Here is a 112,555-nt window from a genome sequence, read left to right on the forward strand (position 1 = left end):
TGATCAGCCGGTAGCGGGGGAGGTCATTGGGAGGGGATGCTTGCATGTCGAGTTCCTTTCAGGGGGGGCACCGATCATGCCGTTTCGCTGTGCGTCATTCCACAGCAACCGGCGAGCCTGTTGATCTTAGCCAGGCTTGAACTGGTCCCGTCGAGGGCGCTCGGGCTATTACCGTACCGCTATGGGGGCTGCTGCGCAGCCCATCGCCGGCAAGCCGGCTCCCACCACAACCGCGCAGTTCATCAGGCCTGCGCTTTACCTGTGCAAGCAACCGTCTTGCCCAATTTCTAAACGCCGGCGCGATCCCAGTGGGCCGGCTTGCCGGCGATGGGGCCGGTACTTGCAGCACTATTCGCAAGCCACCGCTCTGGCCAGCACGCCAGAACATCCTCAGCAAGCCTACCCCCTACAGATACTGCGCAGACCTCCTGTGGGAGGAGATTCACAGGCGTCCTGACGGTCCCGTGAACACAAACCCCTTGGATCTGCACCGCAACGTAAAATAGAATCACTTCTATTTACGCCACTGCAGGGCCTTCCCCATGACTGACGCCGCGACGCCCCCGGAGCACAGCTTGCCTGCCCTGTACCGTGAGCACCGTGGCTGGCTTGAAGCCTGGCTGCGCCGGCGCCTGAGCAACGCCTGGGATGCGGCCGATCTGAGCCAGGACACTTTTCTGAAAGTGCTGGCCAGTGCCCAGCCACTGGCCGAAATCCGCGAACCGCGCGCCTACCTGTTGACCGTCGGCAGGCGCCTGTTGAGCGATTTCCACAAGCGCCGCAGCCTGGAGCAAGCTTACCTGGACGCGCTGGCACGATTGCCGGAGCAATGCCTGCCATCGCCGGAACAACGCTGGATCTTGCTCGAAACTCTGCAAGCGCTGGATGAACTGCTCGACGGCCTCAACGCGCCGGTGCGCAAGGCCTTTCTCTGGAGCCAGCTGGAAGGCCTGGGCTACAGCGAAATTGCGCAACGCCTTGGGGTATCCGAGCGCACGGTCAAACGCTACATGGCGCAGGCCTATGAGCACTGCCTGCTGGTGGACCTGTAATGGCCGAACCTTCCGCTCAAGCCCGCGAAGTCGTACGCACGGCGGCGCGCTGGCTGGCACTGCTGGAGTCAGGCAAGGCCAGTGAAGGTGAGCTGCAGCGCCTGGCGCAGTGGCGCGCCAGCAACACCCTGCATGAGCAGGCCTGGCAGAAGGCGCAGCTGCTGCGCCAACGCTTCGCCCAACTGCACGGAGAGCTGGCGCTGGCCACGCTCGACCGCCCGGACGCCGAGCGTCGTGCCCTGCTCAAGCAAGCGTTGGGGGTGGCCGCGCTGGTTCCCGCCGCCTGGCTGCTTGGTCGGCAGGTACCACTGGATGCGTGGACCGCCGATGTGCATACCGCTGTGGGGGCGCGCAGTCGACGGGAGCTGGGCGATGGCACGGTCTTGCAGCTGAACACCGACAGTGCCGTCAACATTGACCTGGCAGCGCGACGGCTGACGCTGGTCCGCGGTGAGGTGGCCATCAACGCCCCCCAAGGCGTGCGCATGACCGTGCAGGTACCGTTTGGCCAGGTAGCGGTCAACGCAGGCGAGGCCTGTGTTCGTCTGTTCGATCAGTCTTGTCGGGTTTCTGTACTCAACGGCACCGCCACGCTGCAACCACTGCGCGGCACGGCCGTGGCGTTGCAGGCGGGGCAGCAGGCCAGCCTGCAGGCCGCCAGCGTGGGCGCGGTAAGCGGGCTGGATGATTGGCTGCTGGGCTGGCGCGACGGGGTGCTGAGGCTGGACGATCGGCCATTGGGCGACTTGTTGCGTGAATTGCGCAGGTACCGCCCCGGTGTTTTGCGCTGGGCACCGGCGCTGGACACGCTGCGTGTCACCGGCACCTTCCGCCTCGACGACACGGACCGCGCGCTGTCACTGCTGGCGGCCAGCCTGCCGCTGGAGGTACATACGCGCACCCGTTATTGGGTCACGCTGACGGCGCGAGAAAAACGCGCGTAAGGCTGTCCCCTTTTTTCCACTCGCCGGTCATTAGCAGTAGAAAAAATAACGGGAGCTTCATTCAATGCCTGCAGTACAGCCTTGCCGCCCACGTCCCTGGATGCACCTGGGTTTCACCCTGAGCCTGTTGTTGAGTTCACCCACCTTTGCCGATGATGTTGCCAGGCGTGCCTATCAGGTGCCTGCCGGCAGCCTGGGCGGGGCGCTGACGCGCTTCGCCGAGCAGGCTGGGGTCAGCCTTTCGCTCGACCCGGCACTGCTCCAGGGCCGGCAAAGTGCCGGGTTGTCCGGCCGCTACAGCGTAGCCGAAGGTTTCATGCAACTGCTCCAGGGCAGCGGCCTGCAATGGCAGCAAGTGGGCGAGGGGGCCTTCACCCTGGTGCCTGCAGCGCAAAGCGCCAAGGCAATGGAGATCGCCCCGACCAACATCATTGGCGGCCCTGCAGCGGGTAGCCAAGCGCAGCCTTACGCCGGCGGCCAGGTCGCCCGACAGGGCGCGCAAGGCATGCTTGGCGCGCGCGACTTCATGGACACGCCGTTCAGCATGACCACCTACACCAGCGACCTGGTCAAGAATCAGCAGGCCCGGACGTTGGGCGACCTGGTCGCCAGCGACCCGTCGGTGCGGGCAACCAACCCGGCGGGTGGGCGTTTCGAGCAATTCACCATCCGCGGTTTCAGCCTGTTCAACAGCGATGTCACCTATAACGGCCTGTACGGCATTCTGCCGACCTACTCGATCGACATGGAGATGGCCGACCGGGTCGACATCATCAAAGGCCCCAGCCAGCTGATCAATGGCATATCGCCCCGGGGCAGCGTGGGCGGCGGTATCAATGTGGTGCCCAAGCGCGCGGGGGATACACCGCTCACCGAGTTCACCGGCAGCTACGCCTCCGATAGCCAGGTGGGTGGTGCGGTGGATATCGGGCGGCGCTTTGGCGAGGGCGACCCGTTCGGCCTGCGCTTCAACGGGGTGAAGCAGTCCGGCGACACTGAATGGGACCACCAGCGTGTGGAACGCGAGATGGCCGTGCTGGGCCTGGACTTTCGGGGTGAGCGCTTGCGCCTCTCGGCTGACCTCGGCCATACCGAGCGTGACACCGACGCCCCCCAGGAACGGGTACTGATCGGTGCCAATGCCAAGGTGCCGAACGCCGACCAGGTGCATCACAACTACGCCCAGGCCTGGAGTCAGGCGCGCACCAACGATACCTTTGGTGCGCTCAATGCCGAGTACGATATCAGCGATGCGTTGTTGGCCTACGGCGCAGTCGGTGCCCGCAAGAGCAACCATGACTTTCTGCGGCACAACGTTTCGATCATCAACGATGCGGGTGATTTCAACGTCCAGCCACGGGATTTCTCCCGTGATGAAACCGTGCGCACCGCCATGGCCGGCCTGCGCAACTGGTTCCATACCGGGCCGGTCAGCCATGAGCTGAACCTGGCTGCCACCTACTTCTATATGGACTTCGAAAACGGTGGTGCGCGCTATGCCTCGGCGCCCAGCAACCTCTACGACCCGGTCGCGACACCCAGCCCAACCACGCCGACGCGGATCGATGCCAAGGTCTACACCGAAAACCGCTTCACCGGCTTGGCGCTGGCCGATACGCTCGGCTTTTTCGACGACCGCCTGCTGCTGACGCTGGGTGCCCGCTGGCAGCGTGTTCAGGTCGATGACTGGAGCGATGGCGTCAAGGGCGACACCGCCTACGACGAGGAAAAGGTCTCGCCCTCGGGCGGTGTGCTGCTCAAGGTCACCGACCAGCTCTCGCTCTACGCCAACTACATGGAGGGATTGAGCCAAGGCAAGATCGCACCGTCGACTGCGGTCAACGAGGACCAGATCTTCCCGCCGTTCACCAGCCGCCAGGTGGAGGTCGGCGCCAAGTACGACCTGGGCCATGTCGCCTTTACCGCCAGCGCCTTCCGCATTCGCCAGCCCGCCTACGAGACCAATGCCGGTTCACGCGTGTTCGGCCCCAATGGCAAGCGCGACAACCGTGGCATCGAGCTCAGCGTATTCGGCGAGCCGCTGCCGGGCGTTCGCCTGCTGGGCGGAGTGATGTACATCGACAGCGAGCTGACTGACACTATTGGCGGCGCCTACGACGGCAACCGCGCACCGGCAACCCCGGCGTACAACGTCAACCTCGGCGCCGAATGGGATGTGCCCGGGCTGGCCGGGCTGACCTTCACCGCACGGGGCATCCACTCCAGCTCCCAGTACCTGGACCAGAACAACAGCAAGCAGATCGATGGCTGGGAGCGCTTGGACCTTGGCGCGCGGTATGCCTTCAGGGTCGACGCAACCCAGGTCACCTTGCGCGCCAATGTGGAGAACGTGCTGAACGAGCGCTACTGGGCCTCAGCCGGGGCGTCGGATGACAGCGAGCCAGGGCTGACGCTGTCTACGCCGCGTACCTGGCTGCTGTCGGCAACGGTTGGGTTCTAGGGCAGGCGCTGCAGCCAGCCCCGCCCGCAGGCGTCGGCCCCGCTAGGCCATTCCGTTGCGGCCATGGGCCAGGAAGCCTGGATGCTCGCTCAGCCGTTGATAGTAATCACGCACCGCCGGCAGGTGCGGGTGCTCCAAGGGCGTTTCGAACCAGCGATTGACCGAAAGCCCGATGGGGATATCGGCCAACGTAAAGCGGTCACCGGCCACATAAGCCCCGGTCGTGGCCAACTGCTGCTCGAGGATTCGCATATGGCGCGACCAGTCTGCGCAGCCGGCGGCCAGCGCCTGGGCGTCCTGGTGCGCCGGTGAGTGGCGCACCAGCGACATGAAGGCATAGCTCCACGAGCGGTTCAGGTCCGAAGCCTGCCAGTCTATCCATTGGTCGACCCTGGCCCTGGCCGTGGCTTCGGTGGGGTACACCGGCGCATCGCCATAGCGCGTGGCCAGGTAGCGGATGATGGTGTTGGATTCCCACAGCGTGAAGTCGCCGTCCTGAATCACCGGGACCATGGCGTTGGGGTTCAGGGCCAGGAACGCGGGCGTGTCCGTGGGCTGAAAGCCTGCGCCCCAGTCTTCGCGCTCGAAGGGAACATCGAACTCGATGCAGGCCCAGAGGACCTTGCGCACGTTGATGCAAGAATCCCTGCCCAATATCCGTAGCATGCTGTGCGTCCTTTTCCGGTAAGAGCCGACAATGTACCGCGCTGGTCACAACTGCGCCTGGACTTTGGCCGCCACATCGGCGGGCAACCAGGCCTTCCATACGTCTGGGTTGTTGTGCATGAACGCCTTCGCCGCCGCTTCCGGCGCCAGGCGTTTTTCGCTCATTTCAGCAAGTGCCTTGTTCAGGCGATCGATCGGCAGCTCGACCTTTTCGAACACGACAACCAGTTCCGGGTAGCTGTCCCTGAACGCTTTGGACACACCGATCGACAGTTTCGCCGGCAGCGACTCGCTGCCCCGTGGGTTCGGGTTGTTCGGGTCGGTGAGGGTTGCCCAGGCTTGGGCATCGAAGGGCGGCTCCTGCAGGCGCACCAGGTCGTGACGGCCGATCAGCGGTGTTGGGCTCCAGTAGTAGAACAGTACCGGTTTGCCGCGGCGGATGGCCGAGTCGACTTCCGCATCCAGTGCGGCTCCCGTGCCACTGCGAAAGTTGTTGTACAGGCTGTCGAGGCCATAGGCCTTGAGCTTCTGGCTATTGACGATCTCGGACGTCCAGCCGCTGGGGCTGTTGAGGAAGCGGCCCTTGCCTGGCGCTTCGGGGTCGCTGAACACCTGCGGGTAGCGCTTGAGGTCGTCGACCGTGCGCAGGTCTGGCGCCAGCGCCTCCAGGCCACGATCCGGGTCGCCTTTGATCACGTAGGCCGGTACCCACCAGCCTTCTACAGCGTTTTTCACCGTGTCGCCCAAGGCGAACACCTGGCCGGCCTGCTCGGCCTTGACCCACGCCGGGCTGCGGCCGGCCCATTCCTCGGCGATGACCTGCAGGTCATTGCGCGCCAATGAGATTTCCATGCCGACGGTGCTGCCGGGGAGGGTCTCGGTGGGGTAGCCATACCCGTCCTCGACGATCCGGCGCAGGATCGCGGTGGTCAGGGCGCCGCTTTCCCAGTTGATGGCGCCAAAGCGGATAGGGGTGCGTTGTTCAGCTGATGCCGCGCTGTCGGTGCTGGCCAGCCCCGCGGTGAGCAGCAGGGCGGCCAGCAGCGTTGGGATTTTCCTCATCAGTACCTCGACGGTTGTCACTGCGTGTGCCGGGCAAGTGTAGTCCACCGTTTCGCACGCTTTGGCAGCACCACCGGAACTGCTTCTGTCTGTGCTCCAACGGTACCACTTGCAAGGCTTCGCCCCCGCCCGCGATCGCCGGGCCAGTCGAGACGAAAGGAAGACGAGATGCGTTTGAATCTGGATTTCGTGTATTACCGCAACTTCACCTTCGATGGGCATTTCCATGTGCGTTGCAGCGGCGACGACCTGCACAAGGTCAAGTCGATTCATTACCTGCTGGAGCGCATCGCAGGCGAAGGTGTGGTCCACCTGGATGGCGCTACGGTGGCTTCACAGGTCAGTAGCGGGCAGGTCGCCCACCATGGTTGCCCGGCCATGCTGAGCTGCGAGGCGCTGGCGGGCAGCTACAGGATCAGGCCGCAGGTGACGCTGATGGACAGCGAAATCCTCGCGCTGAACCTGCCCGCCGAAGCGGACGCCACATGGCGCCCAGCACCGCTGGCCATCGACATCAGCGAGGGTGAACTGACCCGGGGCATTCTGGACAGCGTGGCGTTATCGTCCACCTCCACGCGGCGCAAGCGATCGGTGCGGGCCGCGAGTGCATTCCCGTATCGCCCCGAAGGCCAGCGTTACCCCGCGCTGGTGCTGGTGTTCGCCGAAGGAGGCTACGCGCGGCTCATGGCTGACCTGCAGCCCGAGGCCAGGTCGGTACTGGCAAGGTACTGGCCGGGGCTGCAGCACGTGATCCAGGTGCATCCGTTTCTTGACCATCTAGAACGGGAGGACGCGCGGTTCAAAGTGCTCGCCAATCACTACTGGATCGAGCAGCCCCAGAGCATGCTCAACGACACGTTCGTCGCGTTGATCCAGACCCTGGAGGCCCTTGATTACGTCGACGCCACGGCATTCGTGCCGCCTCAGCTCGAGCACGGCAACTTGCTGTTGCTCGGTGGGGCCGCTGTGATTGCCACACTGCTCACTGGCGGGGCGTATGTCGCCGGCACCAATGCCCACGATGAAGCCCAGCCCACCCCGGACTTCGAAGCCCTGCAGCGTTACCTGGATGCACCCGATGCCAGGTACCGCGGCCTGAACATTCGCAAAGTCTGGGCGGCTGGCGTGAAGGGCAGAGGTGCACGGGTGCACTTTTCCGATGGTGGCCTGCATGCCAACCATGAAGACTTGCGGGGCAACCCGAAGTTGAACGTGATTCCGCCATCGATCAACAGGGATGCAGACCATGGCACCGCATCGGTCGGTGTGCTGTCGGCGCGTGACAACGGCCTCGGCATGACCGGTATTTGCCATGCGGCAGAGCTGTACCTGTATGACAACCTGGCCATCGATGCGCGCAGTTACTCACAAACGCTGAAAAACCTGCTGGCTTACACCAGCGCTGGAGACATCGTCGCTATCAACCGGCAGACGGCCAACCCCAATGCGCTGGGTACGTTCTTGCCTTCGTTGCATGAAAAGACCTGGTGGGATGTCACCCAGGCGCTGACCGAGCGCGGTGCGGTAGTGCTCAATGCTGCGTGCAACGGCACCTACAAGAGTGATGACAAGGCCGGCACCACACAGGGTTATGGTGTCGACCTTGGTGAGTGGCGCTATTTCAACGACCATGGTGACGCCGACGCGATTCTGGTGGGGGCTTGCCATTCCTGGGATGGCAAAGCGCACCAGTACTCCAACTACAACTACCGCTACAGCATGCTCAATGCCTGGGGCGACAGTGTCGCGACGCTGGGTTACGGCGCACTGCAGGACAAGAACGAACACGACCGCGACTACACCAGCAACTATGGCGGCACCTCGAGCGCCACACCCCTGGTCACCGGCGCCCTGGCCTTGATCCAGTCCTACGCCATCGAACAGCATCACCTTTACCTGAACGCCCGGCAGATGCACCTGCTGGTGATGCAGTCGGGCTACAAGGATGCCACGTCAGCCGATACCGGCAGGTTGCCCATGGGCGCCCGACCCAATGTACTGGGCGCCTTGATGCTGCTCGACCGGATCTTGCAGGCCGGCAGGTTTTACCTGCCGGACGATGGTGTGTGCGGCGACGAATGTGCGTCTTAGGGCTCAGACGCGGAACTGATCCATCAACGCCTGCTGTTGATTGGCCAGGCTGTTGAGCGACTGGCTGACCCGCGCCGATTCGTTGGCCTGGCCCGACAGCGATTCGGTGACATCACGTATGGTCGCGACATTGCTGTTGATCTCTTCGGCCACCGCGCTTTGTTCTTCGGCGGCCGAGGCGATCTGCAGGTTCATGTCGGTGATCACGGTCACGGCCTGGCCGATACGTTGCAGCGCGGTAACCGCCTGGCCGACCTGCTCGACACCGCCCTGGGCCTGGCGGTGGCTGTTGTCCATGGCGCCGACCACCTCGCGGGTGCCGGTTTGCAGTGCCTCGATGACCTGGCGGGTTTCTTCCACCGATTCCTGGGTGCGCTGCGCCAGGTTACGCACTTCATCGGCCACCACCGCGAAACCACGCCCGGCCTCGCCGGCACGGGCGGCTTCGATGGCGGCGTTGAGCGCTAGCAGGTTGGTCTGTTCGGCGATCGAACGGATCACCTCCAGCACCGAGCCGATTTTCTCACTGTTCTGCGCCAGCCCTTCGACTTCGCTCATGGCCTGGCTCATGTTGGCGGCAAGTGTGTCGATGCTGTGGGTGGTGCGGTCGATCACCGCCAGGCCTTCGCGGGTGGCCTGGTCGGCATCGCGCGCCGCCTGGGCAGCCTGGGCGGCGCTGCGGGCGACGTCCTGGGCCGTGGCGCTCATTTCGTGCGAGGCGGTGGCCACCTGGTCGACCTGGCGGTATTGCTGCTCCATGCCGGCGCTGGTTTGCGTGGCAATTGCCGAGGACTGATCGGCGGTGCCGCGGGCTGCCTGCACCGAGCGTTTGACCTCGGCGATGGTCGGCTGCAGTTTGTCCAGGAAGCGGTTGAACCAACCGGCCAGTTCGCCGAGCTCGTCGTGCTTGTCGTAGGTCAGGCGGCGGGTGAGGTCGCCTTCACCGCTGGCGATGTCCTTGAGCATGGCCGCCACCCCGAGGATCGGCCGGGTCACGCCACGGGCCATCAGCCACACCAGCAGCAGGCCGGCAATCGCAGCGCCCAGGCCGAGGCCCAGTTCCAGCAGGGTGCCGCTGGTGTTCAGGGCGTCGAGCTCTTGTTTCAGCGCTTCGGCCGGGCCGGTCAGGGCGTTTTCCGGCACATCCAGCAGCACACCCCATGGCTGGGCGCCAGGGATCGGCTGGAACGCCGCGAGTACCTTGAGGCGTTGCTGGTCGTGGTGGACGCTCAATTTACCCTCGGCCAGCTTACGTACCAGTTCGGCGCCTTTGCCGGTGTCGACCTGGTCGAAACGCTGCGCCAGCTTGCTGGCGTCGGCGCTGTAGCCGGCCAGCAGGCCCACGGGGCTGAGGATGCCGACCGTGGTGCGGCCTTCGTACAGGCTGCGGCTGGCTTCCTGGCTCAGGGCCTGCAGGCTGTTGAGGTTGATGTCGATGGACAGGGTGGCGATCACCTTGCCGTTGACCGCCAGCGGGAAGACGATGCTGGTCATCAGCACGCGCTGGCCGTCGATGTCGTAGAAATAGGGTTCCACCACGCACACCTTGCCGCTGCTGCGCGGGCACACCCACCAGGTGTTGGCGGGCTGGCCGCTGGGGCCGATCTCGGTGTTGCTCATGTCGTGTTCGGGCAGGGCCATGGCAGTCAGCTGGCCGGCCCGCGGTTGCGACCAGTACAGGGCGAAACGCCCGGTCTCGTTGCTGCCAAGCTCGGGCTGGCCGGTGAACAGGCTGTCCTTGCCGTCCAGCGCATTGGGTTCGAATACCAGTGACAGGCCCAGCAGCTCGGGGTTGGCCTGCAGGGCTGCACGAACCTGGCGGGTCATGTCTTCACGCAGGTCATAGGCATCGAGGAAGCGCTTTTCCGCCTGCTCACGCAGGAACAGCACCTGGCGGGCGAACCCGGCACCGTACTGGTAGGCGTCCATGAACTGGCGACGAATGTTCAGGGCCTGAACTTCGCCTTGCGACTCGATGCGCGCCTGCGCCGCTTCACTGAGCATCTTCTCGCTGCTGGCTTTGACCAGGTCCGAGCTGTGGTCCATGCGGTAGAGCGAAAGGCCAACGAGCAGTGTGACGATGCTGGCCAGGCACAGGCCGGCAAGCAGGGTGATCTTCCACTGGATGGAAAGTTGTCGCAAAGGCATGGGGCGCCCCTTTTTTGAGGGTAAGGGTTTGGCTTTGGAACTCGGTCGGGGCTCAGCCCCTGCGTTATATCGGCGCTCTGTGGTTTTTCTTTATTCAAACATTCAATTTAAATTTGCCGGCCCGCGTAATACGCCGCCCTCTGGCGCTTTTGACATCTGTGCCCCAGTGCTGCAGAGTGCGCGCTTTTTGTCTGCAGCTACGAGGAAAGCCAAACCATGAATGCAGTGATTGCCGCGGTAGGCATCATGCTGATACTCAGCCTGTCACGGGTGCACGTGGTCATCGCCTTGATCATCGGCGCCTTGGCCGGCGGCCTGGTCGGCGGCCTGGGCATGGAGGGAACGCTCAAGGCCTTCAACGGCGGCCTGGGCGGCGGCGCCACGGTGGCGTTGTCCTATGCCTTGCTCGGCGCCTTTGCCGTGGCCATCGCCAAGTCCGGCCTGGCCCACGCCCTGGCCGACCGTGCGCTGGCGATGATCGACCGCCAGGGGCAGGCCACCGGCGGCAAGGTCAAGTGGCTGCTGATCGGCCTGATGCTGGTGGTGGCGGTGTCGTCGCAGAATATCCTGCCGATTCACATTGCCTTCATCCCGCTGCTGGTGCCGCCGCTGCTGTATGTACTGACCCGCCTGCGCATCGACCGCCGGCTGATCGCCTGCGTGATCACCTTTGGCTTGATCACGCCCTACATGTTCCTGCCGGTGGGGTTCGGCAATATCTTCCTCAATGAGATCCTGTTGGCCAACGTTGCCCGCGCCGGCGTCGATGTGAGCGGTGTCAACGTCACCCATGCCATGGCCATTCCGGCAGCGGGCATGCTGGCCGGCTTGCTGCTGGCGGTGTGCTTCAGCTACCGCAAAAAGCGTGATTATGACCTGGCGCGCATCGAGCAGGTCGAGCAGGTCAGCGTGCAGTACAACCCGCTGACCCTGCTGGTGGCGGGGCTGGCGATCGCTGCGGCGTTCATCGTTCAGCTGTGGCTGGACTCGATGATCATCGGTGCCATGGTCGGCTTCCTGATCTTCTCACTGTCGGGCATCGTGCGCTGGAAAGACACCGACAGCCTGTTCACCGAAGGCATGAAGATGATGGCCATGATCGGGTTCATCATGATCGCCGCTTCGGGGTTCGCCGAGGTACTCAAAGCCACTGGCGAGGTCAAAGGCCTGGTGGAAACCTCGGCGCAATGGATCGACCACAGCAAGGGCGTTGGTGCCTTGCTGATGCTGCTGGTGGGGTTGCTGGTGACCATGGGCATTGGCTCGTCGTTCTCGACGGTGCCGATTCTGGCGGCGATCTTCGTGCCGCTGTGCGTGCAGCTGGGCTTCGACCCCTTGGCCACCGTGTGCATCGTCGGCACCGCCGGTGCCCTGGGCGATGCAGGCTCGCCGGCATCGGACTCGACCCTGGGGCCAACCTCGGGGCTCAACGTCGATGGCCAGCATCACCACATCTGGGACACCGTGGTACCGACCTTCCTGCACTACAACCTGCCACTGCTGGCGTTTGGCTGGTTGGCGGCGATGACGCTCTAGGGCATCAGCCCTTGTCGGGCGGTGGGGAAATGCTGTTGAGGACAGTGCTGCCGTCCTTGCTGCGGGTCAGGTAGACCGGCAGCACCTTGGGCAGGTTGTCCACCAGGCGCCCGACTTCACGGGTGTTGTAGATGCCGCTGATGCGGATGCGGCCGGTGCTGGCATCGGCCAGCAGCAGGGGCGCATCGAGGTAGCGGTTGATCACCGGCAGTGCCTGTTCGAGGCTGAGGTTGTCGAGCACCAGCTGGCCGCGGCGCCAGGCCAGGCTGTTGCCGTGGTCTTCGCTCTGGGCCAGCTGCGGTTCGAAGTCGCCAGTACGGTAGCTGGCCTGCATGCCGGGGCCCAGGCGGTAGCCGCCGGTGCTGCCGTCGCTGCTGACCAGCACCGACCCCTGCACCAGGGTGACCTTGACCTGGTCCTGATACTTCCACACGTTGAATTGGGTGCCGGTGACCCGGGTCTGGCCTTGGCCGGCACGGACGATGAACGGGTGGCTGCTGTCATGCTGCACCTTGAAGAACGCTTCGCCTCGCGTGAGCGTGACCTGGCGCTGGTCCCTGAAGTTGAAGTAGGTCAGTTCGGTATTGAGGTTGAGCTCCACCGTGCTGCCGTCGCTCAGCTGGACCGTCCGTGCCTGGTTGCCTGCTTCAATGTGCTGGTAGTGGTTGGGTAGCCAGCCTTGCATCCAGCCGATCCAGCCCGCCAGGGGCAAAACCAGCAGGGCGACGGCTGCCGCCGAGGCCATTGGCCGCCAATGATGGCGCCGCCTCGCCACCTGACGCGGCGGCGGGTTGAAGTCGACGACCGTGGCGTTGCGCGGCAAAAGGTCGGCGGTGAACCAGATCTCCAGCATCGCCTGGTATTCGTCGTGGTGGCGCGGGTCCGCTGCCAACCAGCGGGCGAAGGCCTCGCGCTCGGCCGGGGTGCAATCGTCGGCGTGCAGGCGCATGCACCACTGCGCGGCGGCGTCGGTGATGGCATCGTCAGGGCTGGGATTGAGGCGGTCTTGGTTCATTGCGGCTCCGGGTTTTGCGCATTCTACTCCTGCCAGGGGGCTCCCGAGAACCGAGGTAATGGCGAATGACTATCAGTTGTGTGTGTTTTTCATCGGGTTCACCCGTGTTTTTCAGCGTTTGAGAACCTTTCCCGGTCACCTGCGGGTTACCCAGGCTATTTCCATAGCCCCCTAATGAAAGCTTTGACATTTGCTGCCTAGGCAGTAATATTTTTACACAATTGTCCGAGCTGCTGTCGATGTCCCATTTCACCCCGCAAAACTTCCAGTCCTGCGCCATCGGCATGCTCCTGGGCCGTGCGGCCATCCTGAAGGACCGCATTCTCGACTGGCACCTCGAATCAGAAGGCGTCACCGCCGCGCAGTTCAAGGTGTTGATCATCGTCACCCAGTACCAGGTGGATACGCCGGCCGAGGTCTGCCGCTATCTGGGCCTGGACAGCGGCTCGATGACCCGCATGCTCGACCGGCTCGAGCACAAGGGCCTGCTCTTGCGCAACCGCTGCGCCGACGACCGTCGCCAGGTACGCCTGGCCCTGACCGCCGACGGCCAGCGCCTGGCCGACCGCTTGCCAGAGATCGGCGCGGCGGCGATGAACGAACTGGTCGGCGTGCTGCAGCCTGACGAACTCAAGACCCTTGAAGGCCTGCTGGCCAAGGTCCTGCTCGGTGCCGGCGACCCTCTGACGATCCGCCGCTACGGCGATCGTTGATCCCTGTTACATATTCCAAGGTATTGTCATGGCCAATAACGCAGACAACTCAACTCCCTCCGCCGCACCCGAACCGTCGCGCAAGCGCAAGGTCTGGCTGCTTGGCCTGTTGCTGGTGGTGCTGCTCGCCGGCGCTGGCGCCTGGGCTTGGTACAGCCTGATCGGGCGCTGGCACGAAAGCACCGACGACGCCTACGTCAACGGCAACGTCGTGGAGATCACCCCGCTGGTCACCGGCACCGTTACCAGCATTGGCGCCGATGACGGCGACCTGGTGCACGCCGGCCAGGTGCTGCTGCAGTTCGATCCCGCCGACAGCGAGGTGGCCCTGCAGTCTGCCGAAGCCAAGCTGGCCCGCACGGTGCGAGAGGTCCGTGGCCTGTACAGCAACGTCGATTCCCTCAAGGCCCAGCTGCAGACCCGCCAGGCCGAGCTGCAGAAGGCCCAGCAGAACTACAACCGACGCAAGGTGCTGGCCGACAGCGGCGCGATTGCCGCAGAAGAAATCTCCCACGCCCGGGACGACCTGACCGTGGCCCAGGCCGCCGTCAACAGCGCCCGTCAGCAGCTCAATACCAGTACGGCGCTGGTGGACGACACGGTGGTGTCTTCGCACCCCGAGGTCATGGCCGCCGCCGCCGATCTGCGCCAGGCATACCTGGACCACGCACGCACCACGCTGGTGGCGCCAGTCACCGGTTACGTTGCCAAACGTACCGTGCAGCTCGGCCAGCGTTTGCAGCCGGGCACCGCGACCATGGCAGTCATCCCCCTGGACGAGGTGTGGATCGACGCCAACTTCAAGGAAACCCAGCTGCGCGACATGCGTATCGGCCAACCCGTGGAAATCAGCGCTGACCTGTACGGCAGCGACGTCAAGTACAGCGGCACGGTCGACAGCCTGGGCGCCGGTACCGGCAGCGCCTTCGCCTTGCTGCCGGCACAGAACGCCACCGGCAACTGGATCAAGATCGTCCAGCGCGTGCCGGTGCGCATCCACCTCAGCCCGGATCAGCTCAAGGACCACCCGCTGCGCATCGGCCTGTCCACCGTGGTCGAGGTCGACCTGCACGACCAGAGTGGCCCGGCCCTGGCCCAGCAGCCACCGCAGCAGGCCAGCTACACCACCCAGGTGTACGACCGTCAGTTGGTCGAAGCTGACCGTCTGATCGCTCGGCTGATCCACGACAACAGTGCCCCTGGCAAGACGGCGCAACGATGAGCAACAACGCTGCGGCGCAGTTCACCCCGCCGAGCCTGCTGCTGACCACCATAGGCCTGTCGCTGGCGACGTTCATGCAGGTGCTCGACACCACCATCGCCAACGTCGCCTTGCCGACCATTTCCGGCAACCTGGGGGTGAGTTCCGAGCAGGGCACCTGGGTGATCACCTCGTTCGCGGTGAGCAATGCCATCGCGTTGCCGTTGACCGGCTGGCTCAGCCGGCGTTTCGGTGAGGTCAAACTGTTCATCTGGGCCACGCTGCTGTTCGTACTGGCGTCCTTTCTGTGCGGCATCTCGCAGTCGATGCCAGAGCTGGTGGGCTTTCGAGTGCTGCAAGGTGTGGTGGCTGGGCCGCTTTACCCGATGACCCAAACCTTGCTGATCGCTGTCTACCCGCCGGCCAAGCGGGGGATGGCGCTGGCGTTGCTGGCGATGGTCACGGTGGTGGCGCCGATTGCCGGGCCGATCCTGGGCGGCTGGATCACCGACAGTTACAGCTGGCCGTGGATCTTCTTCATCAACGTGCCCATCGGCCTGTTCGCGGCCGCAGTGGTGCGTCAGCAAATGCGCGCACGGCCGGTGGTCACCAGCCGCCAGCCGATGGACTACATCGGCCTGCTGACCTTGATCGTGGGGGTGGGCGCATTGCAGGTGGTGCTCGACAAGGGCAATGACCTGGACTGGTTCGAGTCGTCGTTCATCATCATCGGCAGCCTGATCTCGGTCGTGTTCCTGGCGATCTTCATCATCTGGGAGCTGACCGACCGCCATCCTGTGGTCAACTTGCGGCTGTTCGCGCACCGTAATTTCCGAATCGGTACCATTGTGCTGGTGGGAGGCTACGCAGGCTTTTTCGGCATCAACCTGATCCTGCCGCAATGGTTGCAGACGCAGATGGGCTACACCGCCACCTGGGCAGGCCTTGCGGTGGCACCGATCGGCCTGCTGCCGGTGATCATGTCGCCGTTCGTGGGCAAGTACGCGCAGCGGTTCGACTTGCGGGTGCTGGCGGGGTTGGCGTTCTTGGCCATCGGCGCCAGCTGTTTCATGCGTGCAGGCTTCACCAATGAGGTGGATTTCCAGCACATTGCCCTGGTGCAACTGTTCATGGGGATCGGTGTAGCGCTGTTCTTCATGCCGACCCTGAGCATCCTGCTGTCGGACCTGCCGCCGCACCAGATCGCCGACGGGTCTGGCCTGGCGACGTTCCTGCGTACATTGGGCGGCAGCTTTGCGGCGTCGTTGACCACCTGGATCTGGATCCGCCGGGCGGACCAGCATCATGCCTACCTGAGCGAGAACATCAGCCAGTTCGACCCGGCGACGCGGCACACGCTGGAGCAGCTGGGCGGGGCCAGCCCGCAAAGCTATGCGCAGCTGGAGCAGATACTCAACGGGCAGGCCTACATGATGTCGACGGTGGATTACTTCACCTTGATGGGCTGGATATTCGCCGGCCTGATCCTGTTGGTGTGGTTGGCCAAGCCGCCGTTTGCTGCCAAGGCCGGGCCGGCGTCGGCAGGGCATTGAGGCCCGGGCAGGGCCCGGCGTATGGCGAACAATCAAGCGCTGTACGCCACGTGCGCCTGAGATCGAGCGCTGCCTGGGCAGTGCTCGATCTGGAGGGTGCTGGAGCGATCAAGGTATGCCTTTGGTTTACTGCAAGTGCACCTTCAATTCCCCAGCCGCCTGGCGCATCGCTGCCTTCACCGCAGGCACCTCGCTCAGCGGGTTCAGCAACCCGTAGTCGTGAATCATGCCGTTGTAGCGCACCGAAGTAACCGTCACCCCGGCCGCATCCAGTTTGCGTGCATACGCCTCACCTTCATCACGCAGCACATCGAACTGCGCCGTCTGCACCAGCGCTGGGGGCAACCCTTTGAGCTGCTCGCTGCTGGCCCGTAGCGGCGAGGCGTAGATCTGCTCGCGGGCCTTGGCGTCGGTGGTGTAGTTGTCCCAGAACCACTTCATCATCCCTGTGGTGAGGAAGTGGCCCTCGGCAAACTGTTTATAGGAAGCCGTCTCGAAGCTGGCATCGGTCACCGGCCACAGCAGCAACTGGAAGCGCAACTGGGGCGTACCGGCCTCTTTGGCCTTGAGCGCGACCACCGCCGCCATGTTGCCACCGACACTGTTGCCGGCCACGGCCAGGCGCTTGCCGTCCACACCCAGCGCTTTGCCATGCTCGGCCACCCAGCGGGTCGCGGCGTAGGCCTGGTTGATCGCAGTGGGGTAGTGCGCCTCTGGGGAGGGGGTGTAATCCACATAGACGGCCACTGCGCCAGAACCCACCACCAGATCGCGAATCAGCCGCTGGTGGGTCGGGAAGTCGCCCAGCACCCAGCCGCCGCCATGGAAGAACATGAACACCGGCAACTCACCTTTGACGTTGGCCGGGCGCACGATCTGCAGCTTGATCGCCTCACCGTTGACCTTGATGGTACGCGCTGTCACTTCGATGCCAGACAGGTCCACCTTCACCGACGCCTGGGCACCGGTCAGCACGGCGCGGGCATCTTTAGGGCTGAGTTGTTCGAGCGGCTTGCCACCGCCTTTTTCCAAGGCTTCGAGGAAAGCCTGGGTGTGCTGCTCGACACCTGGGCTACCTGCTGCCAGTGCACTGGTTGCAGACAAGGCCAGCAGGCCGGCACTGAGGGTTTTGCGGACAATGTTCATGGCGAATCCTTTTCTGGGCACGGGTTGTGGGTGGGCGTATCGCCTGGCCTTGGCGGCCATCGCTGCGACCTGTGCGTAGAGTAGGCAGATGCAATGATGGGAAAAAGCCGCTATAAAGCGTTTGACTGTCACCAAGAGCGAGACAATGAACCCGTACGAAGACATGCGCATTTTTGCCCAGGTCATGGAGGCCGGCAGTTTTACCGCCGCCGCCGACCGCCTGGGCATGTCCAAGCAGTCGGTCAGCCGGCGCCTGATGCAGCTCGAAGAGCGCCTGGGCGTACGCCTGCTCAACCGCTCCACCCGGCGCCTGGATGCCACCCCGCTGGGCCAGCACTACTACCAGTCGGCCTTGCGCTTGCTGGGTGAGGTGCAGCAGGTGGAGCACGACATCAGCGGCCAGGCCCAGGCCTTGCGCGGCACCCTTCGCTTGAGCGCGCCGTTGTCGTTCGCCATGGCGCACCTGGGGTGCCTGTTGACCGAGTTCCTGCGCTTGCACCCACAGGTGAATGTGGAGGTGGACCTGAGCGATCGGCCGGTGGACCTGATCGGCGAGGGTTATGATTTGGCCTTGCGTATCGGTGCGCTGGAGGATTCCAGCCTGATCGCGCGGCGCATTGCCGATGTCGAGCGGGTGTATTGCGCCAGCCCTGCGTATCTTCAGGCGCGGGGCGCGCCGCAGCGGCCCGAGCTGCTGGCCGAGCATGACTGCCTGCCCTATGGCCATTCACGGCAAGTGCAATGGCAGTTCACCCAAGGGGGCAGGGCTCAGGCAATCGCAGTGGCCGGCCGCATGCGCGCCAATAACGGTGAGTTGCTCAGGGACGCGGCGATTGCCGCGATGGGGGTGACTTACCTGCCGACCTTCATCGTCGGGCAGGCGTTGGCGGACGGGCGCCTGGTGAGGGTGCTGGAAGACTGGACGCCGCCGGCGTTGCAATTGTCGGCGGTGTATCCGCAGCATCGGCAGGTGGCCAGGCCGGTGCAGGGGTTTGTCGAGTTCTTGCGCACGCGGTTGGCGCAGCTTTAGCCGTTGCGGGATCAGCCGCCAATTTTGCTGCTCATACTCTCGCCGCGACGCGCTATGCTTGGCCCATGAGCACAGCACCTGCCTTACGCCAACCTTGCCCACCTGGCGCCTGTGACTGCGGCCGCGAGCACTTGGCCGCGCAGCCGCCTGCGGCCCAGCGCATCCTCTTGCTCACCCGCCAGGAGGAGAAGCGCCTGATCGAGCGGCTGGAAAACCTCAAGGACCTCGATGACCTGCAGCGCTTGCAGGCCAGGATGTACGAGAACCTGGGCATCCGGGTTCACATCGCTCCCGGTTACAACGAGGTGCGGACCATGCGCGGAATCGTCATCGAACTCGACGACCAGCCTGGCTTGTGCCGCAAGACCCGCCAGTCGATTCCGGCGGCTATCCGGCGAGGGTTGGAGCGCAACCCGCAGGTGGCTTACCGCTTGCTGGACACCCATGACTTGCTCAGGGATGCCTGAGGCCCAGACGTTGTCATGCCCAATCGCTAATTTTCGGGAAGCTTCCTACGTCTACCAGAGAGCCGCCCTACGCCAGGTGCGTAGCGGCATCCATCACTCAAGGAGACAGGCAATGACTTCCGTTTTCGACCGCGACGATATCCAGTTCCAGGTAGTGGTCAACCACGAAGAGCAGTATTCCATCTGGCCCGATTACAAGGCGATCCCCAACGGCTGGCGCGCTGTGGGCAAGAGCGGGCTGAAAAAGGACTGCCTGGCCTACATTGATGAAGTCTGGACCGATATGCGCCCGCTGAGCCTGCGTCAGAAGATGGCTGACGCTGCCGCACAGTGACCGCGCTCAACCTGCTGTGCCTGCCTTATTCCGGGGCCAGTGCCATGGTCTTTACCCGTTGGCGGCGCAAGTTGCCCGTCTGGCTGCAGGTACGCCCGGTCGAATTGCCTGGGCGCGGCGCACGCATGGGCGAGCCGTTGCACACCGACATGCAGGCCTTGGCCCAGCAGTTGGCGGCCGAACAGCGCCTGGCCGCTGCCGCACCTTATGCGTTGCTCGGCCACAGCCTGGGGGCGCTGCTGGCCTTCGAGCTGGCCCACGAGCTGCAGGCGCTGGGCTGCCCGCCACCGGTGGCGCTGTTCGCCTGCGGTACAGCGGCGCCGACCCGGCGTGAAGACTACGACGGCAAGAACTGGCGCGACCCCAAGAGCGATGACGAGCTGCGCAACGAACTGCGGGCGCTCAATGGCACGCCGGAGGAGGTGCTGGCCAACGCTGAGCTGATGAGCCTGACGTTACCGATCCTGCGTGCCGATTTTCTGCTCTGCGGCCGCTACCGTTATCGCCCGAGGCCTCTGCTGGCGTGCCCGCTGCATGTGCTGGGTGGGCAAGACGACCGCGCCAGTGAAGCGCAGCTGCGCGCCTGGGGCCAGGAAACCCAGGGTGCGTTCACCTTGCAGATGTTTGCGGGCAGCCACTTCTTCATCCATGAGCAGGAGGACCGCGTGCTCACGGCGCTGACTGCAGCGCTGGCGCCGCATCGGCTCTGCGCCTGATTGACGTTGCCGCTTGCCTGGGGGAGGCTAGGTGTTTTCCCAGGCAAGAGGCAGACAATGCTGATCGATCCCCACAAGGCCACGCTGCTGGTCGTCGACATCCAGGAAAAGCTCATCGGCGCCATGAGCGATGCCGAGGGCACCCGCGCCCGGGCCCGCTGGCTGCTGGCAGCCTGCACCGATCTTGCGCTGCCGATCGTCATCAGCGAACAGTACCCCAAAGGCCTGGGGCATACCCTGCCCGAACTTCTTGCAGCCGCCCCTGCGGCGGAAGTCGTGGAAAAGACCCATTTTTCCTGCGTTGCCGCCCAATGCCTGCCAGCCAGCCTGTTGGCGCGAGAGCAAGTGATCGTGTGCGGCATGGAAACCCACGTCTGCGTGCTGCAGAGCGTGCTTGGCCTGTTGGCCTTGGGCAAGCAGGTGTTCCTGGTCGAAGATGCCTGCGACAGCCGTACCCTGGCCAACAAGGCTGCAGGGCTGGCGCGGATGCGCCAGGCCGGTGCGCAGGTAGTGACCCGCGAAATGGTGCTGTTCGAACTCATGGGCAACGCCAGCCACCCGCAGTTTCGCCACATCAGCAAGACCTACCTGGTCGGGGAGCAACCCTGAACGGCCGGCTGCTGGCGGCCGGGTTGATGGCCCTGGCGCTGCTGCAGGGCTGCGCCGGGCGTCGCGAGGAGGCGCCCGAGGCCGACCCCGCCAAGGTGCGTGCACAGCTGCTGCGCTTGTTGCCGGCCCAGGCCAAGGACCGCGAGGGTTGGGCCAAGGATATCCAGGTCGCGTTCGAAGCCCAGCGCATCGCGCCGAGCAAGAGCAACCTGTGTGCGGTGCTGGCGGTGACCGAACAGGAATCGACGTTCAACGCCGACCCGCAGGTCCCCAACCTTGGGCGCATTGCGCGTGCCGAGGTCGACCGACGCGCCGCCAGCCTGCATATCCCGCGGTTGCTGGTGGACGGTGCACTGAATACGGCTTCGGGCAATGGCCAGACTTATCAGCAGCGGCTGCTCGCCGTGCGCAGTGAGAAACAACTGAGTGCGCTGTACGACGAGTTCATCACCGGTTTACCGCTGGGCCGGACCTTGCTGGGTGGGCTGAACCCGGTGCACACCGGCGGGCCGATGCAGGTCAGCGTCGAGTTTGCCGAGCAGCACGCCAAGGACTACCCCTACACCTACGACGGCACCATTCGCCAAGAAGTCTTCAGCCGTCGTGGCGGCATGTATTTCGGTATCGGGCATCTGCTGGGTTACCCCGCGCACTACGAGCGCCAGCTCTATCGCTTCGCCGACTTCAACGCCGGCTGGTACGCCAGCCGCAATGCCGCGTTTCAGGCAGCCCTGAGCAAGGTGACCGGTGTGCCCCTGGCCCTGGATGGCGACCTGATCGCCCCCGGCGCGATCATGCCAGGCAATACCGAGCAGGCAGCGCGCAAGCTGAGTGTGAAACTGGGGCTGCGTCACCCGCAGATCCGCAGCCAGCTGGAGCTGGGCGACAGCCTGGCCTTCGAAGACAGCAAACTGTACAGCGGAGTGTTCGCCCTGGCTGACGCGGCCGCCGGCAAGCCGGTGCCGCGCGCCAGGTTGCCGGGGATCCAGCTGAAAAGCCCGAAGATCACCCGCAAGCTGACCACCGCGTGGTTTGCGGGGAGGGTGGACGAGCGTTACCAGCGGTGCATGAAACGTTAGGGCGGCCTGCCGTGGCCCAATCGCCGGCAAGCCGGGGATTGGGCCATGGCGCAGGCTGTATCACCCTTTGCTCAGCGCTCCGACCACCTGATCGATGCTGGTCTTGAGCCCGCTCACGGCGTTTTGCGGGTCACTTTCGACCACCAGCAGGGTGGCCCCCGAGGCCTTGATCACCTCGGCCACTGCCGCATCCGGCTGCCGATGATCGAGCACCAGTGCCACGTCCTGGTCCTTGAGGTTCTCGCCCAGTGCCTTGAGCGTGGCTTCATCCCACTTGCCGTCGGCCGGCAGTGGCTGTTCCACCACATCCAGGTTCAAGCCGCTGGCCAGATACCCCAAACGCTCGGACAGGCTGACCACGCTGAGGTTGTCGAGCTCGGCAAGCTTGGTCTGGCTGCTGGCGGTCAATTCCAGCAACTGGCGCTTGAGCGCTGCCAGGTTGCCCTGGATCTTCGCTTTGTCGGCGGGCGCCAGGCGCTCCAGGTCGTTGGCCAGTACATCGGCCATGCGCCCCAAGTTGGTCGGGTTGAGCCAGGGGTAGGCGTCGTAGGCGTCGTCGCCAGTGACCGCGATGCCCGGCAGGGCGCCATCCACCGGGCGCGCAGCATCGATTTCGACGATGCGGATATTGCTCCGCCGGGCCATTGGATACAGCGGGTCGTCGCGCCAGATCGAGCGCACGCCGATCACCGCATCGGCCTGTTGCGCGGCTTTGGCAAGGCTGGCGCCGCCACGGCTGCTGAAGTACGAGGGCTGCCGGCTGGCTGGCAGGTTGGCCGGCGCGGCGCGCTTGAGCTGCACGGCAGTGCCGTCGAGCAAGGCAGCAGCCAGGCTATGGGTCACCGGCAGGGTGGTCAGCACCTCGGTGGCGAGGGCGAGCGAGGGCAGGCCGCTGAGGGCCAGCGCCAGGGTGAGGTGTTTCAGGTTCATGCCGGGTTTCCTTGCAGGCGTGGGACGAGGGCGCGGGCCAGGGCCGCGAGAGCGAAGCAGATGCCGGCAACCAGAATGATCGCGGCACCCGATGGTACCGGCAGGTCGAAGACGATCGGCAACAGGATGCCCAGCAGGGTGCTCAGGGTGGCGATCAGTACCGAGATGAAGAAAAAGCCTTTGAGCGACTGGCTGACCAGGCGCGCGGCAGCGGCGGGGATCACCAGCAGGGCACCGACCAGGATCGCCCCGATCACCTTCACCGACGCCACCGTTACCAGCGTCACCAGCACCACGAACAGGTAGTCCAGGGTCTTCACGGCCACCCCGCGTACGGCGGCCAGCTGCGGGTTGAAGCTGGCCAGCATGATGCGGTTGTACAGTGGCAGGGCCAGCGCCAGCACCAGGGCAGCGACGACGCCCAGCACCACCAGGTCCTGCGCGCTGACCGTCAGCACCGAGCCGAACAGCACGTTTTCGAGGATGTGCACGTTGATTTTGCCGGCCAGCATCAGCAGCAGGCTTGCCCCCAATGCCAGCGACACCGAAAGGAACACACCGATCAGCGTGTCCGGCGACAGCCCGGTGCGGTTACGCAGGAAGTTGAGCAGGATGCCGAACAGCAGGCAGTAGCCGAACAGGCTGCCGTAAGGCCCGGTGTAGGGTTCGCCGAGCAGGATGCCGATGGCCACCCCGGTCAGGGCCGCATGCCCGACGGCTTCGGAGAAGAAGGCAAAGCGCTTGACCACCACCAAGGTGCCCAGGCCGCCCAGTACCGGGCCGATCATCAGGCCGGCGAGCAGTGCGTTGATCACGAAACCGTAGGCCAGTGCCTCGGGCAGGTAGCCAGCGCCGGCCCATTCCTGGACCAGTTGGCGGAATGCTTCATAGCTCATCAGGTGCGGCTCTCGCTGCGCGGGTGGACGGAGAACAGGCTCAGCAGGCGTTCCGGGGTGAGGGCTTGAGCAGGTGGCGCGTCGAACAGCACCTGGCGGCTCAGCCCGGTGACCCGGTCGGCCAGGCGCAGCACCGCTTGCAGGTCGTGTTCGATCCACAGCACGGTGGTGCCGGCCTGGCGCCAGCTCTGCAGCAACTGCTCGAACACCTGGATGCCGGCTTCATCGAGCGCTGACATGGGTTCGTCGAGCACCAGCAACTGGGGCTCGGGGATCAGGCCCTGGGCCAGCAGCACGCGCTGGCGTTCGCCACCCGACAAGGCGCCCATGCGCCGCTTGCGTTTGTCGAGCATGCCGACCTGCGCCAGCGCTGTGTCGATGGCCGGTTGCACGCGGCGCGAAAGGCCGAGAAAGGCCGGGCGGCGCTGGCACATCGCGGCCATGAAGTCGTCCACGGTCATCGGCAGACCGCGGTCGAACTCCAGCGCCTGGGGTACGTACCCGATCACCTGCCGCTCGCCCGGCCAGCGCAGGGTCAGTTGGCCCTGGTGGGGCATCTGTCCGAGCAGTGTCTTGATCAGCGAGCTTTTACCACCGCCGTTGGGCCCGACGATGGCATGCACGCTGCCAGCGGCGACGCTGAACTCGACCTGCTCAAGGATGCGCGTGCGCCCGAGCGTCAGGTCGATACCTGCAAACTCGATGCCCGGCCCGCCGCGCACCATCAGGTTGGCGGCCGCAGTCATGCGCGGTTCTCCTCGATGGCGCGGACCACGGTGTCGAGGTTGCGCTTCATTTCCACTTCGTACTTGTCCTTGGTGTATTCGCCATAGGAAATGTGCGTCAGCGGATACAGGCGCACCCCGGACTCACGCTGGATGGTCTCGACATAAGCCGACGGGAAGTCCATCTCCGAGAAGATCACCTTGACGTCCAGCGCCTTGAGCTGGTCGATGGTTTTCTTCAGCTGTGCCGGGCTCGGCTCGATGCCGTGGGCTGGCTCGACCACTGCCGTGACCTCCAGGCCGAAGTCGCGCACCAGGTAGTCGTAGGCGGCATGGATGGTGGCCACACGGAAGTTGGCGCCAGGCGCCTCGGTGATCTTGGCCAGCGCTTCGGCGCGCAAACCGCGCAGGCGTTTGGCGTAGGCGCGGGCGTTCTGGGTGTAGAACCTGGCGTTGTCCGGGTCGAGCTTGCCCAGTTCACGGGCGATGTTGTTGACCTGGGCAATGGTGGTGCTGATGGAGAGGAAGGTGTGTGGGTTGACCACTTTGCCGGCACCACGGGCGGCGATGCCGGTGGCCGCCAGCAGCGGCACGTTCTGGTTGGCTTCGATGGTCTTGATGTCGGGCTTTTCACTGGCGGCGATCATGCGGTCGGCGAAATCGTCATGGCCGACGCCGTTGAGCACCACCACGTCCAGCGTGCCGATCCGCTTGATGTCCTCGGCACGCGGCTCGTAGGCATGTGGGTTGAAGCCTGCGGGAATCAGCGGTACCACTTCGGCCTTGTCGCCGACGATATTGCTCACATAGCTGTAGTAAGGGTGCAGGGTAATGCCAATGCGCAGCGGCTTGCCGGCGTCGGCCAGGGCCAGGGCCGGTAACGCGAGGGCCAGGAGCAGGGTGAGGGCGGAGCGCAACATGGGGGAATTCCTTGGGTTCAGTGACGGTGTTCGCGGGTGACCCCGGCGTCGTAATGGCTGACCACTTGCTGCCAGCCCGCGGCGGTCAGGGTTGCCTGGCCAAGGTCTTGCGGCACCACGGTGGCGCTGTCGCGGTGCAGCCAGACGTCAGGTTGGCCGCTGTGCTCGTGCGCCACGATCAGCAAAAAACTGCCGGCGACCTCTGGGGCCTGGCTGCGACCGAGGTAGGCACCAGCCTCCAGCCACTGCCATTGGTGGCTGCCACGGCTCTGGCTGCCGGCATCTACCACGAAGGGTGGCAAGCCTTCCTCGGCCAACGACGCCACACTCGGTTGGGCGGCGGTTTCTTCGCGCAGCAACTGGATCTCGTCGTAGGCCACGCGAAGGTCGGTGTAGATGCCTTGCTCGGCGGGCGTCAGGTCGCGGCGGGCGTCGATCTGGTGGCTGGCGATGGCCTGCTCGTCTTCGCGTTCACCGCGCAGCAGCACCACGCCGGCCGCGACAATGACGATCAGCAGGCTGACCAGCAGCACGTAGAGGGTTTCGTGCCCGGCGCCGGCGGGGCGCACCACGTGGGTGCGGCTCAGGGTTGGGCCACTCATGGTTGCGCGATGTCGGCGTGGTCGACTTCCACCACGTGGCCGGGGCCAGCATCGAACAGCACGTAGAACTCGCCGTCGGGGCGCTTGAAGGTCAGCGTCGAGTCATCGCCGAGCTTGCCGCCGACCAGTACTTGCTCGTCGTAGCCGATCACGTCCAGGGTCACGCCCGGCGCGCCGCTGCCGTCCGAGAAGCCACCGGTGCACTTGACCTGGCCGCCATCGACCTCTTCGCATTCGCACATCGGGTTGTGTGCCAGGGCCGGGCCGGCGGCCAGCACCAGCAGGGGCAGGGCGAGCCTGCGGATCATGCGCTTCATTTCTTGCCTCCTTGTTTTTCGAGCCAGGCCACGGTGGCTGGCGAAGCCTTGCTCAGCGGTACCGATGCCTGGTGCATGCTGCCGTCCCAGCCTTCGACGGTGATCCAGATCTGCGCGTCTGGCTTGGTACGCTCTGGGATCGGCAGGTTGGTCACCATGCGGTAGGGCGCGCCGAAGAAGATGCTGCCGGCGGCGCGCAGGCTGCGAGGTTTGCCGACGCGCAGGTACACGGCTTTGACGTCGTCGATGCAGGCTTTGCAAAGGGCGGCGTTGAAGCTCTTGAAGTAGCCCGCCGGGCCGTCGGCGCGGGGGGCTTCGCTGCGCAGCTCGGCCAGGTCCAGCGTGTAGGGGCCGACCTGGATGTCGCTGACCTGGTTCACGCCCAGCCCGGCATCACCGCGAAACAGCTTGGCGTCGGCGAAATACTTGGGCATGAAGCCCAGCGGGATGAGGATCAGCAGAATGTTCAAGTGAAAGCGCCACTTCAGCCACCATTGCTTGAATGGCCGGGTGGGCAGGGCCTGGGCCTGGCTCATGGGCGGATCTCCACGGGGGTGTCGCTGGCGGTGGCGCGGGGCCGGGGCGCACGCTCGCTGCGCTTGAGGGCGGCGGCGGTCGCCTGGGCGGTACGCTTGGTCCAGATCAGCAGGCCGCTGAATACCATCAGGGTCAGCAGCAGGCCGAAGAAGAACCAGATCAGCTTGACCGGCAGGCCGCCGAAGTCGCCGGTGTGCAGTGGGCGCATGGATTCGGTGACGAACTCCAGGGCGGAGCGGTCGCTGATCAGGAACTGGCTGTCGACCTTGCGTGTGTAGGGGTTGACGTTGGCAGTCTGGAACATCAGCGGGTACCAGCCCGGGCCATTGAGGGTTATATGGCTGTAGGCCGTGGCGGGCAGCGAGATGGCGTTGATTTCCAGGCCAGGGATGGCCAGGCCGGCGATGCGTGCCGCTTCGTCCAGGTCGATCCGCGGGGCAGGGCTGCCATCGGCGGTTTGCGGTACATCTTCCCGGGCGATCACCGGGGTGATCGGTTGGCTGGAGATTGTGATGTGGTTGTCGAACAGGATCGCCTGGATCAGGAACCAGGTGCCGGTGATGGCAATGACCGCGATGAACCAGATCGACCAGACCCCGGCCAGGCGATGCAGGTCGCCCCAGAAGATGCGCGAGCCATGGCCGGTGCGCACGGGCTTGAAGAAGCCTCTCCAGAATTTCTTGTACACCACCAGGCCAGTCACCAGCGAAGCGAGCATCGGCAGGCCCAGCAGCGAAACCAGGTACCAGCCCCAGCTGAAACCATTGGTGAAGGGCACCAGCCACCAGCCGTGCAGGGCACGGGTGAACGCTTCGAAGTTGAAGTCAGGGACCTTGCCCTGGATGGCCCCGGTGTAGGGGTTGACGTACAGCGTCGGGCTGCTGCCGTCGGGCAGGGTCACCCCGGCGTTCAGGGCGAAGTGCGAACCGTCTGGTTGCCTCAGTGTGCGCACCACCATATCCGGTTCGGCCTTGTGCAGGGCGTCCAGCACCTGCTGGAAGCTCAGGCGTTCGGCGCTGTCGTCAGGCTTGCTGGCGCGCACATCGGGGTTGGCCAGCCAGACGATTTCCTGGCTGACCACGGCAAGCATGCCGGTGAAGCAGACGATCAGCACGAAGAACCAGATCGGTAGGGCGAGCCAGCTGTGGACCAGGAACCACAGCTTGGACTTGGATTTTTTGCTTGATTTGGCCATGGGTCGGTCTTCTGAAAATGAGGGTCGAGCATAAGCCCAACCACAAGGGCTGCATCTATAAAGACGAATGAGAATGGAAATCCTGCCTATTTAAATGCAAGCAAATGTTTCAGAAAAGCAAAAGCCGACAGGGCGCGGGGCGCCGTGTCGGCTTGCAGGCCTTGAAGGATCAGGCGCTGGTGAGGGCGACCGACGGTTGCGCTCTGTCATGTCGGTGCGCGAGGTCCTGGTACAGCGCCTGGCCGATTTCGGCGGCGCGCGACGGCAGTACCGACAGCAGGGTGTCGCTCAGGCCATGGCTGCCCTCGCAGAAACCTTGCAGGTACACCGAAGCTTCAAGGTCCGGGCTGGACAGTACCCGGTAGTTGCGATCGACGTTGAAGTCCTCGAGGTAACCGGCCAGCGGCGCCAGCAGGTCGCGATGCGAGCGGCGCTCGTAGCCGGTTGCCAGAATGACCGCATCGTAACGGTGGGTCTGATGCTGGTCGGTGGCCAGGTCGCGCAGGGTGAGTTCGATGCCGTGGCGGGTGGCGACAACCGCTTCCACCTGGCGGCGGCACAGCACGTTGTGGCGCACCTTGTGCGAAACCTTCTGGCGGTAGAGGATGCCGTAGATGCGCTCGATCAGGTCCAGATCGACCACGGAGTAGTTGGTGTTGTGGTATTCACCCAGCAGCTTGGCGCGCTGCTCGGCCGGCTCGTTGTACACAAGGTCGGTGTAGTCGGGCGAGAAGATTTCGTTGACGAATGGGCTGTCGTCCGCAGGCTTGAGCGCCGAACCGCGCAGGATCATGTCGACCTTGACCGACGGGTAGCTGTCGTTGAGGTCGATGAAGGCCTCGGCGGCGCTCTGGCCAGAGCCGATTACCGCGATGCGCATCGGTTTGCCTTCGGCGCAGGGCAACTTGTTCAGGCTGCTCAGGTACTGGGAGTGGTGGAAGACTCGCGGGTCGTCCTTGAAAGCGCCGAATTTTTCCGGGATTTTCGGCGTGCCGCCGGTGCCCACCACGACCGAACGGGTACGGCGGGTGTATTCACGCCCCTGCGCATCTTGCGAAACCAGGCGCAAATGCTCGACACGGCCAGCCTTCACCTCTGGCTCGATGCGCAGCACGTGCTCGCCATAGACGGCTTGAGTGGCGAAATGTTCGGCGGCCCAGCGCAGGTAGTCGTTGTACTCCAGGCGGCAGGGGTAGAAGGTGCCCAGGTTGATGAAGTCGGCCAGGCGCTGCTTCTGGTGCAAGTAGTTGACGAAACTGTAGGGGCTGGTGGGGTTGCGCAGCGAGACCAGGTCCTTGAGGAAGGATATCTGCAGCTCGCTCTGGGTCGCCAGCGTTTCACCATGCCAGCGGTATTGCTCCTGCTTGTCGATGAACAGCGCGTCGAGGGCGCGGCCCTGGGTCTGGGCGAGTTCCTCCAGGGCGATGGCCAAGGCCAGGTTGGAAGGGCCAAAGCCCACGCCGATCAGATCCTTGATGGTTTCTGGGTTTGAAGACTGGCTCATGGCTGCGATCCCATAATGGTCGAATGTGTGCGCCCGCCGGGGCTCCGGCGCCTGCGTGAGTACATTGGTTGGAACGAGCCATGCACCGGGGAATTTACTGAAGGCATCGTCCACGGCCTGCTGCCGGGCTAAAGAACTGCGCTGTGCGGCCGATAGGCAGGTCAACGCAAGGACCTATTTCAAGGCAGGGACCGGAATATGACAGGTATCGCGGCAATCACCCTCAACAACGTCTCGGCGCAGGCCAACGGCAGCACTGAAACGGTAAAAAGCGAAGACGCCCAGCAAAGTGCAACGCCCGCCGCGTCGGCAGAAACGCCCAAGGCTCAGGGTGGCGGCGGTGCGCAAGGTGCGCAGCAAAGCGATGAGAGCTCGGAGCCTGCGCACATCAAGCAATTGCGCGAGATGATCAAGCAGCTGCAAAAGCAGTTGGCCGAAGAGCAGAAGCAACTGGCCAGCCTGATGGCGCAGAACATGGAAGAGACGGCCAAAACCGCTGCCGTGAGTGCCAGGCAGTCGAGCATTGCCACGATCACGGGCCAGATCATGACGGCCACGGCGCAACTGCTCGAAGCGTTGCAGCAGACCGGTGGCAGCACGGCGGGTACGGTCGTCAACACTCAGGCCTGAGTGCAGGCAAGCCGGCCCGCCTGCGGACAGCGCCGCAAACGGGCCAGCCGAGCTGAACCCTTACTCTGAAGCCAGCCGGCTCTTGTTCTGGCGGTCCGACTTGTACTGCATCGCGACGGCCGGTGCGGGTTTGGCGGTGCCGGTCTCAAGCCACTGGCGCATGCGGCTGGCATCGGCAAAGTGGGTGTACTTGCCGAAGGCATCGAGGATCACCATGGCCACCGGGCGGTTGTCCATGCGCGTGAGCAGCACCAGGCAATGCCCGGCCTCATTGGTGAAGCCAGTCTTGGTCAGCTTGATGTCCCAGTTGCTCTTGTTGACCAGGTGGTCGGTGTTGCGAAAGCCCAGTGTGTAGTTGGGCTTGCGGAAGGCCACGGTTTTTTCGCGGGTGGTCGACAGCTCGCTGAGCATCGGGTATTTGCGTGACGCCATCAGCAGTTTGGCCAGGTCGCGGGCGCTGGAGACGTTGTGCGTCGACAGGCCGGTTGGCTCGACATAGCGGGTGTGGGCCATGCCCAGGCTGCGGGCTTTGGCGTTCATGGCCTTGATGAAAGCCGGGTAGCCCCCTGGGTAGTGGTTGGCCAGGGACGTGGCGGCGCGGTTTTCCGACGACATCAGGGTGATGAGCAGGGTTTCGCGGCGGTTGAGCTGGCTGCCCAGGCGCACGCGCGAGTACACGCCTTTCATGTCCGGGTTGTTGGCGATGGTCATGGTGAGCATCTCATCCATGGGCAGCTTGGCGTCCAGCACCACCATCGCGGTCATCAGTTTGGTCACCGAGGCAATAGGTACCACTCGGTCGGCGTGGCTCGAATACAGTTCTTTGTTGGTATTGAGGTCGATCAGCAGGGCGCTGCCGGAAGCCAGATGCAGCTTTGAGGGGTCGCGTTGAATCTGGGCTGGGGGTTGTGCAGCAGCGGTCGACGGTAGGGTCGCGGTACCTGTGAGCAACAGCAGCAGGCTGAGGATGGACAGGGATGTTTTCACGTTCAGGCTCACTAAAAGTTGGTATGTCGTTGGCTGTGCAAGGGTTTTTCCCCCAAAAACCGCTGCATTGTGGAGTATGGCCCAAACCCTGTCGAATGCCTTATGACTAAAGGGCGCAAGGTGAACGAAATTTAATCCTGAACCCAATCTGTACCCATTGCCTGCTGTTCCCGCTTGGCCAACTCGGCCTGTCATCAGCCTCTGGCCTGGTTACGTGCATGCCGGGGTGGGGCCGCCACTTCAGTTTCGACGCCGCCGCTGAACGTTGGCTGCCTGGCGCTTGAGCCCGGGCTCTGCCGATCGGTCGGCCCGGCGTTCCAATAGGCCTATCAACGTGCCTGCAATTGCAATCAGCACCAGCACGCATAACCCGATGTATGACTTTTCCATGATGCTGTCCTTATGGTCGATGGGCATGTGTCGAGGATGTTGTTCTGGGGCAGCGGGTCATGCCATACGCCGTAGCGCGACGGCCATGGCCCCGCCAAGTAACGCCATGGCAAGCAGCAGCGCGGGAAACGCCAACCACCAGGGGGTACCGGAGGTCATCATGCTGAACTCCGACATGCCGCCGATGCTGGCGAGCAGGTTCAGGGGCAGGAACACCACATTGATCATGGTCAGGTTGCGCAGCGCGTGGTTCATGCCGTTGTTGGCCAGGTTGCCGCGGGCCTCGATCAAATTGGTGAAGACCTGAGCATGGATCTTCGCCTGCTGGTAGCTTTGCTCGTTTTCGATGATCAGGTCATTCAGCGCCTCCAGTTGCTCGGGCCCGAAGCCATGCTTCTGGCCGTGGCTGCGCAGCAGGGCGAGCACCGCACCATTGCTCTGGATGGCGTTGACGTAATACACCAGGCTTTCGCTGAGGCTGTACATCTGCACCAGGTGCTGGTTATCCATGGTCCGATCGAATTGCAGCTGGATCTCGCGGGCCACCTGCTTCACCACCCGCAGATGCCCCAGGTAGTGATGCACGCTCTCAGCCAGCATCGCCATCAGTACATCCAGTGGGGTGCTCATGCCGGCTTGCCGGTCTACTCCGGCCAATAGCGAGTTGCTGGCGCAGATCACCACCAAGCGCCTTTCGCTGAGCACAACGCCAAACGACGACACATTGAACACCCGGCCATCGAAGCTTTCCGGGCGCTTCCAGATCAGGAACAGGTGGTCAGGCTTGATCTCGATACGCGCCACTTCATCCGGGTCCAAGGAGGACTCCAGCGACTGGGCACTGACCCCCAGGCCCTCGCGCAAGCGGGATTGCTCCCCTGCGTCTGGCGCCACACACAACCAGACGCTCGCCTGTTCTTCGGGTGCTTCAAGCAGAGCGCCCTCAACGGCGCGATAGGCTTTGATCATCGTTCACCATGCCTGGCCGAGGTGTTTGCATTCCAGGCGCTGCACGAACGCTTGCAGCACCCGCTGGTAAAGCGCGTTACCCAGCACGGCGTCTTCGATGCCGGCGTCGAGGTTGGGGTTGTCGTTGACTTCGATCACCAGTACGCGGTCGCCGGTCTGCTTCAGGTCCACCCCGTATAGCCCTTGCCCGATGAGCCTGGCAGTGTCGACGGCCAGCTTCACCACTTCGGGCGGTGCCTGTTCCACCGGGACCGCCCGGCACTGGCCGTTGACTTCGCCGGCCTGGGCCTTGTGGTTATAGATTTGCCAGTGGCCCTTGGACATGAAGTATTGGCAGGCGTAAAGCGCCTCACCGTTGAGTACGCCGATACGCCAGTCGTACTCGGTGTAGCAATATTCCTGGGCCAGCAGCAGTACCGAGTGTTCGAACAGCTCCTGCGCCGCCGAGGCCAGCGCCTGGGCGTCGGCGACCTTGATCACGCCTTTCGAGAAGCAGCCGTCGGGAATCTTCAATACCAGCGGAAAACCGAGGCGCCGGCCCACGAGTTCGAGTTCCTGCGGGCGATCCTTGTACAGGATCTCTGTGTTCGGTGCGCCGAGGTTGTGGCGCTTGAGCAGGTCGGCGAGATAGACCTTGTTGGTGCAGCGCAGGATGGAGGAGGGGTCGTCGATCACCACCAGGCCTTCGCTTTCGGCCTTTTTGGCAAACCGATACGTATGGTCGTCCACCCGCGTGGTCTCTCGAATGAACAGCGCGTCAAACTCGGCCAGGCGCGCGTAGTCCTTCTTCTCGATCAGTTCCACATCAATGCCCAGCTGTTTACCGTTCTCGATGAACTGCTCCAGCGCCTTGGGATTGGATGGCGGCAGGGCCTCGGCGGGGTCATGCAGAATCGCCATGTCGAAGCGGGCCAGGCGTTTAGACGCCGGCTGACGCCACGTCCGGCGGTTGAAAGCGTCCAGCGCGTCGGCGAACAAGTGCTGCTGTTCATCCCGCAGTTTGTGCAGCGCGCCGGCCTTGATCCCGTCGATTTGCCAGGCATCACGTCGGCGAAACTCCACCAGCAAGACCGGGCAGGGGAACGACTCGAACAGCTGTCGGCCGATATCCTGGAGCGGTTCGATGGCGGTGCGGCCGAAGTACAAGGTGAGGGTGAAGGCTTCGGTGCTGCCATAGGGGTGATTGGCCAGGGCTCGCTCCAGGGTACGTTCCAGGTCATCCAGCCCCACGCCATACAGCGCCTTGCGGGAGAGCTCGCTGATGGTTCGCACCGACGGGAACACCTTGTGGCCCCGTGCCTCGGCGAGCAGCGAGCAGTAGTAGCCTTGGCCCAGGTATTTATAGTTGCGGCACAGGTTGATCACCTGCGTACGCCCGGCGACGTCGTCGCTGTGTTCAAGGTAATCCTGGGCGAGCATCAGGCTTTCGCTGGGCAGGTAGCTGGCCCAATCTTCCTTGCGCTCCACCAGGATCAACAAGCGGTTGCCGGCGCGCCGCTTGCTTGGTGGTTCCTCGGAAAGGGTTATTGTAGAACCTTCGGTTTTGGCCAATACTTCGGCCACGTTGGCTTGCACCGCTGACATGAGTATTCGATCCCTGTTGAAGAAGACGCCCCTTCAATAAATCACGGGTTTTTCGACCTGTCCCGGTTCGTTACTCAAACATTACGGTGTTGCCATGGCTTTTGATTTTCGCTTTGCATCGGTGGCCGATATCGATGCGCTGGTTGCCCTGGAGCAGGACTGCTTCACCCTCGACCGCCTCAACCCACGCAATTTCAGTTGGATGGTGCGACGCGCCAATGCCCGCCTTATCGTCGCTGAGCATCAGGGGCAGCTGGCGGGGTACGCGTTGTTGCTGTTTCATCGCGGCACATCACTCGCCCGCCTGTATTCAATTGCCGTCAGCCCGGCCTGGCGCGGCCATGGGCTGGGCCAGCGGCTGCTGGAGCAGGCCCAGGCAAGCGCGCTTGAGCGTAATTGCGCCTGGCTGCGCCTGGAGGTACGCACGGACAATGCGTCGGCTATCAGCCTGTACGAAAGCAATGGCTTCCAACGCTTCGCGAGGGTCGAGGACTACTATGAGGACCACAGCCAGGCGCTGCGCTTCGAGAAGCGTATCCTGCGCAGTGCTCCGGCCCCTGCACAGCAAGTGCCGTACTACGCGCAAACCACCGAGTTCACCTGTGGCGCCGCCTGCCTGTTGATGGCCATGGCTGCAGTCGAACCGGGGCGTGCCATGCACCGCAGCGAGGAAATTCAGCTATGGCGGGAAGCGACCACGATCTTCATGACAGCAGGCCACGGCGGTTGCAGCCCGCAGGGGCTTGCCCTGGCGGCCTGGCGCCGGGGGTTCGAGGTGCGCATGGTGGTCAGTCAGCCTGGGTCGCTGTTTCTCGATGGCGTGCGCAGCGCGCAGAAAAAAGACGTGATGCAACTGGTCGAGGACGGCTTTGCCCAGGCGTTGGCCGAAACCGATGTGCATCAGGTGCTGGCGCCCGGCCTCGATGTACGCTCGGCGTTGCAAGCCGGGTTCAGGCCGGTGGTACTGATCAGCAGCTACCGTTTCACCCGCCTGAAGGCCCCGCACTGGATCCTGGTCACCGGCTGCGATGACGAGTTCGTGTACCTGCATGATCCTGATGTGGATCACAGCAGCCAAAAAAGCGTTATGGATTGCCAGCATCTGCCCGTCAGCCATGCCGAATTCCAGCGCATGAGCAGTTTCGGCAGGCAGCGGGTCAGGGCCGCTGTGCTGTTGCGGGGGCGGTAGAGGGTTTGTGTTTTTTGCGCTTTCTTTATGCGCATCGAGCGTGCTGGGGCGCCATTGGCCCGGCACGATCCGGTTTCACGCCGGTAAAAAAAGACCCGCCGAAGGCGGGCCAGAACAGGGCAGAGAGCAACGCACAACACATTCGTTTCAAGCGAGCAGGCAGTCGTCCTTCAGTCGATCGGCAAGGGCCTGGGCGGATGCACGGGTTGCCAACGGTCCGCTGACCGCTTCACCGTTGCGCACCAGGTACCAGCATGCCAGCAGCCCCTGCTCACGCAGAGTCGAGGGGACGGCACTGCCGACGACGGACATGATCTGAATAGTGGCCATAGGGACCTCCTGTAAACATGTGCCTACCTTACGCAGTGGCCAGCGAGGTTTGAAATCGACTCGCTCAATAGTGTTCATCAGCTTTATCAACTGTTCTCGACGCTGCCGTACTATCGCCCGTAGCACTGTCAGCTGAGCGCAGGGAAACGGTAAAGGTTGTGTAAGGACGATCAACGGGCAGGTCTGTTACGCTGAACAAACGTTTCAGCTACGCACAAGGAGCGATTGATGACGTCAACTCCCAGCAGAGACACTGTGCTGTGCATTTCCCTGGCGGGCCGGCCAGGCCACTTTGGCGTTCGCTTTCATAACCATCTGTACCAGCAACTGGGCCTGGATTACTACTACAAGGCGATGAGCACCCATGACTTGCCGGCCGCTGTGGCAGGTATCCGCGCGCTGGGCATCCGCGGCTGTGGTGTTTCCATGCCGTACAAGGAGGCCTGCATGGCCTTGGTCGATGAGGTTGACCCGTCGGCGGCAGCCATCGAGTCGGTGAACACGGTGGTCAACACGGCAGGTCATCTGAAAGCCTACAACACCGACTACCTGGCAGTGCGGCAGTTGCTCGAACAGCATCGTGTCGACCCGTCCACAGCCTTTGCCCTGCGCGGCAGTGGTGGCATGGCCAAGGCGGTTGCCAGTGCGCTGCGCGATGCGGGGTTCAAAGAGGGCATCATCGTCGCCCGCAATGAGCAGGCGGGGCGGCAGCTGGCTGACGTATGTGGCTACCGTTGGGTCGCCAAGCTGGGTGACCGGTGCCCGCCGATGCTGGTGAATGTGACGCCGATCGGCATGGCAGGCGGGCAAGAAGCCCACCAGTTGGCGTTCAGCGAGAACGCCATTGCAGCCGCGCAGCGGGTCTTCGATGTGGTGGCGATGCCGGCGCAGACGCCCTTGATCCAGCACGCCCAGGCCCTGGGCAAGCCGGTGATTACTGGTTTGGAAGTGATCGCGTTGCAGGCCCTGGAGCAATTCGTGCTGTATACCGGCGTGCGGCCTACACGGGAGCAGGTCGAGGCTGCAGTGGCCTACGCCCGGGGCGCCTAGCGCCGCTTTTGCGGCCTCCTCGCGGGCATACCGGCGAGGAGGCCGTCCATGCCCACATTCAGAACGCCTTGTGGCCCTTGTCCAACTGCTGGTCCACCAGGGCCCGGCCGTGGGCCAGCGACACATGCTGAGCATTCTCAAGGTCTGAGAAGAATTTCATCGGCATGGACAGGCGCTTGCTGGTGTGGCCTTGCGGATCGGTGATCAGGCAGCCCGCAGAGTAGGGCAGAGGGGAGTCGGGATGAGGCATCACACTGGCGGTGATGGTGTGGTCGCGGTATTCACAGTGAAGAGATTGCATCGTCCTTACCTCGCTGTGGCTAGTGAAGCTGTTACCTTCATATACCACAGCGAGGTGCCGGGAGTTCCCAGCCTGACGAGCGCGAGCCGACGAAGCTCACAGGCTTGGATCAGCCCTTGAGTTCAGAGGGCTGAATCACCTCGACCCAGTAACCGTCCGGGTCCTTGACGAAGGCCAGGTGGTTCATGCGGCCGTCTTCCAGGCGTTTCTGGAACGGTACGTTCAGCGCTTCGAAGCGGGCGCAGGCCGTGCGAACGTCCGGTACCGAAATGCAGATATGGCCGAAGCCACGTGGGTCGGTGTTGCCGTTGTGATAGGCGAACGCCGGGTCGTTTTCAGTACCGTGGTTGTGGGTCAGTTCGAGCACGCCGGGGATCGACTTCATCCACTGATGGCGCTCGGCGTCGTCGGCCGGAATCTGCGCTGGGTCGACCAGGGCCAGGAAATACAGGCTGAAAGCCGCTTCCGGGAAGTCGCGTTTGTCGACCAAGCGGAAGCCCAGGACACGGGTGTAGAAGTCCAGCGACTTCTCGATGTCCTTGACCCGCAGCATGGTGTGGTTAAAGACGAATTGAGCAGTGGCGTTGTCGGGCTGTGCGGTGACGCCAGGCAGGTTTTGCAGATCGTGCAGGCTCATGGGTACTCCAGGAACGGGGCTGGCAGCGGGGCCAGCGGAACAGACAGGAGAGCCATGATACGGCAGTGAACCGATTGCGCAAATGAAAGCGCCCTGCACGAGTGCAGGGCGCTGGAATTAGAGGCCCGCGTGTGCGGGCGCGTGATGGGGTCGCTAGTCCTTTAGCTGTCTCGATATTGAGCCTGCCCTTGTGAAAAAAGTGTGAAGCACGCGTTGACGTTTCATCAGCGCAGCCAACTTTCCACCGTGCCGGCCCCGTACTGTTCTTTCCACGCCTTCAACCCGCGGTGGTTACCACCTTTGGTTTCGATCAGCTCGCCGGTGTGCGGGTTTTCATACACTTTCACCACGCGCGGGCGGCGTTGTTGCTTTGGCGCACTGGGTGCGGCGCCCCGGGTGACGGCCTTGGGATCGAGGATGGCGATGATGTCGCGCAGACTTTTGTCATAGCTTTTCATCAGGCCGACTAGTTTCTGCTCGAATTCGATTTCACGTTTTAGGCCGGCATCCTTTTTCAGCGCCTCCAGTTGAGCCATCTGTTCCTGGAGCGCTTTTTCGGCAGCACGAAACTCTGCAAGTCTGGACACTGTAATCACTCCTGTACGGCATCTGTGGCAGGGCGTGACGAACATTGAAGAGAAATAACGCCGGCCACGCGGTGGGTTTTAACTGTTCGCTGATAACGAGTGTAGACACTTGTGGCAATTGGGTAAACCGCAAACTTTTCCAATTAACCAGGGAACTTTACAAGTGTTTCGTGCGGTAATTGCGATGTGCGACAGGCTGCCAGTGCAGCGTTTCTAGACCATGGTCCAATGGTGCGGGCCAGCGCCTTCACGCAATCATTTGCCATGATGGTCGGGCATTGTTCGGCCGGGTCTTGTCTGCGCCGCGCGCCTTCGCCGTGCATTGTTTTCTGCCTTTCTCTGGATGTTCCCTCGCATGTTTGCCCCTTTTTCTCCCGCCCCTGGGCGCCGAGTTGCCGGCCTGTTGCTGATGTGTGCCGGTGCGCACGCCCAGGCCGCCGGATTTGTTGAAGACACCCGTGCCAAGGTCGAAGCCCGCACCCTTTATTTCAACCGGGATTTTCGTGACGGCCACAGTACTTCCAGCCAGGGCGCGTCCAAGCGGGAAGAGTCAGCGCAAGGCTTCATGCTCAATGTGCAGTCGGGTTATACCCAAGGCCCGGTAGGCGTCGGTGTGGATGCAGTGGGCATGTTGGGTATCAAGCTCGATTCCAGCCCGGTGGACAGTAACAGCGGTTTGTTGCCTTCTTCGGGTCATCACCCAAGGCACTCGGCTGATCAATACGCGAAGATCGGCCTGGCCGCCAAGGTCAAGGTGTCCGCTACCGTGCTCAAATACGGTTCGCTGATGCCCGATGTTCCCCTGTTGAAATACAACGATGGCCGCCTGTTGCCGACGATGTTCCACGGCGCCATGCTCACTTCGGAAGCAGTGCGCGACATGAAGTTCACGCTTGCCCGCCTGAGCAAGTACACCGCCCGCGATTCAACCGACCGCCAGGACATTCGCGTGCATTGCAAGAACAAGCGCTATGCCTGTGATATCGAAGCCGACCACTTCGACCTGGCAGGGCTGGATTACCGCCTCAATGAGCGGGTCAGTGCTCACTACCAAGTAGCCAAGCTGGAAAACATCTACCGCCAGCACTTTCTTGGCCTGGTCGCCAGCCAGCCGCTTACGGTGGGCAGCCTGTCCGCCGACCTGCGCCTGATCAAGAGCGATGACATCGGTAACGCCCGGGCAGGCCAGATCGATCACCGCGCCTTCAGCGGGATGCTCGGGTACAACCTGGGCGGCCACAAGGTCAGTGCGGGCTGGCAGCGCATGTATGGCGAAAATGCTATGCCGTACCTCGATGGCAGCAACCCGTACTTGGTCAACTATGCACAGGTCAACGACTTCGCCGCCGCGCAGGAGCGCTCATGGCAGTTGCGTTACGACTATGACTTCAAGGCCCTGGGGGTGCCGGGGCTGACGTTTTTCACCCGTTACATCAATGGCGACCACATCAAAGTCCCGGGCAGTAATGACCAGGGCAAAGAGTGGGAGCGCGACACCGAGTTCAAGTACCAGGTGCAGAGCGGTGCTTTCAAAGACGTCAGCGTGCGCCTGCGCAATTCCACTTACCGCAGCAACTACGAAACGTGGGCGCGTGACATGGACGAAACACGGGTCATCGTCAGCTATAGCTTCTCGATCTTTTGAGTGCACTTTGCCAAACACTCGGTACCGGCCGACAATGGCTGCTGGTGCATGTTCAGGGCTATGCCATGAAAGACCTGTTGTTGATCGGTATCGGCCCGGGCGACCCACGCCAGGTGACCTTCGAGGCCGTCGAGGCGTTGCGTCGCGCTACCGTCTTCTTCGTGCTCGACAAGGGTTCGGACAAAGACGAGCTGGTCAGCCTGCGCAAAGCCATTGTCGATCGTTACAGGCCGCAGGGCGGCTACCGCTGGGTACAGGTAGCGGACCCACAGCGGGATGCTCAAGCGCACGATTATGTGACTGCGGTCCAGGACTGGCACCACCAGCGCGCAGCCCTGTACGCCCGGCTGATAGCCGATGAAATGTGCAGTGAGGATGTCGGCGCCTTTTTGCTGTGGGGCGAGCCGGGCCTGTATGACAGCACCCTGCGCGTTCTGCAGTTGGTTCGCGAACGTGGGGTGGCATTGCGCCTGCAGGTTATCCCGGGCATCAGCAGTGTGCAGGCGCTGGCGGCGCGCCATCAGATTGCGCTCAACCGTATAGGCGAACCCGTGGTGGTTTTACCGGGGCGGCGCCTGGCGCGACAGGGGCAGATCGACAATGTGGTGGTGATGCTCGACGGGCAATGCGCTTTTACCCACATCGACGACCCTGGGCTGGTGATCTATTGGGGGGCTTACCTGGGTACGGAGGACGAAGTGCTGATCGCCGGGCCTTTGCAGGCGGTGAAAGCGCAGATTTTGCAGGTGCGCGAAGAGGCGAGGGCGCGCAAGGGGTGGATCATGGACACGTATTTGTTGCGGCGCGAGGCATGGGCTTGAGGCGGCCTCTTCACGGTAAACCGCGAAGAGGCGCTACCGAGGTCAACGCTGACCCAAAATTCCGAACACTTTATCGCGCAACTGATCGATGCTGAACGGCTTGCCAATCATGTGCATGCCCTCGGGGACATCGAGGCTTTCGGCGTAGCCGCTGGCAAACAGCACAGGCAGGGTGGGCCGCAGAGCACGGGCCCTTGCTGCCAGTTCTTCACCGCGCATGTCCGGCAGGCCAACATCGGTCATCAGCAGGGCCAGCGACTGGTCTGGGTTTTCAAGGATCGCCAGCGCGGCGTGGGCGCAACTCGCCTCGAGGGTTTCGAAGCCCAGTTCGGAGCCCAGTTCGTCGAGCACATCGACCATCAACATACGGACGATGTCGTCATCTTCGACTACCAAGAGGTGCATTTTGTGATCCTGTACCAGAAGAATGTCTTTATTCTGTGCGCCGGCCAGCGTCAGAAGTTCCATGAGGATACCGATCGTTACGATTGGATGGAACGATTGCTGAAGGTAACCTTCAAATACTGGCTAAATGCCCTGCCACGGCCAGCAAAGCTGGTTAGACTCGCTATAAACCGGTGAGCGCGGCGGCATACTAAGAACAGGCTTTATCCGCCACACCGTTCAATGGACTTTTTCGCTCGGGCGTCTTCAAATGATTCAAGCAGCCTCGATGGACCAGCAAAGCTTCCGCAAGCTGTTGAGCCGCAACATCGGCCTGCCCCTTGGGGTGGGCCTGCTCGGTGCCGTAGCTTTCGTTGCGGTCATCAACTACCTGTTGTCGGCCATGCAGTGGGTCGAGCATACCGATCGGGTGATCGGCAATGCCAATGAAGCGATCAAGTTGTCGATCGACATGGAAACCGGCATGCGCGGGTTTCTCATCACCGGTGACGAGCGCTTCCTGGACCCCTACGAGGTTGCCAAACCCAAGATCAAGGGCAGCCTCACCAGCCTGCGCGGCATGGTCGCGGACAACCCTCAGCAGGTCGACCGCATCGACCGCCTGATCGCCCTGCAGGACGCCTGGAATGACTTCGGTGGCGAGATGATCGCCCAGCGCCGCGATGGCGGAGATTATCGCCAGTCGGTCGCCAACGGCCGCGGTAAACGCATCACCGACGAGATCCGCAAGGAATTCGATGACCTGGTCGACACTGAGCAGCAGCTGCGCATGGCCCGCAATGAGAAGGTCAGCAACGTCACGGTGACCGCCATCTCGGCGTTCGTGCTGTTGATCGTTGGCCTGAGCGCCTTGCTGGCCTACCTGGGCCGCCGCGACCTGATGGCGCTGTCTACCAGCTACGATGACAACCTCAAGGCCCAGCAGCGCTCGGCCGAGCGCCTGGAACAGCAGGCCTGGTTGCGCAACGGTCAGACCCAGCTGGCCGAACAGGTGCTTGGGCAGCTGACCCTGCCGATGCTCGGCGAAAACATCCTGCGCTTCTTCGCCAGCTACCTGGGTAGCGTGGTCGGCGCGCTGTACGTGCGTGACGGCCACGGCCGCCTGGTGCGCATGGCCAGCTATGGCCTGGACGCTGAGGAGCAGGGCCGCGAACAGGTGCTGGCGGCCCACGATGGCCTGCTGTCGCAGGCAGTACGCGAAGGCCGCCTGCTGCGCCTGGATGACCTGCCCGAAGACTACTACCGTCTCAGCTCCGGCCTGGGTAGCGGCTTGCCGCGCAGTGCCTTGCTGATGCCGGCCATCGACGATGGCCAGATCAACGGCGTGATCGAGCTGGGCTTCCTGCGGCCTTTGCAGGAGCGTGACGATGAGCTGATGGAGCGTGTGGCTGGCAACCTCGGCATGTCCATCGAAAGCGCCCGCTACCGCCAGCGTCTCCAGGAAGTGCTGGCCGAGACTCAGCAGCTCAACGAAGAGCTGCAGGTGCAGCAGGAAGAACTCAAGACTGCGAACGAGGAGCTGGAAGAGCAGTCCCGCGTGCTCAAGGAGTCCCAGGCTCACCTTGAGACCCAGCAGGCCGAGCTCGAGCAGACCAACGAGCAACTGTCCGAGCGCACCGATGCCCTGGATCGCAAGAACGATGAGCTGCTTCAGGCCCAGCAAGAACTGCAGGCCCGCGCCGACGACCTGCAGCGTTCGAGCAAGTACAAGTCCGAGTTCCTCGCCAACATGTCCCACGAGCTGCGCACGCCGCTCAACAGTTCGCTGATCCTGGCCAAGCTGCTGGCGGAGAACGGCGAGGGCAACCTCAGCGCAGAGCAGGTCAAGTTCGCCGAGTCCATCTATTCGGCCGGCAATGACCTGCTCAACCTGATCAACGACATTCTCGACATCGCCAAAGTCGAGGCTGGCAAGCTTGAAGTGCGCCCCGAGACCACTCAGCTGGAGCGCCTGGTCGAAGGCCTGCGCGGCATGTTCCTGCCGCTGGCCGAGCACAAGGGCCTGGCCTTCCAGGTCAAGGTCGAGCCCCCTGTACCGGCGACACTGTTCACCGACCGCCAGCGCCTGGAGCAGATTCTCAAGAACCTGCTGTCCAATGCCATCAAATTCACCGACCACGGCCAGGTCAGCCTGACCATCAGCCATCAGGCAGGCGCGGGCATCGTGTTTGCCGTGCGCGACTCGGGCATCGGTATCGCCCCCGACCAGCAGCAGGCGATCTTCGGCGCCTTCCACCAGGTGGATGGCAGCAGCAACCGCCGCTATGGCGGCACCGGGCTGGGCCTGTCGATCTCCCGCGACCTGGCGCATTTGCTCGGTGGGCAGATCAGCGTCGACAGCAGCCCTGGCCAGGGCAGTGTGTTCAGCCTGACGATGCCCGAACGCTACGAAGCCGAGGCCGAGGAAGTCGAGGCCCACAGCCTGCGTCCGGCAGTCGACACCTTGCCGCCGGCACCCCAGGTCGCCACGGCAGCGTTGCCGAAACTGCCCGCACCGACCTTCGCCGATGACCGCGAGCACGCCCCGTTCGGCAACCGCTGCATCCTGGTGATCGAGGACGAGCCGAACTTCGCCCGTATCCTCTTCGACCTGGCGCACGAACTGGGCTACAGCTGCCTGGTGGCCCAGGCCGCCGATGAGGGCTTCGCACTGGCCGCCCAGTACATTCCCGATGCGATCCTGCTGGACATGCGCCTGCCCGACCACTCCGGCCTCACCGTGTTGCAGCGCCTCAAAGAGTTGGCTGGCACCCGCCATATCCCGGTGCACATCATCTCCGTGGAAGACCGCGTCGAGGCGGCCATGCACATGGGGGCGGTGGGCTACGCGGTCAAGCCGACCAGCCGCGAAGAGCTCAAGGAAGTGTTCGCGCGTCTGGAAGCCAAGCTCACGCAGAAGCTCAAGCACATCCTGTTGGTGGAGGATGATGACCTGCAGCGCGAGAGCATCGCCCGCCTGATCGGCGACGACGATGTCGAGATCACCGCCGTCGCCCTGGCACAGGACGCCCTGGCGTTGCTGCGCGAGAACATCTACGACTGTATGATCATCGACCTCAAGCTGCCCGACATGCTCGGCAACGAGCTGCTCAAGCGCATGACTGCAGAAGATATCCGGTCATTCCCACCGGTGATCGTCTATACCGGGCGCAACCTCACCCGTGAGGAAGAGGCCGAACTGCTCAAGTATTCGCGTTCGATCATCATCAAGGGCGCACGCTCGCCAGAGCGTCTGCTCGACGAGGTGACGTTGTTCCTGCACAAAGTCGAATCGCAGCTGTCCCATGAGCGCCAGCGCATGCTCAAGACCGCGCGCAGCCGTGACAAGGTCTTCGAAGGGCGCAAGGTGCTGCTGGTGGACGACGATGTGCGTAATATCTTCGCCCTCACCAGTGCCCTGGAGCACAAGGGCGCCATCGTCGAGATCGGCCGCAACGGGCGTGAGGCCATCGAGCGGCTGGAGCAGCATGATGACATCGACCTGGTGCTGATGGATGTGATGATGCCGGAAATGGATGGCTTCGAGGCTACCCGCCTGATCCGCCAGCAGCCGCGCTGGCGCAAGTTGCCGATCATCGCCGTGACCGCCAAGGCGATGAAGGATGACCAGCACCGCTGCCTGCAGGCCGGCGCCAATGATTACCTGGCCAAACCGATCGACCTGGACCGCCTGTTCTCGTTGATCCGTGTGTGGCTGCCGCAACTGGAGCGAATTTGATTAGCGAGCGCAACACCGACATCGAGATCAGGCTGCTGATCGAGGCGATCTACCTCAAGTACAGCTACGATTTTCGCAACTACTCCGGCGCTTCGATCAAGCGCCGGATACTCCATGCCCTGCGCCAGTTCGATTGCGCTACGGTGTCGTCCCTGCAGGAGCGGGTGCTGCACGACCCGGGCATGTTCATGCAGTTGCTGCAGTTCCTGACGATCCCGGTCAGCGAGATGTTCCGCGACCCGAGCCACTTTCTTGCCCTGCGCAACGAGGTGGTGCCGCTGTTGCGCACCTGGCCGTCGATCAAGATCTGGATCGCGGGCTGCAGCACCGGCGAAGAGGTGTATTCGATGGCCATCCTGCTGCGCGAGGAAGGCCTGCTGGAGCGCACCATCCTGTATGCCACCGATATCAATCCGCGCTCCCTGGACAGGGCCAAGCAGGGCATCTACTCGATGCAGAGCATGCGCGAGTACGCAGAAAACTACCGCCTGGCCGGCGGGCGGCGCGACTTTGCCGAGTACTACACCAGCGCCTATGGCAACGCCATCATGGACAGCAGCCTGCGCGACAACGTGACCTTCGCCGACCACAGCCTGGCCACCGACAGCGTGTTCTCCGAAACCCAACTGGTGTCGTGCCGCAACGTGCTGATCTACTTCAACAAAGAGCTGCAGGACCGCGCCCTGGGGCTGTTCCATGAGTCCTTGTGTCACCGTGGCTTTCTGGTGCTGGGCAGCAAGGAATCGGTGGATTTTTCCGCTTATAGCGACCGTTTCGAGCCACTGGTCAAGCCCGAACGGATCTACCGCAAATCATGAAGGGCATAAGCGCGGTGGTGATCGGTGCTTCGGCGGGGGGCGTGCAGGCGCTGTTTCAGGTGCTCGGCGGCTTGCCGCCGGCATTCGCGACGCCGGTGCTGTGTGTGCTGCACCTGCCCGATGACCGTCACAGCCATCTCGCCGACGTGCTGCAGCGGCGCCTGCACAGGCCGGTGCACGAGGCGCGGGACAAAGAGGTCATCGCCCCTGGCCAGATCTACGTGGCGACGCCCGGTTATCACTTGTCGGTCGAGCAGGATCTGAGCCTGTCGCTGAGCCAGGAGGAGCCGGTGCATTTCTCGCGCCCGGCCATCGACTTCCTGTTCATCTCGGCAGCCGATGCCTATGGCGCGGGCCTGCTGGGTGTATTGCTCACAGGCGCCAACGAGGACGGCGCCAAAGGCCTTGCCTACATCAAGAACAGCGGCGGCCGGACCGTGGTCCAGGACCCCCGCGACGCCCAGGTAGCGCTGATGCCGGAGGCCGCTTTGGCGCTCCACCAGCCCGACCTGATTCTTTCTTTGAGCGGTATCGGGCAATTGCTCGCCAACCTGGAATCCAGTGCATGCTAAGCCACATCACCGCCAAACTGCTGATCGTCGATGATCTGCCGGAAAACCTCCTGGCCCTCGACGCCCTGATTCAGGGCCAAGACCGCGAGGTGCACAAGGCCCAATCTGCGGAAGCCGCATTGTCGTTGTTGCTGGAGCACGAATTCGCCCTGGCCATTCTCGACGTGCAGATGCCGGGCATGAATGGCTTTGAACTGGCCGAACTGATGCGCGGCACGGAAAAGACCCGCAATATCCCGATCGTCTTCGTCACCGCTGCCGGGCGCGAGATGAACTACGCCTTCAAGGGCTACGAAAGCGGCGCGGTAGACTTCCTTTACAAGCCGCTCGATACCCTGGCGGTGAAAAACAAGGTCACGGTGTTCGTCGACCTTTATCGCCAGCGCAAGGGGCTCGACAGCCAGTTGCAGGCGCTTGAGCGCAGCCGCCAGGAGCAGGAACTGCTGCTCACGCAGTTGCAGGTGGCGCGCAGTGAGCTGGAGCATGCCGTGCGCATGCGCGACGACTTCATGTCGATCGTGGCCCACGAGGTGCGTACACCGCTCAACGGCCTTATCCTCGAGACCCAGCTGCGCAAGATGCACTTGGCCCGCGGCAGCCTTGAGGCGTTCAGCCCTGACAAGCTGCAAGCCATGGTCGAGCGCGACGAACGGCAGATCAATAGCCTGATCCGCCTGATCGAAGACATGCTCGATGTGTCGCGCATCCGCACCGGCAAGCTGTCGCTACGGCCCAAGCTGTTCGACCTGGGCCAGCTGGTGCGTGGCCTGGTGGAAAACTTTACCGCACAGGCCACCGCGCTGGGCACGCACATCGATCTGCAGCGCTGCGATGGCCTGCAGGGTGAGTGGGATGAATTCCGGATTGAACAAGTACTGGCCAACCTGTTGTCCAATGCGTTGCGTTATGGCGAACGCCAGCCGGTCGAGGTGCGGGTATTCGAGCAGGCGGGCATGGCCTGGGTGCAGGTGCAGGATCACGGCATCGGCATCAGTGGCGTGAACCAGCAACGGATTTTCCAGCAGTTCGAGCGCGTTGCCACTCAGCAGGCCAGTGCCGGGCTGGGGTTGGGGCTGTATATCTCGGAGCAGATCGTCAGCGCCCATGGCGGGCAGATCCAGGTGCAGAGCGAAGAAGGCAAGGGCGCCACGTTCACCCTGCAATTGCCGCTGACGCGGCAGACCGAACAAAACGATCAGGAGCGGGCAACCTCTGCCTGAGCCTGGGGTCAGATGGCCAACTGTAATTTCAAGGCGTTGTTGTCATGAGTGAAGATGCACAAGATGTGGTGTTGGTGGTCGAGGATGAACCGGCAATCCGGATGATCCTGCGTGACTACCTGGCAGGTGAGGGCTACCACGTATTGGTAGCCGAGGACGGTGAACAGGCGTTCGCCATCCTGGCGAGCAAGCCGCACCTGGACCTGATGGTCACCGACTTTCGCTTGCCCGGTGGCATTTCCGGGGTCGAGATCGCCGAGCCTGCGGTGAAGCTGCGACCGGACCTCAAGGTGATCTTCATCAGTGGCTACCCGGCGGAGATTCTCGAGTCGGGCAGCCCCATCGCCCGCAAGGCGCCGATCCTGGCCAAACCGTTTGACCTGGATACCTTGCACCAGCAGATCCAGGACCTGTTGCGCTGAGCCGCTGTACCGGGGCTGGTCGCCCCGGTTATTGCCTCTGATGCAAGGCACAATCTCGCCATTGAGCCTTTTCACTGAAGCTCAACAGGCATATGGTGTACGCCGTCCATATTCCCTGGAGCTGTCATGGCCAACCATTTCCCTTCCGTCCGCCCCCGTCGCCTGCGCCAGAACGAGTCGCTGCGCACGCTCTTCCAGGAGACGGAATTCCGCCTCGAAGACCTGATCCTGCCGATCTTCGTCGAGGAGGGCATCGACGACTTCGTGCCGATCACCAGCATGCCGGGGGTCAACCGTATTCCCGAAAAACGGCTGGCCGAGGAAATCGAACGCTACGCCCGCGCCGGCATCAAGTCGGTGATGACCTTCGGCGTTTCGCACAACCTCGATGCCACCGGTAGCGATACCTGGAACGAGAACGGCCTGGTGGCGCGCATGGCCCGCATCTGCAAGGACAGCGTGCCGGAAATGGTGGTGATGTCCGACACCTGCTTCTGTGAGTACACCAGCCACGGCCATTGCGGCGTGCTGCACGACCATGGCGTGGACAACGACGCCACCCTGGCCAACCTGGGCAGGCAGGCCGTGGTGGCTGCAGCGGCTGGGGCCGACTTCATCGCGCCGTCGGCGGCGATGGACGGGCAGGTCCAGGCGATCCGTGGTGCGCTGGATGCCGCGGGCTTCCACGACACCGCGATCATGGCCTACTCCACCAAGTTCGCCTCGTCGCTCTATGGTCCATTCCGTGAAGCGGGCGGCACAGCGCTCAAGGGCGACCGCAAGAGCTACCAGATGAACCCGATGAACCGCCGCGAAGCGGTGCGCGAGTCGCTGCTCGACGAGCAGGAAGGTGCCGATGTACTGATGGTCAAACCGGCCGGGGCCTACCTGGACGTGATCGCCGACATTCGCGCCGCATCGCGCCTGCCGCTGGCGGCTTACCAGGTCAGTGGTGAGTACGCGATGATCAAGTTCGGCGGCCAGGCCGGTGCCATCGACGAGGGGCGAGTGGTGCGTGAGAGTATCGGTGCGATCAAGCGTGCCGGTGCTGACCTGATCCTGACCTATTTCGCCATGGACCTGGCCCGCGAAGGCATCTGAGGCCACTGCACGCGAGAAATCGCTGAGCGTGGAATTATTTTGTGTCCCGGTGTATCTGATGCCAAAGAGCCTCAGTAACAGGGACACATGGATGAAATCACGCAAAAAAGCTGTCAAGCCGATCGGTTTGAAAGACATCACCATCGTCGACGACGCGAAAATGCGCAAGGCGATCACTGCCGCTGCGCTGGGCAACGCCATGGAGTGGTTCGACTTCGGCGTTTACGGCTTCGTCGCCTATGCCCTGGGCAAGGTGTTCTTCCCCAACGCCGACCCCAGCGTGCAGATGATCGCGGCTTTGGCCACCTTCTCGGTTCCGTTCCTGATCCGCCCGCTGGGCGGGCTGTTCTTCGGTGCCCTGGGCGACAAGTTCGGCCGGCAGAAAATTCTTGCCGCGACCATTGTGATCATGTCGCTCAGCACCTTCGCCATCGGCCTGATACCGTCCTATGACACCATCGGCATCTGGGCGCCGATCTTGCTATTGCTGGCAAAAATGGCTCAAGGCTTCTCGGTGGGTGGTGAATACACCGGCGCCTCGATCTTCGTCGCCGAATACGCACCCGACCGCAAGCGCGGCTTCCTCGGCAGCTGGCTGGATTTTGGCTCGATCGCCGGCTTTGTCCTCGGCGCCGGGGTCGTGGTGCTGATCTCCACCTACCTGGGCGAGGAAAAGTTTCTCGAATGGGGCTGGCGCCTGCCGTTCTTCCTTGCCTTGCCGTTGGGCATCATCGGCCTCTACCTGCGCCATGCGCTGGAGGAGACCCCGGCGTTCCAGCAGCATGTCGATAAACTTGAACAGGGCGACCGCGAGGGCCTGGCTTCCGGGCCCAAGGTGTCGTTCAAGGAAGTTGCCACAAAGCACTGGCGCAGCCTGGTGACGTGCATTGGCGTGGTGATCGCCACCAACGTGACCTACTACATGCTGCTCACCTACATGCCCAGCTACCTGTCGCACAACCTGCACTACAGCGAAGACCACGGTGTACTGATCATCATCGCGATCATGGTCGGCATGCTGTTCGTGCAGCCGGTCATCGGCCTGCTCAGCGACAAGTGGGGCCGCCGCCCATTCATCATCGTCGGCAGTGTCGGCCTGTTGGCCCTAGCCATCCCGGCCTTCATGCTCATCAACAGTGGTGTGCTCGGGGTGATCTTCGCCGGCTTGCTGATCATTGCCGTGTTGCTCAACTTCTTCATCGGCGTAATGGCTTCGACCCTGCCGGCGATGTTCCCCACCCACATTCGCTACAGCGCCCTGGCCAGTGCCTTCAACATTTCGGTGCTGATCGCCGGCCTGACCCCGACCCTGGCGGCCTGGTTGGTAGAGACCACCGGCGACCTGTACATGCCGGCGTACTACCTGATGGTGATTGCCGCCATTGGCCTGATCACCGGCCTGACCATGAAAGAAACCGCCAACAAGCCACTGCGTGGCGCTGCCCCGGCGGCCTCGGATATCGATGAGGCGCGAGAGCTGCTGCAGGAGCACCACGACAATATCGAGCACAAGATCGAAGACATCGATGAGCAGATTGCCGAGCTTGAGGCCAAACGCAAGTTGCTGGTACAGCAACACCCGCGTATCGATTAAGCTACAGGCCTGTTCACTCAGTAGATAAAGTGTATGGCCGAAGGGTTCTGCGCGCTGCCGCCGCTAAACGGCCTACGTGTTTTCGAGGTGGTGGCGCGCCACCTCAACTTTCGCCTGGCCGCAGACGAACTCGGGGTAACCCAGGCTGCCGTGGCGCAGCAGATACGCGGGCTTGAAGCGAACCTGGGGATCAAGCTGTTCGAGCGCTTGCCCAGGGGCCTGAGCCTGACAGGCGCCGGCCAGCGCTACAGTGTCGATATCCGCAGCGCCTTTGCCCTGATCGGCAGCGCCACCCAGGCGCTGCGCCCGGATGCATCGCACCTGACGGTGAGCGTTACACCGACCTTCGCGGCGAAATGGCTGATCCCCAGGTTGTCGTCCTTCGCGCAGGCGCACCCGGACATCGACCTGCAGGTGCTGGCCACCGACCGGCTTTCCCAGTTCCGCCCAGAGGGCGTAGATATTGCCGTGCGTTACGGCGTGCCACCGTTCGGCCCGGGCCTGCACACCGAGCCGTTGCTCGCGCAACGCGTGGTGGCCGTCGCCAGCCCGGCGCTGCTCGCGCAACTGGGTAAGCCCGTGGATCTGGAGCATTTGCAGCGTTACCCGTTGCTGCACGATGCCCACAACGTCTGGCCGGACTTCATCACCGAGGTATTCCACCGGCCGTTACCGCCCGGGGCGAAGCATATGCGCTTCAACCAGACGTCACTCGCCATCGATGCCGCGGTTGCAGGGCAGGGCCTGGCGCTGGCCAGCGAGTTTTTCGTGCACAGCGACCTGCACGCCGGGCGCCTGGCCCTTGCCTTCGACCAGGTGCTGGAGTTGCGGCAGGCGTTTTACTTGGTGTGGCCGTGCAATGCCCACCAACCCCCGGCGCTGGCGATGGTGCGGGCCTGGCTGTTAGCGCAGGCGAGGGCGCTAACGCAGTAGAAAATCTATCGTCCGAACGAAGCGTTGCTGGCTCTCTGGCTGTGCAGGCCGGGTGCTAGTCTGGGCCCCTCCCTCATGCACATCGCAGGGTTGACCCGGAGGCTTCATGTCCAACCAAAAAGTAGCAATCGTGATCGCCGGCGGCAGCGGTATGGGCGCCGCAGCAGCCAGGCGCCTGGCCGCCGACGGCTTCAAGGTCGGTATCCTGTCGTCCTCTGGCAAAGGCCAGGCCCTGGCCGAGACGCTGGGCGGGATTGGCGTGACCGGCAGCAACCAGTGCAACGGCGACATCCAGCGCCTGGTCGATGCCGTACTCGCCGAATGGGGCCGTATCGATGTGCTGGTCAACAGTGCCGGCCACGGCCCGCGTGCGCCGATCCTTGAAATCAGCGACGAAGACTGGCACCAGGGCATGGAGACCTACCTGCTCAATGTCATCCGCCCAACGCGGCTGGTCACGCCAATCATGCAGCGCCAGCAGGGCGGGGTGGTGATCAACATTTCCACCGCCTGGGCCTTCGAGCCGAGTGACCTGTTCCCCACCTCGGCAGTGTTCCGGGCGGGCCTGGCGGCGTTCAGCAAAATCTTCGCCGACACCTATGCTGCGGACAACATCCGCATCAACAACATCCTGCCGGGCTGGATCGACAGCCTGCCGGCCACTGAGCAGCGCCGTGACAGCGTGCCGCTCAAGCGCTATGGCAGCAGCGAGGAAATCGCCGCCACCGTGGCCTTCCTGGCCAGCGATGGCGCGGCGTACATCACCGGGCAGAACATCAGGGTCGATGGCGGCATTACCCGCAGCATCTGATCAGGCGCGGGCCAGGGTGGCTTTGAGTGTGCGCTCCACCACATCGACCAGGACCATGGTCTGGTGGTCCACTTCGATGTTGATCAGCTCACCGGCCTTGTAGTGGGCGAAGGTGGTCTGGCGCAGGGTTTCCGGGATCAGGTTGATGGTGACCAAGGTGTCGTCCACGTCGGCCACGGTCAGGCTGCAGCCGTTGACGCCGAGAAACCCGCGTGGGAACACGTATTTGGCCCACTGCGGCGGCATGCGGAAGGTGATGAAGGCGCCGGTTTCCTCGATCGACAGCTCGACGATCTCGGCGGTGGTAGCGACGTGGCCGGCCATCAGGTGGCCGCCGACTTCGGCGTTCATTTTTGCCGAGCGCTCGATGTTCACGCCCTGGCCTGCCTTGAAGCAGCGCAGGTTGGTGCGCTCGAGGGTGGCAGTCATGGCGTCGAACTTCACCTGGGTGCCGTCAATTTCGGTGACCGACAGGCAAGTGCCCTCGACACTGACGCTGGCGCCGATCTTCAGGTCCTCGAGCAGTTCGGGGGTGAGGTCGATGGTGAACTGGTTGTGGCCCGGGTAGTTAGTCACCGCAAGCAGGGGGCGGACGGCCTGGACGATGCCGGTGTACATGAAGGTGCTCCTTGGCGCTGTAAAGGCAAGCGGACTGAGCGGGCACGTTCACACGTTGGCCCGCGCAGTCCGCTAGGGTCTCACAGATGCCCGCTGCTGTTCACTATTCTCAGGCACAAGGCTTCATAGGGGTCCAGGTTGATCATCAACCGCCCATCCTCGGTCAGGTCACCCTCGACCGTCTCATTGATCATGTCCACGACCGTTCCGGGCGTGAAGCCGTCCAGAAGCAGCTCCTCGGCAATCACCTCGTGGCCGAAGTTCAGTGCGCTGATCTGGATGCCACGCCCGGCGGGCAGTTCGTGCACCATCACCAGCAACCCCGGGCTGCTCACCTCGGGCACCAGTACCTGGCGGCTGCTGGCAATACCATAGGCCTGGCGCACGGCGAGCAGTTTCTTGACCTTGCTGGCAAACGAATCGCTGCTTTCCAGCTGCTGGTCGAGGCTGCCGTACAGTGCGCGTGCGCGCGGCATGCCACGCACCGACGTTTGCGCCTCTTCATCGAGCCCGGCCAGGTCGTAGCCGCCACGGTGTATCCAGCGGGTATCGCCATCGGCCATCCTCTGCGCCACCGCTTCGGCCGGCAACGGCAGGGCGCCGACCAGGTCCCAGCCCGACAGTGCGACCACGCCGGGCTGCATGGCGTTGTACATCACCAGCAACAGGTGCACCTTCTGGATCAGCTCGATATCAGCCGGGCCAATCTGGTCCAGGTCACGAATGCCCAGCGCTGCAGTGATCAGGCTGGCGGTGGTGCAGGAGATGCCGTTGGTGACAAAGCGCAAGTTGTAGGGCGCATGTTCGCCCGAGAGGCGTTCGTAGATTTCCTCGCGGATGTGTTCGCGCAGGATGTTGCCGGGCAGGGTCTGGCCCCGGTACAGGTACATGTCATGGGCGTGCAGGGTCCAGAAGTGCACCAGCTCGACGGTGAGCTCGTCGTGGTTCTGCAGGGCGTGGATCAACGACGCCGGGTCGATGCCGAAGCTGTGCATTTCCTTGAGCATCAGGCGCAGGAACTCGGTATCGCCGGTCAGCAGTGCATGCTGGTACGCCGGGCGGGTGATGAAGTCATAGGACAGGTCGGCGCCGCCCTTGGACATCTGCGCGATGTCGTCGAGCGTCAGGTTAAGCTCCTGGAAGCTGAACCCGCCGGCCTTGCGGATCATGCCGCCGATCAGTTGGTTACCGACGATCGACAGCGGGTGGCTTTCCGACCAGGCGGTGCCACTGGCGCAGGTCTCGACCCCGAGAAAACCGTTGGCATCCAGGCGCAGGCCACGCGCGCCCAGGCAGTCCAGCGCATGCAGGGCGTCGCCGATGATCATCTGCTGCGCGGCAAAGCTTGGGTCCAGCCAATTGAGCGACGGTTGGCCATCCTTGAAGTAATGCAGGTAGACCCAGCGCCGCGTCTTGCCATCGACACCGGTGATCGGTGGTGTTGCGCTCCAGTCGGTCTCCTTCACGCCGGGCTCGAAGAAGATCACCCGTTGCAGTTGGCCGACGATGTAGTGGTGTGCCTTGAGCTCATCGCACTGCGCAGGCAGCAGGTTGACCGAATCGCGGCCAGGGGGCACGTCTGGCAGCAGCGGCCAGTCTTCCTCGCGCACTTCGACCATGTGGTACAGCCCTGGATAGGCGCCGTAGGCCAGCTCGGCCAGACGGAAATCGGCGCCCTTGCCGGTGTGCGAGGGGATCAGGTCATCGATGGTCACGGCATTGTGCGCCGCCGCCATGCGGCTCATCTGCACCAACTCCTGCTCGGTGCCGTAGAGGGGGTCGATATCGAAACTGATGCGGTCGAAGTTGCCGTCCACGCTAGGGGTGAAGTCGCGCCCCCTGACACCCCCGGACTGCTTGATGGGGCCGGTGTGAATGCCCTGCACGCCAATTTCCGACAGGCGCTTCCACAAGGCTTCGTGGCCCAGCGCGCCGAGCACCGAGCAGCCTTCAGGGGCGATGATCGCATCGGGGTAGACGGTCAGCCAAACCGACGCGATGTCGGTGGCGCGGCGTGGCTGCGTTTCGGCGTAGGGGTTCATCCACAGGCGGGACTGGCCGGAATACAGCCGGGCCCGCTCCTGGGAGGCCTTGAGCATGGAGCGCTCTTCGAGCCATTTGACGTATGACGGGTCGGGTTGGGTCATTTCGCGTCCTCTCTGCGTGGCGGCACCGGCCAAGTTATGACGGCGGCGGCGCCGGAACGTTCGGCTGAGGTATCACGCCCTGGCCGTTCAGCGCCGCGCCGACAACTGCTGCGGCGCCAGGAACGCACCATGGAAGTAGTCGCGCAAGGCCTGCATCGCCGGGCTGAATGCCCGCTCGCGGTGCCAGGCCAGGCCCACGCTCATGGGCGTGACCGGGTCGCTGATGGTGACGGTCTCGATGCGCTTGCCTTCGAGTGACCAGGGCCGGTGCACCAAGTCAGACAGGATAGCCACACCGCTGCCATTGGCCACCATGCTGCGCACCGCCTCCACCGAACTGGTGCGCACCCGCACGCTGGGCCGTTGCCCGGCCAGTTCCCAGTAACGCATGGCGCTCTGCTCGGCTTCGTCCACGGTCAGCAGGATGAACGGCTCACGGGCAACATCGGCCAGGCTCACCGTAGAGCGCTCGCACAGTGGATGGTGGCTGGGCAGCCACAGCCGGCGCTCGGAGTTGAACAGGGTTTCAGAGACGATATCGGGGTGGGTGAGGTTGGCGGTGAGCACCACGGCCATGTCGAAGTGGCCTTCCAGCAGCCCTTGCTCGATGGCGCTGCGCTCCTGCTCGTGGACCTGCAGGTTTACGTCCGGGTGCCAGTGTTCCAGGCGTTGCAAGTGGTGCGGCAGGAAATAGCCGATCACCGTGTAGCTCGCCGCCAGGCGCAGCAGGCCACTGGCGCGCACGTCCGGCAGCGGGCTGTTGAGTGCGTCATCGACACTGCGCAGGATCACATAGGCGCGGTTGAGAAAATGCCGGCCCGCATCGGTCAGGCTCATGCCTTGCGCCGAGCGCTGGAACAGCAACACCCCGAGCATCGCCTCCAGCTCCTTGATCGCGGTGGTCACCGCCGATTGGGAAATGTTGAGGTGGAGGGCGGCCTGGGAGATCTGGCCAATCTCGGCGGTGGCGACGAAGTAGCGAACCTGGCGCAAGGTCAGTGACACGGGAGGCTCCTGGGTATCTGTTTTTCCGAAGACACCCTATCTGTTTATAGATCTTCCCAAGGGGGCGGTAGAGAATCTAACGTGACCTTCACACCCTCACAAGCACCGGGAGCGTAGGCATGCAGGCAGTAGACTTCAATTCGGACATGGGTGAGGGCTTCGGCCCCTGGACCATCGGCGATGGTGTCGACAACGAGCTGATGGCCTTCATCAGTTCGGCCAACATCGCCACCGGCTTTCATGCCGGCGACCCAGGCACCATGCGGCGCACCGTCGAGCGGGCCAAGGCGCTGGGTGTGGCCGTAGGCGCTCACCCGGGTTTTCGGGACCTGGTCGGGTTCGGCCGCCGGCACATCAACGCGCCGGCTCAGGAGCTGGTGGACGACATCCTGTACCAGTTGGGTGCGCTGCGTGAAATCGCCCGGGCGCAGGGCGTGAAGCTGCAACACATCAAGCCCCATGGTGCGCTGTACATGCACCTGGCCCGTGATGAAGAAGCCGCCCGGTTGCTGGTGCAGAACCTGCAGGTGATCGAGCCGCAACTGTTGCTGTACTGCATGCCTGGCTCGGTGATCTGCCGGGTTGCCCAGGCTCTGGGCCAGACGGTGGTGCGTGAGTTCTACGCTGACCGCGAGTACGACCAGAGCGGCTCGATCGTGTTCACCCGCACGGTGCGTGGCTATCAGCCGCAGGCGGTCGCCGAGCGCGTGCTGCGGGCCTGCCGCGAGGGCGTTGTACGCACGGTCGAAGGCCAGGACCTGGCCATCGAATTCGACTCGATCTGCCTGCACAGCGATACCCCCGGCGCGCTCGACCTGGTCGAAGCCACCCGTGCAGCGCTGGACGCCGCCGGCATCGAGGTGCGCACGCCCCGTTGAGGTTCAAAGCACACGGTGCTAAGACACCGGTGCGCTGCACAGCATTGTTTTTGCCTGCCTTACGATAAAGATTCCAAAAAAGGAGCAGACATGGCCGAGCCGCTTGCCAGTACCCCGATCCGCTACAGCTTTGGTGCCGACGAGCACCTGTTTGCCGAAGTCAGCGACAGCATGTCGCTCGAGGCATTCTTCAAAGGCATGGCCGTTACCCGGGCGGTGGAGCGCCTGGCGCTGGAGGGCGTGCTGGACATTTGCCTGGCCAACGCCTCGTTCCAGATCCGCTTCGACCCCGACCGCATCGCCCCCGACGTGCTGCTTGCAGCAGTGCGCGGTGCAGAGGCCGAGGCGGTTGCCGAGCGCGCATTGCACACCCGGATCATCGAGATCCCAGTGCTGTACAACGACCCCTGGACCCATGAAACCCTCATGCGCTTTCGCGACCGCCACCAGGACCCGGGCAGCACCGACCTGGAATACGCGGCGCGTATCAATGGCCTGGCCGATGTCGATGCGTTCATTGCCGCACACAGTGGCGCGCCTTGGTTCGTGTCGATGGTCGGCTTCGTCGCAGGCCTGCCGTTCATGTTCCAGATGGTCGAGCGCGAGCGCCAGTTGCAGGTGCCCAAGTACCTGCGCCCGCGCACCGACACGCCGAAGCTGACCCTGGGCCACGGCGGCTGTTTCGGGTGCATCTACTCGGTGCGCGGGGCAGGGGGCTACCAGATGTTCGGCGTTACCCCGGCGCCGATCTACGACCCGCAGCAGGGCCTGAACTATCTGAATGAGCACATGGTGTTCTTCCGCCCAGGGGACATCGTGCAGTTCAAACCCATCGACCGTCAGGCCTATGACCAGGCGGTGGCGGATGTCGAGGACGGCCGTTTCGATCTACGCATTCGCCCGGTTGAGTTCTCGTTGGATGCTTTCCTGGCCGACCCGGTCGGCTATCCCAAGTCGTTGCAGGAGGTGCTGGCATGATCAAGGTACTCAAACCTGGCCTGGCAACCTCGGTGCAGGACTTGGGCCGTGAAGGCTATTACCATTTGGGCATCCCGCCGTCAGGGGCGCTTGATCAATATGCGTTGCGCGCCGCCAACCAGCTGGTCGGCAACCCGGCGGGCACTGCCGGCCTTGAATGTGCACTGGTGGGGCCGGAGCTGGAGTTTCTGCAGGATGCCCTGGTGGCGGTGTGCGGCGCACAGATGCCGGTGCTGCTCGATGGCCGTGAACAGCGCCCGGACACCTCGTTTGCAGTCAGGGCAGGCCAGGTGCTGCGCTTTGCCTTCCCCACAGCCGGGGCGCGTGCCTATCTGGCGGTCGCGGGTGGCATCGATGTACCCGAAGTGCTGGGCAGCCGGTCCACCTACGCACTGGGCGCGCTGGGCGGATTTCAGGGTCGCAAGCTGCAGGCAGGTGATGTGCTGCCGGTCGGTGTGCCCAGTGCCAAGGCCCGTGCCGGTGCCAGTTTGCCAATGGCACTGCGCCAGGCGCTGGGTGGCGAAGTGGTGTTGCGCGTGGTGCCGGGGTTGTACTTCCACCGCCTGTCTGATGCTGCGGCGAAAAGCTTCTTCACCGATGCCTGGACGGTGGGCTCCGAGGCCGACCGTATCGGCTACCGCTACAAGGGTGGTAACGCTCTGAGTTTCCAGCCGCGTGAGCAGCCATTCGGCGCAGGCTCGGACCCGTCCAATATCGTCGACAGTTGCTACCCGATCGGCTCGATACAAGTACCCGCCGGGCTGGAGCCGATCATTCTGCACCGTGATGCGGTGTCGGGTGGTGGGTACGCCATGATCGGCACGGTGATCAGCGCCGACCTGGACCTGATCGGGCAGATGCAGCCGAACCAGCAGGCGCGGTTCTTGCCGGTGAGCATGGAAGCGGCGCTTGAAGCGCGGCGGTCCTACAAGAAAAGGCTGGCGTATCTGAGCAAGCTGTTCAGCTGACCGGTGCGCAGCCTGTACCGGCGTCTTCGCAGGTTGCTGCGAAGCGTCCGGTACAGGCGGGCAAGCCTCAGGTCAGAAGCTGTACTTGGCGGTCAGCATCATGTTGCGCGGCGCGCCCCAGGTGTCGCCGGCATAGTCGACCGAGGTGGCCACGGCCGAGTAGTACTTGCGGTCGAAGACGTTGTTGGCGTTGAGCTGCAGGTCGAGGTGCTTGTTGACCTGGTAGCCAGCCATCAGGTCGGTGACCGCGTACGAACCCTGGACCAGACGGTACTCGCTGCCATCGGCAACGGTGAAGTCGTTGTAGATGCGGCTCTGCCAGGAGATGTTGCCACCGATGCGCAGCTTCTCCAGCGGGCCTTCGAAGCGGTAGGTGGTGGTCAGCTTGAACAGGTGCTCCGGGGTATCGGTGTCGAAGCGCTGGTTGACGTTGCCCGGGTTGGCGGCGTCTTTGAGGGTGTGGACGCGGGCATAGGTGTAGCCTGCACCGACCTGCCAGTTGCGGGTCAGCGCACCCTGCAGCTCCATGTCGATACCTTGGCTGCGTACCTCGCCAGAGGCGACGTAGCAGTTGGTAGGGTCGTTGCAGCCAGTCAGGTCGGTCTGCGAAACGGCACGGTTTTCCTGGTCGATACGGAACAGCGCCACGCTGGCATTGAGGGCGCCATCGAAGTACTCGCCCTTGAGGCCGATTTCATAGTTCTTGCCGTCCACCGGCTTGAGCGGGCTACCGGAAGCGTCCTTGTAATCCTGTGGGTTGAAGATGTCGCTGTAGCTGACATACACCGAGTGATGATCGTCCAGGTCGTAGATCAGGCCGGCATAGCGGGTGACATTGCGCGTGACCTTGTAATCGGCGCTGGAGCTTTCCTTGTTGTCGTAGTCGTACCAGTCCAGGCGGCCGCCCAGGATCAGCTTCAGCGGGTCGGCCAGGCTCAGGCGCGTGGTCATGTACACGCCTTCCTGGGTAGCGACTTCGCGTACGTTGTTGGTGTGCACGAAATTCGGCTTGCCACCATTGAGCGGCCAGTTGGTGTCATACGGGCTGTAGTTGCGCGTGTCCATGTCATAGATGCGCTTGCTGGCGCCCACCACCAGCTCGTGGGTGCGGCCAAACGCCTGGAACGGGCCGCTGACGAAGCCGTCCACGCCAGCCTGGTTTTCCTGGTGCTTGGACTGGTAGGCCGTACGGGACAGTGGCTGATCGAGCCCTGCCCAACGCGACTGGTAGGAGCCGGTGAAGGTACCGTCCTGTTGGGAATAGTTGGCGTTGACCTGCAGCTTCCAGTCATTGGCCAGGCGCTGCTGCACTTCGGCGAATACGGTGTTGATCTCCTGGTCCTTGTTTTCCCAGTCACTGCCTGGGTTGTAGGAGCGCGAGTAACCCACGTGGTGGCCGTTCAGGGCGGTTGGCATGGCGCCCCAGAAGTTGTTGGTCTGGTCTTTCTGGTGAGAGAAACTGAGGGTCAGGGTGGTGTCTTCGGACAGGTCCGCCTCGGTGATCGCATAGAACAGGCCGTGGTCTTCTTCGACGTCGTCGATGTAGCTGTTGGCACCCCGGTAGGACGTCACCACGCGGCCGCGCAGTGTGCCGCTGTCGTTGAGCGGGCTGGAGGCATCGACTTCGCCGCGGTAGTCGTCCCAGCTGCCAGCGGCGCCGGTCAGGGTGACCTTCTGTTCGGCCAGCGGACGCTTGCGCACCAGGTTGATGGCCGCCGAAGGGTTGCCGGAGCCGGTGATCAGGCCGGTCGCGCCGCGCACGATCTCGACGCGGTCGAACATGGCCAGGTTAGGCTGGGAACCCACGGTATACGGCTTGTAACCGCTCGGAATGCCGTCGTACATCAGGTTGTCGATGTCAAAGCCCCGTGACGTGTAGCTTTGCCGACCTGGGCCGCCGGAGTAGTCGAGGAACAGCCCTGGCGTGGCCTTGACCACGTCGTTGATGCTGGTCATCGCCTGGTCGTCCATGCGCTGGCGGGTGATCACGGTCACCGCTTGCGGCGTTTCACGCAGGCTCAATGGCAGCTTGGTGGCGGTGGACATGGAACCTGTGGTGTAGGACTGCGAACCCTCCGTGGTGCTGCCCAGCCTGTCGGAGCTGATCTCGGTGGCGCCCAGCACCAGCGCAGTGGGCTGATCGCCTTCGGCCAGGGCCGGTGTGACGATGGCCATGCAGATGGCCATGGCGAGCAGGTTGCGGGCAGGGAGATTGCGCGTGGGCGCGAGTGGCGACGGCATGTGGGGTGGGTTCCTGTGCATTGTTAAACGTTATTGAAAGCGTGTATGAGAACGATTAACAATAAGTTTGTCAGGATTTGTCCGCCCGTGAAAGATTGGGATGTAGGATTTTTTACCTTTTTTTCACATTTGTAGCGCTGTCTAGACGGCGCCGTGCAGAGCGATCAGGGTTCAGCGCGGTTTATCGCCTTGCCCCGCTGCTCGGCCACTTCCGCAGCCTGGCCATCACGTTGCTTGCCTTGGCGCGCCAGCCCTTCGAGTTGCGGGATCAGCATGCCTTCGGGCAAATGCCGCCAGAAACGCCCCGGCATGTGCAGGCGCAAGGCATCCGGGTTGAGGCGGGCGGGGTTGAAGGTGTGGCGGTAGTAGGTGCGCCACAGCTCGGCACCCGGGTCATCGGCATTGCGCGCCCACTGCCGCCAAGCGTCCGGGCAGTGCCGCTGATAATCGAACCCCTGGCCGTCGAAGCGGATACCGTCCGCCGGCGTGGCGATCAACCAGCGCTGGCGCCCCAGGCGGTCGGCGAAGTGCGCGCTGGCACTGTGCAGAATGTCATGGGCCGGCTCGTGATAGGCCACCAGATCCAGTTGCAGTTGCTCGGCAAGTACTGGCGGCAAGGGCACGAAACGCACGAATGCATGCAAGTGATGTGCTTCACGGCTGACTTGCTTGATACGCCGGTGCAGTTCACTGCCCAGGCGGTCGCCGGCGAGCATTGCCGTGCGGTCACCGTGGGCCACGCGCCAGAGCACTTCGTACAGCAGCGCCCAGCGTTGCTCGCCCCGGTATCGCGATGCCTGTTCCAGGAGGCCCAACAGCGCCGCCGGTACCTTGGCGTGAAAGGGGCCGGGCCCGTCTGGCAGCGCAGCAGGCACCGCCAGCAGGTCATCGATCGGCCCTTGCGACCAGGTCACTTGCGCCGGGTCGACACCGTGCCCGAGCAGCGTGCGCGCCTGAGCGCGCCAGGTGCTGAAGCAGTCGTCACAATCGAGCGCGATCACCCCCACAACCCCATCTGCACGGGTGCCTGTGGCTCACGCAGGCGCTCGCGCAGCAGGCCGCTGCGCAGCTCGGCCTGGCCTGGGCGGTAGTCGCTGGTGATGATGAATGGCCGGGCCTTGTCGAGCACGCAGCGCAGCTGGATCAGGTCGTCATAGCGCACCCGCCGTTCACGGCGCAGCGCCACCAGCCGCTGCACACTGCGCAGGCCAATGCCGGGGATGCGTGCCAGCAGCGCCGGCTCGGCACGGTTCACATCCAGCGGGAACACCTCACGGTTGGCCAGTGCCCAGGCAAGCTTGGGGTCGATGTCCAAGGCCAGGTTACCCGCCTGGCCGAGCAACTCACCCGCTTTGTAGCCATAGCCGCGCAACAGGAAATCTGCCTGGTACAGGCGGTGCTCGCGCAGCAGCGGTGGGGCTGCCAGCGGCACGCTGCCGGGGCTGTCGGGTATCGGGCTGAAGGCTGAGTAATACACGCGCTTGAGGCCGTAACCCTGGTACAGCGACTCGGCGTTGCGCAGCAGCGTGCTGTCGTCAGTGGCATCGGCGCCGACGATGACCTGGGTGCTTTGCCCGGCCGGGGTGAAGCGCGGTGCTTTGGGTTCGCCCGCCACGGCTTGCTGGCCCTGGTGGATGACGCCCATGGCCTGGCGAATGGTATGGGCGTGTTTTTCCGGGGCCAGGCGCTTGAGGCTGGCATCGGTGGGCAGTTCGATATTGACGCTGAGGCGGTCGGCCAGGCGCCCGGCTTCCTCGATCAGCAGTGGGTCGGCGTCAGGTATGGTCTTGAGGTGGATGTAACCCCGGAAGTTGTGCTCCTCACGCAGCAGGCGCGCCACGCGGATCAACTGTTCCATGGTGTAGTCGGCCGAGCGAATGATGCCGGAGCTGAGGAACAGGCCGCTGATGCAGTTGCGCCGGTAGAAGTCCAGGGTCAGGCGCACCACTTCCTCGGGGGTGAAACGCGCCCGCGGCACGTTGCTGGAGCGGCGGTTGACGCAGTATTGGCAGTCGTACAGGCAGAAGTTGGTCAACAGCACCTTGAGCAGCGAAACACAGCGCCCGTCCGGTGTATAGCTGTGGCAGATACCCATGCCGTTGGTCGCGCCCAGGCCGTTGCTACCGCGCGAGCTGCGTTTGGGCGCGCCACTGCTGGCACAGGACGCATCGTACTTGGCGGCATCGGCAAGGATGCCAAGCTTGGCAATGAGCTGCATGAGGGTGTCTCTTGATACTGAATATTCATACAGTATTTTGAGAATTGATGGAATGCAAGTGGTGTCAGACGGTCGTGCCGTTCAGGCATGGCATCTAAACTTACAAACAGCCCGCCGCGGCTCCCACCACGGCGAGCCTCAACACCTAACCCGACCACCGCGACCCCGGACCGGACATTTCTCGCTGACGGTGGCCTTCTTGCAGAGGAGGGCAGGTCATGGACGAGGCAAGGCTCCACGATTTCATGGGCAAGCTGGTGGGTGACATGGGCGCTGCGGCGACCCTGGCCAATGTGATACTCGGCGACGAACTGGGGTTGTACCGGGCCATGGCCGATAGCCAGCCGGTCACCCCCCAGGTGCTGGCGGCACGGACCGGCTGCCATCCACGGCTGGTGCGTGAATGGCTCAACGCCCAGGCGGCGGCTGGCTATATGGTCCATGAGCAGGGCAGTTTCGTGCTGCCCGAGGAACAGGCCATGGCACTGGCCCAGGAGGATTCACCGGCCTATATGGCGGGCGGTGCGGCGGTGGTGGCGGCGCTGTTTCACGACAAGGACAAGCTGGTGGCTGCGATGCGCGGTGATGGGGGGTTGGCATGGGGCGACCATCACCCCTGCATGTTCAGCGGTACCGAGCGTTTCTTCCGGCCTGGCTATCGCACCTTCCTGGTGGCCGACTGGCTGCCGGCGCTCGACGGTGTGGTGGCCAAGCTGCAGGCCGGCGCCAAGGTTGCGGATGTGGGGTGTGGGCATGGCGCTTCGACGCTGGTCATGGCCCAGGCGTTTCCAGCATCGACCTTCATCGGCTATGACTACCATGCGCCCTCCATCGCCACGGCCCGCGAACGTGCCGGTGAGGCCGGGTTGACCCCGCAGGTGAGTTTCCAGCAGGCGTCGGCCAAGGATTACCCGGGCAACGATCATGACCTGGTGTGCTTCTTCGATTGCCTGCACGACATGGGCGACCCGTTCGGCGCTGCACGGCATGCCTACCAGGCGTTGAAGCCCGACGGTACGGTGATGCTGGTGGAACCCTATGCCGAGGATACGCTCGATGGCAACCTGACGCCGGTCGGGCGCTTGTTCTATGCCGCGTCGACATTCATCTGCACACCGAATTCACTGTCCCAGGAGGTGGGCTTGGGGCTGGGCGCACAGGCGGGCGAGGCGCGCTTGCGGACGGTGTTCGAAGAGGCGGGGTTCACCGAGTTTCGGCGGGCGACACAGACGCCGTTCAACCTGATACTGGAAGCCAGGAAGTAGGTGCACACCAATGCCGGCCTCATCGCCGGCAAGCCGGCTCCCACATGGATTGCGCCGGCTTTTAAAAATTGGGCAAGACAGTTGCTTGCGCAGGTAAAGCGCAGGCTTGAAGAACTGCGCGGTCCCGGTGGGAGCCGGCTTGCCGGCGATGAGGCCGGTGCAGGCAAAAAGAAGGGGCGCCAGATTGGCGCCCCTTGCTCTTGCTGCTTAGGCTTCAGAGTCCCAGGGACGATCGCCTTTTTCATCTTTGACACGGGTCGGCAGGCCCATCACATCCAGCGCCTTGAGGAACGGCTCGGCGGGCAGCTCCTCGACGTTGACCATGCGCTTGGCATCCCATTCGCCACGGGCAACCAGCAGGGCGGCAGCCACTGGCGGTACACCGGCGGTGTAGGAGATACCCTGGCTGTCGGTCTCGGCGTAGGCCTCTTCGTGATCAGCCACGTTGTAGATGAACACCTCACGCGGCTGACCATCCTTGGTGCCCTTGACCAGGTCACCGATGCAGGTCTTGCCGGTATAGCCAGGCGCCAGCGAAGCGGGGTCAGGCAGCACGGCCTTGACCACTTTCAGTGGCACCACTTCCAGGCCTTCAGCGGTCTTGACCGGCTGCTCGGACAGCAGGCCCAGGTTCTTCAGCACGGTGAACACATTGATGTAGTGCTCGCCGAAGCTCATCCAGAAGCGCACGTTCGGTACGTTGAGGTTCTTCGAGATCGAGTGGACCTCGTCATGACCGGTCAGGTACAGGTTCTGTGAACCCACGACCGGCAGGTCGTCGGTACGTTTCACCTCGAACATGGTGTTGCTGGTCCACTGGCTGTTCTGCCAGCTCCATACTTGCCCGGTGAACTCGCGGAAGTTGATTTCCGGGTCGAAGTTGGTGGCGAAATACTTGCCGTGGGACCCAGCATTGACGTCGAGAATGTCGATCGAATCAATGCTGTCGAAATACTGTTGCTGCGCCAGTTTGGCGTAGCTGTTCACCACACCCGGGTCGAAACCGACGCCGAGAATGGCGGTGATGTTCTTCTCTTGGCATTCTTCGAGGTGTTTCCACTCGTAGTTGCCGTACCAGGGCGGCGTCTCGCAGATCTTGCCCGGTTCTTCGTGGATCGCGGTGTCCAGGTAGGCGACACCGGTATCGATGCAGGCACGCAGCACCGACATGTTGAGGAAGGCAGAGCCCACGTTGATCACGATCTGCGATTCAGTCTCGCGGATCAGTGCTTTGGTTGCCTCGACATCGAGGGCGTTGAGCGAGAAGGCCTGGATGTCGGCGGGTACCTTGAGGCTACCCTTGGCCTTGACGCTGTCGATGATGGCCTGGCATTTGGAGATGTTCCGCGACGCAATGGCAATACGACCGAGTTCGTCGTTATGCTGCGCGCACTTGTGGGCCACCACCTTGGCGACACCTCCTGCACCAATGATAAGAACGTTCTTCTTCAATTTATCCCTTGCTCCTTACTTGATAGCCGGTCTTACGACAGGCTGGAAACGTAGTCGTCGAAACCGAACTCGCGCACCACTTCGACGCTGCCGTCGAGCTGCTTGACCGCGATGGATGGCATCTTCAAACCGTTGAACCAGTTTTTCTTGACCATGGTGTAACCCGCCGTGTCGATGAACGACAGGCGATCGCCGATGGCCAACGGACGATCGAATTGGTACTCGCCGAAGATGTCGCCGGCCAGGCACGATTTACCGCACACCATGTAGGTGTGCTCGCCGTCGTTGGGGGCCATCTTGGCGTTCAGCCGGTAGATCAGCAGGTCGAGCAGGTGTGCCTCGATCGAACTGTCGACCACGGCCAGGTTTTTGCCGTTGTACAGGGTGTCGAGCACGGTCACTTCCAGCGAGGCGCTGTTGGTGATGGCCGCTTCGCCCGGCTCCAGGTAGACCTGCACGCCGTACGTCTGCGAGAAGGCTTTCAGGCGCGCGCAGAACGCATCGACGGCATAGTCTTCACCGGTGAAGTGAATGCCGCCACCCAGGCTGACCCACTCGACCTTGTGCAGCAGGTGCCCGAAGCGCTCTTCGATGTGCGTCAGCATCTTGTCGAACAGGCCGAAGTCACCGTTCTCGCAGTTGTTGTGGAACATGAAGCCGGAAATCTGCGAGATGACCTTCTCGATCTTCTCCGGGTCCCATTCACCGAGGCGGCTGAACGGGCGGGCCGGGTCGGCCAGCAGGTAGTCGGAGCTGCTGACCTGCGGGTTGACGCGCAGGCCGCGGACCTTGCCTTCGGACTGCTCGGCGAAGCGCTGCAGCTGGCCGATGGAGTTGAAGATGATCTTGTCGCAGTTCTCGAGCATTTCCTCGACCTCGTCGTCGGCCCAGGCCACGCTGTAGGCGTGGGTCTCGCCGGCGAACTTCTGGCGGCCGAGCTTGAGCTCGTACAGCGACGAGGATGTAGTGCCGTCCATGTACTGCTGCATCAGGTCGAACACCGACCAGGTGGCGAAGCACTTGAGGGCGAGCAGCGCCTTGGCACCGGAGTGTTCGCGCACGTAGGCGATCTTCTCCATGTTGCTCAGCAGCTTGGTTTTATCGATGAGGTAATACGGCGTCTTGATCATTTAAAGGCCCCCGGCCAGGCCGGCCAAAAAAAGGACACGCATTGTGCCTTCACTTGCTGCATACCGAAAGGGCGAGATATGCATTTCGTCGAGGTCGTTGCCGATAGACCGGAATTTTTCCGACTGCAGCGAGCTCATTGGAACAGGCCCGTATGACCATCCTAATCACCGGTTGCGCGGTACAAGGAGAATCCGATGAAGTGCTGCAATGCGACAGAGCCGCACAGGAGCCATGAATGAAAGCTGGCATCATCTCCGACACCCACGGTTTGCTGCGGCCCGAGGCGGTGAGGGCGCTGACCGGTTGCGATCTGATCGTGCACGCCGGTGTTATCGGCAAGCCAGAGATCCTTGACGAACTCCAGGCGTTGGCGCCGTTAGAGGTGGTGCGCGGCAACAACGACCTGAAGTTGCCCTGGGCAGCTGGCCTGGCCGACCAGCGATGTTTCGACATGCACGGCTGGCAGACACTGCTGGTGCACGACATTGCCGATGTGCCAGCCGAACTGGATGAGGCGGTGCGCGTGGTGATCACTGGGCATTCGCACAAGCCATTGATCGACTGGCGTGAAGGGCGGTTGTACCTGAACCCCGGCAGTGCCGGGCCACGGCGGTTCAAGTTGCCGGTGACGGTGGCGGTCATCGAAGTCGAGCGCAGCCACGTGCAGCCGCGCATCATTCAGTTGCTTGAGTGACCCTGCGGCCTGATCGCTGGCTTGCCGGCGACCTGGGCCGTGAGGGCTACCTCAGGCGACCTGCTTCAACCAGTCCTGAATCTGTTGCAGCGTAGCCGTAGCCCCGCCACAAACGACCACCAGCACGTTCTGGTAACCGTCCAGCTTCGCGGCCTCGTACGCCAACGCCAACGCCGCCCCGCAGGCAGGCTCCACCAGCACCCGGTGGTCCGCCAGAAACCGCTCGCAGGCTTGAAGCGCCGCGCGATCGCTGACCAGCACGCTGTGCACCGGATGTTCCTGCACGCACGCCAGGGCCTGGTCGGCGACACGCTTGGCGCCCAGCGAAGTCGCCACCGATGTGAGGCGCTGCAGCTCTACCGGGTGACCTGCCTGCACTGCCGCGTGCAGCGAGGCCGCGCCCTCGGTTTCCACCGCCAGCACAGGGACATCGTGCCAGCCGTTGCGCTTGAGCCCTTCGACCACGCCACTGAGCAGGCCGCCGCCGCCCACCGACAGCACCACCGCATCGGGCTTGTAGCCGGTTGCCGCCACTTCATCCACAAGGCTGGCATGGCCGGCCCACAGCAGCGGGTCATCGAAGGGGTGAATGAAGGCATCGTGCGGCCCGACCAGGGTTTGCGCCAACGCGTTGGCCTCCTGCCACGAGCTGCCATGCACCACCACCTTGGCACCCTCCAGGTGCAACAGTTCCTTGGCGCGTTCGGTGGTGGTCTCAGGCACCACCACCGTGACCGGCACACCCAGCTGGCGCCCGGCGTAGGCGACGGCCAGGCCGGCATTGCCACCGGATGAGGACACGAAATGGCGGGCGCCCCGGGCATGGTGCACTTCGCAGGCATGGCCCACCCCACGCAGCTTGAATGAGCCGCAGGGCTGAAGTGCGTCGAGCTTCAGCCAGATCGAGCGGCCAGCGGCCAGCGACAGCGGGCGGGATTCGATCAGCGGGGTGTGGATATGCAGGGTCATCGCGTAGCTCCATGCTTCAGGTAGGGGCCAATGGTAACGCGGCAGGCCAGTTGCAGGTCATTGAATGTGCGGTGATTACACCCTGCCTGTCAGCACGCCTGCACCGCAGCGCTATTGCTGACGCTGCGCCCCAGCACCAGCACCGTGACAAAACCGCAGCCCACCAATGCCGTGGCCAGCCCCAGCAGCACCGAGCTGCCCAGCTGGTCGACGATTTGCCCGCCGAAGAACGAGCCCAGCGCGATGATCACCTGGAACATGGCAACGAACAGTGGCATGCCTCGTTCGACGTCCTTGGGCGCGACGACAAACATCCAGATACTGGCGCAGGCCGGGAAGGCACCGAAGGCGAAGCCCCAGAGCGCGATCAGCATCGCCGCCCCGGTCATGCCGGTGGCGAAGTGGGGGAACAGGGCGGTGCTGACGCCGATCATCAACGCGACCAGCAACAGGGTGTGACGCACGCTTTGGTTGGCGGCGAAACCGGCGAAGATATTGCCCATCACCCCGGCTACGCCATACAGCAGCAACAGCGAGCCGATGGTCGGCCCATCGAAACCGGAATGCTGCTTGAAGAAGGGCGCGACGTAGGTGTAGGCGGCAAAGTGCGCCAGGCCAATCAGCAACACCGCAATCAGGCCAACCCGGGCTTGTGGGTTGATGAACAGCGCTGGCAGGTCACTGATGCGGATGGCCTTGTCCGGGTTCAGGCGCGGCAGCAGCAGGATCTGCGCCAGCAGTACCGGGACGCCGACCAGGGCCGTGACCAGGAAGGTCATGCGCCAGCCCAGCAGGCCACTGAGCCAGGTGCCTACCGGCACGCCCAGCACGGTGGCCAGGGTCACGCCGACCATGATGATCGAGGTGGCCTGGGCAACGCCCACCCCCTTGGGTGCCAGGCGGCCGCTCAGGGCAATGGCGGTAGCCCAGAAACCGCCGATGCTGATGCCCAGCAGCACGCGGCCGAACAGCAGCAGGTTGAAGTCGCTGGCGTAGGCCACCACCGCGTTGGCGATGATCATGATCAGTGTCAGGCCGATCAACAGATAGCGCCGGTCCAGGGCGCCGATGCCCACCGACAGCAAGGGGGCGGCGAGGGCGGCCATGATGCCGGGCAGGGTGACCATCAGGCCGGCGTGGCCAGCACTGATGCCCAGGTCACTGGCGACATCGTTCAATACGCCTACCGGCAAAAACTCGCTGGTCACCAGGGCGAAGGCGCCCACGGCGACCGATAGAATCGCCAGCCACTGCTGTTTGACGCTTTGCTGACTGTGTTCGGGCAGGCCACCAGGGGCCGGGCTGGTATTTGACATGGTGCGGGGTTCCAGAGGGGGAGTGTCGCCTTGAGCAGGCGCGTGGAGCGGGGGAGAATCCGGCGGGCAGTATACGGGGCCCGTCTGCCGGGCCGACAGGCGGGCCTTTCGATAGTCATCATCAGTGCGATTGATGAGGCGCCCTTGCCGGGCAGCCGCCTCTGATGCAATGCAGCGTGCGCTGCGCACGGAACGACAGGTCCCTGTGCGCTATGATCTGCATCTCATCAGCAGCGGGGCGCCAGCCACGCAGTTTCAACAAGGACGAGCAAGTCATGACGGAACACGTTATCTACAGCGTTGAAGGTGAAAGCCAGGCACTCAAGGAAGCCGTGGCCAGCGCCCAGGCAACCTTCAAGTTCTTCTGGCGGGAGTTGTCATGGGAGGCGCGCAGGATCGTGAAGTGCCTCGATATGGCCGCCGTCAAAATGTCCTTCGTGCTTGATCCGGATAACCCTGACATACCTGCAGTCGAGAACATGTGGGTGACGGACATTGACTTCGATGGGCAGACGATCACCGGGGTGTTGCTGAACGAGCCCCGCTGGGCAACTGAGTTCAAGGCCTCTGACCCGGTGTCATTGCCTTTTGCCGCACTCAATGACTGGATGTTCGTCCGCGATGGTCGTGTCTACGGCGGTTTCACCGTCGATGCCTTGCGTAGCAGCATGGCGGCTGATGAACGTGCCGAGCATGACGCCGCCTGGGGGCTGGACTTTGGTGAGCCTGGCAGCGTCGAACTGGCACCTGCCGCGGACGGCCAGGCGCCTTGGCTGCTCACTCGCGCGCTGAGCACCACGGCAGACCTGCAGATGTTGGCGGCGCTGGAATGTACAGACCACCCGATGGCAGTGAACATGCGCGAAAAGGTCGAAGAAGGCCTGCGGCAATACCCCGAGATGATCAGCGACTACGACGACCGGGGCTGGTTGCTGCTGCACCGGGAGGTGCTGGCGGGCAACTACCCGGTGGTACATGCATTGCTGCGTCACGGGGCTGACCCTCGGGCAGCGAACAGCCAAGGCCAGAGTGCGCAGGCATTGGCAGCTGAAGCAGGCTGGCCACGGATTGCCGAGTTGTTGCAATGCGATATGGCTCAGGGGGGCGAGCCGGTCGCCAGCAAAGGGTTGCCATTATGGCCGATCGGCTTGTCGCTGGTCGCGCTGGCCTTGGCCTGGCTTTATTACTTGATCGTTGTTCCCTTGCGTGCCGTGTGGGCGGGCCGTGGCGCTGAAGTGGCCAGTACCTGGGACTTTGTCGGTGCCATTCTCCTGCTGAGCGTCGGTGTCGCTTCTTGCACAGGCCCCTGGTATATCAGGCTGCGCCTGCGCACCCCGCAATGGGGAGCGAGCCGGGCGCTGGATGTCGGTGCCATTACAGGCGCCGTTGTTCTTGCCTGGGTGCTGCACGATCAATTGCTGCGCTACGTTAGCGGGTCTTATTAACGTCGCCGCCTCGGCACCTGCTGCGCCGGTTCGCGCAACCAGGTGCCTGGCCTTGTAGACGGCTCAGTGTTTGTCGGTGAAGTAGTGGGGGTAAAGCACCCGGTCCAGCTCCAGCTTTTCAGCATCCCCCACGCGCTTGCGCACTTCGGCGTAGAACTGCTGGCTCTGGTTCTGGAACCTGATGTAATCGCGGGTACAGGCCTTGAGTGCTGAGCTGAGCTGTTTGCCCGTCAGCCCCTGTGTGCGCTTTTGTGAAGCGAGATAAGCCTGCCAGCTGTTTTCCACCTGCTGCAGCCCCTGAGCGAGCGCTGTTGTCTCGATTGTCGCCATTGCTGCACCCTCTTTGAGCCGGTAACGGCCCGTCGGTGTGGATCGCCCGAGCGACGATGGTCCTGCAAAGCTGTGCCGAGCACTGCTGTGGCTCGCAGCCCCGAGCTTAGCCGGTTTTCCCGGGGGCGCCTGCTCCGGGCCCTGAACGGCGCAGGGCGGCGGCGGCGAAGTACCGCCGGGCTGGCTTACTCATACGCCTGGGCCCCGGCGATATGCCGGCCGGCCACATAACCGAACGTCAGCGCCGGCCCCAGGTTGATACCCCCGGACGGGTACCAGCCGCCGAATACGCTGGCCATGTCGGTGCCCGCGGCATACAGGCCGCCGATGGGCTGGCCCTGTTCATCCAGCACACGTGCGTGCCCGTCGGTGCGCAGGCCCGCGAAGGTGCCAAAGCAGCCGGGCTGCACCTTTACCGCGTAGAACGGGCCGTGCTCGATCGGCGCGACGCAGGGGTTGGGCCCCTTGTGGTGCGGGTCGCCCTGTTTGCGGTTGAACGGGGTGCTGCCGCGCCCGAATTCAGGGTCCTGGCCTTGGCGTGCGTGGCGGTTGTACTCGGCGACCGTGGCGCTCAACTCCGCAGGGTCGATGCCGCAGGCGCGGGCCAGCATTTCCAGGCTGGCGCCGCGCTTGAGATAGCCGCTGCGCAGGTGCGGCCCCACTGGCAGCGGGGCGGGGCGGGCATGGCCAAGGCCGTAGCGGCGCAGGAAGCGATGGTCGCAGATCAGCCACGAACAGGCTTCTTCTTCCTGCGGTAGGGCGTCGAGCATGGCTGCGACATAGTCGTAATAGCCGTGCGCCTCGTTGACGAAGCGCTTGCCGTTGGCCAGCACACCGATGATGCCGGGCTTGCCCCGTTCGATGATGTGCGGGAAGTGGCCGACGCTGCCATCACGGTGCGCGACCTTCGACACCGGGGCCCAGGCGACCGCCGACTTCAGGTCGGTGGCCACCACGCCGCCGGCGGCTTCACCAAGGCGCAGGCCGTCCCCGGAGCACGACCGCGGCGGCAGCGCGAGGTTGTCGTGGCCACTGGCATCACGCGGGAACAATTGCCGGCGCCGCTCGGGGTCATGGGCAAAGCCACCGGCCGCCAGCACCACGGCGTTGGCGCGCAGGGTGAGGTCGCCCTGCGCGGTGGCGATCACCGCGCCACGCACATGACCGTCCTCCATCAGCAGGCGTTTGGCCGGCGCAGACTCGAGCAGGCGCACGCCCAGGTCTTCAGCCGACTTGGCCAGGCGCGCCACCAGTGCCACACCGTTGACCAGGTGCATGGCCCGGCCATGGCGGGCGAGGTGGTACAGGTGGCGAGCGAAGCGTTTGCACACATGCCAGAAGGCGCGGGGGGAGCGGGTCATGTTCAAAAAGGCGGCGAGGTCGGCGCCGGCCATGATCGGCATGCCCATGAACGAGGTTTCGCGCAGGGTCCTGCGCAAGCGGGGCAACAGCGCACCCAGCTGGCGGGCATCATAGGGGGCGGCGATGACCTGGTGCCCACCGATGGCGGCGCCAGGGGTATCGCCGTGCATGTCGGGGATGGCGTTGCCATCGGCGAACTGCAGGGCCGTATGTTGCTCGAAAAAGGCGACCATGTGCGGGCAGGCTTCAAGGAAGGCGTCGATGCGCTGCGCGTCGTAATGGGCGCCCAGTTCGTTGCGCAGGTACGTGCGAGGTTGCTCGATGTCTTCCTCGATACCGGCACGACGCGCCAGCGGGTTGCGCGGCACCCAGGCCCATCCGCCGGACCAGGCAGTGGCGCCGCCAAACACCGCGTCTTTTTCCACGAGGGTAACCCGTTGCCCATGCCAGGCTGCCGTGACGGCAGCGGCCAGCCCGGCGGCGCCAGAGCCAATGACCAGTACATCGCATTCGGCTTGCAAGTTGTCGGTGGGCATCGCGGGTCTCCGGCATTATTATTGGAACTAGGTTCCATATTCTTCTTGCCTGACCCAGCGGTATGCAAGTGATGCCGGTAATTAATGGTCGATAATCGGACACTTAAGGCGTGCTGCCCTGCGGAGGCCGGCGAGGATATGGAATCATCTTCCAGAATTCGCCTTTTTCATCAGGAAACCCCGTCATGGCTGGTAGTCAGATCGAACGCGCCTTCAGTCTTGTAGAAAGCCTTGCCGCCGAGCCCCAGGGGCTGGCCCTGCAAACCCTCGCTGACCGGCTGGAGATCCCCAAGAGCGCCGCCCACCGCATGCTCGCCGACCTTACGCGCCTGGGCTACGTCCGCCAGAACCGTGACAACAACCGCTACCAACTGTCGGCCAAGCTGGTGGCGTTGGGCTTTCGCTACCTGTCCAGCAGCGGCGCTGACATCATCCAGCCGATCCTCGACCGCCTGGCTCAGGACAGCGGAGAGTTGGTGCGCCTGGGCGTTATCGACGGCGCCCGCCAGACCTGGATCGCCAAATCCCAGGGCGCCCGTTCCGGGTTGCGTTACGACCCGGACATGGGCCGCGATGCGCCCCTGTTCTACACCGCCTCGGGGCATGCCTGGCTGGCCAGCCTCAGTGATGACGAGGCGTTGCAGATGGTCCTGCGCCAGGGCATTGCCGACCCCGAGCAGTTCGGCCCCAACGCCCCGCGCTCCACTGAACAGCTGCTGGGCTACCTGGCTGGCGCCCGTCAGCGGGGGTATGCCTGGGTCGAGCAAACCTCGGCAGTCGGCACTTCGGCCCTGGCTGCAGTGGTGCGCCGGTCGCATGGCAACGACGTCATTGGTGTGCTGAGCATTGCCGGCCCCAGTGCGCGCCTTTCCCAGGCGCGCTTGCCGGAGCTGGCGCCGCTGTTGTTGGCGGCGGTGGAGGAATTGTCGGAGGCCAGCCAGGCGAGCGAGTTGTTCGCTTGAATGGGCTGCAGCGGGGGGATGCGTCTAAATCTCTGGTCGATTACCGCACACACTATGCAAGGCGTCCTTTTGCAAAACGGACCGCAGTTCTAAATTAGCGAAAGATGATTCTGGAACCCTGTTCTGGAATTTTCACAACAACAACGATAAACGCTAGAGGACTGCCCGTTGAACTCACCCCTTCGCATCGCCCTGATTGGCGCCGGTATCATGGGACGCCAGCATTACCAGCACCTGAGCCAGGTACCGCAAGCCCAGTTATGCGCGGTGGCCGACCCCGGCCCCCAGGCTGAAGCCTTTGCCGCCGAGTGCGGGGTGGCGTATTTCGCCGATCACCGGCAGATGCTGCAGGCTGTGCGGCCCGAGGCCGTGATCGTGGCCAATCCGAACAACCTGCACGTGGCCACTGCCCTCGATTGTGTTGAAGCCGGCGTGCCGGTGCTGCTGGAAAAGCCGGTAGGGGTGCACCTGGATGAAGTGCGTGCGCTGGTGGAGGCGTCGCGCCGCTGCGGCGTGCCGGTGCTGGTCGGCCACCACCGGCGGCATAACCCCCTGATTGCCAGCGCGCGCAGCGTGATCGCCGAAGGGGCCTTGGGCCGATTGGTCAACGTCACCGCGCTGTGGCAGTTGCAAAAACCCGACAGCTATTTCGACACACCGTGGCGCCGCGAGCCCGGCGCCGGCTTTCTGCTGACCAACCTGATCCACGACCTGGACCTGCTGCGCTACCTGTGCGGTGAGGTGGTACAGGTGCAGGCGTTCACCCGTAACCAGGTGCGCGGGTTTGCCAACGAGGACAGCGCGGCAGTGCTGCTGGAGTTCGCCAACGGTGCCCTGGGCAGCTTGACTGGCTCCGACGCGGTGGCAGCGCCGTGGAGCTGGGAGCTGAGCTCGGGTGAAAGTCCTGTCTATCCGCGCCAGGCGGACCAACCCTGTTACTTGCTGGCCGGCACCCGGGGGGCGCTGAGCATCCCCCAGCTCAAGCACTGGCAATACGCCGAGCCAAACTCGGGCTGGCATACACCGCTGCTGCAGCGTGACGTGGGTATTCCGGCGGGTGCGGCACTGACCCTGCAGTTGCAGCACTTTGTCCGTGTTGCCCGTGGGCAGGAAGCGCCGCTGACCGATGCCGCTGACGGTGGCCGCACCCTGGCGTTGATCGAGGCGATCCGCCAGGCAGCCGCCAGCGGCCGGGCTTGCACGCCAGAGATCATCGTGTGAGCCGCGCGTGCGTGCTTCCTCCCCGTACCCCTTTGCCTGCAGGTAACCCCCATGACTGATCGAATCTTTTCCCTGGCCGCGCTCACCGTACTGGAGCTGTCACCCCCGGCGATGGTCGAAGCCGCCGCCCGTGCCGGTTACAGCCACGTTGGCCTGCGCCTGGTGCCAGCGACCAGCGAAGAGCAGCACTTCCCGCTAGTGAGCGACGCCGAGCTGCGCCGCCAGACCCAGGCGCGCCTGCGTGACACCGGTATCAAAGTCCTGGATCTGGAAATCCTGCGCCTTGAGCCCGACACCTGCGTGGCCGATTTCGAGCCGATGCTGGCGGTCGGTGCCGAGCTGGGCGGCAGCGAACTGCTGGTTGCCGGTAACGACTCGAATGAGGCGCGCCTCACCGAACGCTTCGCGGAACTGTGCGACCTGGCGGCCGGCTACGGTATTCATCCGCATCTGGAGTTCATGCCCTGGACCGACGTCCGCGACCTGCAACAGGCCATGCGCATCGTTGCCAAGGCAGACCGCCCGAACGGTTGCGTGCTGGTGGATGCCTTTCACTTCAACCGCTCCGGGTCGTCGCTCGACGACCTGGCGCGGCTGGCCCCGCAGCGCATGCGCTACGCCCAGTTGTGCGACGTGGCTGGGCCGGTTCCGGCCGACATGGATGAAATCCTGCGCCAGGCCCGTAACGAGCGGCGTTTCCCGGGGGAGGGTGATGCCGACCTGGCGGGGCTGTTGCGTGGGTTGCCAGCGAGCGTTCCGCTAAGCCTGGAGATTCCCACGCGGCAACTGCTGGTGCAGGGTGTCAGTGGCGAGCAGCGTGCGCGGATGGCGCTGGAGAAGGCCCGGGCGGTGCTGGCATCGATGTGAGCCAAGGGGCCGCTTCGCGGCCCATCGCCGGCAAGCCAGCTCCCACCTGACTTGTGTCGACTTCTAGAAATTGAGTAAGGCGGTTGCTCGCAAAGGTAAAGCGCAGACCTGAAGAACTGCGCGGTCGCGGTGGGAGCCGGCTTGCCGGCGATCACCGGCGAAGCCGGTGCCATGCACCGCAGCATCTGCATCGCCGGCAAGCCAGCTGCCCATGACTTGTGTCGACTTCTAGAAATTGGGTCAGGCGGTTGCTCTCATAGGTAAAACGCAAACCTAAAGAACTGCGCGGTCGCGGTGGGAGCCGGCTTGCCGGCGATCACCGGCGAAGCCGGTGCCATGCACCGCAGCACCTGCATCGCCGGCAAGCCGGATCCCACTCAAATGCCTTCAATTCTAGAGACTGGTTGAGGCAGCCGCACCAACCCCGGAACAGTCCCGCTCCGGCTGCGGCAACCCGCATAGCGCCAGGCCTGCGAGGTATCCGAAAGTCATCCCTGGCCCCAGCGTGATACCGCCACTGGGGTAATGCCCGCCCATGATGCTGTGCATGTCATTACCCACCGCAAACAACCCCGGTATGGCTTGCCCTGCATCATCGAGCACCCTGGCCGAAGCATCGGTGCCCAGCCCGGCAAAGGTCCCGAGGCTGCCCGGCAGCAACTTCACTGCATAGAAAGGCCCGTGCAGCAGGGGCCGCAGCGAAGGGTTCGGGGCCTGCTGCGGCTCACCCTGCGCCCGGTTGTATGCCGAGGCGCCGCGCCCAAAGTCAGGGTCCACACCCTGCGCCGCCTGCTGGTTGAAGCGCGCCACCGTGCGCTGCAACTGCTGGCCATCGATGCCACTGCGCGCGGCCAGTTGCGCCAGGTCGTTGCCACGCAACAGGTAGCCACGCCGTTCATAGAAGCGGGCAGGAAAGGGAAACGGCTTTGCCCAGCCGATGCCATACCGACGCTGCGCGGCATGGTCGCAGATCAACCAGGCCTCATAGGATTCGCCCTCTGGCGTAGCGGCGAACAGGGCATTCATGAAGTCGTGGTAGCAGTCCGCTTCATTGGCAAAGCGTCGACCGTCACTGCGCACTGCAATGAAACCAGGCTTGGCGCGGTCTATCAGGTGCGGGAAATGGCCAACGCTGCCATCGTTACGCGGCACTTGCGAGACCGGCGCCCAGGCACCGGCATGGGCTAGGTTGGTGCCGACCTGGGCGCCGGCCTGCTCGCCCAGGCGCAGGCCATCGCCGCTGTTTTCCGGCGGCGCGGCAGAGTAATGGCCAACGCCGTCGGGCGCGTGCGGCATCAGCTGTGCGATGCGCTGGCGGTCATGGGCAAAACCGCCACAGGCCAGCACCACGCCACGCCGCGCATGGATCCGCTGGCCATCGGCGCAGTGCGCGCCGGTGATGCGTGCATCGCCCAGCAAGGCAATGGCCGCTTTGTCGGTCAGCAGCGTGACGCCCAGGTCCAGGGCACTGCGCAGCAGGCGGGCCACCAGCGCGTTGCCGTTGACCAGTTGCAGGCCGCGCCGGTGCAGCAACAGATCGCGCCCGTGACGCAACAGGCGTTTGGCCACATGCCAAGCCGCCCTGGGCGATTGCCGGGCATTGAAGAAAGCGGCCATGTCCATGCCACCGGCAATGCCCATGCCGCCCAGGCTGACGATGTCCAGCGGTGGCCGCAGCCGGTGTATCCAGGGCCCGAGCAGGCGGCCGTCATAGGGCAGTGCACACAGGGCGCGACCACCGCGCGCGCTGCCGTCGCCTTCATGCATGTCGGGCAGCTTCGCACCGCACTGAAATTGCACGCACGTGTGCTGCTGGAAAAACGCCACCATCGCCGGGCCATGGCGCAGGAACGCCAGTTGACGTGCGTCCAGTTCCGCTACGCGGGTTTGGGCGCGCAGGTAGCGCTGCGCTGCATCAGCGGTTTCGACCAGGCCTTCGGCCACGGCCAGGGGGTTGCTCGGTATCCATAGCCAACCGCCCGACCAGGCGCTGGTGCCGCCGAGCCGGGGGGCTTTTTCTGCCACGATCACCTTGAGGCCATGGTGCGCGGCGGTAACCGCCGCAGCCAGGCCGCTGGCACCGGAGCCGATGACAAGTACGTCACACTCAAGGGGTTGCATGGGCGCACTCCGGTTCGGTTGTCACTGCAGCGGCGAGAAGCCGGTAGGCCGCAGCAGGCGTGATTGCAGGCGCAGTACAGCGCCCAGTTCACGGTTGAGCCGCGAGAACTGGGCCCAGCGTGGGTCCGCTGCCATCGCCGCGCGCCGTTCGCTGCGCTCGTCCAGGCTGGCATAACCCCAGATGTGCACCACCTGATTCACCTCACCGAATTCGCTGGTGAAGAAACCGACCAGGTTGCCCAGGTGTTCGCGTTGCACCGCCAGGGCGTGGCTTTGGTAGAGGGCCAGCCAGTCAGCCATTTTCAGTGGGTCGAGGGTGTAGGTTCTCATTTCGTAGTACATGGAAGCGTCTCCGTGTCAGGGCTGTGGGCTTGCAGGCGTTCAGCGATATGGCTGGCAGCGATCCAGCCGAAGGTGAGGGCAGGGCCCAGCGTGATCCCGGGGCCCGGATAGGTGCCATTCATCAATGAGTTCATGTCGTTGCCGACGGCATACAAGCCAACGATCGGCGCACCGGCGCGGTTGAGTACATTGGCGTTGGCATCGGTCACCAGGCCGCGCGCCGAGCCCAGGTCGCCGGTGTGCAGGCGGATGGCGTAGAACGGGGCCTTGGCCAGTGGCGCCAGGCATGGGTTGGGCTTGTGTTGCGGGTCGCCCATGTAACGGTTGTAGCTGTTGCCGCCCTTGTCGAATTGCCGGTCGATGCCGCTGCGGGCGTCGGCGTTGAAGCGCTCCAGGGTTTCCTGCAGCACCTGCGCCGACACGCCGATGGCCTGTGCCAGCCCTTGCACTGAACCGGCGCGGTGCAGGTAGCCGGCTTCGATCAGGGCCGTGTTGTCCACCGGTTTGGGCCGTGCCAGGCCCAGGCCGTAGCGGTTCATGGCCTCGGCGTCACAGACCAGCCAGCAGCTGCTGATGCCATTGGCGAACATGGCCTGTACGAAGTGGTGATAGGAGTTGGATTCGTTGACGAAGCGCCGCCCGGCCGGGTCGAGCGCAATGACGCCGGGCTTGGCGCGGTCGGTGACCAGGTGCGGGAAGCGCTCGCGCTCTCCACTGGCATGGCGCCGCTCGGAAACCGGCGCCCAGAAGAAATTGGCCGCCAAGCCCTCGCCCTGGGCGGCATCCACCGCCTGGGCAAGGCGCAGCGCAGCACCGTCGTTGCCAGCGGGGGACATGGTCAGGTGTGGCGCGTCAGGGTCCGGGCGGTGGGCCGCCGCCAGTGCACCCGCAGCAAACCCGCCCATGGCGCAGACCACCCCACCGCGGGCATGGACTTGCGTGCGGCGGCCCTCATGCTGCACCACCACGCCGGTGACCGTGCCGTGTTCGACGATCAGTGCCTGCGCTTCGCTGCGCAACCACAGCTGTGCGCCGTGGGCGAAGGCGGTGCTGGCCAGGCGCGCCACCAGTGCGTTCCCCGTGGTCAGGCGCGTGCCACGGTGATGGCGAACCCGGTCCAGTGCGTAGCGCGCCATCAGTTTCAGGCAATGCCACAGTGACCGCGGGGAGCGACGCAGGCTCAAAAAGTGCTGAATGTCCTCGCGGTTGACCATCATCGCGCCGAACAACAGCATGCCCGGCGGTGGCATTTTCAGGTCCTTGAAGCGTGGGCCGAGCCGGCGGCCGTCGTACTCGACCATTTCCAGCGCACGGCCAAACGCGGTGGCGCCGGGTGCGTCCGGGTAATAGTCCGGCGAGTGCGGGCGCAGGGCGTAGCGCAGTTCGGTGTTGTGTTCCAGCCAGCGCAGCGCCTGGTGCCCGCGCGCGATGAAGGCGTCCACCAGTTCGCCGTTGTAGCCGGCACCGATGATGCTTTTCAGGTAGGTCGTGACGGCCTCGGGTGAGTCCTGCGCACCGGCGGTGCGCGCCTGATCCGAGCCATACAACCACGCAGCACCCCCGGAGATCGCCGAGGTACCGCCAAAGTGTTCGGCCTTTTCCACCACCAGCACCTTCAGGCCCAGGCGCGATGCCGTGGCGGCGGCAGCCAGGCCACCGGCGCCACTGCCAAGCACCACCAGGTCGTACACCGCTTGCGCGTTTTCGATAGGGGGCATGGCCTCAGATCTCCAGTGGCGTTACGCCCATGAAGGCGCCCAGGTGGCCAAGTTGCGCAAAGGCCATTTGCGCGCCCGTCTGCACCGCGCAGCCGCGTTCACGCGCGTGTTGCAGCAGCGGGGTGATTTCGGGCGAAGTGACAACGTCGGCTACCAGCGTGGTGCTTTTGAGCGTGCCCAGCAGTGCAGCGGGCAGCGGCAGTTCGCCCGTGCCGCCCATGCCCACGGGCGAGGCGTTGACCACCAGGTCGAAGGCGTCCAGCGTGCTGTATGCGGTGGTGCTGCCGACGCCAGGGAAGGCCTTGCCCAGCAGGCCGGCAAGCGCTGTGGCGCGAGGCGTTTCGGGGTCGGCGAGGGTGATCTGGGCAACCCCGGCCTCACCCAGTGCGTAGGCGATGGCACTGCCGACGCCACCGCAACCGACGATCAGCACTCGCTTGCCCGCAGGGGCGAAGCCGTGCTTGCGTGCTGCGCCCAGAAAGCCCGCGCCGTCCACGTTGTCACCATACAGGCGGCCGTCGTTTTCACGCCGTACCACGTTCACCGAGCCCAGGGCCGCTGCGCGTTCGCTCAGGCCGTCCAGGCGGGTGGCAAATGCCTGCTTGTAAGGCACGGTCACCACGCAACCGCGCAGGTTGCGCCAGCCGCGCAAGGTGTCGATAAACGCGTCCAGCGCGGCATGCTGCAAGTCGATGGGCAGCATGGCCAAATCATGGCCATTGTTGCTGAACCAGGTATTGAAGTTTTCAGGCGATTTCACCTGGGCGATGGGCGTGCCGACGATGGCGACCAGCGCTGTCGAACCTTTGATCATGGTGACTTCCGTTAGGGGTGTTGTTGTGGAAGTCAGGGTGAGGCGGTGGCGGCGTTGTCACAATGCGCTTGCCAGGGGTTTGATGCGATAATCGCACTCATGGCGCGATTATCGCGGCAACTGCACAATTCGGCTTGCCTGGCGGCCACGATTCTCCACTCGAGGGTGCAAGACATGGACAAACCCCTGATTCACCCCCGCGACTTGATTGCCGGTTTACAAAAAGGCCTGGCGCTCATGCAGCTGTTCAACGCCGAGCAGCCGCGCCTCACGGTGCCCGGGCCGCGAGGCAAGCGGGCCTTACGCCCAGTGCGGCGCGGCGTTTTCTGCTGACCCTGGTGCATGAAGGCTTCGCTGAAACCGACAACCGCCACTACTGGCTGACCCCCAAGGCCCTGCGTGTCGGCCAGGCCTATGTGGACTCGGCGCAGTTGCCACGCATGCTGCGCCCGGTCGTCGAGCAAGTGGCCCGGCAGACCCAGGAACATGTCTCGGTGGGGACACGCGACGACGACGAAATCATCCACCTGGTGCGTAGCCGCTACAGCCACATCGCCTCGCTGTCGATACGGCCCGGCTCGCGGGTGCCGATGTATTGCACTGCCGGCGGGCGAGTCTGGCTGGCGGCACTGAGCCAGGCGCAGCGCGATGATTATTTCGCCCGCAATCCGCTACACCCGCTGACGCCCTACACCCAGACCGACAGGGCGCTGCTGGACGCGACGTTGCAGCAGGTGCGCGAGCAGGGCTACTGCATCGTCGATCAAGAGTTCGAAGTCGGCATGCGCGTAATCGGCGTGCCGTTATTGGACCGGGCGGGGCAGTTGAAGGCGACGCTGACCATCACTACCCATGCATCGCGGTTGAGCATGGATGAGATCCGCCTGCGTTACCTGCCACCGCTGTATGAGGCGCAGGCGCTGCTCAAACCGGTGTTTGGCTGACCGGGCAGCGTGGGGTAGGTACGAGGGCAGCGGGCCAGGCGGTTTTCACTGCCAGCCCATCAGCCATACCTCAGGGTCACGCAGCACCTGCCAGTCCAGCCACTGGCTGCGCTTGCTGTGCACCGCTTCCAGTTCTACACGCAGTACATGCCCCTCTTCATCCCGTTCCAGGTCGGTCACCAGGAAGTGTTTTTCACGGTTCGTGGGGTGTCGCGCTGTCCATTTCGAGAGTTTCAATTTGTCCGGGTTGAAGCGGTTCATCATTGCTCCTTGGGCGAGAGTGCATCCTGATCGTTATACAGGCAGGCAAGCCACCGTGGATACTTGCCCGGCCAGTATCTGGCCGGTCGATGCCTACCGACTGCGGTGTGTGGCATGGCCGGGCCGCAAGCCGAGAACCGTACACCCCCAGAAACGGCAAACGGCCGCCCTCAGGCAGCCGTTTGTTATGGCTCATGCGCAAGGGTCAATCCTTGCTGACGGCGTCCTTGACGTCACCGACTACCTGCTGCGCTTCGCCTTTTTTCTCCTGCACCTTGCCTTTGACCTCCAGTTCCGTGTTGCCAGTGGCCCTGCCTACGGCTTGCTTGACCTTGCCGATGGCTTCGTTGGCCAAGCCTTTTACTTTGTCCGAAGTGCTGCTCATGGTTTTTCTCCTTCGACAGACATCCGTGAAACGTGGGTTGGGTGAAGCGTACCTGCAGCGTTGGCGTTGCGACTCACACCGTGGCAACGCGCGTCTTGCGTGACGACAGCGCGAAGCGGCCTACGCCAAAACTCAAGGCGGCACCGATCAGCAGGGTTACCAAGGTGCCCCAGGCGGCTTTCGAGACGTTGCTGGCGGCGACCTGGGCAGCCTCGCGAGCCTGTTGCTCGGCCTGCTCTTTAAGCACCTTCACCTGCTCGGCAGCCTGTTCATAGGCACGGGCGTAGTTATCGACCACCTGCTGGGCCTCCTGCTGGCTCTTGCCGGTGCGCGCAGCGACGATGTTGACCAACGCTTGCTTGTCTGCCGCGCTCAGGGCAGGTTCACCGGCCTTGCGCACGCGCTCGAACCATGCTTTGAGCTGGTCGATGGCCTGGGTCGGGTTCTCGGCCGCGATGCGTCCTGCCGACTCTCCCTGAGCCTGCGCCTGCTCGGCCTTCTGCTCCAGGGTCGAGGGGGCCAGTTCAGCCTTGCCAGACTGCGCCAAGGTCTTGTTCAACTCGGCTTCCAGGCTGTCCCAGTCCAGCGAAATACCCTTCTTGTTCAGTTGCTCCTTGATGCCTTGGCTCACACTGGGCGCGGCGGCAGCGACGCCGTCGGCCGCCAGCGACAGGCCCTTGCCAGCGATGTTGCCGGCAGTGCCAACCACGGTGCCGGCCAACGACGCCAGCAACCAGGTAGCCAGCAGGGTGGTCACTGTCCAGCTCAACAGGCCATGCAGGCCGCCCCGGGTGGGCGCGGTACGCCCGGCGACCCAGGCACCTGCCGCGACCGAGAGCAGGGTGCTGATGAACAGCCATACCCCCGCACCGGTGCCGAAGCCCTGCAGCGGATTGCCGTCAGCCATAGGGTTCATGGCGCCGGCGCCAATTGCCGTGCCCAGCACGCTGAGTACCAGGTAGCTGACCAGGGCGATGGCGCCGCCTGCGAACACGGCGCTCCACGATACCCGTAGCGGGCTGACAGCGTTCGTTGGGGTGGTCACGTACGATTCAGTCATCTATGCATCCTCGTGGGTTAGATCCGGTAGCACCGGCAACGCAGGCCTGGTGCAACGTCAGGGCCAGTTTGCAGGTCACATGCAAGGCTGTGATGGCGCATCCGCACCTGATCGATTAGTGCATTCGCACCAACCCTGGCCGGCCTGCAGCGATTAAGCTCCAGGCCATGCAGACCTGCCGATTGGAGAACCTCTATGAGCGACGCCGTGCTTGCCCGCGAGACCAACCGCCGCCAACTTCAGCAAATCATCGCCGGGTTGTCCGATGGCGTGATCCTGCTGGAGGTCGACCAGTCCATCATCTGGGCCAACGAAGCGGCTTTGCGCATGCACGGGGTCGACAGCCTGGAACAACTGGGCAGCGACGCTGAGGGCTATCGCGCACGCTTTGCCCTGCGCTACCGCAACAATCACCCCCTTGAACCCGAGCAGTACCCGATCGCGCGGGTGGCCGCAGGAGAGGTGTTCAGCGACGTGATGGTGGAGGTGCTAGCTGTTGGCGACGATGAAGCGCGCAGCCGTGTGCACCGGGTGCGCAGCATGGTGCTGGAAGACAGCAAGGGTGAGGCCGAATCGCTGGTGCTGATCCTGGCCGATGCCACCGAATGGGCCAGTGCCGAGCAGCGCTTCGAAAAGACCTTCAATGCCAACCCGGCCCCTGCGGTCATCTGCAGGCTCAGCGACTTGCGCTTCATCAAGGTCAACCAGGGCTTTCTGGAAATGACCGGCCATGTGCGGGAGAACGTCATCGGCCGTTCTGTCTATGAAGTGGATGTGCTGGAAAACGCCGAACGCAAGGAATTGGCTATCGAGCGGCTCATGGAAGGGGCCACCATCCCGCAGATGCAGGCTGAACTGCGCTTGCCCGATGGCGGCACCAAGCTGGTCATCGTGGCCGGGCAACCCCTGGACATGCACGAAGAAGATTGCATGCTGTTTTCTTTCACCGACCTGGAGCCCCGGCGCAAGGCGGAAAATGCCCTGCGCCAGAGTGAGGAACGCTTTGCCAAGGCCTTTCGCCTCAGCCCAGTGCCCACCGTGGTGTGCAGCGCCGACAGGCAGCAGTTGATCGATGCCAACGAAGCCTTTCTCGACACCCTGGGTTACGCCGCCCAGGAGCTGATCGGCAAGACCGTGGCCGAAATCGACTTCATGGATGATCGGCGTGTCGCGACTCAAGTGTTCGATGCGCTGGAAAAAACCGGGCGTATCGAGGGGCTGGACCTCAAGCTGCGAAAAAAAGGCAATGACCGTCTCGACTGTGTGCTGCAGGCGGACACCGTGAGCTTGCAGGACACCCCGTGTTACCTGTTGGTGCTGATGGACATCACCGAACGCAAGCGTTCCGAGCTGGAGTTGGTCGAGGCGATAGAAACGGTGATGCAGGATGCGTCGTGGTTCAGCCAGACCTTGATCGAGAAGCTGGCCAATGCCAAGCGCCTGAACACCGGCCGCTTGCCTGACGCCTCATTGACCGACCTGACCCGCCGCGAGCGCGATGTGCTGGCGCTGATCTGCGAAGGCCTTGCCGACAAGGAAATCGCCACGCGGTTGAACCTGGCCCTCAATACCGTGCGCAACCATGTGGCAACGGTGTACTCCAAGCTCGATGTTCACAGCCGCAGTGAGGCCATTGTCTGGGCGCGTGAGCGACGCCTGTTCACGCATTGATTGGCTCAGGCACAGGTTCCGGGGAGGGGCCTGGGCTATCGCCAGTGGGCGATCGGAGGTGGGGGTTTACAAGCCATCAGCACACGACTGCTTTGCCGAGGCCTCTGCTGGACGCCAAAGGGCTTCATGGTCTTTGAAGCCCTCGGACCGACCTTTTGCTTATCAGCGACGCAGCAGGCGGCTCACCACCAGGGTGAGGGCGGCGCCGATTGCCAGTGCGGTGATGGGCTTCTCTTTTACGAAGGCAGAGACGTTGTTCAGTGCGTCACCGTAGGTTTTGGTCAGCTGGCCAGCGACCTGGCGGCCATCGCCCTCTGCCTCCAGGGCCGGGTCCTCGAAAAGCCGACCCACCGCGCTCTGCGCCTTGCCTGCGACTTTCTGTGCAACACCTTCAACTTGTTCGCTTTTCATAGTGATCAAACCTTCCTAGTGAGTGGCAATGGGAACGCACAAGGTTAGGGAGCGGGGCGGGTGGATTAGTTCAAAGCGGTTTACGCGATTGGGAACGATCCTTGCTGATTGCTAGCAATATCCATAAAGGAGCTAGCAATGAACGAGTCCCTGGTCGCCCATTCCCGCGGTGGCGTGCTGTGCACCCCGCACCCCTTGGCGAGCGCTGCGGGCCTGGAGGTGCTCGACGGCGGGGGTAGCGCAATCGATGCCATGCTCACCGCCAGTGCCGTGCTGGCAGCGGTGTACCCACACATGACGGGCCTGGGCGGTGATGCACTGTGGTTGCTCCACGATGACCAGGTACGCACCATCATCGGGATCGGCCAGGCCGGCAGGCGCTTGCCTGCGGCGGGCGCGATCAGCCTGCGTGGGCCTGCCTCGGTCGCGACCACGGCCGGGGCCATGGCCAGTTGGGCGCAGGCCAAGGCCATCAGCGAGCAGTGGGGGTCGCGGCTGGGCTGGGCCGACCTGCTGACAGGCGCCGCCGGGCTGGCCCGGGACGGGGTAGAGGTATCCGCCTCGCAACTGTTCTGGCAAGGGCAGCGCGCCAGCCTCATCCAGACACTGCCCAACCTGCAGGCATTGTGTACGCCCCAAGGTGGCCGTCTGCGCCAACCCGCGCTGGCCAACAGCCTGGAGCACCTGGCGCGGCGTGGCCCAAGCGATTTCTACCACGGTGAACTGGCGGAGGCCTTCGGTGTGGCGTTCGACGCCCTGGGTTGCGGCCTGACCGTCGAAGACCTGCGCGCCACCCGTGCAGACCTGGCGGCGCCGCTCTGCGTACGTTATCGCAACGGCCGGCTGTACAATGTCGCGCCTCCCAGCCAAGGCCTGTACACGCTGCGTGCCATGGCTGCGCTGCAGGCCCTGAACCTGGGCGAGAACGGCACGCCGGGCTATTACCACCTGCTGGTCGAAGCGATCAAGCAGGGCCTGCTGCAGCGCAACACTCAACTCCATGATCCACGCGCCACTGGTTGGGACTTCGAGCACGCGCTTGCTCTGCCTTCCGCAACCCTCAACGAGCAACGAGCGACGCCCTGGGGAGAGCCCGGGCAACCGGCCGACACGGTATGGATGGCCGCCACCGACCGCGCCGGGCGCAGCGCCTGCCTGATCCAAAGCCTGTTCCATGACTTCGGCTCCGGGTGCATCCTGGGCGATACCGGCATCCTTTGGCACAACCGTGCGGCAGGTTTCAGCCCCCAGCCGGGGCACTGCAACGCCTGGGCGCCCGGCAAGCGGCCGGCACATACACTCAACCCTTCGGCCTACCTGGCCGATGATGGGCGCCGCTGGTTTTTCGGTACCCAAGGGGGCGATGGCCAGCCCCAGACGCAGATGGTGCTTGCCACCCAGTTGATCGACTACCAGCAGCCTGCCGAGGCGGCGTTGCGTGCACCGCGCTTTCTGCTTGGGCGCAGCTTCTTCGACAGCACCGACAACCTCAAGCTGGAGGCCGATATCGGCGCAACGGTGGTGCAGGGGCTGGCCGACCGTGGCCACCAGGTCGAGACCACGCCTGCGTTGAGCCCGTTGATGGGCCTGGCCGGCGTGATTGCCATCGGCCTGGACGGCCAGCGCACCGCTGCCTATGACCCGCGCAGCCAGGGCAGCGCCCTTGGCCAGCAGGACTGAACCACGCCGATTGCCGCAATGCGTGGCCCGGCGGATAATGCCGGCCCAAAGCGTTTGAGGGTTTCGAGGTCGCGATGAAAGGCAAGACGGTCAGCAGCAAGCAACAAGAAGTCCAGCGCATCGCCGAGATGCTCGCCAAGGCCATTGCCCAGCATCGCCTGCGCCCCGGCGTGCGCCTGGTCGAGGCGCACATCGTCGAGACCCTGCAAGCCAACCGCAACCACGTGCAGGCTGCGCTGCAACGCCTGGCCATGCAACGCATCGTCGACATCGAGCCCAACCGCGGCGCCACCGTGGCCCAGCCAAGTGCCCGCGAAGCACGGGAAATCTTCGCCGCACGCCGCGCCGTGGAGCGGGCGATCGTCGAGGCCATCACCCCGGCGCATGTCGCCGAGCATCAGGTACGCATCGAACAGCACATGCACGACGAGCGTGCAGCCACTGCCAGCACCGATCGCCGCGCCATCGTTCGCGAACTCAGTGAGTTTCACCTGTTGTTGGGTGAGGTGAGCGGTAACCAGGTGCTGGCCGACATCCTCGGCAACCTGATGGTGCGCAGTTCGCTGATCGTCGCCCTGTATCAGCGCGGTGACAGCCCGCCCTGTGCCTCGGACGAGCACCAGGCGATCATCGATGCCTTGCGCGCTGGCGATACCCAGGCGGCGGTGGACGAAATGATCGCGCACCTGGACGAACTCGAAGGCCAGTTGGCCCTCGAGGATGTGACTGCGCCTGAGGTCAACCTGCGCCAGGCACTGTCAGGGCTGTGAGCGGTGCTGGGAACAGCTCGGCCGGTGGCCGGCTGAAGGTCTGCCGGCCCTGTTTGAACCCCATCAGCGGCGCGGCGATACGGCCGATCACCTCGGCGGGCGAGGGCGCGTCGAACACCACGAAGTCGGCCCGGCAACCCGGTTCCAGGCCATAGTCGGCAAGGCGCAGCAGGCGCGCCGACTGCCGTGAGATCCAGCCCAGGCACAGCAGCAGTTCCTGCGGCGTGCCCAGTTGGGCGACGTTGGCGTACAGGTTGGCCTGACGCACCAGGGAGGCATCGCCATAGGGCGTGAAAGGGTTACCGATGTTGTTGCTGGACAACGAACAGGTCACCCCGCACTGATGCAGTTGTGCCAGCGGTGCCAGCCCCCTGGGCTTGTCATGGAAGCGGTCACGGCCGGTGAGAAACAGGTCGGTGGCCGGCAGGCAGGTGACGTGCACACCGGCTTCGGCCAACGCCTGGCCCATGCGCAGCAGTTCGGCCTGCGGCAGCGCCGAGAGCTTGGTCACATGGCCGACGGTGACCCGGCCTTGCCAGCCATGCTGGTGGGTGCAGCGGATCACCTCGCCCAAGGTCATGCCGGCGATTTGCAGGTCGAAGTCCAGGTGCAGGTCCAGGTCGCGATCGTAGGCCACCGCCAGTTCGAACAGCCGGCGGATCTGCGCTTTAGGGTCGGCGTCGGTGTAAGGGCAGCCGCCCAGCACTTCGGCGCCTTCGTCCAGGGCCTGGCACAACAGCGCTTCGGTCCCGGGGTTGTCGAGCATGCCTTCCTGCGGGAACACGCAGATCTCCAGGGTCACGGCCCAGGCGTAATCCGCCTGTAGCCTGCGGATGGCGCGCAGGCCGGTCAGGCCGACACCCGGGTCGATCTCGACATGGGTACGCATGTGCGTGGTGCCTTGTACGATGGCTTGCTCCAGCACAGCCGCGCCGCGGGCGTAAACATCGGCCTCGGTGAACGCGGCTTTGGCCAGGCGGGTCTGGGCGATGGCTTCGGCCAGCGTGCCTTCGCGCAGGTGGCAGCGCGAAAGGATGCAGGCCTTGTCCAGATGGATATGGGTTTCGATCAGGCCCGGCAGCACCAGCCGGCCGCCGAGGTCGAGCTTGGGCGCCGGCCGGCTCAGCCGGGCCACGAAGCGGCCGTCTTCGATCAGCAGACGGCTCAGTGCCGGGCCGTCGCCCAGGCGCACATTGATCAGTTCCAGATGGCTCATGCGGCGGCTCCAGCGCCCAGGTAGGCGGCTTCCAGTTGTGGGTCACCGCGAAGTTGCTCGGCGCTGCCCTGTTTGACGATGCGGCCGGTTTCCAGCACGTAGGCGCGGTCGGCCACCTGCAGTGCCAGGTTAGCCATCTGATCGACCAGCAGTAACGTCACGCCTTCGTCGCGCAGGGCGGCGAGGGCGTCGTACAGCTCGCCGATCATCGCCGGGGAGAGGCCCAGGGACGGCTCGTCCAGCAGCAGGATGCGTGGCTTGGCCATCAGCGCGCGGCCAATCGCGACCATCTGCTGTTCACCGCCCGAGAGCAGCCCGGCCGGGCTGTGGATGCGTTCGCGCAGGCGGGGGAAGCGCGTGAGGATCGCGGCGATTTCGCCGTCGGCATCGACGGCATCCTGGCGCACGTTGGCCCCCAGCAGCAGGTTCTCGCGCACGCTCAACTGGCCGAACAGCTGCCGGCCTTCAGGGACCAGGGCCAGGCCAAGGCGGGCGATCTGGCTGGCATCGAGGCTTTCGATGCTGCGGTTGTCCAGCACGATACTGCCGCCACGTGGCCGGTGCAGGCCGGCAAGGGCCTGCAGAATGCTCGATTTGCCGGCGCCATTGGCGCCCAGGATGGCGATCAGCTCACCCGGGTTGACCACCAGGTCGACAGCTTCGACCACTGGCGCCGCGCCATAGTCGATGCACAGGTCGCGCACGTGCAGCACGGCATCACGCGAGCCCGCCCAGGCCTGCGCGCGCGGCTGGGCCTGGTACTCGGTGCCCCCCAGGTACGCCGCAATCACCCGCGGGTCCGAGCGCACCTGTTCAGGGGTGCCCCAGGCGATCGGTTTGCCGGCGTCGAGCACCAGTAGCCTGTGCGACACGGCCATCACCAGCGGCATGTCGTGCTCGACCAGGATGATCGCCAGGTTGAAGGCGGCCAGGCGTTGCAGCAGCGTGGCCAGGCGGTCGGTGTCCTGCCGCCCAAGGCCCGCAGCCGGCTCGTCGAGCAGCAGCACCTGCGGCCGGCTGGCCAGCGCTCGGGCGATCTCGACCAAGCGGCGGTCGACGTGGGGCAGGTCATCGGCGGCGACGTGCAGGTTGCCGCGGTAGCCGACCAGCGCCAGCAACCCGATGGCCAAGGCCTTGCGTGTGGCTTGCTGGCACGGCCAGGGCCGTTCGATGGCACCTTGCTGAAAGGCCAGCAGCAGGTTCTCGAGCACGCTCAGCTCACCGAACAGCTGGGTGGTCTGGTACGTACGGGCGATACCGGCGCGCGCGATGCGCCAGGCCGGCTGCCCGGCCAGCTCCGCGCCCAGCTGTATCGAGCCGGTGTCGGGGCGGTAGAAACCACTGATCAGGTTGAGCACCGTGGATTTGCCCGCACCATTGGGCCCGATCAGGCTGGTGATGCTGCCTGGTAAGGCCTGCAGGCTGACGTGCTGCGCGGCTTGCACACCCCCGAAACGGATGCCGATGCCCTCGACCTTCAGCCCATGCCGCGCACCACCGGTGAAGAACGCCCGCAGCACCGCCGCATCCGGCTGTGCGGTGACCGGCTCGTGCCGCGGCCGCCAAAACCGCTTGGCGAGGCTGCCCAGCACACCGCGTGGTGCCGCCCACAGTACCGCCAGCAGCAAAACCGAGAACGCCAGCAGCCGGTACTCGGCAAAGTCGGCCAGCAGTTCAGGCAGCAGCACGATCACCAGTGCACCGAGCACCGGCCCGAACAGCATGCCGGCGCCACCGACGATCACCGCCAGGACGAACAGGATCGACTGCGAGAACGGGAACGCTGCCGGGTTGATGAACATCAGCACCGGCGCTACCAGCGCCCCGGCTGCGCCCGCCAGCCCTGCCGACAGGGCAAAGGCCAAGGTCCGCGTCTGCACCGGGTTGACCCCCAATGAACGGGCGGCGATCTCCGACGCCTTCACCGCCCGCATTGCCAGGCCCCAGCCGCTGCGCTGCAGGCTCCAGTAGAACGCCAGCGCCGCCAGCATCAGCAGCACCGCAGCCAGTGCCAGCAGCAGGGCCGGGTCCAGCGTGCCGACTTCAGGCAGTGGAATGCCCATCAGGCCGTTGGCACCGCCAGTGATGCTGCGCCACTCGATCAGGCCGTTGTGCACCACCAGGGCAAAGGCAATGGTGATCATTGCCAGGTAAGGCCCGCTGACCCGTAGCGCCGGGATCGCCAGCAAGCCGCCCAACAGCGCGCAGCCAAGGCCGGCCAGGGGCAGGGCGCCCGACAGCGGCAGGCCGGCAAGTGTCAGCAGTGCCGACAGGTAGGCGCCGATGGCATAGAACGCGATGTGCCCGAAGGACATCTGCCCGGACAAACCGATCAGGATGTTCAGGCCCACGCCGACGGTGACCGCCAGCGCGTACAAGGTCAGGATCAACAGCCAGTAGCTGTCCAGGCCCAATGCCAGGCCAAGGCTGGCGACCCCGAACAGGGCCAGGCCGAGGGGGGCGAGTCGCTCGCGCATGGTCATACCTTTACCCAGAGTTTGCGGCCGAACAGGCCGTCAGGACGTGCCGCGAGTACCACGATCACCAGTGCAAAGCACAGCAATTGCGTGAACGCAGAGCCGAAATACAGCGTGACCACCGCCTCGAGCAGGCCAAACAGCAGGCCTGCCGCGAACACCCCACCCGCACTGGCGATGCCGCCGAGGATGGCCACGGCGAAAGCCTTCAGGCCGAACAACGTGCCCATGTCGGCGTGCACGTTGTACAGCGGTGCGATCAGCAGGCCCGCCAGCGCCGCGAACACGGTCGACAGGGCGAAGGCCGCCGCCACCACGCGGTTCACGTCGATGCCCATCAGCCGGGCTGCCCGTGGGTTCTGCACGCAGGCTTCCAGGCGCAGGCCCAGCTGTGTGCGTCGGCGCACCCAGTAAAGCGCGGCCGCCACCGCCGCACCGGCCAGCGGAATGGCCAACTGCACGGCATTCAGGCTGCTGTCGCCCAGGTCCAGGCGCAGGCTGGTCAGGGCACTGCCGAACTGCCGTGGCTCCTTGCCGAAGGTGAACATCGCCAGGTTGTCCAGCAGCAGCCCGCCCGCCACGGTCGCCATCAGCCAGGCGTCCGAGCCACGGGCATGGAAGGGGCGCACCAGAAAACGCTCGATGGCCAGGCCCAGCACCGCGCACAGCAGCAGGGTAGTGGGCAGTGCCAGCCACAACGGCCAGCCCCAGGTCACGGTCAGGCTGTAGCCAAGCACGGCGCCGACCATCATCGCGCTGCCCTGGGCGAAGTTGACCGTGCGCGACACGGCATAGGTGAGGTGAAAGCCCAGCGCCAGCAGCGCATACATGCTGCCCAGGCCCAGGCCGCTGACCAGTGCGGTGGTGATCATGTCGAGGGCCTCCGCTCAGGGCGTCACGGGTACGATGGTGTCGCCATCGAAGCGGCTGAAGACATAGTCCTCAGGGCCCAGGGCGTCGTGGCGGTCAACACTGAACGGCTGCTGGTAGTGTTTGATCAGCCCCTCGTAGTCGCTGATGGCATAGAACCCGTCACGCACCTTCGTGCCTTGGGTATCCTGGGCCTTGTCGATCGCCAGGGCCACCAGGTGCATGGCGTCGTAGGCGTTGGCGATGCCCACGGCGGGGGTCACGTCGGCCAGGGTCTTGACCTGCGGGTAACGCTGCTTGAGAGCGGCCAGCAAGGCATCGCCGCGGGCGCTGTTGTGGGCGCTGAAGACAAACGTCTGGATGAAGTGCACGCGCCCGGCGTCAGGCCCGGCCAGCTCGCCGAAGCGGCCGCCGGCCGGGCCCCAGTGCGACACCACCGGCACGTTCCAGCCCATCTGCTGGAGCGATTTGACCACCTGCGCCGAAGGCCCGACGTTGCCCACCAGCAGCAGGGTGTCGACGCCTGCGTTTTTCAGGCGGGTGAGTTGCGGCACCATGTCCAGGTCACTGTCCTCAAAGCGCTCGGCCGGCGCCTGGGCCATGTCGCGGCGGGCCATAGCGGCGTTTAGCCCTGCCAGGTTCGACTCGCCCCAAGGGTTATTGGCCAGGATCAGGCCCGGGCACTTCATGCCCTGGCGCAGGCCATAGGCGACCAGTGCTTCGTCCACCTGTTCATCCACCGCCGACACGCGGAACACGTAGTTGTCCTTTGCGCCGTTCTCGGTGATTTTGGTGCCTGCCGCCCAGATCCCCATGAACGGCGTTTTCAGTTGGTTGGCCAACGGCACGATGGCCAGCGACACCGGGGTGTCGAGGCCGCCGAACAGCACGCTGACCTTTTCCCGCTGGATCAACTCGCGCGCCGCCAGCATGCCCTTGGCCGGGTTGCTCTCGTCATCGCGGCGCACCAGTTCCACCGGGCGGCCCAGCAGCCCGCCTTGGGCGTTGATCTCATCGATGGCCAGGGTCAGGCCCCGGGTCAGGGCCTCGCCGGACTTGGCAGACTGCCCCGACAACGCGGCCACCAGGCCCACCTTGATCGGCTCTGCAGCCTGTACCCAGCCCGTGCAGCAGGCCAGGGAAAAGGCTGCGCAGGGCAGCCAGCGACGTAGCAAGGAACCGCTGAACATGGTTCGAACTCCTGATTGCTAGCAATTTATAAAAATGTGCTAGCAAAACAGGTGCCATTTGGAAAATACTTCGGGCACCCCGTGTTTTGGGGCTTGCGCCTTCGGCTTCAGCGCCCTCGCGTGCACTGGATCAAGGCATCGCTCGGGGCCTGCGCCCCGTTCTGGACACCCTCGGAGACTTGCAATGACCGAAAGCAACAGCGCCGTACAGATCGTTCGCGACTTCCTCGCTGCTTCCATGGCCCCCGACCCGGTGCGCGCTGCCACGTTCATGAGCGACGACGTGCGCATTACCTTTACCGGCGGCCGCGCGATGCCCACCCCGGCCGATATCACCGCGTTCAATGGCGCGCGTTACACCTGGGTGAAGAAGCAGCTGGGGCAGTTCGACTGGTGTGAGCGCGAGGACCACACCGTGGTGTATTCCAATGGCACCCTGTACGGGCAGTGGCCGGATGGCCGCAGCTTTTCCGGCAACCGTTACCTGGACCGTTTCGAAGTGAAGGCGGGCAAGATCGTGCGCATGGATGTGTGGAACGACAGCGCCGAATGGATGCTGGCGCCGGAGATCGGCAAGGCCTGAGCGGGTCAGTTGCGGTGTGGCCTGAGGTATCGCCGTTGGCGATACCTGGTAGCGCGAAACCCGCACCGTGAGCGCACCGCTGTCGGGTATAAGTTGCCCATGCGCTACCGACGTCTCGATTTGAACCTGCTGGTCGCCCTGGATGTGCTGCTCGATGAGTGCAGCGTCAGCCGGGCGGCGCAGCGCCTCAACCTTGGCCAGTCTGCCACCAGCGCTGCGCTGGGGCGCCTGCGCGAGCACTTTCAGGACCCCCTGCTGATCCCCCTCGGGCGCGGCCTTGAGCCCAGTGCCCTGGCGCGGCAGTTGGCACCCAAGGTGCGGGAGGCGCTGAGCTTGGTCGGGGAGGTGGTCGAGACGTCCCTGGGCTTCGATCCCGGCCGCTGTGAGCGGCGCTTCACCCTGGTGGCATCGGACTATGTGGCGGCCACTGTCATGCCTGCCCTCAGCCGTGTGCTGGACCGCGTGGCCCCCGGTATCTCGCTGGTGGTTCGCGACCTGCCGGTGTCGCGTGACGGTGACGTGGTGGCCGAGGCCCTGGACTACCGCCGTAGCGATCTGGTGATCGTGCCTCAGCGGCGCATCAACCTGCGCTATCCCCACTCAGTGTTGCTCGAAGATGAGCTGTGCTGCGTTGTGTGTGCGCACGAAGCGGCTTACCAGTCGGGCCTTGGCCTGGCTCAGTTCTGTGCGGCCGCGCATGTCGTGCGCGAGTTCACCGATGGCCAAAACCTCTCGGTCGACACCCAGCACCTGCGCGATATCGGCATCGAGCGGCGTGTGGCCGTGGCGGTGCCAAGCTTCGCGCTGATGGGCGACTTCGTCAGCGGTACGCCGCGCATCGCGACGTTGTTCCGGCGCCAGGCCCAAGCGCTGGCGCGTCATCATGCGCTTCGGGTACTGCCTTCGCCCATCGCCTTCCCGATGGTTGCGCAAGTGCTGCAGTGGCACCCGCAGCAAGCATCCGACCCGGCCCTGGGCTGGCTCCGGCAGGTGCTCACCGAGCAGGCGGCGGGGGTCGATCACGCCTGAGGGTCGCCCGTATCAGCGGCCAGGCCCAGTTCTGCGATGGCCAGCAAGGCGCAGCGTTCATCATTGTCAGAGGTGTCACCGCTGACGCCGATGGCCCCCAGCAGGGCGCCTTCGGCATTGCGCAGCAGAACACCGCCGGGCACCGGGATCACGTGGCCATGGGTCAGGCTGTTGATCGCGTCGAAGAACGCTGGCATCACCTGAGCGCGGCGTGCCAGCTCCCGGCCACCGAAGCCCATGCCCAGGCAGCCGCTGGCTTTCGCGGTGGCGATTTGCGGGCGCAAGGCGCTGGCCTGCTCATCGCGCAACAGCGCCAGTGGGTGGCCTGCCGCATCGAGCACGGCGGCGGCCAGGGGCCGCATGCCCAAGGCCCGGGCATGTCGCAGCGTGGACGCGGCAAGCCGCGTGGCGGTTTCGAAATCGAGCACCTGCATGATCACTGGCTCCATTTGCCAAGCTCGGCGACACGGTCGCGGGTGTAGAGTTCGGTCCATTTCAGGGAGTTGAAGTCCGAGACCTGTTTGGGGTTGTAAGGGGTGCGTTGCAGGCGTACCGGTTGGCCTGCCTTGTACACCGCCTGCAGGCGGTTGCGGTCTTGCAGGATGCGGATGTCATCGAGCGGCGAGCCGTCGAGGAGCAACAGGTCGGCCTGCTTGCCTGGCTCCAGGGTGCCGAGCGTTTCACCGCGCGGCATCAGGCGTGCGCCGACGTTGGTTGCCGCGTGCAGCGCTTGGGCCGTGGTGAAACCCAGGCGCGTGACCAGCAACTCCAGTTCACGCGCATGCCACTCACCGTAAGGGGTAACGGCAAAACCGCTGTCGCTGCCGCAGGCGAACGGCACACCGGCGGCCTTGGCGCGCTTGAGCACCGGCGTGCCCAGTTCCAGGGTACGGGCGCAGTAGCCGGCGTAGCCTGTGGTCACTGCCGGGTCGTGGGGCTGGCAGAAATCTACGGTGTTCTGCGGGAAGGTCATGGTGGGCGCCAGTACGCTGCCTGCCTCCAGCAGCGCTTCGATGCAGGCGTCGTCCATGTAGAAGGCATGGAACACCAGATCCACGCCTGCCTTGGCCGCGTACATCACCGCTTCGCGGCCGTAGGCGTGAGTGGCTACCCGGCAGCCGAGGCGGTGCGCCTCGTCGACCATTTCGCGGGTTTCATCGGCGGTGAAGGCCGCGATGATCTCCCCGTTGGGGCGGCGGTGTGTGCCGTCCATGGCGATCTTGATCAGGTCGACGCCATCCTTGGCCTGCTTGCGGATCTGCGCGATGGCTTCGGTACGGCTGGTAACCAGCGCCGCAGTGAAGTATTCAGGGGCGCCGACGCGGCTGGGAAACCAGTCGTTGAGGCTTTGCCGGTTGGTGATCACACGGCTGCTTGCGGCAATGCGCGGGCCTTCGAAGAGCCCGGCGTTGACCGTATTGCGCACAGCGATGCTGAGCTGGCCGCTGTCACCCGGGCAGACCATCGAGGTGACCCCGGCAGCCAGTACGTGCTGGGCAAAGAACATACCGCGCAAGGCGCGGAATTCATCACTGGTCCAGATGTCGATGTCTTCTTCGCTCTGGGCGTTGCCGAACGCCAGGTGAGTGTGCACATCGACCAGCCCCGGCATGACGAAGTCGCCGCGTACTTCGCGGTCACCGGGCACTGGGCGCGGTGCCTGGGCGGTCGCGCCAACATGGCGTATCACGCCGTTTTCGATGATCAGCGTCTGTTGCTGGCGTGCCTGAAGGCTGGCGCCGTCGAACAGGGTGGCGCAGTGAAGGTGCAAGGCGCTCATGGTCGGATGCTACTCCTCGTGTTGTTTCCGGCAGGCTATGTGCCTGCGGCGCCTGGCACCATCAGATCCTGTCGTTGGCCACCCATCGATGGCATCGATACCTGCGCCGGCGCCCGCGCCCGCAAGGGTTCAGGCGGTATGCCCGCCAAGGGTTTCGGCAACCCAGTCGGCGATGTACTGGCCGGCATTGATGCTGTTGTCGAAGCTTGAATGCTGCACGCCGCCTTCGCGCTCAGTGAAGATCTTCAGTTCGCGCTTGGGGCTGTTGACCAGTTGCTCGTAGGTGCGGTGGGCCCACTTGAGCGGAATCTGCGAGTCCTTTTCACCGTGGGTCACCAGGAAGGGCACGCGAATGCGGTCGAGCACGCCATCGAGGTGCACGTTTTCGGCAATGGTCATGAATTCGTCCATGTCCTTCGCGCCCCAGACCCAGCACACGTGCGCCCAGTAATGCGGCACCGGGAAGTCGCCTTCCTTCTCCAGGCGCCGCTTCTGCACGTCGCGCCAGTCGTGGTTGGCGCCCCACACCACGCCGCAGGCAAAGCGCGGCTCGAAGGCCACCGCTCGCGGGCAGTAGTACCCCCCCAGCGAAACCCCCTCCATACCGATGCGCTTGGCGTCGACTTCCGGGCGGGTTTCCAGCCAGTCCACCACGCGGCTGGCCCAATGTTCGCTGTCGTAACGGGCGGTCAGGCCTTGAAGGCGCAGCGCCTCGCCCGTGCCGGGTTGGTCGATGATCAGCGAGGAAACGCCACGTTTGGCCAGCCACGCCGGCAGGCCGACGCGATATTTCATTTCTTTGGTCGAATCCAGCCCATTGACCTGCACCAGCAGTGGCGCCGGGCCGGTGGTGCCTTCGGCGCGCACCAGCAGGCCACTCAGATACTGGCCTTCGTAGGGGATTTGCACCCGCTCGCAGTTTTCCCGCGACAGCTCGATGCCGCGGGCGAAGGTCTGCAGGAAACGCTGGTACAGCGCCTCGCGCCCTGGCGCACCATGGGCCTGCAGGCGTTCGCAGGTCAGGTAGTAGGTGGCGGCGCGGTTGTATTTTTCGCCAGCGGACAGGCATCGGCCAGCGGCCTCGTCTTCATCGGCCAGGGCGCAGAGCTTGTCGGCCATCTTTGACCAGGTTTCGCGAAAGGCCTGGGTGCCGGCGGCGTCAGGTTGCCGCGCCGCCTCCTGCAGCGGCGCGCACATGGCTTCGATCTCGCCCAGGCGGGCGCCCATTTCGATGGCCAGGTCCACCGAGAGGTTCCAGACGTAGTTGGTGGGGAAGTAGCGGAACATTGTTGTTGTCCTTCTGCGGTCGTTGGGTCCGGTGCCTGAGCATCGCGCCAGGCACACAAGGCGATGTCCGAAGGCAAGTTACGCAGACAGGGCGAGGAGGGGCCAATCGTGAACAGGGATGCGAGGTATCGCCAAACGCGATGCCCCGGCGACATGGCGCCGGCCGGGGCGATGGCTGCCGGTCAGGCGCTGGCCCGCAGGGCTTCAGGTCGCTGGTCCAGGTGCTGGATGAAATCGCTGATGCGCTCACGCAGCCAGCGGTGCATGGGGTCACCGTCCATGCTGCGGTGCCAGAGCATGAACTCGCGCATCACCGGGATCTTCACCGGTGGTGGCAGGATCCGCAGGGGCAGATAGCGGGCATACAGCTGCGCCAGGCGCCGGTGCATGGTGGCCACACGAGGGGTGCCTACCAGCAGTTGCGGCAGGGTGTTGAAGTCGTTGGTGATCACTTCCAGGCGGCGATTGAAACCGTACTGGTTCATGAACCAGTCCTCGATGCTCAGGTGCCGGTTACGGCCAAAGCCCACCGAGATATGCCCCATCTGCATGTACTGCTCCAGCGTCAGGCTGTCGCCGACCTGCGGGTTGTCGCGCCAGACCACGCACACGTGATCTTCCTCGAACAACAGCTGGGAGGGGTGGCCTTCGATGAGGTACCGCTCGGGCACGATCATCATGTCGACTTCGCCGCGCATCAGAAGCTCGGCGCTGTTGTCGCCGGGGCTGATCATCTCGAAGGTGATGTGCGGCGCCTGAAGGTGGATTTTCTGGATGACCTGGGCGAACAGCACGCTGATCAGGTAGTCCGAGGTCACCAGGCGCAGGTGCCGTTTGCTGCTCGACGGGTCGAATACCGGCTTGGCGGTAATCGAGGAGCGGATGGTCAGCAGCACCTCGCGCACCGGCTGGGCCAGCTCCAGCGCATAGGGCGTGGGCTGCATCTTGCGGCCCACCTGCACCAGCAGTTCGTCCTCGAAAAACGTTCGCAAGCGGCCCAGCACGCCACTGGTGGCCGATTGCGTCATGTGCAGGCGTTCAGCGGCACGGGTGATGTTCTGCTCATCGAGCAGGACATCCAGTGCCACCAACAGATTCAGATCCAGGTGGTGAAAGCGCATGGTGATAGCTCACGGTTCTTGTAGTTATTTTCGCGATACCTTCCCGCCGCATCGCCGATACGTCAAGGCCAATCTGCCGTTGAACCGAGCCAACGCCAGGCGCCATGGGCTGGCGCACAGGTATCGCGTTTACCGATGCCTCGCATCCTGACTCACGATTGGTCAGCCTGGCCGATCAGCCAGCAATCTGCCCTCCAGTCGAGCGGCCAGCCCGCCGCCACGACCTGCTACCGGTGACCCTGGCTGGCACCGAACAATAATTTCAATGGAGTGGTAGCCATGAACATTCTTGGACTCGACGCACTGGTGTTTGGCGTCGACGATATCCAGGCCTGCGCCGATTGCCTGCGTGATTACGGCCTGTCAGCCGTACAACTGGATGGCGACGGTGGCCGTTTCGAAGCGCTCGACGGCACGGCGATCATCATCCGTCGCGGCGATGACCCCCACCTGCCGCCGGCCCTGGGCCCGACCCCATCGCTGCGTGAAACCGTGTATGGCGTCGCCGCGGCGCAGGACCTCGAGGCCATCGCCGACGAGCTGGGGCGCGACCGCGAGGTGCGCCGCGACGCGCAGGGCGTGCTGCACAGTGTCGACGACCTGGGCTTTGCCATCGCCTTCCAGGTCACCTGCAGGCGCAGCTTCCAGGCGCCGGCCGACCTCACCAACGCGCCCGGCAGCACGCCGCAGCGGCCACTCAACCAATTGGGCATCACCCTGGACATGCCAGCGCAGCCGCGCACCCTGTCCCATGTGGTGTACTTCGTGCCGGACGCGGCCAAAGGCGAAGCCTTCTATCGCGACCGCCTGGGTTTCGTCACCACCGACAGCTTCATCGGCGTCGGCCCGTTCATGCGGACCGCGGGCATGGACGATCACCACTGCCTGTTCATGATCCAGACCCCGCCCCACATGCAGGGCTGCGAGCATTTCACCTTCCATATGGGCAGCGGCACGGAAGTGCTGCTGGCCGGCAATCGCTTCCAGCAAAAAGGCTGGACCAGTTTCTGGGGCCCAGGCCGTCACCTGCTGGGCTCGAACTGGTTCTGGTACTTCAACAGCCCGCTGGGCTGCCACATCGAGTACGACGCCGACATGGACAAGCATGACGACCAGTGGGCGGCGCGCCAGGCGCCGATGTCGGCCGACAACTCGCAGCTGTTCCTCTTCGCTGCGCGGGAGAAGTGGGCGCCCGGTGGCCCACCGCCAAAACAGGCCTGAGCAATGGCTGGTGTGGCGCTGTGCCCGCTCGCGGAGCTGGGCGAGGGCAAGGCCCGCGGCTTCGACCCGCAGAGCAAGGGGGCAGACAGCCTGTTCGCCCTCCGGCACGGCGGGGTCGTGCGGGTGTACCGCAACCTTTGCCCGCACCTGCGGGTACCGCTGGAGTACCGCAAGGACCGCTTTCTCAGTGCCGATGGCCAGTGGGTGGTCTGCTACGCCCATGGCGCGCGCTTTCGGCCTGACGATGGCACCTGCGTGCACGGCCCGTGCCGTGGCGATGCACTGCAGGCGCTCGATCACCGTGAGGTGGACGGCTGGCTGGTAGTGCCGCTGGAACAGTTGCACCCCTGAGGTATCGCGCCGCGTGATAGGTCGCATCCCAGGACTCGATTGGTCAAAGCCCGGCGCTGCCGGGAAGCTGTGCCCAAGGCACAGGACATGCCCGCCGCCCACGCTGCGGCGAACAACAAGAACAAGACGTGAGGGATGCCATGAATACTGTGAGCAACGTACTGATCGTGGGCGGCGGGATTGGCGGGCTGTGCGCTGCCATCGCGCTGCGGCGCAAGGGGATAGCGGTCGACCTGGTCGAACTCAAGACCGAGTGGACCGTCTACGGCGTCGGCATCATCCAGCAGAGCAACGTGGTGCGCGAGATGCACCGCCTGGGGGTGCTCGACGCCTACCTGAACGCGGCCTACGCCTTCGAAGACGTGGCCATCTACACCACTGAAGGCCACCCATTGGCGCGGATCCCGGGGCAGCGCCTGGCCGGCCCGCAGTACCCGGCCAACGTCGGCATCTCCCGCCGCGCCTTGCACAAGGTGCTGAGCGAAACCGCCATCGAACTCGGTACCCAGGTACGCCTGGGCACCTCTGTGGAGCGCTTCGAGCAGGATGCCACTGGCATCGACGTGCTGTTCAGCGATGGCCGCCAGGGGCGCTATGCGCTGATGGTCGGCGCCGATGGGCTGTACTCGAAGATCCGTGGTTTGCTGTTCGGTGATGCCTACCAGCCGCGATTCACCGGCCAGTCGGTGTGGCGCCACAACTTCCCGCGCGCAGCCGGTATCGACCACCTGGCCAACTTCCAGGGCCCCTCGGGTAATGCTGGGCTGGTACCGCTGGCCGACAACCTGATGTACCTGTTCACCACCTCCCACGAACCGGGCAACCCGTGGATGGACCCGGCCGGGCTTGCCGCGGGCCTGCGCCAGCGCCTGGCGGGGTTTGGCGGGTTGATCGGTGAGCTGCGCGAACAGGTCTGTGACAGCGCAGAGGTCGTCTACAAGCCACTGGAAGCGGTGTTCGTCGACGAGCCCTGGTATCGCGGCCGCGTGCTGCTGATCGGGGATGCGGCCCATGCCACCACGCCGCACCTGGGGCAGGGCGCGGGCATGGCCATCGAAGACGCCGTGGTGCTGGCCGAGGCGCTGACCGCCGGCGGCAGCCTGGACGAGCAGTTGCAGTGCTTCATGGGGCGCCGGTTCGAGCGCTGCAAGTACATCAGCGACATGTCGCTGCTGGCGGGCGAGAAAGAGGTCCAGCGGGACCCGTCCTTCGACCGCATCGGCCTGGTCAAGCAGATGCTCGAGGTCACCGCTCGGCCGATCTGATCCCTGTGCCCGGCGCACCCTGCCTTGCCGGCGCGCCGCGGTGCATGCCAACACCGACACAAGAACAAGAAAGAGGAAACCCCGATGTTGACTCGCAAAGGTGCAACCGCCCGGCCGTTGCCGCCGCTCAAACCCATCACCCTGGCGATTTTCGCCCTGGCGGCCAGCCAGGCCCAGGCCATGCAATTCGACACTGGCATCCCCGACCTGCGGGTGCGCTGGGACAATACCCTGAAGTACAGCGCCGCCTGGCGCACCCAGGATGCCAGCAGCAAACTCACCGAAGGGCAGACGGCCCTGAACCTGGATGATGGTGACCGCAATTTCGACAAAGGCCTGATTTCAAACCGCCTGGACCTGCTGTCAGAGCTGGATGTGACCTACGGCAACGTCGGCGCCCGGGTCAGTGGTGCGGCCTGGTATGACGATGTCTACAACCAGGGTTCCGACAACGGCGACCCCAGCCGCGCCAACAGCTATTCGGTCGATTACGATGAGTTCACCGATGACACCCGCACCTTGCACGGGCGCAAAGGCGAGTTGCTCGACGCGTTCATCTTTGGCAAGACCGAGATCGGTGGGCTGCCGGTGTCTGGCCGTTTGGGCCGTTACGCCATGCAGTGGGGCGAGAGCCTGTTCTATGGCATGAACGGTATCGCCGGGGGCATGGCGCCGGTGGATGTGGTCAAGGGCCTGTCGGTGCCCAACACCCAGTTCAAGGAGCTGATCCGCCCGGTGCAGCAGATTTCCGGGCAGTTGCAGCTGACGCCGGATGTCTCCCTTGGCGCCTACTACCAGTTCGAGTGGGAGGCCAACCGCCTGCCGGCAGCTGGCAGCTATTTCTCCACCGACGACTTCTTTGGCGACGGCGCAGAGCGCATGTTCGTTGGCGCGCCGGTGTTCCCGGGCGGCCAGCCGCTGGCCTTCTACCACGGCAACGACAAGGAAGCCAAAGACTCGGGGCAGGGCGGTGTGCAGTTGCGCTGGCGCAGCGAAACCGTGGACTGGGGGCTCTACGCCATTCGCTTCCACGACAAGTCGCCGCAGCTCAACGTACGCCCCGACTTCGCCAACCTCGACCCGGTCAGTGGCAAGGCCGGCGAGTTCTACTGGGTTTATCCGGAGGGCATCGAGGCACTGGGCGGCAGTTTTTCCACCACCCTGGGCAACTTCAACGTCGCTGGCGAGCTGTCCACCCGTTGGAACCAGCCATTGGCCTCGACGAACCAGCATGCACTGGCGACGGACGAGCCGATCGACAACGATGACAACCCGGTTTACGCCACCGGCCGCACCCTGCATGCCAACGTCTCCTGGCTGGCCAGCCTGGAGCCCAACTTCATTGCCGCCGAGTCGAGTTTCCTGGGCGAGATAGCCTGGAACCGGGTGATGAGCGTGAGCAAGAACGCCGACGCCGTCGACCCCAACGCCGACCGCGATGCCACCAGCCTGCGCCTGGTGTTCGAGCCGATGTACCGGCAGATCTACCCTGGCCTGGACCTCTCCGTGCCGATCGGTGCGAGCTACACCAACGGTGCCTCGATGGCCTTGGGTACCGGTTTTGGCAGCGACCATGGCGGCGACCTGAACATCGGCCTGAAAGGCAACTATCTCAACACCTGGAGCCTGGGCCTGACCTACACGCACTACTACGGCCCGGAAAACACCTTCCTCGATGCCGCCAACAACTACACCTTCGAACAGTCGCTCAAAGACCGCGACTTCATCGCCTTCACCGTCAGCCGTACCTTCTGACCGAGGACTACCCGATGAAACACAACAATAACGTCGTTTCCCTGTTCACTGCCCTGAGTGCCTCGCTGCTGCTCGCTCACGGCGCTTTTGCCGCGGTGCCCCCCGAGCAGGCGGCAACGCTCAAGACCACCCTGACGCCACTGGGCGGGGAGCGTGCCGGCAACGCCGACGGCAGCATCCCGGCCTGGACCGGCGGCTACACCCAAGTCGACAGCGCTTACCAGGACGGCGGCAAGCGGAGTGACCCGTTCGCCGCTGAAAAGCCGCTGCTGACCATCACGGCGCAGAACATGACGCAGTACGCTGACAAGCTGACCCCAGGCATCCAGGCGATGCTGAAGAAGTACCCCGACAGCTACCGGCTGGAGGTCTACCCGACCCACCGCAGCGCCGCCGCACCGCAATCGGTGTACGACGCAACCTTCGCCAATGCCACCAGCGGCAAGCTGGTGGACGGCCCTGCCGGCGCCATGCCCGAAGGCGCCTCCGGGGGTATTCCGTTCCCGATCCCGGCCAATGGCGTGGAAGCCATGTGGAACCACTTGCTGCGCTGGCGCGGGGCTTCATGGCACGCCAGTTTCAACCAGTACCTGACCACTGCCGACGGCAAGCACGTGCTGACCAACGATTCGCGCGCCGATCTGCAGATGCCCTGGTATCTGCCTGGGGGCAGTGGTGACAAGGGTGTGTTCTTCTCGATCCGCATGACCAACGATGGGCCGCCGCTGCGGGCGGGCGAGGCCATCACCGGCCTTGAAAACCTCAATGCCGACAAAGCCGCGGTGTGGACCTACCTGCCCGGGCAGCGCCGGGTCCGCCGTCTGCCCAATGCCTGCTGCGACACACCGACCCCAGCCACCGCAGGGGTGATGAGTTTCGATGAGCTGTACGTGTTCAACGGCCGCCTGGACCGCTTTGACTGGAAGCTGGTGGGCAAGAAAGAGATGTACATCCCCTACAACGCCAACAAGGTGTTCACCGCCGCCAACGCTGAAGCGCTGCTCGACCCGCACCACCTCAAACCACAAGCCATCCGCTGGGAACTGCACCGGGTGTGGGTGGTGGAGGCGACGCTCAAGCAGGGCCAGCGCCACGTGATGCCCAAGAGCACCTACTACCTGGACGAAGACACCTGGGCAGCCGTGCTGGGCGAGCGATACGACGCGCGCAACCAGTTGGCCAAGGTGGTCTGGACCTCCCCGGTGGTACTGCCTGACCTGCCAGGCGTGGTGACCCTGACCAACGGCTTCTACGACCTGTTGTCCGGCGCATGGTTCGCTGGCGACCTGTTTGCCGGCAAGCAGGAGCAGTACCGCATCGTGCCGCCCTACAAGGACTCGGTGTTCACCGCCGATGCCATGGCGGGTGAGGGCGTGCGCTGAGCAGGCGCATTGCACCTGGGCCGTATCGACTACAAGAACAAAAGGTTGCGTGCGATGAACAAGATGCTCCAGGGCTGGCTGCTGGCCGCCTGTTGCACGCTGCCTCCGGCCTACGCCGGCGGCAGTGTGGATGTGCTCTCGCAGCCCGCAGTGCATGGCCCCCAGGCCTTGCGAGCGGTGCTGCAGGATGTGGCCCGTGCCGGCGCGCGCCTGGTGGCGGTGGGCGAACGTGGCGTGGTGCTGCTTTCGGACGACAATGGCAAGGCCTGGCGCCAGGCCACGACCGTGCCAGTGAGCGTCAGCCTGACCGCGGTGCAGTTCGTCGATGCGCGCAACGGCTGGGCGGTTGGCCACGCTGGCGTCGTGCTGCGCAGCGAGGACGGTGGCGAGCACTGGGCCTTGCAGCTCGATGGCAAGCGCGCCGCGGCCCTGGAGTTACAGGCAGCCGAGGCCTCTGCGGATCAGCGCCGCCTGGCCGCCGCACAGCGGCTGCTGGCCGACGGCGCCGACAAGCCCCTGCTGGCGCTGAGCTTCGCCGATGCGCAGCACGGCCTGGTGGTGGGTGCCTACGGGCTGGCCATGATCACGGCCGACGGCGGGCGTAGTTGGCAGTCCGCCATGGGCCTGCTGCCCAACCGCCGCGGCCTGCACCTGTATGCCCTGGCCCGCCAGGGCGCTGACCTGTACGTCGCCGGCGAGCAGGGCCTGTTGCTGCGTTCGCGTGATGGCGGCGCTCACTTCGAGGCTTTGCAAGGCCCTTATGAGGGCAGCTACTTCGCTGCCAGCGTGCTGCCCAACGGACGGCTGCTGGTCGGCGGGTTGCGCGGTTCGTTGTTCGCCTCCGATGACGGCGGTGCAAGTTTCCAGGCGCTGGTCAACCCGATTGCTGCTTCGCTCAACGCCATCCGCGTCGCCGGTGATCAGGTATTGCTGGCCAACCAGGCCGGGATGTTGCTGCACAGCAGCCTGAGCGACTTTGCCGCGCACCCTGTGCCGGTCTCCGATGGCCTGCCACTGACTGCCGCCACCACTGCCGCCGACGGTGCCATCGTCGCCGTCGGCATGGCCGGTGCACGCCGCCTGGCGCCTTCTTCTTCCTCTTTCACGAAGGACTGAGCCATGCATGCCATGAATCTGCCGGCGCCTTGCAGCGGCCGTCTCGATGACTTCGACAACATGTCCGGGTCGCTGCTGGAACGTGCACTGTTCAACCATCGGGCGTTGGTCCTGCTGCTGTGCCTGGCCGCTACCTTGCTGCTTGGCTGGCAGGCCACGCGCCTGACGCTCAACGCCAGCTTCGAGAAGACGATTGCCCGCGACCATCCATTCGTCCACAACTACCTGGAACACCGCCAGGAACTTGCCGGGCTGGGCAACGCAGTGCGCATCGCCGTGGCCAACCCCAGTGGCAGCATCTACGACAAGGATTACCTGCACAGCCTGCAGCAACTCAACGACGCGGTGTACCTGCTGCCGGGCGTCGACCGTGCGGCGATGAAGTCGCTTTGGACCCCCTCCACCCGCTGGGCCGGGGTGACCGAGGAGGGCCTGGAAGGCGGCCCTGTGATCCCCGACGGCTACGACGGCGGCCCCGCGAGCCTCGAGGCGCTCAAGCGCAACGTCGAACGTTCCAACGAGATCGGCCAGTTGGTGGCCTTCGACCAGCGTTCGAGCATCGTCTACGTGCCGCTGCTGGAAACGACACCGGACGGCAAGGCGCTCGACTACAACGCCTTCGCCAGCGAACTGGAAAGCCTGCGTGAACGCTTCCAGCAGCAGGGCGTGCAGATTCACATCACCGGCTTCGCCAAGGTCGTCGGCGACCTGATCGATGGCTTGGAGCAGATCCTGCTGTTCTTCGCCGCAGCCATCGCCATCACCGCTGTGGTGCTCTACTGGTACACCCGGTGTGCGCGCAGCACGGCGCTGGTGGTGACCTGCTCACTGGTGGCAGTGGTCTGGCAAATGGGCCTGCTGCCGCTGCTGGGGTACGAACTGGACCCGTACTCGGTGCTGGTGCCGTTTCTGGTGTTCGCCATCGGCATGAGCCATGGCGCACAGAAGATGAACGGCATCATGCAGGACATCGGCCGCGGCATGCACCGCTTGGTGGCGGCGCGCTTCACCTTCCGCCGGCTGTTCCTGGCCGGGCTCACTGCACTGCTGTGCGATGCGGTGGGCTTCGCGGTGCTGATGATCATCCGTATCCAGGTGATCCAGGACCTTGCCGTCATCGCCAGCCTCGGCGTGGCGGTGCTGATCTTCACCAACCTGATCCTGCTGCCGGTGCTGCTTTCCTATGTCGGGGTCAGCGCCCGAGGTGCGCGCCGTAGCCTGCGCGCCGAACAGGCGCAGGCGAGCGGGGCGCAGAAGCACGCGATGTGGCGCCTGTTGGACCGCTTCACCCGCCGCCGCTGGGCTGCGTGGTGCATTGCACTGGCGCTACTGATGGCCGCGGGCGGTTTCGCCGTGAGCCTGCACCTGAAAGTGGGAGACCTGGATGCTGGCGCCCCCGAGCTGCGTGCCGATTCGCGTTACAACCGCGACAACGCGTTCATCACTGAGCACTACGGTGCCAGCAGTGACGTGTTTGCGGTGATGGTGCGCACGCCCGCTGGCGGTTGTTCGGCCTACGATACCCTCAAGCGCGTGGACGACCTCGACTGGCAGTTGCGTGGCCTGCCGGGCGTAGACTCGACCAACTCATTGGCGCTGCTCAACCGCCGGGTACTGGTTGGCCTCTCTGAGGGCAGCCCGAAATGGTACGAGCTGGTGAACAACCAGGCGACCCTGAACATGGTCACCGCCAACGCCCCGCGCGGCCTGTACAACGATGACTGCAGCCTGCTCACACTCTACGCCTACCTCACCGACCACAAGGCCGACACCCTGGCGCGGGTGGTGGACAGCGTCCAGGCCTTTGCCCAGGGCAACGACAGCGAGCAGGCTACCTTCCTGCTCGCTGCCGGGAGCGCCGGCATCGAGGCTGCCACCAACCAGGTGGTGAAACAGGCCAACCGCGACATGCTCTGGTGGGTGTACGGGGCCGTCACCCTGCTTTGCCTGGTGACCTTCCGCTCCTGGCGTGCGGTGCTTTGTGCGGTGTTGCCGCTGGTGCTCACCTCGATCCTGTGTGAGGCGTTGATGGTGGCGTTGGGCATCGGCGTGAAGGTGGCGACGTTGCCGGTGATCGCGCTCGGCGTCGGCATCGGTGTGGACTACGCGCTGTATGTGATGAGCATCGTGCTGGCGCAGCTGCGACAAGGGGCGAGCCTTTCCCAGGCGTATTACCGCGCGCTGCTGTTCACCGGCAAGGTGGTGATGCTGACGGGCGTGACCCTGGCCATCGCGGTGGGTACCTGGATCTTCTCGCCGATCAAGTTCCAGGCGGACATGGGCGTGCTGCTGGCCTTCATGTTTGTGTGGAACATGGTCGGGGCGCTGGTCCTGCTGCCGGCACTGGCCTACTTCCTGCTGCCGCAAGGCCAGGTGCGTTCGCCGGTGTTGCCCGCTCATGAGCCTTTGTCGCAACAGCGCCAACCCGGTGCTGAATTGACCCCGCGCGGCGCGCGACTGCATTCGCTGGAGGAGGTGAGCCATGGCCGCTGAACGTACGTCCGGCAGGGCGCAGGCGCTGTTATTGCTGTTCGGCAGCTGCCTGCCGGTGCTGGGGGCCGTGCTGATCGCCCCTGTGCTGCCACGCATGCAGCTGCATTTCAGCGCAGCGCCCGGCGTGGCGGTGCTGGTACCGATTGTGCTGACCTTGCCCGCACTGGTGATTGCCCTGGCGGCACCTTGGGCCGGCATGCTGGCGGACCGTGTCGGCCGGCGGGCCTTGCTGCTGGCCAGCATGCTGCTTTACAGCGTCTGCGGGGTGCTGCCGCTGTGGCTGGACTCCCTTGGCCTGATTATCGCCAGCCGCGCCGGCATCGGCCTGGCCGAAGCCGGCATCATGACCTGCTGCACCACACTGATGGGGGACTACTTCGAGGGCCAACGCCGGGAGCGGCTGTTTGCCCTGCAAATGGTGGCCACGTCGCTGTCAGCCGCCTTGTTCATGGGCCTGGGCGGAGCACTGGGTGAAAACGGTTGGCGTACGCCGTTCGCGCTGTATGCCGTAGGCGTGCTGTGCCTGCCGCTGATGGCCTGGCTGTTATGGGAACCGCAGGCCCGCCGTGTCGAGCCTCGACATGGCGGGGCTTCACGCTTCCCCTGGGCCGCCCTGGCGCCGATCTACCTGCTGACAGGCCTGGCGGGTGTGAGCCTGTTCATCGTTCCGGTGCAAGTCGGCTACCTGCTGCAACTGCTGCATGTGGATGCACCGCAGCAGGTGGGCCTGACCATGGGCGCCAACCAACTCGGCGTGCTGGCCGGGGCACTGGCCTTCCGCTTGCTGGCCAGCCAGCCAGCGGGGCGTCTGCTGGCGCTGGGGTTTGCCACGGCGGGGCTTGGCGGTGGCCTGATGGCGCTTTCCACCAGCCACGCAGTGGTGGTGGTGGCCGTGCTGATCAATGGCCTGGGCGTTGGCCTGCTGCTGCCCTGCCTCATCAGCCAGGTCATGCAGCACGTCGGTTTCGACCAGCGCGGCCGGGCCACGGGCGGGTTCACCGCCGCGATCTTCGCCGGTGAATTCATCAGCCCGCTGCTGGTACTCGCGCTGACTGGCGGCGCGGCGCCGCAGCTGCCGCAGGCGTTGCTGCTGGTTGCGCTCAGCCAACTGGTCCTGGCGCCGCTGTGCCTGCTGTTGTTGCGGCGCGCCCGTGGCGCGGGCGCAGTGGGTGCACTGTGAACGATCAGCTTTGCAACACAGGCCCAGGTGCCGGCCCTGGCACTGGCCACTGTAATTGACAGGAGACAACATGCAGTCACTTCCAACCTTCAAACGCGTCGTCACCGGCCACGATCCTCAGGGCCAGGCGGTGGTGGCCAGTTGTGGCCCCACGGCACATGACTTCGCGCTCAAAGCGGTGCCAGGCACGGTGTTCTATGAAGTGTGGAACAGTGCCGGCAGCCCCGCGCTGCTGGACAATGGCGACGACCCGACCGCCCGGCCCCTGCAATTGAGCCCCGCCCCATCGGGCAGTGTGATCCGCGTGGTGGATATCCCGCCGGACAGCCTGCAGAACCAGGTCAGCGCTGAGCAGGCAGCGGCTGCCTTCGCCGAGATCGACGAAGCGCATGCCGGCACGGGTAACGCCGATTCAAAGCACAAGCTGATGCACCGCACAGAGACCCTGGATTACGGGATCGTCACTGAAGGTGAGGTGTGGCTGGTGCTGGACGGCGACGAGGTACACCTCAAGCGCGGTGACATCGTCGTGCAGCGCGGCACCAACCACGCCTGGAGCAACCGCACCGAGCAGATGGCGCGCATGGTATTCATCCTGCTCGACGGCCGTTACGCCGAGCAGCTCAAGGAGGTGCTGCCATGAAGCTGGCCACACTCAATGACGGTAGCCGCGATGGCCGCCTGCTGGTGGTTGCCCGCGACCTGCAGCGGGCGGTCCAGGCCAGCCCCATCGCCGCTACGTTGCAGGCTGCCCTGGACAACTGGGCGCAGGTCGAGGGCGGCCTGCAGCAGTTGTATGCGCAGCTCAACGCCGACCAGGCCGCGGGTGCGTTCGACCTTGACCTGGCACAGCTCGCCGCGCCGCTGCCCCAGGCCAGGCAGTGGCTGGACGCTTCATCGTTCCTCAGCCACGGCGAGCTGATGCAGAAAGCCTTCAACCTGGACCCCATCGAGGGTGTGGAGCACATTCCGCTGATCTACCAAGGGGCCAGCGACGACTTTTTGGGGCCGCGGGCGGACATTCCCTTGCCCAGCGAGGCCCACGGCATCGATTTCGAGGGCGAGTTCGCGGTGCTGGTCGATGACGTGCCCATGGGCTGCCCGCCGGAACGCGCCTTGCAGCATGTGCGGCTGGTACTGCAACTGAATGACGTCAGCTTGCGCGCCCTGGCGCCCAGGGAGATGAAGACCGGCTTCGGCTTTGTCCAGGCCAAGCCCGCCACCAGCTTCGCTCCGGTGGCGGTGACCCCGGACGAACTCGGCGGCGCCTGGTGCGACGGCCGCGTGCACCTGCCG

103 protein-coding genes and 2 pseudogenes (2 of these 105 running past the window's edge) are annotated in these 112,555 nt (G+C 64.2%); 53 read left to right on the forward strand and 52 right to left on the reverse strand.

The annotated features are described in order from the left end of the window. A protein-coding gene (locus OSW16_RS10770) for a DUF1737 domain-containing protein (protein WP_267822937.1) crosses the window boundary here: on the reverse strand, positions 1-46 show its start. The gene continues 167 nt to the left of window position 1, outside the view; 46 of the gene's 213 nt are visible here — the first part of the coding sequence; it begins with the start codon at positions 44-46; the stop codon falls past the left edge of the window. A 496-nt stretch (positions 47-542) separates the two neighbouring features. On the opposite strand from OSW16_RS10770, the gene OSW16_RS10775 reads away from it, so the two are divergent. From OSW16_RS10775 to OSW16_RS10785, 3 genes are all read left to right on the forward strand, one after another. Next, a complete protein-coding gene (locus tag OSW16_RS10775) occupies positions 543-1,052 on the forward strand; it encodes a sigma-70 family RNA polymerase sigma factor (protein WP_267822939.1) in 510 nt (169 codons plus the stop codon). Further along, positions 1,052-1,996 (forward strand): FecR domain-containing protein, encoded by a 945-nt coding sequence (locus tag OSW16_RS10780; RefSeq protein WP_267822941.1) that lies wholly within the window; start codon positions 1,052-1,054, stop codon positions 1,994-1,996. The genes OSW16_RS10775 and OSW16_RS10780 overlap by 1 nt, the downstream gene beginning before the upstream one ends. Before the next feature lie 64 nt (positions 1,997-2,060). Next, the gene (locus tag OSW16_RS10785; protein WP_267822943.1) at positions 2,061-4,457 is read left to right on the forward strand and encodes a TonB-dependent receptor; all 2,397 of its coding nucleotides are present in this window, start codon (positions 2,061-2,063) and stop codon (positions 4,455-4,457) included. Between the two features lie 42 nt (positions 4,458-4,499). On the opposite strand, the gene OSW16_RS10790 is transcribed toward OSW16_RS10785, so the two are convergent. Both OSW16_RS10790 and OSW16_RS10795 read right to left on the reverse strand, forming a co-directional pair. Then, positions 4,500-5,123, reverse strand: a complete 624-nt coding sequence (locus tag OSW16_RS10790) for a glutathione S-transferase family protein (protein WP_267822945.1) — start codon at positions 5,121-5,123, stop codon at positions 4,500-4,502. Between the two features lie 45 nt (positions 5,124-5,168). Further along, complete coding sequence (locus OSW16_RS10795) at positions 5,169-6,185, reverse strand: ABC transporter substrate-binding protein (protein WP_267822947.1); 1,017 nt, start codon at positions 6,183-6,185, stop codon at positions 5,169-5,171. Positions 6,186-6,353: 168 nt separating this feature from the next. On the opposite strand from OSW16_RS10795, the gene OSW16_RS10800 reads away from it, so the two are divergent. Continuing rightward, a complete protein-coding gene (locus OSW16_RS10800) occupies positions 6,354-8,276 on the forward strand; it encodes a S8 family serine peptidase (RefSeq protein ID WP_267822949.1) in 1,923 nt (640 codons plus the stop codon). A 3-nt stretch (positions 8,277-8,279) separates the two neighbouring features. Here the strand turns inward: OSW16_RS10800 and OSW16_RS27085 are convergent, their stop codons facing one another. Together OSW16_RS27085 and OSW16_RS27090 are read right to left on the reverse strand one after the other, a co-directional pair. Further along, a complete protein-coding gene (locus tag OSW16_RS27085) occupies positions 8,280-9,035 on the reverse strand; it encodes a methyl-accepting chemotaxis protein (RefSeq protein ID WP_372490482.1) in 756 nt (251 codons plus the stop codon). Positions 9,036-9,185: 150 nt separating this feature from the next. After that, positions 9,186-10,424: pseudogene (locus OSW16_RS27090) on the reverse strand (chemotaxis protein); the annotation flags it as partial. A 216-nt stretch (positions 10,425-10,640) separates the two neighbouring features. Here OSW16_RS27090 and OSW16_RS10810 point away from each other — a divergent pair. Then, entirely contained in the window at positions 10,641-11,960 is a 1,320-nt protein-coding gene (locus OSW16_RS10810; protein ID WP_267822954.1) for a Na+/H+ antiporter family protein, read from the forward strand. 4 nt (positions 11,961-11,964) lie between these two features. On the opposite strand, the gene OSW16_RS10815 is transcribed toward OSW16_RS10810, so the two are convergent. Then, positions 11,965-12,975, reverse strand: coding sequence for a FecR family protein (locus tag OSW16_RS10815; protein ID WP_267822956.1), 1,011 nt, complete (start codon positions 12,973-12,975; stop codon positions 11,965-11,967). 239 nt (positions 12,976-13,214) lie between these two features. On the opposite strand from OSW16_RS10815, the gene OSW16_RS10820 reads away from it, so the two are divergent. The 3 genes from OSW16_RS10820 to OSW16_RS10830 are packed head-to-tail and all read left to right on the forward strand — an operon-like array spanning position 13,215 to position 16,442. Continuing rightward, the gene (locus OSW16_RS10820; RefSeq protein ID WP_267822958.1) at positions 13,215-13,688 is read left to right on the forward strand and encodes a MarR family winged helix-turn-helix transcriptional regulator; all 474 of its coding nucleotides are present in this window, start codon (positions 13,215-13,217) and stop codon (positions 13,686-13,688) included. Positions 13,689-13,716: 28 nt separating this feature from the next. After that, positions 13,717-14,910 carry an HlyD family efflux transporter periplasmic adaptor subunit gene (locus OSW16_RS10825; RefSeq protein ID WP_267822960.1) on the forward strand — a complete coding sequence of 398 codons (1,194 nt, stop codon included), beginning with the start codon at positions 13,717-13,719 and terminating at the stop codon, positions 14,908-14,910. Next, the gene (locus tag OSW16_RS10830; protein ID WP_267822962.1) at positions 14,907-16,442 is read left to right on the forward strand and encodes a DHA2 family efflux MFS transporter permease subunit; all 1,536 of its coding nucleotides are present in this window, start codon (positions 14,907-14,909) and stop codon (positions 16,440-16,442) included. Before OSW16_RS10825 ends, OSW16_RS10830 begins: the two co-directional genes overlap by 4 nt. Before the next feature lie 126 nt (positions 16,443-16,568). Here the strand turns inward: OSW16_RS10830 and OSW16_RS10835 are convergent, their stop codons facing one another. Continuing rightward, a complete protein-coding gene (locus OSW16_RS10835) occupies positions 16,569-17,588 on the reverse strand; it encodes an alpha/beta hydrolase (RefSeq protein ID WP_267822964.1) in 1,020 nt (339 codons plus the stop codon). A 145-nt stretch (positions 17,589-17,733) separates the two neighbouring features. On the opposite strand from OSW16_RS10835, the gene OSW16_RS10840 reads away from it, so the two are divergent. From OSW16_RS10840 to OSW16_RS10865, 6 genes are all read left to right on the forward strand, one after another. After that, on the forward strand, positions 17,734-18,618 hold the full coding sequence (locus OSW16_RS10840) for a LysR family transcriptional regulator (protein WP_267822966.1): 885 nt from the start codon (positions 17,734-17,736) through the stop codon (positions 18,616-18,618). 65 nt (positions 18,619-18,683) lie between these two features. Continuing rightward, positions 18,684-19,085: a hypothetical protein gene (locus OSW16_RS10845; RefSeq protein WP_241806417.1), complete on the forward strand. Its 402-nt coding sequence runs from the start codon at positions 18,684-18,686 to the stop codon at positions 19,083-19,085. A gap of 112 nt (positions 19,086-19,197) precedes the next feature. Beyond that, positions 19,198-19,419: an MbtH family protein gene (locus OSW16_RS10850; protein WP_012313972.1), complete on the forward strand. Its 222-nt coding sequence runs from the start codon at positions 19,198-19,200 to the stop codon at positions 19,417-19,419. After that, a complete protein-coding gene (locus OSW16_RS10855; RefSeq protein WP_267822973.1) occupies positions 19,416-20,135 on the forward strand; it encodes a thioesterase II family protein in 720 nt (239 codons plus the stop codon). Before OSW16_RS10850 ends, OSW16_RS10855 begins: the two co-directional genes overlap by 4 nt. 57 nt (positions 20,136-20,192) lie before the next feature. After that, complete coding sequence (locus OSW16_RS10860; protein ID WP_267822975.1) at positions 20,193-20,744, forward strand: hydrolase; 552 nt, start codon at positions 20,193-20,195, stop codon at positions 20,742-20,744. A 26-nt stretch (positions 20,745-20,770) separates the two neighbouring features. After that, complete coding sequence (locus OSW16_RS10865) at positions 20,771-21,823, forward strand: DUF1615 domain-containing protein (RefSeq protein WP_267822977.1); 1,053 nt, start codon at positions 20,771-20,773, stop codon at positions 21,821-21,823. 60 nt (positions 21,824-21,883) lie between these two features. Here the strand turns inward: OSW16_RS10865 and OSW16_RS10870 are convergent, their stop codons facing one another. The 9 genes from OSW16_RS10870 to OSW16_RS10910 form a co-directional block, all read right to left on the reverse strand. Then, the gene (locus tag OSW16_RS10870; protein WP_267822980.1) at positions 21,884-22,753 is read right to left on the reverse strand and encodes a metal ABC transporter substrate-binding protein; all 870 of its coding nucleotides are present in this window, start codon (positions 22,751-22,753) and stop codon (positions 21,884-21,886) included. After that, entirely contained in the window at positions 22,750-23,649 is a 900-nt protein-coding gene (locus OSW16_RS10875) for a metal ABC transporter permease (RefSeq protein WP_241806412.1), read from the reverse strand. Before OSW16_RS10875 ends, OSW16_RS10870 begins: the two co-directional genes overlap by 4 nt. Then, positions 23,649-24,395, reverse strand: a complete 747-nt coding sequence (locus tag OSW16_RS10880) for a metal ABC transporter ATP-binding protein (protein ID WP_267822982.1) — start codon at positions 24,393-24,395, stop codon at positions 23,649-23,651. The genes OSW16_RS10875 and OSW16_RS10880 overlap by 1 nt, the downstream gene beginning before the upstream one ends. After that, complete coding sequence (locus OSW16_RS10885; protein WP_241806410.1) at positions 24,392-25,294, reverse strand: metal ABC transporter substrate-binding protein; 903 nt, start codon at positions 25,292-25,294, stop codon at positions 24,392-24,394. The genes OSW16_RS10880 and OSW16_RS10885 overlap by 4 nt, the downstream gene beginning before the upstream one ends. Before the next feature lie 17 nt (positions 25,295-25,311). Then, on the reverse strand, positions 25,312-25,881 hold the full coding sequence (locus tag OSW16_RS10890) for a DUF6162 family protein (protein WP_267823936.1): 570 nt from the start codon (positions 25,879-25,881) through the stop codon (positions 25,312-25,314). An 11-nt stretch (positions 25,882-25,892) separates the two neighbouring features. Further along, positions 25,893-26,213, reverse strand: a complete 321-nt coding sequence (locus tag OSW16_RS10895) for a hypothetical protein (protein ID WP_241806409.1) — start codon at positions 26,211-26,213, stop codon at positions 25,893-25,895. After that, positions 26,210-26,749: a thiamine pyrophosphate-binding protein gene (locus OSW16_RS10900; protein ID WP_241806408.1), complete on the reverse strand. Its 540-nt coding sequence runs from the start codon at positions 26,747-26,749 to the stop codon at positions 26,210-26,212. The genes OSW16_RS10895 and OSW16_RS10900 overlap by 4 nt, the downstream gene beginning before the upstream one ends. Further along, positions 26,746-27,945 (reverse strand): PepSY-associated TM helix domain-containing protein, encoded by a 1,200-nt coding sequence (locus OSW16_RS10905; protein ID WP_267822985.1) that lies wholly within the window; start codon positions 27,943-27,945, stop codon positions 26,746-26,748. The genes OSW16_RS10900 and OSW16_RS10905 overlap by 4 nt, the downstream gene beginning before the upstream one ends. 169 nt (positions 27,946-28,114) lie before the next feature. Continuing rightward, a complete protein-coding gene (locus OSW16_RS10910) occupies positions 28,115-29,449 on the reverse strand; it encodes a lysine N(6)-hydroxylase/L-ornithine N(5)-oxygenase family protein (protein ID WP_267822987.1) in 1,335 nt (444 codons plus the stop codon). A gap of 198 nt (positions 29,450-29,647) precedes the next feature. On the opposite strand from OSW16_RS10910, the gene OSW16_RS10915 reads away from it, so the two are divergent. After that, positions 29,648-30,079, forward strand: a complete 432-nt coding sequence (locus OSW16_RS10915; RefSeq protein ID WP_267822989.1) for a hypothetical protein — start codon at positions 29,648-29,650, stop codon at positions 30,077-30,079. 60 nt (positions 30,080-30,139) lie between these two features. Here the strand turns inward: OSW16_RS10915 and pbpG are convergent, their stop codons facing one another. The 3 genes from pbpG to OSW16_RS10930 all read right to left on the reverse strand — a co-directional run bounded on the left by pbpG (position 30,140) and on the right by OSW16_RS10930 (position 34,009). Next, positions 30,140-31,066, reverse strand: a complete 927-nt coding sequence (pbpG, locus tag OSW16_RS10920) for a D-alanyl-D-alanine endopeptidase (protein ID WP_267822991.1) — start codon at positions 31,064-31,066, stop codon at positions 30,140-30,142. 447 nt (positions 31,067-31,513) lie between these two features. Then, positions 31,514-32,425 carry a magnesium transporter CorA family protein gene (locus OSW16_RS10925; RefSeq protein ID WP_267822994.1) on the reverse strand — a complete coding sequence of 304 codons (912 nt, stop codon included), beginning with the start codon at positions 32,423-32,425 and terminating at the stop codon, positions 31,514-31,516. A gap of 3 nt (positions 32,426-32,428) precedes the next feature. After that, a complete protein-coding gene (locus OSW16_RS10930) occupies positions 32,429-34,009 on the reverse strand; it encodes a RimK family protein (RefSeq protein ID WP_267822995.1) in 1,581 nt (526 codons plus the stop codon). A 94-nt stretch (positions 34,010-34,103) separates the two neighbouring features. Between OSW16_RS10930 and OSW16_RS10935 the strand changes: the two genes are divergently transcribed. Next, positions 34,104-35,198 carry a GNAT family N-acetyltransferase/peptidase C39 family protein gene (locus OSW16_RS10935; protein WP_267822997.1) on the forward strand — a complete coding sequence of 365 codons (1,095 nt, stop codon included), beginning with the start codon at positions 34,104-34,106 and terminating at the stop codon, positions 35,196-35,198. A 147-nt stretch (positions 35,199-35,345) separates the two neighbouring features. Here the strand turns inward: OSW16_RS10935 and OSW16_RS10940 are convergent, their stop codons facing one another. Next, complete coding sequence (locus OSW16_RS10940; RefSeq protein WP_012313987.1) at positions 35,346-35,528, reverse strand: hypothetical protein; 183 nt, start codon at positions 35,526-35,528, stop codon at positions 35,346-35,348. Positions 35,529-35,756: 228 nt separating this feature from the next. Between OSW16_RS10940 and OSW16_RS10945 the strand changes: the two genes are divergently transcribed. Then, positions 35,757-36,578, forward strand: coding sequence for a shikimate 5-dehydrogenase (locus tag OSW16_RS10945; protein WP_267822999.1), 822 nt, complete (start codon positions 35,757-35,759; stop codon positions 36,576-36,578). 58 nt (positions 36,579-36,636) lie between these two features. On the opposite strand, the gene OSW16_RS10950 is transcribed toward OSW16_RS10945, so the two are convergent. From OSW16_RS10950 to OSW16_RS10960, 3 genes are all read right to left on the reverse strand, one after another. Next, positions 36,637-36,879: a hypothetical protein gene (locus tag OSW16_RS10950; protein WP_267823002.1), complete on the reverse strand. Its 243-nt coding sequence runs from the start codon at positions 36,877-36,879 to the stop codon at positions 36,637-36,639. A 109-nt stretch (positions 36,880-36,988) separates the two neighbouring features. After that, positions 36,989-37,516 (reverse strand): lactoylglutathione lyase, encoded by a 528-nt coding sequence (gene gloA, locus OSW16_RS10955; protein WP_241806401.1) that lies wholly within the window; start codon positions 37,514-37,516, stop codon positions 36,989-36,991. 224 nt (positions 37,517-37,740) lie between these two features. After that, positions 37,741-38,103 (reverse strand): histone-like nucleoid-structuring protein, MvaT/MvaU family, encoded by a 363-nt coding sequence (locus OSW16_RS10960; protein ID WP_241806400.1) that lies wholly within the window; start codon positions 38,101-38,103, stop codon positions 37,741-37,743. Between the two features lie 355 nt (positions 38,104-38,458). On the opposite strand from OSW16_RS10960, the gene OSW16_RS10965 reads away from it, so the two are divergent. Together OSW16_RS10965 and cobF are read left to right on the forward strand one after the other, a co-directional pair. Then, positions 38,459-39,748 carry an OprD family porin gene (locus OSW16_RS10965; protein WP_267823005.1) on the forward strand — a complete coding sequence of 430 codons (1,290 nt, stop codon included), beginning with the start codon at positions 38,459-38,461 and terminating at the stop codon, positions 39,746-39,748. A 65-nt stretch (positions 39,749-39,813) separates the two neighbouring features. Then, positions 39,814-40,569 (forward strand): precorrin-6A synthase (deacetylating), encoded by a 756-nt coding sequence (gene cobF / locus OSW16_RS10970; protein ID WP_267823007.1) that lies wholly within the window; start codon positions 39,814-39,816, stop codon positions 40,567-40,569. 42 nt (positions 40,570-40,611) lie between these two features. Here cobF and OSW16_RS10975 read toward each other — a convergent pair whose 3' ends face one another. Next, positions 40,612-40,974 carry a response regulator gene (locus OSW16_RS10975; RefSeq protein WP_267823010.1) on the reverse strand — a complete coding sequence of 121 codons (363 nt, stop codon included), beginning with the start codon at positions 40,972-40,974 and terminating at the stop codon, positions 40,612-40,614. 250 nt (positions 40,975-41,224) lie between these two features. Between OSW16_RS10975 and OSW16_RS10980 the strand changes: the two genes are divergently transcribed. The 9 genes from OSW16_RS10980 to OSW16_RS11020 all read left to right on the forward strand — a co-directional run bounded on the left by OSW16_RS10980 (position 41,225) and on the right by OSW16_RS11020 (position 52,163). Next, positions 41,225-44,692 (forward strand): response regulator, encoded by a 3,468-nt coding sequence (locus OSW16_RS10980; RefSeq protein ID WP_267823012.1) that lies wholly within the window; start codon positions 41,225-41,227, stop codon positions 44,690-44,692. Further along, complete coding sequence (locus OSW16_RS10985; protein ID WP_267823014.1) at positions 44,689-45,510, forward strand: CheR family methyltransferase; 822 nt, start codon at positions 44,689-44,691, stop codon at positions 45,508-45,510. Before OSW16_RS10980 ends, OSW16_RS10985 begins: the two co-directional genes overlap by 4 nt. Further along, a complete protein-coding gene (locus OSW16_RS10990; RefSeq protein WP_267823016.1) occupies positions 45,507-46,082 on the forward strand; it encodes a chemotaxis protein CheB in 576 nt (191 codons plus the stop codon). Before OSW16_RS10985 ends, OSW16_RS10990 begins: the two co-directional genes overlap by 4 nt. Beyond that, positions 46,076-47,302: a hybrid sensor histidine kinase/response regulator gene (locus OSW16_RS10995; protein ID WP_241806394.1), complete on the forward strand. Its 1,227-nt coding sequence runs from the start codon at positions 46,076-46,078 to the stop codon at positions 47,300-47,302. The genes OSW16_RS10990 and OSW16_RS10995 overlap by 7 nt, the downstream gene beginning before the upstream one ends. A gap of 44 nt (positions 47,303-47,346) precedes the next feature. Beyond that, positions 47,347-47,724: a response regulator gene (locus tag OSW16_RS11000; protein WP_241806393.1), complete on the forward strand. Its 378-nt coding sequence runs from the start codon at positions 47,347-47,349 to the stop codon at positions 47,722-47,724. 126 nt (positions 47,725-47,850) lie between these two features. Continuing rightward, positions 47,851-48,825, forward strand: a complete 975-nt coding sequence (hemB, locus tag OSW16_RS11005) for a porphobilinogen synthase (RefSeq protein WP_267823020.1) — start codon at positions 47,851-47,853, stop codon at positions 48,823-48,825. A 91-nt stretch (positions 48,826-48,916) separates the two neighbouring features. Continuing rightward, entirely contained in the window at positions 48,917-50,419 is a 1,503-nt protein-coding gene (proP, locus tag OSW16_RS11010; RefSeq protein WP_267823022.1) for a glycine betaine/L-proline transporter ProP, read from the forward strand. 33 nt (positions 50,420-50,452) lie between these two features. Next, positions 50,453-51,352, forward strand: coding sequence for a LysR substrate-binding domain-containing protein (locus OSW16_RS11015; protein WP_267823024.1), 900 nt, complete (start codon positions 50,453-50,455; stop codon positions 51,350-51,352). Positions 51,353-51,458: 106 nt separating this feature from the next. Continuing rightward, positions 51,459-52,163 carry an SDR family oxidoreductase gene (locus OSW16_RS11020; RefSeq protein WP_267823025.1) on the forward strand — a complete coding sequence of 235 codons (705 nt, stop codon included), beginning with the start codon at positions 51,459-51,461 and terminating at the stop codon, positions 52,161-52,163. Here the strand turns inward: OSW16_RS11020 and OSW16_RS11025 are convergent, their stop codons facing one another. From OSW16_RS11025 to OSW16_RS11035, 3 genes are all read right to left on the reverse strand, one after another. Next, positions 52,164-52,781, reverse strand: coding sequence for a riboflavin synthase subunit alpha (locus OSW16_RS11025; protein WP_267823027.1), 618 nt, complete (start codon positions 52,779-52,781; stop codon positions 52,164-52,166). An 80-nt stretch (positions 52,782-52,861) separates the two neighbouring features. Then, positions 52,862-54,928 carry a maltose alpha-D-glucosyltransferase gene (gene treS / locus OSW16_RS11030; protein ID WP_267823028.1) on the reverse strand — a complete coding sequence of 689 codons (2,067 nt, stop codon included), beginning with the start codon at positions 54,926-54,928 and terminating at the stop codon, positions 52,862-52,864. Positions 54,929-55,015: 87 nt separating this feature from the next. Continuing rightward, the gene (locus OSW16_RS11035) at positions 55,016-55,933 is read right to left on the reverse strand and encodes a LysR family transcriptional regulator (protein ID WP_267823030.1); all 918 of its coding nucleotides are present in this window, start codon (positions 55,931-55,933) and stop codon (positions 55,016-55,018) included. Between the two features lie 119 nt (positions 55,934-56,052). Here OSW16_RS11035 and OSW16_RS11040 point away from each other — a divergent pair, with 119 nt between their 5' ends. The 3 genes from OSW16_RS11040 to OSW16_RS11050 all read left to right on the forward strand — a co-directional run bounded on the left by OSW16_RS11040 (position 56,053) and on the right by OSW16_RS11050 (position 58,757). Beyond that, positions 56,053-56,811: a 5-oxoprolinase subunit PxpA gene (locus OSW16_RS11040; protein WP_267823032.1), complete on the forward strand. Its 759-nt coding sequence runs from the start codon at positions 56,053-56,055 to the stop codon at positions 56,809-56,811. A gap of 90 nt (positions 56,812-56,901) precedes the next feature. Continuing rightward, the gene (locus OSW16_RS11045) at positions 56,902-57,789 is read left to right on the forward strand and encodes a 5-oxoprolinase subunit B family protein (RefSeq protein WP_267823034.1); all 888 of its coding nucleotides are present in this window, start codon (positions 56,902-56,904) and stop codon (positions 57,787-57,789) included. Beyond that, a complete protein-coding gene (locus OSW16_RS11050) occupies positions 57,786-58,757 on the forward strand; it encodes a biotin-dependent carboxyltransferase family protein (protein WP_241806383.1) in 972 nt (323 codons plus the stop codon). The genes OSW16_RS11045 and OSW16_RS11050 overlap by 4 nt, the downstream gene beginning before the upstream one ends. A gap of 72 nt (positions 58,758-58,829) precedes the next feature. On the opposite strand, the gene OSW16_RS11055 is transcribed toward OSW16_RS11050, so the two are convergent. The 3 genes from OSW16_RS11055 to OSW16_RS11065 all read right to left on the reverse strand — a co-directional run bounded on the left by OSW16_RS11055 (position 58,830) and on the right by OSW16_RS11065 (position 63,216). Beyond that, positions 58,830-60,998, reverse strand: a complete 2,169-nt coding sequence (locus OSW16_RS11055) for a TonB-dependent siderophore receptor (protein ID WP_267823037.1) — start codon at positions 60,996-60,998, stop codon at positions 58,830-58,832. A 164-nt stretch (positions 60,999-61,162) separates the two neighbouring features. Further along, the gene (locus tag OSW16_RS11060; protein WP_267823039.1) at positions 61,163-62,005 is read right to left on the reverse strand and encodes a TIGR03915 family putative DNA repair protein; all 843 of its coding nucleotides are present in this window, start codon (positions 62,003-62,005) and stop codon (positions 61,163-61,165) included. Beyond that, the gene (locus OSW16_RS11065) at positions 61,996-63,216 is read right to left on the reverse strand and encodes a putative DNA modification/repair radical SAM protein (RefSeq protein WP_241806380.1); all 1,221 of its coding nucleotides are present in this window, start codon (positions 63,214-63,216) and stop codon (positions 61,996-61,998) included. The genes OSW16_RS11060 and OSW16_RS11065 overlap by 10 nt, the downstream gene beginning before the upstream one ends. A 218-nt stretch (positions 63,217-63,434) precedes the next feature. Between OSW16_RS11065 and OSW16_RS11070 the strand changes: the two genes are divergently transcribed. Beyond that, a complete protein-coding gene (locus OSW16_RS11070; RefSeq protein WP_267823041.1) occupies positions 63,435-64,481 on the forward strand; it encodes a class I SAM-dependent methyltransferase in 1,047 nt (348 codons plus the stop codon). A 207-nt stretch (positions 64,482-64,688) separates the two neighbouring features. Here the strand turns inward: OSW16_RS11070 and OSW16_RS11075 are convergent, their stop codons facing one another. Continuing rightward, entirely contained in the window at positions 64,689-65,933 is a 1,245-nt protein-coding gene (locus tag OSW16_RS11075; protein ID WP_267823043.1) for a saccharopine dehydrogenase family protein, read from the reverse strand. Positions 65,934-65,965: 32 nt separating this feature from the next. Then, a complete protein-coding gene (locus OSW16_RS11080; RefSeq protein ID WP_267823045.1) occupies positions 65,966-67,063 on the reverse strand; it encodes a carboxynorspermidine decarboxylase in 1,098 nt (365 codons plus the stop codon). A gap of 236 nt (positions 67,064-67,299) precedes the next feature. Between OSW16_RS11080 and OSW16_RS11085 the strand changes: the two genes are divergently transcribed. Continuing rightward, positions 67,300-67,758, forward strand: coding sequence for a metallophosphoesterase family protein (locus tag OSW16_RS11085; RefSeq protein WP_267823047.1), 459 nt, complete (start codon positions 67,300-67,302; stop codon positions 67,756-67,758). Between the two features lie 51 nt (positions 67,759-67,809). Here OSW16_RS11085 and OSW16_RS11090 read toward each other — a convergent pair whose 3' ends face one another. Further along, positions 67,810-68,727 carry a pyridoxal-phosphate dependent enzyme gene (locus OSW16_RS11090; RefSeq protein ID WP_267823049.1) on the reverse strand — a complete coding sequence of 306 codons (918 nt, stop codon included), beginning with the start codon at positions 68,725-68,727 and terminating at the stop codon, positions 67,810-67,812. Positions 68,728-68,816: 89 nt separating this feature from the next. Continuing rightward, positions 68,817-70,043, reverse strand: a complete 1,227-nt coding sequence (locus tag OSW16_RS11095) for an MFS transporter (protein WP_267823051.1) — start codon at positions 70,041-70,043, stop codon at positions 68,817-68,819. A gap of 275 nt (positions 70,044-70,318) precedes the next feature. Here OSW16_RS11095 and OSW16_RS11100 point away from each other — a divergent pair, with 275 nt between their 5' ends. Continuing rightward, positions 70,319-71,488: a YegJ family protein gene (locus tag OSW16_RS11100; RefSeq protein ID WP_267823053.1), complete on the forward strand. Its 1,170-nt coding sequence runs from the start codon at positions 70,319-70,321 to the stop codon at positions 71,486-71,488. A 63-nt stretch (positions 71,489-71,551) separates the two neighbouring features. Here OSW16_RS11100 and OSW16_RS11105 read toward each other — a convergent pair whose 3' ends face one another. Together OSW16_RS11105 and OSW16_RS11110 are read right to left on the reverse strand one after the other, a co-directional pair. Next, complete coding sequence (locus tag OSW16_RS11105; protein WP_241805915.1) at positions 71,552-71,818, reverse strand: hypothetical protein; 267 nt, start codon at positions 71,816-71,818, stop codon at positions 71,552-71,554. 185 nt (positions 71,819-72,003) lie between these two features. Then, a complete protein-coding gene (locus tag OSW16_RS11110; protein ID WP_267823057.1) occupies positions 72,004-73,716 on the reverse strand; it encodes an FAD-dependent oxidoreductase in 1,713 nt (570 codons plus the stop codon). A 185-nt stretch (positions 73,717-73,901) separates the two neighbouring features. Here OSW16_RS11110 and OSW16_RS11115 point away from each other — a divergent pair, with 185 nt between their 5' ends. From OSW16_RS11115 to OSW16_RS11125, 3 genes are all read left to right on the forward strand, one after another. After that, the gene (locus OSW16_RS11115; protein WP_267823059.1) at positions 73,902-74,678 is read left to right on the forward strand and encodes an IclR family transcriptional regulator; all 777 of its coding nucleotides are present in this window, start codon (positions 73,902-73,904) and stop codon (positions 74,676-74,678) included. A gap of 168 nt (positions 74,679-74,846) precedes the next feature. Then, on the forward strand, positions 74,847-75,899 hold the full coding sequence (locus OSW16_RS11120; protein ID WP_267823061.1) for a Gfo/Idh/MocA family protein: 1,053 nt from the start codon (positions 74,847-74,849) through the stop codon (positions 75,897-75,899). A gap of 51 nt (positions 75,900-75,950) precedes the next feature. Next, a complete protein-coding gene (locus OSW16_RS11125; RefSeq protein WP_267823063.1) occupies positions 75,951-76,766 on the forward strand; it encodes a sugar phosphate isomerase/epimerase family protein in 816 nt (271 codons plus the stop codon). Between the two features lie 393 nt (positions 76,767-77,159). Here OSW16_RS11125 and OSW16_RS11130 read toward each other — a convergent pair whose 3' ends face one another. Genes OSW16_RS11130 through OSW16_RS11145 form a run of 4 tightly spaced genes read right to left on the reverse strand, consistent with a single transcriptional unit; the run spans position 77,160 to position 81,761 of the window. Next, positions 77,160-78,887: an FAD-dependent oxidoreductase gene (locus OSW16_RS11130; protein WP_267823065.1), complete on the reverse strand. Its 1,728-nt coding sequence runs from the start codon at positions 78,885-78,887 to the stop codon at positions 77,160-77,162. A 21-nt stretch (positions 78,888-78,908) separates the two neighbouring features. Continuing rightward, on the reverse strand, positions 78,909-79,229 hold the full coding sequence (locus tag OSW16_RS11135) for an NIPSNAP family protein (RefSeq protein ID WP_267823067.1): 321 nt from the start codon (positions 79,227-79,229) through the stop codon (positions 78,909-78,911). After that, positions 79,214-80,947 (reverse strand): FAD-dependent oxidoreductase, encoded by a 1,734-nt coding sequence (locus tag OSW16_RS11140; RefSeq protein ID WP_267823070.1) that lies wholly within the window; start codon positions 80,945-80,947, stop codon positions 79,214-79,216. The genes OSW16_RS11135 and OSW16_RS11140 overlap by 16 nt, the downstream gene beginning before the upstream one ends. 4 nt (positions 80,948-80,951) lie before the next feature. After that, on the reverse strand, positions 80,952-81,761 hold the full coding sequence (locus OSW16_RS11145) for a shikimate dehydrogenase family protein (protein ID WP_267823072.1): 810 nt from the start codon (positions 81,759-81,761) through the stop codon (positions 80,952-80,954). Between the two features lie 174 nt (positions 81,762-81,935). Between OSW16_RS11145 and OSW16_RS11150 the strand changes: the two are divergent. Next, positions 81,936-82,705, forward strand: a pseudogene (locus OSW16_RS11150) (IclR family transcriptional regulator domain-containing protein). Between the two features lie 45 nt (positions 82,706-82,750). Here the strand turns inward: OSW16_RS11150 and OSW16_RS11155 are convergent. The 3 genes from OSW16_RS11155 to OSW16_RS11165 form a co-directional block, all read right to left on the reverse strand. After that, on the reverse strand, positions 82,751-82,966 hold the full coding sequence (locus OSW16_RS11155) for a TIGR02450 family Trp-rich protein (RefSeq protein ID WP_241805905.1): 216 nt from the start codon (positions 82,964-82,966) through the stop codon (positions 82,751-82,753). A 205-nt stretch (positions 82,967-83,171) separates the two neighbouring features. After that, positions 83,172-83,351: a CsbD family protein gene (locus tag OSW16_RS11160; RefSeq protein WP_267823074.1), complete on the reverse strand. Its 180-nt coding sequence runs from the start codon at positions 83,349-83,351 to the stop codon at positions 83,172-83,174. A gap of 73 nt (positions 83,352-83,424) precedes the next feature. Then, a complete protein-coding gene (locus OSW16_RS11165; protein ID WP_267823076.1) occupies positions 83,425-84,411 on the reverse strand; it encodes a hypothetical protein in 987 nt (328 codons plus the stop codon). Between the two features lie 195 nt (positions 84,412-84,606). Here OSW16_RS11165 and OSW16_RS11170 point away from each other — a divergent pair, with 195 nt between their 5' ends. Beyond that, a complete protein-coding gene (locus OSW16_RS11170) occupies positions 84,607-86,082 on the forward strand; it encodes a PAS domain S-box protein (RefSeq protein WP_267823078.1) in 1,476 nt (491 codons plus the stop codon). 162 nt (positions 86,083-86,244) lie between these two features. Here OSW16_RS11170 and OSW16_RS11175 read toward each other — a convergent pair whose 3' ends face one another. Continuing rightward, positions 86,245-86,493: a CsbD family protein gene (locus tag OSW16_RS11175; RefSeq protein ID WP_241805901.1), complete on the reverse strand. Its 249-nt coding sequence runs from the start codon at positions 86,491-86,493 to the stop codon at positions 86,245-86,247. A gap of 138 nt (positions 86,494-86,631) precedes the next feature. Between OSW16_RS11175 and OSW16_RS11180 the strand changes: the two genes are divergently transcribed. Together OSW16_RS11180 and OSW16_RS11185 are read left to right on the forward strand one after the other, a co-directional pair. Further along, the gene (locus tag OSW16_RS11180; protein ID WP_267823080.1) at positions 86,632-88,173 is read left to right on the forward strand and encodes a gamma-glutamyltransferase family protein; all 1,542 of its coding nucleotides are present in this window, start codon (positions 86,632-86,634) and stop codon (positions 88,171-88,173) included. Positions 88,174-88,247: 74 nt separating this feature from the next. Then, positions 88,248-88,943, forward strand: coding sequence for a GntR family transcriptional regulator (locus OSW16_RS11185; RefSeq protein ID WP_267823082.1), 696 nt, complete (start codon positions 88,248-88,250; stop codon positions 88,941-88,943). On the opposite strand, the gene OSW16_RS11190 is transcribed toward OSW16_RS11185, so the two are convergent. The 4 genes from OSW16_RS11190 to OSW16_RS11205 are packed head-to-tail and all read right to left on the reverse strand — an operon-like array spanning position 88,912 to position 94,696. Beyond that, positions 88,912-90,159 carry an amidohydrolase family protein gene (locus tag OSW16_RS11190; RefSeq protein ID WP_267823084.1) on the reverse strand — a complete coding sequence of 416 codons (1,248 nt, stop codon included), beginning with the start codon at positions 90,157-90,159 and terminating at the stop codon, positions 88,912-88,914. The two genes, OSW16_RS11185 and OSW16_RS11190, sit on opposite strands and share 32 nt — an antisense overlap. After that, the gene (locus OSW16_RS11195) at positions 90,156-92,642 is read right to left on the reverse strand and encodes an ATP-binding cassette domain-containing protein (RefSeq protein WP_418942101.1); all 2,487 of its coding nucleotides are present in this window, start codon (positions 92,640-92,642) and stop codon (positions 90,156-90,158) included. Before OSW16_RS11195 ends, OSW16_RS11190 begins: the two co-directional genes overlap by 4 nt. After that, entirely contained in the window at positions 92,639-93,508 is an 870-nt protein-coding gene (locus OSW16_RS11200) for a branched-chain amino acid ABC transporter permease (protein WP_267823088.1), read from the reverse strand. The genes OSW16_RS11195 and OSW16_RS11200 overlap by 4 nt, the downstream gene beginning before the upstream one ends. 15 nt (positions 93,509-93,523) lie before the next feature. After that, positions 93,524-94,696 carry an ABC transporter substrate-binding protein gene (locus OSW16_RS11205; RefSeq protein ID WP_267823090.1) on the reverse strand — a complete coding sequence of 391 codons (1,173 nt, stop codon included), beginning with the start codon at positions 94,694-94,696 and terminating at the stop codon, positions 93,524-93,526. Positions 94,697-94,880: 184 nt separating this feature from the next. Between OSW16_RS11205 and OSW16_RS11210 the strand changes: the two genes are divergently transcribed. Further along, positions 94,881-95,279 carry a nuclear transport factor 2 family protein gene (locus OSW16_RS11210; RefSeq protein WP_241805894.1) on the forward strand — a complete coding sequence of 133 codons (399 nt, stop codon included), beginning with the start codon at positions 94,881-94,883 and terminating at the stop codon, positions 95,277-95,279. Between the two features lie 99 nt (positions 95,280-95,378). After that, a complete protein-coding gene (locus OSW16_RS11215; protein ID WP_267823092.1) occupies positions 95,379-96,308 on the forward strand; it encodes a LysR family transcriptional regulator in 930 nt (309 codons plus the stop codon). Here OSW16_RS11215 and OSW16_RS11220 read toward each other — a convergent pair. The 4 genes from OSW16_RS11220 to OSW16_RS11235 form a co-directional block, all read right to left on the reverse strand. Further along, complete coding sequence (locus tag OSW16_RS11220) at positions 96,299-96,742, reverse strand: GlcG/HbpS family heme-binding protein (protein ID WP_267823938.1); 444 nt, start codon at positions 96,740-96,742, stop codon at positions 96,299-96,301. The genes OSW16_RS11215 and OSW16_RS11220 overlap by 10 nt on opposite strands. Before the next feature lie 2 nt (positions 96,743-96,744). Continuing rightward, positions 96,745-98,088 carry a metal-dependent hydrolase family protein gene (locus tag OSW16_RS11225; RefSeq protein ID WP_267823094.1) on the reverse strand — a complete coding sequence of 448 codons (1,344 nt, stop codon included), beginning with the start codon at positions 98,086-98,088 and terminating at the stop codon, positions 96,745-96,747. A gap of 129 nt (positions 98,089-98,217) precedes the next feature. Further along, positions 98,218-99,375, reverse strand: a complete 1,158-nt coding sequence (locus OSW16_RS11230) for an alpha/beta hydrolase family protein (RefSeq protein WP_267823096.1) — start codon at positions 99,373-99,375, stop codon at positions 98,218-98,220. A 182-nt stretch (positions 99,376-99,557) separates the two neighbouring features. Beyond that, complete coding sequence (locus tag OSW16_RS11235; RefSeq protein ID WP_267823098.1) at positions 99,558-100,496, reverse strand: LysR family transcriptional regulator; 939 nt, start codon at positions 100,494-100,496, stop codon at positions 99,558-99,560. 279 nt (positions 100,497-100,775) lie between these two features. On the opposite strand from OSW16_RS11235, the gene OSW16_RS11240 reads away from it, so the two are divergent. From OSW16_RS11240 to OSW16_RS11285, 10 genes are all read left to right on the forward strand, one after another. After that, positions 100,776-101,717 (forward strand): VOC family protein, encoded by a 942-nt coding sequence (locus OSW16_RS11240; RefSeq protein ID WP_267823100.1) that lies wholly within the window; start codon positions 100,776-100,778, stop codon positions 101,715-101,717. A gap of 3 nt (positions 101,718-101,720) precedes the next feature. After that, positions 101,721-102,068 carry a Rieske (2Fe-2S) protein gene (locus OSW16_RS11245; RefSeq protein ID WP_267823102.1) on the forward strand — a complete coding sequence of 116 codons (348 nt, stop codon included), beginning with the start codon at positions 101,721-101,723 and terminating at the stop codon, positions 102,066-102,068. Positions 102,069-102,208: 140 nt separating this feature from the next. Next, positions 102,209-103,333 (forward strand): FAD-dependent oxidoreductase, encoded by a 1,125-nt coding sequence (locus OSW16_RS11250; protein ID WP_267823105.1) that lies wholly within the window; start codon positions 102,209-102,211, stop codon positions 103,331-103,333. 84 nt (positions 103,334-103,417) lie between these two features. Then, the gene (locus OSW16_RS11255; RefSeq protein WP_267823107.1) at positions 103,418-105,088 is read left to right on the forward strand and encodes a DUF1302 domain-containing protein; all 1,671 of its coding nucleotides are present in this window, start codon (positions 103,418-103,420) and stop codon (positions 105,086-105,088) included. Positions 105,089-105,102: 14 nt separating this feature from the next. After that, positions 105,103-106,470, forward strand: a complete 1,368-nt coding sequence (locus tag OSW16_RS11260) for a DUF1329 domain-containing protein (protein WP_267823109.1) — start codon at positions 105,103-105,105, stop codon at positions 106,468-106,470. Between the two features lie 54 nt (positions 106,471-106,524). Beyond that, positions 106,525-107,586: a WD40/YVTN/BNR-like repeat-containing protein gene (locus OSW16_RS11265; protein ID WP_267823111.1), complete on the forward strand. Its 1,062-nt coding sequence runs from the start codon at positions 106,525-106,527 to the stop codon at positions 107,584-107,586. Positions 107,587-107,589: 3 nt separating this feature from the next. Next, positions 107,590-110,079 carry an efflux RND transporter permease subunit gene (locus OSW16_RS11270; RefSeq protein ID WP_267823113.1) on the forward strand — a complete coding sequence of 830 codons (2,490 nt, stop codon included), beginning with the start codon at positions 107,590-107,592 and terminating at the stop codon, positions 110,077-110,079. Further along, positions 110,069-111,259 carry an MFS transporter gene (locus tag OSW16_RS11275; RefSeq protein ID WP_267823115.1) on the forward strand — a complete coding sequence of 397 codons (1,191 nt, stop codon included), beginning with the start codon at positions 110,069-110,071 and terminating at the stop codon, positions 111,257-111,259. Before OSW16_RS11270 ends, OSW16_RS11275 begins: the two co-directional genes overlap by 11 nt. A 70-nt stretch (positions 111,260-111,329) precedes the next feature. Then, entirely contained in the window at positions 111,330-111,902 is a 573-nt protein-coding gene (locus OSW16_RS11280; RefSeq protein ID WP_267823117.1) for a cupin domain-containing protein, read from the forward strand. Further along, positions 111,899-112,555, forward strand: partial view of a fumarylacetoacetate hydrolase family protein gene (locus OSW16_RS11285; RefSeq protein WP_267823119.1) — the 5' portion only. The gene runs 336 nt beyond the window's last position; the window shows 657 of its 993 coding nt (coding positions 1-657); the start codon lies at positions 111,899-111,901; its stop codon lies off the right edge, out of view. Before OSW16_RS11280 ends, OSW16_RS11285 begins: the two co-directional genes overlap by 4 nt.

This window comes from Pseudomonas putida (assembly GCF_026625125.1).
Taxonomy (GTDB): domain Bacteria; phylum Pseudomonadota; class Gammaproteobacteria; order Pseudomonadales; family Pseudomonadaceae; genus Aquipseudomonas; species Aquipseudomonas putida_X.

Bases quoted from the DNA above. Each gene is read 5' to 3' on its own strand.
- OSW16_RS11050 (WP_241806383.1), top strand. From the start codon at position 57,786: ATGATCAAGGTACTCAAACCTGGCCTGGCAACCTCGGTGCAGGACTTG.
- OSW16_RS10980 (WP_267823012.1), top strand. From the start codon at position 41,225: ATGATTCAAGCAGCCTCGATGGACCAGCAAAGCTTCCGCAAGCTGTTG.
- OSW16_RS11215 (WP_267823092.1), top strand. From the start codon at position 95,379: ATGCGCTACCGACGTCTCGATTTGAACCTGCTGGTCGCCCTGGATGTG.
- OSW16_RS11145 (WP_267823072.1), bottom strand. From the start codon at position 81,761: ATGATCAAAGGTTCGACAGCGCTGGTCGCCATCGTCGGCACGCCCATC.
- OSW16_RS11245 (WP_267823102.1), top strand. From the start codon at position 101,721: ATGGCTGGTGTGGCGCTGTGCCCGCTCGCGGAGCTGGGCGAGGGCAAG.
- OSW16_RS11115 (WP_267823059.1), top strand. From the start codon at position 73,902: ATGGCTGGTAGTCAGATCGAACGCGCCTTCAGTCTTGTAGAAAGCCTT.
- OSW16_RS11190 (WP_267823084.1), bottom strand. From the start codon at position 90,159: ATGAGCCATCTGGAACTGATCAATGTGCGCCTGGGCGACGGCCCGGCA.
- OSW16_RS10845 (WP_241806417.1), top strand. From the start codon at position 18,684: ATGAGCACAGCACCTGCCTTACGCCAACCTTGCCCACCTGGCGCCTGT.
- OSW16_RS10810 (WP_267822954.1), top strand. From the start codon at position 10,641: ATGAATGCAGTGATTGCCGCGGTAGGCATCATGCTGATACTCAGCCTG.
- OSW16_RS11280 (WP_267823117.1), top strand. From the start codon at position 111,330: ATGCAGTCACTTCCAACCTTCAAACGCGTCGTCACCGGCCACGATCCT.
- OSW16_RS10795 (WP_267822947.1), bottom strand. From the start codon at position 6,185: ATGAGGAAAATCCCAACGCTGCTGGCCGCCCTGCTGCTCACCGCGGGG.
- OSW16_RS11080 (WP_267823045.1), bottom strand. From the start codon at position 67,063: ATGATCAAGACGCCGTATTACCTCATCGATAAAACCAAGCTGCTGAGC.
- OSW16_RS11180 (WP_267823080.1), top strand. From the start codon at position 86,632: ATGAACGAGTCCCTGGTCGCCCATTCCCGCGGTGGCGTGCTGTGCACC.
- OSW16_RS11195 (WP_418942101.1), bottom strand. From the start codon at position 92,642: ATGACCATGCGCGAGCGACTCGCCCCCCTCGGCCTGGCCCTGTTCGGG.
- OSW16_RS10905 (WP_267822985.1), bottom strand. From the start codon at position 27,945: ATGGCCAAATCAAGCAAAAAATCCAAGTCCAAGCTGTGGTTCCTGGTC.
- OSW16_RS10935 (WP_267822997.1), top strand. From the start codon at position 34,104: ATGGCTTTTGATTTTCGCTTTGCATCGGTGGCCGATATCGATGCGCTG.
- OSW16_RS10915 (WP_267822989.1), top strand. From the start codon at position 29,648: ATGACAGGTATCGCGGCAATCACCCTCAACAACGTCTCGGCGCAGGCC.
- OSW16_RS11070 (WP_267823041.1), top strand. From the start codon at position 63,435: ATGGACGAGGCAAGGCTCCACGATTTCATGGGCAAGCTGGTGGGTGAC.
- OSW16_RS11250 (WP_267823105.1), top strand. From the start codon at position 102,209: ATGAATACTGTGAGCAACGTACTGATCGTGGGCGGCGGGATTGGCGGG.
- OSW16_RS11095 (WP_267823051.1), bottom strand. From the start codon at position 70,043: ATGTCAAATACCAGCCCGGCCCCTGGTGGCCTGCCCGAACACAGTCAG.
- OSW16_RS11100 (WP_267823053.1), top strand. From the start codon at position 70,319: ATGACGGAACACGTTATCTACAGCGTTGAAGGTGAAAGCCAGGCACTC.
- OSW16_RS11085 (WP_267823047.1), top strand. From the start codon at position 67,300: ATGAAAGCTGGCATCATCTCCGACACCCACGGTTTGCTGCGGCCCGAG.
- OSW16_RS10830 (WP_267822962.1), top strand. From the start codon at position 14,907: ATGAGCAACAACGCTGCGGCGCAGTTCACCCCGCCGAGCCTGCTGCTG.
- OSW16_RS11210 (WP_241805894.1), top strand. From the start codon at position 94,881: ATGACCGAAAGCAACAGCGCCGTACAGATCGTTCGCGACTTCCTCGCT.
- OSW16_RS10880 (WP_267822982.1), bottom strand. From the start codon at position 24,395: ATGACTGCGGCCGCCAACCTGATGGTGCGCGGCGGGCCGGGCATCGAG.
- OSW16_RS11140 (WP_267823070.1), bottom strand. From the start codon at position 80,947: ATGCCCCCTATCGAAAACGCGCAAGCGGTGTACGACCTGGTGGTGCTT.
- OSW16_RS11055 (WP_267823037.1), bottom strand. From the start codon at position 60,998: ATGCCGTCGCCACTCGCGCCCACGCGCAATCTCCCTGCCCGCAACCTG.
- OSW16_RS10930 (WP_267822995.1), bottom strand. From the start codon at position 34,009: ATGTCAGCGGTGCAAGCCAACGTGGCCGAAGTATTGGCCAAAACCGAA.
- OSW16_RS10940 (WP_012313987.1), bottom strand. From the start codon at position 35,528: ATGGCCACTATTCAGATCATGTCCGTCGTCGGCAGTGCCGTCCCCTCG.
- OSW16_RS11130 (WP_267823065.1), bottom strand. From the start codon at position 78,887: ATGCAACCCCTTGAGTGTGACGTACTTGTCATCGGCTCCGGTGCCAGC.
- OSW16_RS11110 (WP_267823057.1), bottom strand. From the start codon at position 73,716: ATGCCCACCGACAACTTGCAAGCCGAATGCGATGTACTGGTCATTGGC.
- OSW16_RS11090 (WP_267823049.1), bottom strand. From the start codon at position 68,727: ATGACCCTGCATATCCACACCCCGCTGATCGAATCCCGCCCGCTGTCG.
- OSW16_RS10780 (WP_267822941.1), top strand. From the start codon at position 1,052: ATGGCCGAACCTTCCGCTCAAGCCCGCGAAGTCGTACGCACGGCGGCG.
- OSW16_RS10815 (WP_267822956.1), bottom strand. From the start codon at position 12,975: ATGAACCAAGACCGCCTCAATCCCAGCCCTGACGATGCCATCACCGAC.
- OSW16_RS10990 (WP_267823016.1), top strand. From the start codon at position 45,507: ATGAAGGGCATAAGCGCGGTGGTGATCGGTGCTTCGGCGGGGGGCGTG.
- OSW16_RS11200 (WP_267823088.1), bottom strand. From the start codon at position 93,508: ATGATCACCACCGCACTGGTCAGCGGCCTGGGCCTGGGCAGCATGTAT.
- OSW16_RS10875 (WP_241806412.1), bottom strand. From the start codon at position 23,649: ATGAGCTATGAAGCATTCCGCCAACTGGTCCAGGAATGGGCCGGCGCT.
- OSW16_RS11065 (WP_241806380.1), bottom strand. From the start codon at position 63,216: ATGCAGCTCATTGCCAAGCTTGGCATCCTTGCCGATGCCGCCAAGTAC.
- OSW16_RS11255 (WP_267823107.1), top strand. From the start codon at position 103,418: ATGTTGACTCGCAAAGGTGCAACCGCCCGGCCGTTGCCGCCGCTCAAA.
- OSW16_RS11040 (WP_267823032.1), top strand. From the start codon at position 56,053: ATGCAGGCAGTAGACTTCAATTCGGACATGGGTGAGGGCTTCGGCCCC.
- OSW16_RS10885 (WP_241806410.1), bottom strand. From the start codon at position 25,294: ATGTTGCGCTCCGCCCTCACCCTGCTCCTGGCCCTCGCGTTACCGGCC.
- OSW16_RS11275 (WP_267823115.1), top strand. From the start codon at position 110,069: ATGGCCGCTGAACGTACGTCCGGCAGGGCGCAGGCGCTGTTATTGCTG.
- OSW16_RS10850 (WP_012313972.1), top strand. From the start codon at position 19,198: ATGACTTCCGTTTTCGACCGCGACGATATCCAGTTCCAGGTAGTGGTC.
- OSW16_RS10965 (WP_267823005.1), top strand. From the start codon at position 38,459: ATGTTTGCCCCTTTTTCTCCCGCCCCTGGGCGCCGAGTTGCCGGCCTG.
- OSW16_RS10925 (WP_267822994.1), bottom strand. From the start codon at position 32,425: ATGATCAAAGCCTATCGCGCCGTTGAGGGCGCTCTGCTTGAAGCACCC.
- proP (WP_267823022.1), top strand. From the start codon at position 48,917: ATGAAATCACGCAAAAAAGCTGTCAAGCCGATCGGTTTGAAAGACATC.
- OSW16_RS11105 (WP_241805915.1), bottom strand. From the start codon at position 71,818: ATGGCGACAATCGAGACAACAGCGCTCGCTCAGGGGCTGCAGCAGGTG.
- hemB (WP_267823020.1), top strand. From the start codon at position 47,851: ATGGCCAACCATTTCCCTTCCGTCCGCCCCCGTCGCCTGCGCCAGAAC.
- OSW16_RS11230 (WP_267823096.1), bottom strand. From the start codon at position 99,375: ATGTTCCGCTACTTCCCCACCAACTACGTCTGGAACCTCTCGGTGGAC.
- OSW16_RS11170 (WP_267823078.1), top strand. From the start codon at position 84,607: ATGAGCGACGCCGTGCTTGCCCGCGAGACCAACCGCCGCCAACTTCAG.
- OSW16_RS27085 (WP_372490482.1), bottom strand. From the start codon at position 9,035: ATGGAGCAGCAATACCGCCAGGTCGACCAGGTGGCCACCGCCTCGCAC.
- OSW16_RS11240 (WP_267823100.1), top strand. From the start codon at position 100,776: ATGAACATTCTTGGACTCGACGCACTGGTGTTTGGCGTCGACGATATC.
- OSW16_RS11025 (WP_267823027.1), bottom strand. From the start codon at position 52,781: ATGTACACCGGCATCGTCCAGGCCGTCCGCCCCCTGCTTGCGGTGACT.
- OSW16_RS10860 (WP_267822975.1), top strand. From the start codon at position 20,193: ATGCTGATCGATCCCCACAAGGCCACGCTGCTGGTCGTCGACATCCAG.
- OSW16_RS10910 (WP_267822987.1), bottom strand. From the start codon at position 29,449: ATGAGCCAGTCTTCAAACCCAGAAACCATCAAGGATCTGATCGGCGTG.
- OSW16_RS10865 (WP_267822977.1), top strand. From the start codon at position 20,771: ATGGCCCTGGCGCTGCTGCAGGGCTGCGCCGGGCGTCGCGAGGAGGCG.
- OSW16_RS11045 (WP_267823034.1), top strand. From the start codon at position 56,902: ATGGCCGAGCCGCTTGCCAGTACCCCGATCCGCTACAGCTTTGGTGCC.
- OSW16_RS11015 (WP_267823024.1), top strand. From the start codon at position 50,453: ATGGCCGAAGGGTTCTGCGCGCTGCCGCCGCTAAACGGCCTACGTGTT.
- OSW16_RS10825 (WP_267822960.1), top strand. From the start codon at position 13,717: ATGGCCAATAACGCAGACAACTCAACTCCCTCCGCCGCACCCGAACCG.
- OSW16_RS11225 (WP_267823094.1), bottom strand. From the start codon at position 98,088: ATGAGCGCCTTGCACCTTCACTGCGCCACCCTGTTCGACGGCGCCAGC.
- gloA (WP_241806401.1), bottom strand. From the start codon at position 37,516: ATGAGCCTGCACGATCTGCAAAACCTGCCTGGCGTCACCGCACAGCCC.
- cobF (WP_267823007.1), top strand. From the start codon at position 39,814: ATGAAAGACCTGTTGTTGATCGGTATCGGCCCGGGCGACCCACGCCAG.
- OSW16_RS10840 (WP_267822966.1), top strand. From the start codon at position 17,734: ATGAACCCGTACGAAGACATGCGCATTTTTGCCCAGGTCATGGAGGCC.
- OSW16_RS10975 (WP_267823010.1), bottom strand. From the start codon at position 40,974: ATGCACCTCTTGGTAGTCGAAGATGACGACATCGTCCGTATGTTGATG.
- OSW16_RS11155 (WP_241805905.1), bottom strand. From the start codon at position 82,966: ATGAACCGCTTCAACCCGGACAAATTGAAACTCTCGAAATGGACAGCG.
- OSW16_RS10895 (WP_241806409.1), bottom strand. From the start codon at position 26,213: ATGAAGCGCATGATCCGCAGGCTCGCCCTGCCCCTGCTGGTGCTGGCC.
- OSW16_RS10870 (WP_267822980.1), bottom strand. From the start codon at position 22,753: ATGAACCTGAAACACCTCACCCTGGCGCTGGCCCTCAGCGGCCTGCCC.
- OSW16_RS11135 (WP_267823067.1), bottom strand. From the start codon at position 79,229: ATGTACTACGAAATGAGAACCTACACCCTCGACCCACTGAAAATGGCT.
- OSW16_RS11175 (WP_241805901.1), bottom strand. From the start codon at position 86,493: ATGAAAAGCGAACAAGTTGAAGGTGTTGCACAGAAAGTCGCAGGCAAG.
- treS (WP_267823028.1), bottom strand. From the start codon at position 54,928: ATGACCCAACCCGACCCGTCATACGTCAAATGGCTCGAAGAGCGCTCC.
- OSW16_RS10950 (WP_267823002.1), bottom strand. From the start codon at position 36,879: ATGCAATCTCTTCACTGTGAATACCGCGACCACACCATCACCGCCAGT.
- OSW16_RS10995 (WP_241806394.1), top strand. From the start codon at position 46,076: ATGCTAAGCCACATCACCGCCAAACTGCTGATCGTCGATGATCTGCCG.
- OSW16_RS10775 (WP_267822939.1), top strand. From the start codon at position 543: ATGACTGACGCCGCGACGCCCCCGGAGCACAGCTTGCCTGCCCTGTAC.
- OSW16_RS11185 (WP_267823082.1), top strand. From the start codon at position 88,248: ATGAAAGGCAAGACGGTCAGCAGCAAGCAACAAGAAGTCCAGCGCATC.
- OSW16_RS10900 (WP_241806408.1), bottom strand. From the start codon at position 26,749: ATGAGCCAGGCCCAGGCCCTGCCCACCCGGCCATTCAAGCAATGGTGG.
- OSW16_RS11165 (WP_267823076.1), bottom strand. From the start codon at position 84,411: ATGACTGAATCGTACGTGACCACCCCAACGAACGCTGTCAGCCCGCTA.
- OSW16_RS11000 (WP_241806393.1), top strand. From the start codon at position 47,347: ATGAGTGAAGATGCACAAGATGTGGTGTTGGTGGTCGAGGATGAACCG.
- OSW16_RS10790 (WP_267822945.1), bottom strand. From the start codon at position 5,123: ATGCTACGGATATTGGGCAGGGATTCTTGCATCAACGTGCGCAAGGTC.
- OSW16_RS10800 (WP_267822949.1), top strand. From the start codon at position 6,354: ATGCGTTTGAATCTGGATTTCGTGTATTACCGCAACTTCACCTTCGAT.
- OSW16_RS11020 (WP_267823025.1), top strand. From the start codon at position 51,459: ATGTCCAACCAAAAAGTAGCAATCGTGATCGCCGGCGGCAGCGGTATG.
- OSW16_RS10820 (WP_267822958.1), top strand. From the start codon at position 13,215: ATGTCCCATTTCACCCCGCAAAACTTCCAGTCCTGCGCCATCGGCATG.
- OSW16_RS11205 (WP_267823090.1), bottom strand. From the start codon at position 94,696: ATGTTCAGCGGTTCCTTGCTACGTCGCTGGCTGCCCTGCGCAGCCTTT.
- OSW16_RS11125 (WP_267823063.1), top strand. From the start codon at position 75,951: ATGACTGATCGAATCTTTTCCCTGGCCGCGCTCACCGTACTGGAGCTG.
- OSW16_RS11260 (WP_267823109.1), top strand. From the start codon at position 105,103: ATGAAACACAACAATAACGTCGTTTCCCTGTTCACTGCCCTGAGTGCC.
- OSW16_RS10785 (WP_267822943.1), top strand. From the start codon at position 2,061: ATGCCTGCAGTACAGCCTTGCCGCCCACGTCCCTGGATGCACCTGGGT.
- OSW16_RS11235 (WP_267823098.1), bottom strand. From the start codon at position 100,496: ATGCGCTTTCACCACCTGGATCTGAATCTGTTGGTGGCACTGGATGTC.
- OSW16_RS11270 (WP_267823113.1), top strand. From the start codon at position 107,590: ATGCATGCCATGAATCTGCCGGCGCCTTGCAGCGGCCGTCTCGATGAC.
- OSW16_RS10835 (WP_267822964.1), bottom strand. From the start codon at position 17,588: ATGAACATTGTCCGCAAAACCCTCAGTGCCGGCCTGCTGGCCTTGTCT.
- OSW16_RS10945 (WP_267822999.1), top strand. From the start codon at position 35,757: ATGACGTCAACTCCCAGCAGAGACACTGTGCTGTGCATTTCCCTGGCG.
- OSW16_RS11160 (WP_267823074.1), bottom strand. From the start codon at position 83,351: ATGAGCAGCACTTCGGACAAAGTAAAAGGCTTGGCCAACGAAGCCATC.
- OSW16_RS11220 (WP_267823938.1), bottom strand. From the start codon at position 96,742: ATGCAGGTGCTCGATTTCGAAACCGCCACGCGGCTTGCCGCGTCCACG.
- OSW16_RS11265 (WP_267823111.1), top strand. From the start codon at position 106,525: ATGAACAAGATGCTCCAGGGCTGGCTGCTGGCCGCCTGTTGCACGCTG.